Below are 115,343 nucleotides of genomic sequence, written 5' to 3' on the forward strand. Positions count from 1 at the left end.
TGAACAACAACCCTGAAATGGTAATCATGGTTAAGGCCCACACGGATAACCGTGGTAGTGCACAATACAACATGAACTTATCTAACAAACGGGCAAAGGCTACAGTTCAGTATGTCATTTCAAAAGGTATTGCTAAAGAGCGTATATCAGGACAGGGATATGGTGAGAGTGAGCCTAAGGTTGACTGCAAAGAAAACTGCAGTGAAGAGCAACATGCTCAAAACAGACGATCTGAGTTTATTATCGTGAAGAAATAGTATTTCGTCATAATTATAAAACAAAACAGCCTGTGCCTTTTGGTACAGGCTGTTCGTTTTTTATATAAGTATGTTGGTTTGTAATAGGTTATCTTTTTTGACTAAATTTAAGGTAACTGATTAAACCAACTAATTATGACTAAGAAAACATCTTTATTGGGCTATGTGCTATTGCTGTTTTTTACAGGTAGTATTTCTAACTTATTTGCCTGCAACCGAGTAGTGTATAAAGGGAAAAATGATTTGTATATCACAGCAAGGCCTATGGACTGGAGTGAAGACCTGATGACAAACCTGTGGATTTTTCCAAAAGGAATGCAAATAACAGGTGAAACAGGTAAAAACACCGTAAGTTGGAAGTCAAAATACGGTAGTGTTATTGCCAGTGCCTACGAAATTTGCAGTACCAATGGTATGAACGAGAAGGGACTGGTGGCAAACCTGCTTTGGCTGGTGGAGTCGGAATATCCTGAATGGGATCATACAAAGCCGGGGCTTGCCATATCGGTATGGGTACAGTATGTGCTGGATAATTATGCTACAGTAAGTGAAGCGGTAGAAGGTCTGTCTAAAGAAGAGTTTGTTGTGGTAACAGATAATGTGCCGGGACAGGAGCGTAAGGCTACCCTGCATGTTTCAATATCAGATGCTAAGGGTGACAGTGCTATTTTTGAGTACATAAACGGAAAACTGGTTGTTCATCATGATGCTTCCTATACGGTAATGACCAATTCGCCTGTATTTGATAAACAACTGGCTTTAAACGAATACTGGAGTGAGATAGGAGGTACTGTTATGCTGCCGGGAACCAACAGGGCTGCCGACCGTTTTGTAAGGGCTTCTTTTTATGCCGATGCCGTTCCTAAAACAGATAATACCCGTGTAGCTGTGGCAAGTATTTTTAGCGTTATAAGGAACTGTTCTGTGCCCTATGGTATATCTACCCCAAATCAGCCGAATATCTCCTCTACACGCTGGAGAACGGTTTCAGATCATAAGAATTTAGTGTACTACTACGAGTCGGTACTCACCCCAAACGTTTTCTGGGTTGATTTTAAGGATATCGATTTCTCTGAAAAGGGTAAAGTAAAAAAACTTACCGTTGCCGGAGGGGAGACCTATGCCGGTAATGCTGTAAAACACTTTAAGGACAGTAAACCGTTTAAATTTTTAGGTGTAAATGATTAATCTTAGAACAGCCACTTGTACAGGAAATACTACTTTTATACTCTATGAGGAAAACAATTTTAACGTATTTATTTTTATTACCATTATTTGCAACGGTTTGTAATGCACAGCAAAACAGTGAAAGCTGTCTTTTATTACATAAAAAACATCGCTATTACGAATATAACTTAAATGGATCTGTAAAATCAGTAAGATGGTTTTATACTGACATTAAAGAAAGTTTATCTAAGAGGGATAAGCAACGGGTTAAACTAAAGAATGACGTGAGATCAATGTTTTATACCGAATTCAATGATTTTGGTTTAGTCACCAAAATGATTATGTTCTCTAAAGATTATAGGGATATGCCTATAGACTCAGGTAAAGTTGAGCTGTATGAGTATGACGAGAAGGATTTCAAAGAAAAATTGAAATACAGACGAAATAATATCCAGTCTCCTGTTGTATATAATCAAACTGAGTTACTTGAGGTTAATCATTTGAAAATAAGTGAATTGTATGGGAGTAAAAGTAGAACAGTGTATACAGAGAAATATGATGAAGAAGGAAAACTGATCAAGCATGAGGATAGGGGGTATTATACTAGTCTAAACAATGATAGTATTATTCCTAATCCTGAATTAGATTCAAAATCACTTTTTTTTACGCGCTATTTTTTTTACGATGACAACGATAATGTAATTACAATAAAAATCGAAAAGGGTGAAGCTTCTGACGGGATCAACTATAATGACTTTGGTACAGAGGCCAGCTGGTGTAAGGATTTACAGATTAACTATAAATATGACAGTAAAAACAGGATAACCCAAATTGTATTTTTTAGTTGTAAAAAGGTCGTTTTTCAGGAAGATTATACCTACCATCCCAAAAAGGGGTATGTAATGGTAGCAGATAGTCAGTATAATACTATTTACAGTAGTTTTTTAACCCCTCGTGTTGTTACACATTTTAATGAAAATGGTGATATAACAGAAAGGAATTTTATAAAACCACCTGTTCCCGGAGCCCCAAATGAAGAACCGGAACTGATGCTATATGGTACATTACCCGCTAATCATTACTATGACTATGATTACGACAGTCATGGCAATTGGATACGATGCAGGTCTTACCTTGAAGGTAAAAAGGAAGGAGAGCCTTCTACAGTTAGTGAACGGGTAATAGAGTATTATAAATAATTAAAACCGTTCTTCGGTAAGTTGTATATCTTCCGGTGTACGGATCATAAACTGGTAAGTATCGCCATATTTGGTTAAGATACCTCTTATTTTTCCGCTTTCCTGAGGGATACTATTTCCTGCAAAGGAAGCAAAACTACTGGTTCTAAAAGTAAGGGTATTTCCGTTTTCATCGGTTAGCAGGTAGTTGGTGCCTCCGCCAATATCGTTGTTTGCGTCATAAAAGGGAAGCCCTACAGCTTCATCGGTAAACTGTACATTGTCTATTTCTACAAGACGATGAAGGTAGCTGTCATTTTGCAGTTGGGTTAACGAAGTGTACTGAACCATATTTTCTTCGTTTATTACAGTGCAGGAGCGGTTAAGTATATTGGTATATTCAGTAGTCGAAAATCCGGTAAGGGTAGCAAAACCATTATAAACCGAGAGGTCGCCTATTTGCAGTGAACTATTGTAAATTCGGTAATAAGTACCTTTAAGTTTGATGAGTACTTTTCGCCCCGGTTCATAGTTAATAAATGTAGAAGTAGCATTAACCAAAACACTAAACCCGAAATCACCGTTTTCGGTTTGCAGTGAAAGAGTTTTATAGAAATTTCCTGCGGCATCACTCGATGTCACATAGGCTTCAATCACATCATCATTGTTGTATTCCTGTATGTTTTCTGTTGCATTAATATCCTGTACTTCGATTGTTTTGACCAAAGTGGTTTCGGTACATTCCAGGTTGGGTACACTGTAATCATCATCGTTTATACAGGCTGTTATTGTAATGCAGAGCAATAGTGCGATATATTTTTTCATGCTTAGAAATTGTAATAAATGTTGAGGTAAAAAGTGCGTCCGTAACTGTAAAAGTACTTGGGTCCGAAGGAAGGTGTTCCGCTGGAAACATCCTGATTAAGCTGTCTGTAATTGGCATTTCTGGCCTGTTCGTAACCTCCGGTTTTGTATATACTGTTGAAAATATTATTGATGCTGGCAAAAAAGCCCAGGTAGGTTTTCTTTTTAATCCGCCATGATTTTCCACCTACGGCATTAAGCAGGAATATATCATCAAATTGCTCTTGTTTCAGGAGTTCGTGGGTTCGACTTTGTGTAGCTTCGGGGAAAGGGAAGCTGTTTACATCCTGCGGATTCTTCAAAAAGTTATCGGTACGAAGCAGTGCCGAGATGTCCAGATAACTTCCCGTAAGGTAATTAGCATTTATACCTGCCCACCAGTATTTTGGGTCACGGTATTCAAAACCAAGAGATAGCGCCTGCTGTGGCATCCCCGGTAGTTTATAATTTTTAAGATTGGAAGAGCCAAAACTTGTTGTCGGTCCGGTAATACTACCCGGTGTATTAACTTCCTGTTGTAGGGAAGCAAAGGCATCATTATTAATAAAAACCTTAGGGTTGCTGTTGTAAGTGTACTGCCCGTATGCCATACTAAACAGCACTTTGAACATGGTGTTAAAGTTGTATTCTGTACTTAGCTCTGTACCCATAAGCTTTTTGTTAATCCCTGTAACGGTCTCGGCAATAAAAGCATTGGTTTCGGTATTTTCTCCCTGATAGACTCCTTCGGCAAAAAAGAAAGAAGTTTCGGTAGCATTATCAATCAGCGTATAAAAAGCACTAAGGCGTACTTTAAACTTCGGGACACGGATTATATAGCTCGCATCAATCGAGGCTATATTTTCACTTTCTATACGCTGAACAACACTGTTGTTTAGGCGGGCATTAGGGAAGGTATTGCGTAGGGCAGGAGCTTTTGTCATGTACATTCCGTTTAGTGCAAAGAGCACACGCCCGGTTATTTTGTAAAGCAAACCGCCCTTAAAACCGAAGTTATCAAAGCTTACCCTGTTGCTTTTACCAAGTGAAGAGTTGGCATAAATTCCGTTTCGGTATAATCCTTCTCTTTGATAATCAGAACGGGAATAGCTTTGTGACAGGTACAAATCGGTTTTACGATAGGTAAACCTGAACTGTGTAAAGGCATCTAACTGACTGGCAAACAAATTGTAATTATATCCATAGGTGTCATTAACCCCTACAGTCCTGTTGGGATTGTTTAGGTCTGACTGAGCCTGATTCCCACTAAAAAACGGACTGATATCGTTATAATTACTTCCACCCAGTAAGTCCAGTAGTTTTTTATAGTTATGGGATTTTAAATGCTTAAACGAAATACCTCCGTTAAAAACAATATCTGGTGACAGTTGCGACTGTAATGTTGAGTTTATAGAGAGTGTATTGTCATCATTGCGGTCTTCATACAAAACATACCTGCTTACCGATGGTTCCCTGCCTGTTTCAATATTATTAGTATTTGTCACTGCACGGGTATTAGCCAAATACATATTGCTCCAGTTTATTTGCGGATTTGCTGTAAAACTTCCTGAAGCCTGTTGTGCCAGTGCTGTGTTTTCGGGACTGTTACCAGTGTAAATACCTCCCAGTCCTCCTGGCTGGTAAGCGCTATCAGGGACTAGAGCCGGATTATTTTCATACTGAGAAGTGTAGTAACTGGGTAGGTTTCGGTAATAGGAAGGATCAGGGTTTGGTACGTTTTGAAAATCAATCCTGCTATTACCTATTTTACCAAACTGATAAGCAACGTTAGATTGCAGGGTATTATGGGGATTGATTTTATAATAATGGCTCAAAATAAAAATAGGTTCGGCAATGTCAATATCACGGCTGTTCCTTTTTTTACCGTCCTGATAACCCCAGTAGGAATTGTATTTTTTGCCCATAAGATTAGTCACCTCCTGAGTGTTTGCAGAATTCTTGCCACGACTGCTTTGCGCATAGATACCGGTAAAGTTGATACTGTGGTTGTCGTTTAACTTTTTCTCCATACTTACAAAAAGCGAGTTGCCCCCGTAGTCGGTACCTTCAAAATTAGCATCTTCCGCCCAGCGATGTGAGGCCGATATTACATAACCAAAACCTTTTTTGTTCATACCCGAAGCATAGGTAGCCATACTTCTCCAGTTGTAGGAGGTGTTGGTTGCCGTAAGCGATATTCTTGTTCCTTTTCTGAACTGCGATGCGCGTGTGTTTATTTCCTGTGTTCCCAGTAGTCCTCCAAAACTATAGTCAGACGGAGTAGTGCCCAGATTGAATTCCTGATTGCGGGTCGCATCGTTAAGTCCGCTCCAGTTGTTCCATTGTGGTCTGCCATCGCTTATTTTGTTCATCGTTACACCATTTATCATTGTTGTGGCATACCGGCTGTCCAGTCCGCGGGTTTTGTATCGTGCCTGAGACCAGCTGTAGGCCGCTGCCTGTTGCAAAGCATCTTTTGAAGCCTGAAGCAGTCCGGATGTATTGTCGGTTACAATACTCTCGTTAAGGTCATTTTCAGTAAGGGTGATAAGGTTGAGTTGCTGATCGGCAGTGAGGTCAAGTTCTAAAAGGACAATTCCCAGGTCTAGGTTCCTTTCGGGGATAACGGTAAGATTAAAAGTTTGGGAGACATATCCGTTACTACTTACTGTTAGTGTTTGTTTTCCGGTTGGAACTTCTATTGCCAGTATACCTTCAGAATTGGCAATAGCTGTCTGGTTAGTGCTTTGTAGTGTGGCAATAGCGCTTTCCATAGGATAGCCGCTTTGCATATCTATTACTTTACATTGTATCATTGCACTTTGCTGTGCAATACAAGCGGAGGTGTATATAAGCAGTAAAAAACTAAATATTAGCTTTTTCATGAAGGTAAGGTGATTGATAAATATTTTCTTAAAACGGTAAATATATATTTTTTAGAATAAAATTTTAACTTTGGGTGGAAGCTTGTTTTAAAATTTACATGTGAGGAAAAAAATTACGATAAGCATACTGGTATTATTACTGTTTTCCTGCCTTTCGGCACAGGACAGGACTTTTATGGTACATACCATAGCCTTTTACAATACCGAAAACCTTTTTGATACCATAAATAATCCCAAAACAAATGATGAGGAGTTTTTGCCTGCCGGTGAATATTTTTGGAACTCTGGGAAATACCAACATAAGTTGGATAATATTGCAGAGGTTCTTGCAGATATAGGATCTGATGCTAACCCCGATCCGCCAAGTATAATTGGCCTTGCAGAAGTGGAAAACAGACAGGTACTTGAAGATTTGGTGCAAAACCCGAAACTGGTAAAAATGAATTATGGTATTATTCATTTTGATTCGCCTGACAGAAGGGGGATTGATGTAGCCTTGTTATATGACAAGAAAAAGTTTAGACCAGAAAGTTATAAAAGTATACCACTGGTATTTACTGTTGACGAGAAAGGCAGAATAGTTGAAAATGCACCCGATACTTTAACCGATACAAAATACAGAAAGTACTTTACCCGAAGTCAGCTACTGGTCACAGGGCTTTTAGAGGGTGAGGATTTCAGTTTTATAGTGAGCCACTGGCCATCAAGGGGCGGGGGCGAAAAGAAAACACGTCCCTATAGGGATGCTGCCGGAAAACTTAACCGTAAAATAGTAGATTCACTATTCAATATAAACCCTAAGGCTAAAATTATTACTATGGGTGACTTTAACGATGGACCTTATAATAATAGCGTACGTAAGGAGCTTGCCGCTAAGGACAGGAAGGAACAGGTTAAACCTTTGGAACTGTATAACCCAATGGGAGAACTGGTGCGTAACGGAATAGGATCTGTAGCTTATAGGGACAACTGGGATATTTTTGACCAGATAGTACTTTCTGAACCTATAATTCATGACGATTTCAATACGCTGCAATTCTGGAAAGCGGGGGTTTACAATAAAACATATATTACCCGTACTTCGGGTAAATACAAAGGTTATCCGCTTAGAACATGGGATGGCGAGGTAGGTTACAGTGATCATTTTCCGGTATATGTTTATCTTATCAAGGAGATAAAAAAATAAGTGTCTCCAGCCTCTATTTTCCGTACCTTAGTGTAGAATTTTAAATAGCTTATCATGGCAGCCATGAAACCCTTTAACCTTAATAAGTGGATTGATGAAAACCGTCATCTTTTAAAACCACCTGTAGGCAATAAAAACATTTATCCTTTGTCTGACGACTACATCGTAATGGTAGTGGCGGGACCTAATGCCCGAAAGGATTATCACTATAATGAGACCGAAGAATTGTTCTATCAGCTTGAAGGAAGTATTAAAGTTATAGTTCAGGAAGACGGGCAGCGCAAAGAAATGGAACTTAATGCGGGGGATATGTACCTGCATCCGGCAAAAATGCCACATTCACCTGTTAGAACTGAAGGCTCTATAGGGCTTGTGATTGAAAGGGTACGTGCAGGAAGAGGTTTTACCGACGGACTTTTATGGTTTTGTGAAAATTGCAACCACAAACTGCATGAGGTGTATTTTGAACTGCATGATATAGAAAAAGATTTTTTACCGCATTTTGAGCATTTTTATAACAGTAAGGAAATGCGTACTTGTGATAAGTGCGGAACGGTAATGGAAGCCGACCCAAGATTTGTCGCTAATAAATAGTATAACAGGTTACCGATTTGTTATAGTTATATTTCGTTTGCCGAATTAATTTTTTATGAGAGTACTTGCTTTCAGGAAGAAAAATTTGTTTTAATCTTATTTTGAGGGCAGAGTATTATTATTTTATAAACAAAACGGCTCTTTTAATGATTAAAATTAAAAAAGACATATATTTGTAAAATATAACAATTAAAAGCATAAAAGTTAAAAAATGGCAACACTTACTGATCAGTTTGGTATTCAGGAAGCCCTTTCTAAGCTGGGCATACAGGAAATAAACGAAGGTACTTCTACAGGAAGCAACAGCTTTGCTAACGGAGAAATTATAGAATCATACTCTCCGGTAGATGGTACCCTTATTGCTAAGGTAAAAGCATCTACTCAAGAGGATTATGAAGCAGCTGTGGCTAAAGCTCAGGAAGCTTTTAAATCATGGAGGCTTGTACCGGCACCAAAAAGAGGTGAGATTGTACGCCAAATGGGTGAAGAACTACGCAAGTACAAAGAACCACTGGGACAACTTGTTTCTTATGAAATGGGTAAGAGCCTTCAGGAAGGTTTAGGTGAAGTACAGGAGATGATAGATATTTGTGACTTTGCAGTAGGTTTATCACGCCAGCTTTACGGACTTACAATGCATAGTGAAAGACCAATGCACCGCATGTACGAGCAGTACCATCCGGTAGGAATTGTAGGTATTATATCTGCATTTAACTTCCCGGTAGCGGTTTGGAGCTGGAACTCAATGCTTGCTTGGGTTTGTGGAGATGTTTGCATTTGGAAACCAAGTGAAAAAACTCCGTTATGTGGTATAGCTTGCCAAAACATCATAAAAACAGTTTTAGAAAGAAACAACATACCGGAAGGTGTTAGCTGCCTTATAAACGGTAGGGATAACGGTGACCGTATGAATACCGATAAGCGCTTACCACTGGTATCGTTTACAGGTTCTACACGTGTAGGACGCCACGTATCTAAAACTGTTGCCGAGCGTTTTGGTAACACTATCCTTGAGTTAGGTGGTAACAATGCTATTATAGTATCTGAACATGCCGATATAAACATGGTACTTGTAGGTGCTGTATTTGGTGCTGTGGGTACTGCAGGTCAGCGTTGTACTACTACAAGAAGATTAATAGTTCACGAAAGTGTTTATGACAAGACTATAGAGGTACTTAAAAGTGCTTACGGTCAGTTAAAAATAGGAAACCCGTTAGACAGCAATAACCACGTTGGGCCACTTATCGATAAAGATTCGGTACAAAACTATCTTGATGCTATTGAAAAAGCAAAACAGGAAGGTGGTAATGTTATTGTAGAAGGCGGCGTTATGCAAGGTGAAGGTTATGAAAGCGGATGCTATGTTAAGCCTTGTATCATTGAAGCTAAAAACAGCTTTGAAATTGTACAGCACGAAACCTTTGCTCCAATATTGTATGTAATGAAATACAATGATTTAGAGGAGGCTATTGCTATGCAAAACGATGTTCCTCAGGGATTATCGTCTTCTATCTTTACAAGTAATATGAGAGAGATGGAGTTATTCCTTTCACATGCAGGATCTGACTGTGGTATTGCCAATGTAAATATTGGTACATCGGGAGCAGAGATTGGTGGTGCTTTTGGTGGTGAAAAAGAAACCGGAGGTGGCCGCGAAAGTGGATCTGACGCATGGAAAGCTTATATGAGAAGACAGACCAACACCATAAATTACGGATCTGAACTGCCATTGGCACAAGGAATCCGATTTGATTTATAGTTAATAAACTGTTTAAGTGTTATGTGTTAAGAAGGCTGCCTATTGGCAGCCTTTTTTTATTGTTTTATCCAAAGGGAGTCGGTAAAATAATGCCTGCAGTCCATAAAGTTTCTTACTACCTGAAATCCGGTTGATTTGGCTAACCTGTTTATTTCTTCTAAACTGAATTTTTTGGAGAGTTCAGTCCATATCAGTTCGTCTTTCTCAAAGCTGAAATCAGTATCCAGTACATTACTGTGAATCTGTTGTTTTTTCAGGCTGATAAGGTAAGTATGTACCTCGCCGTTTTCGGGATTGTAAAAGCTGTAAAAATCAAACTGATCCAGGTTGGCATCTGCGTCCAGTTCACTGTTTATCCTTTTAAGGAGGTTCATGTTAAAGGCCTTGGTTATACCGTGAGGATCATCATAAGCCTTTTGTATTACTTGCGGATTTTTACGGAGGTCCATTCCTAAAAGCAGCATATCGCCTTTTTTCATTCCGTCGTTAAACTTATTAAGCAGGTCTTTTGCCTCATCCAAATGATAATTGCCTATGTTACCGCCCATAAACAGGAAAAGGTTTGGTATTTTGGTGTCGGCCATACTTTTAAGCACGTCAAAATAATCCCCTGTTTTGGGTTTCATCTTTACATCAGGTAGTGCCGTTTTGATATTCTTTTCAAGAGCATTAAGGGCCTCCTGTGATATATCAATAGGGATATAGGTGAAATCAGCTTTACGGTCTAAAAAAGCCTTTAGCATCTGGCGGGTTTTCATTCCGTCGCCCGATCCAAATTCTACTATGTTAAACGGCCCGTTAAAATTAAGGCTGTCCAGTATATTGCCAGACTGGCCTGTGAGTATCTCAAACTCACAGTCTGTGGGGTAATATTCGGGCATTTTCATGATTTGCATAAAAATACGGCTGCCATTATCATCATAAAAATATTTGGACGGGATGTGTTTTTCATCCGATTTTAGTCCGTGCAGTATGTCTTCTGCAAAGGGGGTAGGTGCAGTTGTGTTCATTTTATTATTTTTTTGCCAAACGTATTCCGGTAAACTGCCAGCGTTCGTTAGGATGAAAGAAATTCCTGTAGGTAGATCGGCTGTGGTGTTTTGCAGTAGCACACGATGCTCCACGCAAAACCATTTGGTTAATCATGAATTTGCCGTTGTATTCGCCTATGGCGCCTTTTGCTTTTTTAAAATTAGGATAGGGAAGGTAGGCACTGTTTGTCCATTCCCAGCGCTTTCCCCAGTCCAACTTAAACGAGGCTGCTTCCCATTCAAATTCTGTTGGGAGTCTCATGCCTTTCCATTCTGCAAAAGCGGCAGCCTCGTAAAAACTGATATGGGTTACTAAGGCTTCGGTGTTTATTTTTTGGATTCCGGCCATTGTGAACATGTGCCATTCGTTATCTATTTTGTGCCAGTAAAGCGGAGCCTTAACCTCATTTTCGTTTACCCATGCCCAGCCCTCATCCAGCCAGTAATTAAAATTACTGTAACCACCTGCTTCAATAAATTCAAGGTATTCGGCATTGGTTATCAGGTTTTGTGATATTTCAAACTCTTCAAGGTATACCTTATGCCTGCCATGCTCATTATCAAAACTGAATCCGTCTCCGTTATGTCCCACCTCATATACACCCTCAGGAAAGACAAAAAATCCGGAATTAGAGTTTTGTTGGTTTTCCCAATCAATGTTTTCGTCATATACAGGAAAAATAGGATTGCATCCCAAAATGTATTTAATATCGGTTAGTAATAGTTCCTGATGTTGTTGTTCATGATTTATACCCAGTTCCACCAGTTCGTGTATTTGCGGATCCTTAAGCTGTAGGAGCAGCTGCATGTGCATATCTACATAATTTCGGTAATCATATACCTGTGCAACCGTAGGACGTGTTATATGGCCTCTTTCGGCTCTAAAAGTGCGATTCCCTACCGTATTGTAATAACTGTTAAATAGAAAACAAAAGTCATCGTCATAAATTTTATAGTCCGGCAAGTATTTTTTAAGCAGGAATTCTTCAAAAAACCAACTGCTGTGCGCCAGATGCCATTTGGGCGGACTCACAAAATTTACGGGTTGCGGGACATAGTCTTCAGTGTTCAGCACACTGCATATTTCCTCGGTGCGCTTACGTACATGGTTATATATTTCGGTTATGTTCATTGGTGAATAACAAGAGTTTACTACTAATTTACAAAGAATGTTAATGAGACGGATTTTTTGGGTGTGCTTTTAACCAAATTATAACAATCGTTTTTTACAAAAAAAATGAATAGCGGGGATGTTTAGGAGTGGTTTTAATGTATGTTGTTGTAAGTAAGTTATTTATTCTAAATTTAAATAACGGTAACTGTTTTGTTTATTAAGAAAATACTCTACATTTGCACCGCAAAATAAAATTAACAGTTAAAACAGAAGTAAAAATGCGTTTAATAAAATCTACATATCAGCTTGAGCTTGGAGGGAATATCCTTCATGCAGTGCCGGGTTTTATTGCGCACAATATTTTTAGATAGACACAAACATTTCTAAATATAGCAACCCGGAACTGAAAAGCTCCGGGTTTTTTTATGCAATGAAAAAAAGTAATGTAAACATATCACTTTACAGTGCCCAAAACCTATGGGAGGATACTGTATTTTATGAACCGGATAATTCCTGAAAGGAGGAATAGTGCCTTTATTGTAGGTATAAGCCCGGTTCTTGTTAAGGACCGGGCTTTTTATTTAAGCATAAAATTAAAAATCGATAAATGATAAGAATCAGAAAAACAGGCATCACCTAGAGCAGTGCTGCCGCAAAGCAGTAAACTATGGAAACACAAACTACAATGGCTATGGCAGCAGCCGAATTAAGGGGAACAGGTTTTGTAGCCCTTGTGAACAGAGCCTTCAAACAGCCACAGCAAATTTTAGAGAAAGAAAACACTATAGAAAGTGTTATTTGCTATCATTTCTCAACAATGAGTGTTGTTAATCATACCTGGAAAAGAGAAACCTTTAGGAGTGTATTACTTCATTTATACAGTGAAGGTTGCTACACCTTGTTAAAAAGCCCTGATTTTATTGAGGTCCTGGCTAATATGAGCGCCTTTGGTAAAATGATGGTTAGAAGTGTTGATTCATGGGAAAAAGAAAGCTTTGTGGCCGAAGATCAGTTAAGGTCTTTCATAAAACACTGTTTTACCAATTATGATGTACCTCAGTTTATGGAAAACGCCTTTGGCGGTGAAAACAAAGTACACATGTTGTGGTATATACAGTTAGGCAGGGGTGATAGTGTGCAAAAACTTAGTGGTTTTCCGGTAGAGTTTACCAAAAGGATGGCCCACGAGTTCAGGAATATTAAAAGGGCATTAACCATACCTCGGGCTATAAGGATGGCTCAGGCTTTGGGTTTTGATGCGACAAACGAACGTGCCGAACTTATTGCATGGTCTACCTTGTCTGAAAGCTTTGATAATGAGGTGTTCCGTACAGAATTGGTGAAATTTTTTGCTGTTGCCGAAGGCGATATGAGGTTGGACTTGTTCCAGATAACCATTGATTACCTGTTTTATATGAAGGCTGAAAATGATGCCTTTACCATGAAAGGCAGAACCTGGGATGTTTTGTATGTACAGGCTTTGGGTTGGCATAGGGACATGCTTAAAAAGAAAGCTGCCGAAAGCAACAACCAGTGGAAACCTGCAGCTATAGGTAACTTTTGTATAGAAGAAGATGAAACCCGTTTTGTAATTACTCAGCTTACAAGCTCCGAAGCGTTGTATGATGAAGGTGAGGAAATGGAACACTGTGTTGCTGATTATGTGTATGAGTGCTCTGTAGGTGAGAGTGCGATTTTCTCAGTAAGGAAGTTTACAGCAGGTGATACTATTTATGAAACACTTGCTACTATAGAGGTGCTTCCTGACGAGAAAGAGGTAATTCAGGCTAAGGCAAAATACAATGATATGATAAGTCAGGAGGCTCATGATGTTATTGTAAAATGGGCCAAACAGGAAGGTCTTTCACTTCAATATGATTGTTATATGCCAGAACCTGTACCGTTACCGCGTGCTCAGGAACGAGTGGTTCAGTTACCACAAAGGCAGGGTCAGCGTTATGAGCCTTACCAAAATGCAGGTTTTAATAACCAAGCAGGAGACAGGCAAATAGGTTATATAATAATAGCTATTATAAAAATCCTATGGCTTGTAGCAAAATGCAGCCAGATGCATTAATACTGGCAAAGTGTAAAATTTAAAATTATGGGAAAATTAAAATTAAGAGGCAAAGACCTCATAGCTATAGGATATCCGCAAAACAAATCGATAAGTATTGCTATGGAGGCGATGCTTAAACATTACAAACGGGAACCTAAAGAAAAAGTACTTAAGATGCTTAAGGAGGTGCTCCTTGCGCCCGAAAATTATAAACAGGATGGTGTTTTCGGTAAAATAGCCGAAGCACTTACCAATGTAAAGAAAACTGAGTTTAGGCACCTTAATGCGACACGTGCACCGTTTACCATTTTCGGTGAAGAGGAAATACAAAAGAGCGCTAAGGACCAGTTGTATACAGCCCTTAAACTCCCTGTGGCAAAAGCGGGAGCACTTATGCCCGATGGTCACCATGGTTACGGACTGCCGATAGGCGGGGTACTTGCAACCGAAAATGCCGTAATACCTTATGGTGTTGGGGTAGATATAGGCTGCCGTATGTGCCTTAGCATATATGATATTAACCCTTCGTTTATTGAAGGGCATAAGGATAAGTATGTCAATATCCTTGAAAAGCAAACACGCTTCGGGATGAATGAGGTGCATTATAAACCTAATGACCACGAGATTTTTGAGCGTACTGAATTCAGGCATATACCTTTTGTGAAAAAGCTTAAGGATAAGGCTTATAAACAATTAGGCTCATCGGGTGGAGGGAACCACTTTGTAGAGTTTGGTATCATTGAAGTTACCACTGATGATGATGTGCTTAAAGTTCCGCCCGGTCAGTATGTAGGGGTGCTTTCGCACAGTGGGTCAAGAGGACTTGGTGCTAATATTGCCAAGAACTATACTTACCTGGCAACTAAGCAAACCCCGCTTCCTAAAGAGGCGCAGCACCTGGCATGGCTGGATTTAAATACTCACGATGGGCAGGAGTACTGGCTCGCCATGAACCTCGCTGGAGATTATGCTTCGGCATGTCATCATGATATCCATAAAAGGATAGCAAAGGAGCTTGGGGCAAGGCCGCTTGCCATGGTTGAAAACCATCACAATTTTGCCTGGAAGGAAGTTATTAACGGGCAGGAGCTTATTGTGCACAGAAAGGGAGCAACCCCTGCACAAAAAAATGTGTTGGGTATTATACCGGGTTCCATGACAGCACCGGGTTATATCGTGAGGGGTAAAGGTAATGAGCAGTCGTTAAGTTCGGCATCACATGGTGCAGGTAGGGTTTTATCGCGAGCAGAAGCAAAAAGGTCACTTACCAGAAGTGATCTTAAAAAAGTGCTTAAAAATCATGGTGTTACACTTATAGGAGCCGGTATGGACGAAGCGCCTATGGCTTATAAAGACATCAATAAAGTAATGGCACATCAAACCAGCCTTATAGATGTGGTTGGGATGTTTACGCCAAAAATAGTCCGAATGGACAAAGGATAATTAAATAACGGTTGCAATAGCAGCCATAAAAAAATAACAATGGGAATTAGTACCTATGAGGTGATGTATATCCAGGCATTGGACAATTACCCTTATAATGTGGAAGAATGTATAGAAAAGCTGCAATATGTAATAGCCGGAGATGATGAGCACGCGGGTGCGCATTGCCTTATGGGGCGTATTTATGAAGAGCAGCTTAAAGATTTTAAACAGGCCGAATATTATTACAGGATGACATTATATCTTGATAGAGACTATACTCCTGTTTACAGTCAGTTTGCAGGTCTTTTAATAAACCTTAAACGATTTAAAGAGGCAGAAGCTATAATTGATATCGGGATGAAAGTACCGGGTATAGATGAGGCCTCATTAATTTACCTTAAAGGTTTACTCTATGAAAAATATGAGATGTATGCTACGGCTATACAGTATTATACTGATGCTAAGAAAATATGTCTCAATAACTATTTCATGGATGATATGGACGGACACATTAAAAGGGTTAAAGACAAAAAAGACCTCGAGAAGAAGTCTGATAAAAATAAATCAGACAAAAAGAAGGAGAAGAAAAATAAATCTGAAAAAAGCTCCTGATGCAAAAAAGACGGCCATATGCCGTCTTTTGTTATTTATAAGTCATTGTGACTAGTTGCGTCCGTTTTCATCAGGATACAGTAAATGCACGGGGTCACTTTGCCAGTATTCTTTAGTGTTAGCGTCCATAATGGTTAAAGGACCTTTAAAAGCTGCTCCTGTATCCACGTTCCAAACATTAGCTTTGTTTATGGGTATGGTTTCACCTATTCGAGTAACGGGAGTGTGCCCTATAAATATTTCCCTGTACAGTGTAAAACGTTTTGGGTAATAAGGATCGTCTTTGGGCATGGTTTCATCCAGCGCTAAAGCCGTTTCCCAAAGGGTTCTTTCCCAGTAGAACATCTTACTGAAGTATTCGTTTTGTACACCGTTAAGGTTTGTAAAGCCGGCATGGACAAACAATCGGTTATTGTCATCCAAATGATAGTTTTGCAGGCTTTCCATAAAGTCGATATGTTGTTCCTTTTGACTGTCAGTAACCTTGAGGTAAGATTGAGTTGTGACCCTGCCACCATGCATAAACCACTGTTCAGTATGGCTGCCTGTTTTAAGCCAGTCTGTAAGCAGGTCATCATGATTACCACGCATAAATATGCATTGGTACTCCTGTTTAAGTTGTATCAAAAAATCAATAACCTCTGGAGACTGTCCCCATCCGTCAACATAATCCCCTAAAAAAATAAGGAGGTCATTTCGGGTTACGGCTGCCCTTTCCAGTATTTGCTGCAGTGCCTTGAAAGCACCGTGTATGTCGCCAATTACAAGTGTTCTGCTCATTTTACAAGTTTACAAAAAAATACAGGACAGAAAAGATTAAAAAAAATGTAAAGTAAAAGAGATATATCTAATCATTTAAAAAGTGTATTTTTATGTCTCAAACCAATTAAAAACCACAGTAATGAAAAAAATCCTTACCTTATTCCTGGCGGGAACGCTGGGATGTTTTGCGCAAACCCCTGTTGAAGGCTTTGAAGACGTAGTTTTTCCACCAGATGGCTGGAACACATATGATAATGGAGTAGGTTATATACATTTTTGGAAACAAACTATAGAAGCAAATCCTTTCACTCCTCCTTATGAAGGAAATTATGCGGCATTTATTGACCGTGAGAATGTACCTAATGTATATGGTACTGCTCAAGACTGGCTCGTAACTCCTTATATGACTGTTACAGGTAATAGTCCGGCAATTCATTTTTATTCAAGGTTAACTTTAAACGGTGATCAGGGGAGTATTTACAGAATTATGATGAGCACTAACCCTGACTCTTCAAATCTTGGAGATTATACGGTTGTTAAAGAGTGGACTGAGCTTGAAATTAACCCTGTGCAAATGGAATACCGAGAGATATATGTGCCTATACCACAAGAAGCTATAGGACAGCAGGTTTATTTCGCTTTTGTAATGGAGAATGATTATGGCGACAGATGGTTAATTGATAATGTGTCTTTTATAGAAGATTACTGTGAGCAACCTACAAATCTTGATGCTTCTGTTACTGTGCCTAATTCGGCTACCCTCAGCTGGACAGGTGTAAATCAATCGCTTTGGGAGGTTGAGTTTTTGGCTTCAAACGAAAATCCTACGGGCACTGGTTTATTGGTAAGCGAAAACAGTTATACTGTAACCGGGCTTGCTGCAGGAAACTACAAATATTATGTAAGAGCTGTATGCTCTGAAACCAATCAAAGTGAATGGTCAGGTCCTTATAGTTTTATACTTTATAATGGTATAGACGGTATTGTTAGTTATGACAGTGATAAAGACAAAGAGTGTGATTCTCCGCTAGAAGGGGCAGAGGTAATACTTACAGTAAATGAAGGAGAGTATGTATATACAACTTATACAGACAGTCTTGGGTATTATAGTTTTTATCCTTTAATCTTTAGTACTGCTAATGTGAATTTAGAGGTCACTGCTCCCGAAGGATTCAAAGAAATTGACCCTGTAGCTTTGTCTGTTGATTTTAGTGTTCAGCCCGATGTAAGTATTGATATGTGTTTTGATAAAGTGAAAAAACACTTGCCTGATAACATTGAGGTGGAAGCGAAGAGTGCTAACAATTTTAGTGATACTCAGTTTTCAGTATATCCTAACCCAGTTACAGAGAGGCTTTATTTCACTTTACAAAACAACGAACAGCTAACAACTGTACAGGTGTTTGATGTAAACGGTAAACTGTGCATTGAACAGAATAAGCCACAAGGCAGTTTGGACGTACAAAAACTCCAGCCGGGCTTATACTTTATAAAGCTCAGCACTGTTACAGAAACAAAAAATATTAAGTTTATTAAACAATAGTAAAAGGCAGGTTTTAAACCTGCCTTTTTTGTAATTCGTTATTATTAAGTGTTTTAAATGGTTTTTTGCGTGTAGAAATGTAAGCAAATACTGATTTATATTAAAAATAAAAATGTATTTTTGAATAAAAACCAATTTAACCGCTTATGAAAAAGAAATTACTCACATTGTTTTTAGCAATGTCAATGGGCTGTTTTGCCCAAGCTCAACAGGCTATTGAAGGATTTGAGGGGGATGTTTTTCCTCCTGAAGGATGGACTATTTACGACAATGGGGTTGGAGTATTACAATCCTGGACCCGAATAAATCCTGGAGATGCTTTTTTACCTCCTTATGAGGGAGATTATGCCGCTTTTATAGATAGGGAAGATGTTCCGGATGGTAATATTGCTCAAGACTGGCTTGTAACTCCTTCAGTAACTGTTGCAGGTGAAAACCCTGCACTTCATTTTTATTCAAGATTAACCCTTAATGGCGATCAGGGTACCAATTACATGATTATGTTAAGTACCGGTTCAGATCCGTCAGATCTTGGAAGTTATATTTCCTTACAGGAGTGGACTGAATATGAAATTAACCCTCAGCAACAGGAGTATAATGAAATATTTGTTCCAATCCCTGAAGCTTATGTTGGGCAGCAGGTTTATTTAGCTTTTGTTATGGAAGGGGATAATCAGGACCGATGGGCTATAGATAACGTTTCAGTTGTCGAATCGTATTGTCTTGAACCGTATGATGTGATTATCTCTGATATTACAGATGCATCGGCGACTGTTAGCTGGACCGGTAACGGAGAAACACAATGGGAACTGGAGATCATGGCTGCGGATAACCAACCGACAGGAAGTGGTGTAATAGCTGAAGAAAATACGTATATTATAACTGATATTGGAATAGGAGCGTATAAAGTTTATTTAAGAGCAATATGTTCTGAAACTTCACAAAGTCCATGGATAGGACCATTCTACTTTGATAACATGAATAGTTTTAGTGGCGTGGTTAATTACGATAGTGATGGAGATGAGATTTGTGATACACCTCTTGCAGGAGTAGAAGTAGTTGTGACCATTGGAGATGAACAAATATCCCTTTATACAGATGATGAGGGGTATTATAGCCTGGGACAATTGGAATATGATTTACTGGATGTTTCCATTCAGGTCAATGCTCCTTACGGGTTTGAAACCATGCCTTTATATCAGGAGAATCTTGATTTTAGTAATGATGATGTTACTGTAGATTTTTGTTATGATATGCCCGATCCTGTTACTGATTTAGCAGTAATCCTTATCCCTACAAACCTTGCAAGACCCGGGTTTGTGAGTCATTATGATTTATTAGTAAAAAATAATGGTACAGTAGCAGTAGCTTCGGCAACTGTATCAATAACATTTGATGATGATAAGCTTAACTTTGATTTTGCCTCTGAGCCATATACTGTTACAGGTAATGTTTTAAGCTTTGAAGTTACAGATATACCGGCACTATCAACAAAAAATATTGATGTTGATTTTTATTTACTAACTCCTCCTGATAATGAAGAAGGGGATGTGTTAACATATACATCGGAGGTTACAATCGCTGAAACGGAGAATACTCTGGAAGACAATACAGCTGTATTAGACCAAACAGTAGTAAACGCTAACGATCCTAATGATATTACGGTACATGAAGGTGATGAAATTACAATAGACGAAGCCGAAGGTTACCTGCATTATACTATTCGTTTTCAAAATGTGGGAACAGCATCTGCCGTTAATATAAAGCTGCATAATGTGCTTGATGATAATTTTGAATGGGATACTTTTGAGCCATTGGCTTCCAGTCACGATTATGTAGTTGCAAGACAGGGTAATTTACTTGAGTACCGTTTTGATGAAATTTATCTGGCCGATAGTACATCAGACGAACCTGCAAGCCATGGTTATGTAACCTACAGAATTAAGCCAAAAAACTCTGTTGTTTTAGGAGATACGTTTGAAAGTACTGCCGATATTTATTTTGATTTTAATGCGGCGGTAGTGACTAATACTGCTAATACCGAGATAATAGAACTGTTAGGTGTTGACCAATATACTGTTAATAATTTTGTTTTATACCCTAACCCGGTTAGTGACAGACTTTATTTTGGTTCTCAAAACGGAGAGGAACTAACATCGGTACAGGTTTATGATGTGAATGGAAAACTATGCCTGGAACAAAACAATCCGCAAAGAGATATAAATGTACAAACTCTACAACCGGGCTTATACTTTATAAAACTCAGCACTCAGGGCGCAGTACAAAACATGAAATTTATTAAGAAGTAATAATAAAAAAGGCAGGTTTTAAATCTGCCTTTTTTATTTATGAATATTTCATTTTTCGTAATACACGCATGGCCTCTTTAAAGGAAACATATACCGATGGGTCTTCGTAAGCCTTTAGTAGCGGTTTAGCATCTACCAGTCTGTCTTTAGCATCTTCAAATCCGTTTAAATAGCAAATCATAAAGGTGGAAGGGAGGTTGTTCATATCCTTTTTTTCCCTTTCTGATAGTGATATGCCTTTTTCCAGCTTTGCCAAAAGGGAGAGATTGGAATTGTAAATATGATACATCATTTTACGATTGTACTGTGGCGGATCGAATATCAGGTTAGAATCAATCTTGTAGTATCCATTATCATGAAAACGAATGGTTACTTCTTCTAACGGATAATAGCTGGTTTTGTCATTAAGGCCAAGTGATACGTATTCGGTAATGGAAAAAGTATCATCGGTATGGTCAATGCTCACTTCATCTAAAGCAGAATAGAACAGCTTTACCTGTTCGTTTATCAGTTCTATATCCACTCTGGAATAATAGGTTTTACCTCTAACCACCTTTTTATTTCCTGCCCAGCACACTATAAACAGTTCTTTGAACACTTTATAGCCCGATGTCATATCCTTATGGCGGTTGTTGAGAAAATCGAGCACACCTTCTAACGTATGGGCAATACTGTTGCGGGAATTGTTCTCTATATCAATAACCGTAGATGTATTTTGATAGTTTAATGAAGGAACTTCCTCTACCGGAATGGAATTACTGCCCAGTCGCATAAAAACCGTACCCATAGGTATGGTGTGAATATTCTTTTTAAAGTAAGAAATCTTGTTGTTGGGGCGTATGGTTACCAATCCCACCACTTTTTCTTTTGAGAGTTGTGGGAATGGTACGTTTTCATACTGAATGCGGGGCGGATTTTCCAGAAAGGCATTCACTAAATTTTGAATACGGCTGTCATCATAAAAATCGGTCCCTGTTATCTCATTATCATGGTCTTCAACCCCCACAACAATATAAGAGTTGTTAGATGGGTTGGAGTTAGATAGTGCACATATATGCTTAACAAACTTGGCTTTACCTTCTTTAGTATGAAGATTAAGCTGACGCTTCTTGTCATAAAAACTACTCTCATCGTTGTGAGCCAGCAGGTTTTTTATGAGAAGTCGTTTGTTAATCATTGTTTTTAAAGTTACTTGTCCTTTGTTGACTGATTACACTTTTTTGTTTAAAATGGTTGCACTTGCCTGTGCGGTTGGCAGTACCAACAGGTCGGCTATATTTACATGGTATGGCCTTGTTACCACAAAGGTGATAATATCGGCAATATCTTCTGCTTTTAAGGGAGAATACCCCTTGTACACGTTTTCGGCGCGCTCAGTGTCTCCTTTAAAGCGTACTTCAGAGAATTCTGTTGCTACAAGCCCCGGGTTTATTGCTCCGACACGAATACCATATTGGTTTAAATCCATTCGCATACCCTGATTAATAGCGTCAACGGCATGTTTTGAGGCGCAGTATACGTTACCGTTAGGATAAACCTCTTTTCCTGCTATAGAACCAATGTTTATAATGTGTCCGCTGCGACGCTCTACCATACCCGGTATAACCTCATTAGACACATACAGTAGCCCTTTTACGTTAATATCCAGCATGGCATCCCAGTCGTCTACATCTCCGTTTTCAATAGGGTCAAGGCCATGGGCATTACCGGCGTTGTTTATCAGTATGTCTATGTTTTTCATGTCGTCCGGGATTGACTGTATTGCTTCGGCAACCGCCTTTTTGTCCCTAACGTCAAAATTAAGCGTGTGTACTTGTGTTAATCCGGAAAACTCATCCTGAAGCTCGGCCAGACGTTCTTCACGCCTTCCGCATAAAATAAGCCTGAAATGATTTTTTGCGAAGTAAGTGGCTGTAGCCATACCTATACCGCTGGTAGCTCCCGTTATTAATGCTGTTTTCATAGTGGTACCTAGTTAATGTTATGCTATTCTTATTTAGTTTTGTATTGTTTATTAAGGCACTTTATTCCCTATGCTTTCTGTCCAAATGGCAAACCAGTCTTCCAACTCCAGTTGTACATCTACAGCTTTCATCTGGTTTTTAAGCCTGTCAGGATTAGTAGAGCCTGACACAGGGACGATACCTGCCGGGTGTCTTAATATCCATGACAGTAAAATCACATCGGCAGTAACCTCATATTTGACAACCAGTTCCAACAGTAGTTTTTTAAGGCGTTGGGTTTGCTCATTATCTTCTTTAAAAATGCAGCCTATAGGGCTCCATGCCATTGGCTTGATCCCATTAAGTGTCATATAGTCCAGAGAGCCGTCCAGCATAGGTTCAATATGCGTTGCCGAAAATTCTATCTGGTTGCAAAACACTTCAGTTCTAGATTTGATGAGGTCAGTTTGGGAATTGGTAAAGTTAGAAACCCCGAAGAAGCGTATTTTTCCCTCGGCCTTCAGCTCTTCGGCAGCCTCTGCAATTTCATCGGCATCCATAAGCGGACTCGGCCTGTGCAGCAGTAGTATATCAAGATAATCAGTTTCCAGGTTTTTAAGCGAACCTTCTGCCGAATTGATAATATAATCTTTAGAATAATCGTAATGCTTTACCTTATTGTTGCGTGTGCCTATGGTGTGCTGAATACCGCATTTAGAGATGATTTGTACATCTTCCCTTTTTACCCCGCTATGGGTAAAGGCCTTTCCAAATTCACCTTCGGTAGTATAACCGCCATATATGTCGGCATGGTCAAAAGTGGTGATTCCGTACTCAATGCATTTGTGAATCATTTCTGACATTTCGGCAGTGCTGAATTTTCTGCTCCACTCACCCCAGTTCATAGCACCGGCTATAATGGGAGATAACTTAATATCCATATATTTTTAATAAGATTTTTATTGTGATAAATTTACGTTTTTATATACTTAAACAGCGCTGTGTTCGTTTTAATTGCTGCAATTTTTATCGATTTTACAGTTCTTTTGGCTTAAAATTATAAAAACAATGGACTGATTTGTTATAACTTGGATGTTTTGATGTAGCATTAACACTACGTTAACAACAAAAATGCAATTTCGGCAATGAATTTGTAATGTAAAAAAAGCTTATTAACTTCACACTTCTAAACTCTATATATTATGGAAGAAAATACTGCCGCTTTAGACATAAGGGCAATTAATGAGAAAATAGAAAGAGAAAGTGCTTTTGTAGACCTGCTTGTTATGGAAATGAACAAGGTTATTGTAGGGCAAAAGTATATGATAGAACGTCTTTTGATAGGACTTCTGGGTCAGGGTCACATCTTGCTTGAAGGTGTACCGGGACTGGCAAAAACCCTAGCTATTAATACCCTTTCGCAGGCGGTGCATGGAAGCTTTAGCCGTATACAGTTTACGCCCGATTTACTTCCTGCCGATGTAGTGGGTACCATGATTTATAACATAAAAGAAAACGAATTCAGCATTAAGAAGGGGCCTATTTTTGCTAATTTCGTTCTTGCCGATGAGATTAACAGGGCTCCTGCAAAAGTGCAGTCGGCATTGCTTGAGGCCATGCAGGAAAAGCAGGTTACCATTGGGGAGACCACCTTTAAGCTGGAAAAACCTTTCCTTGTAATGGCTACGCAAAACCCGGTGGAGCAGGAAGGTACTTATCCGTTACCTGAAGCACAGGTTGACCGTTTTATGCTGAAAGCCGTTATTGACTATCCAAAAATTGAAGACGAGCGTATGGTTGTACGCCAAAACCTTGCAGGGTCGTTTGATAAGGTAAACCAGGTAGTGTCGCTGGAGCAGATATTAAGGGCGCAACAGGCCGTTCGTGAAGTATATATGGACGAGAAAATAGAGAAGTACATACTTGACCTGATTTTTGCCACGCGTTACCCTGAACAGTACAACTTAAGCGAACTGAAACCACTTATAAGTTTTGGTTCATCACCAAGGGGAAGTATCAACCTTGCACTGGCATCAAAATGTTATGCCTTTATCAAGAGAAGAGGTTATGTAGTGCCTGAAGATGTTAGGGCAGTAGTACATGATGTGCTTCGTCACAGAATTGGTGTTACCTATGAGGCCGAGGCCGAAAACATAACTTCTATGGATATTATTAACAAGATAGTAAACCAGGTAGAGGTGCCATAAACCGTCATAAAGTCAAATGTCATAAAGGGATAAGCGGTATCGCTATGCTTTATGACTTTAAAAACGTTAGACTTTTAGACTGTAAAGATTATGGATACAAAAGAGATATTAAAAAAGGTACGTAAAATAGAGATAAAAACCCGAAGGTTGAGTGATCATATATTCTCGGGTGAATATCATACATCCTTTAAAGGCCGTGGTATGACCTTTAGCGAGGTGCGCCAGTACCAGTTTGGAGACGATGTAAGGGCTATAGACTGGAATGTTACTGCACGTTACAATGAACCATACATCAAGGTTTTTGAAGAAGAGCGTGAGCTTACCATGATGCTTATGGCCGATGTGAGTGGCTCTGAAAGCTTTGGTACCAAAAGCCAGTTCAAAAGGGAAATTGTAACCGAGATTGCGGCTACCATGGCATTTTCGGCAACACAAAACAATGACAAAATCGGGCTTATCCTTTTTTCAGATGAAATAGAACTTTTTATTCCGCCTAAAAAAGGAAAATCACACGTACTGCGTATTATTCGTGAGCTTATAGAGTTTCAGCCTAAAAGCAAAAAGACTGATGTTTCGCAGGCACTTAAATTTCTGTCGGGCGTATTGAAGAAAAAAGCCATTGTTTTCCTTATATCAGATTTTATGTCGGACGACTATGAACACAATCTGAAAATAGCAGCCAAAAGACACGATATTACAGGTGTTAGAGTATACGACCAACGTGAGGAAAAAATACCAAATCTGGGCCTTGTAAACATGACCGATGCAGAAACCGGACAGACTATGCTGGTAAATACCGGATCAAAACAGGTAAGGCTGGAGTATGAAAAATACTATCAGGGCAAAGTAAAATACTTTAACGAAACCTTTAGCCGATGTGGTGCCGGGTCTTTAAGTACTCGTGTAGACGAGTCGTATGTCACTAAGCTGCTGGGCTATTTTAAATCACGATAGTTTGGGTTAATAATCATGATAAAAATGACCAAAACAAAATTATTTTCGTTTTTGCTGATGTTGCTTGCGGTTAGTGCATTTGCACAGCAAAAGCAGGTGGAAACTAGTATCGACTCCACTAAAATCAAAATAGGGTCGCAGTTTCACCTTACTTTAAAAACCACTGTAGATACGGCAGCTAACGTAGGCTTTCCTGAAGGAAAGAACTTCGGGCAGCTGGAGGTGCTTGAATCCTATCCTACAGATACGGTAAAGAAAGGTGCACTGTATGAACTTATTAAAAAATACGGACTTACACAGTTTGACTCCGGGCGCTATGTAATACCAAGCCTTCCGGTTATTATAGACAATGAGCCATATCAAACCGATTCGCTTAGTATAGAGGTAGCCAATGTAAAGGTAGATACGCTAAAACAAAAAATGTATGACATTAAGGATATAGCCACAGCCGAATCTAAAATGAGCTGGTGGTGGCTGTATGTATTGTTAGGACTGGCAGCGCTTGGTGTAGCCGGTTATTTTGTTTACAGGTATCTTAAAAACAGAAAAGTTGCCCCAAAAGAAGCACCTGTTGTATTTTCAAGCCCTATAGAAAAAGCTACGGTTAAGCTTAGGGATTTGGAGAAAAAAGATCTTTTACAGCGAGGAGCGATAAAGGATTACTACAGTGAACTTACCGATATTGCCCGTACTTACATTGAAGAAGCGATACACGTGCCTGCAATGGAAAGTACTACGAGCGAACTTATAGAAGCAATGCGTGCCGCAGTATCGCGTAAACGTATGGCGCTTACAAGGGAAACTTTTGAAGAGCTTGAAAAAGTACTCCGCACGGCAGATATGGTAAAGTTTGCCAAGTCCAAGCCGCTTGATTTTGAGGTGGCAGAAGACCGAATGAAAATAGAAAAAACCATTGTAGTTATAGATAAGTCCATTCCGGAAGAGAAGGAAGAAGACGAAGAACATACACTGGCATGGCTTGAAAAACAACGTCAGAAAGAGGCCAAAAGAAAAAAGAATATAATTATTGGTAGCTCAATAGGGGTAGTAGTACTACTTATTGCAGGTTTTTTGGTGTTTAAAGGAGTTGGTTTTATTAAGGATAACTTCTCACCAACAAATCAGTTGCTAAAAGCCGAATGGGTAAAAAGCCAGTATGGTAGCCCGGGTGTTATTATAGAAACACCTAAGGTACTTAAAAGGGCAGATGTCGATAAAACTATACCTAAGGAAGCTATTGCTGTTGTCAAAGAGATGCAAATGTTTACTTATGGCATGCAGTTCAGTAATTTTTATGTGGCGGTTTCTACGCTTAGCTATAAAAAACCTACAGATGTAAAACTGGATATGCTTTTTGATGATATGTCTAAACAATGGGAAGCCTTAAAGGCAAAAGATATATTGGTAAAACAGGAGAGCTTTACTACACCTGATGGTGCCGAAGGCTTAAGGGCTTATGGTAGTATGAGCATGCCAAATCCATTAGGTGATGGTGGTGTGAAATACGATTATGAGATACTGTATTTCAAACAGGCAAACGGTATACAACAGGTGGTAATGATGTATCCTGCAACAGATGAGGATGCTCCTAAAATTGTGGACAGAATTAAAAACTCAGTCGAATTCAGAAAACAAAACTAAGATGAAAGATGTCACTTTTTTACATCCCGGTTTCTTTTGGCTGTTTACATTACTGCCACTGGCTATAGGATGGTATATATGGAAAAGAAAACAGCAAACGGCTACCCTTAAAATAAGCTCGGTAAACGGATTTAAGGTAAAACCGTCACTGCTGGCAAAATTAAAACCAATGCTGTTTGTGTTCAGGGTACTGGCTTTAAGTGCTATGATTATAGCAATGGCAAGACCACGAAGTGTGGATGTGGATAGTAAAACAAAAACTACCCGCGGTATTGATATCGTTATGGCGATAGATGTTTCGGGGAGTATGCTGGCAAAAGATTTAAAACCTAACAGGCTTGAGGCGCTTAAAACCGTTGCCGAAAAATTTGTGGACGAAAGACCTAACGACCGTATTGGACTTGTGGTTTATGCAGGGGAGAGCTATACTAAAACCCCTGTTACCAGTGATAAGGAAATGGTAAAGGCAGCTATAGAGGCGGTTAAATATGACGACAGGGTGCTGGAAGACGGTACCGGTATAGGCGTGGGGCTTGCTACGGCGATTAACAGGTTAAAGGAAAGTAAGGCGAAAAGCCGTATCATAATATTGCTTACCGATGGTGTAAACAATGCCGGATTTATTGACCCAAGGATGGCTGCCGATATTGCCAAGGAATACGGAATAAAGGTATATACCATTGGGCTTGGTACCAACGGCAATGCTGAAATGCCTTATGCAAGGAGACCAAACGGTGAATGGGTATACAGGACTATGAAAGTAGAGCTTGATGAGGCACTGATGAAAGAGATTGCCGAAAAGACTGACGGACAGTATTTCAGGGCAAACTCAAACAGCAAGCTTGAAGCGATTTATGACGAGATCAATAAGCTTGAAAAAACCGAAATAAAAGAGCTTAAGTATTATAATTATACCGAAAAGTACAGGCCATACCTGTGGTTTGCTTTCGGGTTGCTGCTTATTGAGATCATTGTAAGAAAAACGGTTTACAGAAGTTTTATTTAATTATGTACGAATTAGACGAGTCAAAATATTTGTATTTGTTTGGGGTGCTGCCGGTTTTGGTACTGCTGTTCCTTTTTAACTTATACTGGAAAAGAAAAAAACAACGTGAGTTTGGTGATACCGATTTAGTGAAGCGACTAACTCCCGAAAAATCGGTGTTTAAACCTGTGCTTAAATTTATAGTACTTATGCTGGCACTTTCGGGTATTATACTGGCTTTAGTAAATCCTAAAATCGGTACTAAGACCGAAACAGTTAAACGCGAAGGTATAGATATTGTTTTTGCCATTGACGTATCCAAGAGTATGCTTGCCGAAGATATTGCTCCAAACAGGCTGGAAAAAGCCAAACAGATAGTATCGCAAATCATCAATCAGCTGGGAACCGACAGGATTGGTATTATAGGATATGCGGGAGGTGCTTATCCGGTACTGCCTATCACGTCTGATTACAGCGTGGCAAAAATGTACCTGCAAAACATGAATACCGATATGGTTTCGTCTCAGGGAACAGCCCTTAGTCAGGCAATAGAGTTGGCTACTACTTATTATGATGATCCGCAAACCAGTAAATTGCTTGTACTTATCAGTGATGGTGAAGACCACGGAGAAGGATCGATGGAAGCTGCCGAAGCCGCGAAGGAAAAGGGAATAAAAATTATCACTATAGGTGTGGGTACCGAAAAAGGAGGGACCATTCCGCTAAAGCGTAACGGAGTAACGGAGAGTTACAAACGTGATAAGGATGGCGAGGTAGTAATTACCAAACTATATCCTGATGCGCTTAAAACTATTGCCGAACGTTCTAATGGTGGTTATATTTATGGCGGAAATACCAGAGAGGTGACTGAATATGTAAAAAAAGCGCTTGATAATATAGAGAAAACCGAATTTGAGTCGAAAGAGATTGCTACTTACGATTCACAATATCAGTGGTTTTTAGGGGCAGCATTTTTACTGCTGTTTATAGATGTTTTCCTTTTAGACAGGAAAACGGCATGGATAAGGAAGTTAAACCTTTTTAATGAAAAAGAATAGATGAAAGGATTAGTAACATATAGTTTGCTTTTATGCTCGCTTGTGGCTTTCTCCCAGGAAAAGGAGAAGGACAAAAAAGACGAATACCTTTCAAAAGGAAATAAGGAATTCTCTAAAAAGGAATACAGGAATGCTGAGGCTGATTACAGGATTTCACAATCCAGAAATCCAGCCAATTCGCAATCCATGTATAACCTTGGGAATGCCATTTACAGGCAGGGTAAGCCAGGCGAAGCCATGTATGCCTATTTTGATGCCATAGAAAAGGCTGAGACCAAGAAAGACAAACACAGGGCTTACCATAATCTGGGTAATATGCTCATGGAGCAAAAGGATTACCAAACAGCTGTAGAGGCTTACTGTAATGCTTTACGGAATGATCCTTATGATGAGGAAACGCGTTATAATTTTGCATTGGCTAAGGAAATGCTGAAAAACAATCCGCCGCAAAATCAAAACCAGAACGAGGATAAGAACGACGAGAACAAGGATCAGAATAAAGACAAAAACGACAAGAATCAGGATAAAAACCAGTCGGGAGATAATAAGGACGACAAGAACAAAAAACCTGAAGACAAAGGTAACGACCCTAAAAAAGATAAGGGAGACGACCAGAAGGACAAAGGTGGTAAGGAAGATAAAGATAAGCAGGATGATAAAGGTCAAAACAAACCCGGCGACGGCCAACAGGGAGATCAGGACCAGAAACCACAACAGGCAAGTCCTTCAAAACAACGAATGGAAAATCTGCTTGATGCCATGAATAACGAAGAGAAAAAAGTTCAGGACAAGATAAATGCCGAAAAAGTAAAAGGCGTACCACGTAACAGGGAAGAAAAAGACTGGTAACAGTTTAAAAAGATTGGATACTTATTTGAAAAATATATATTGTTCAGATTAAGGAATTGAAAACGATGAAAAGATACATCTTACTAATACTATTGTTATTTGCGCAGGGTATGTTTGCCCAGGACGTTGAGTTTAAAGCCGAACCCAGCCGAACCAAACTGGGGGTAAACGAGCGCCTTAGGATAAGTTTTACCATGAACAAGGACGGAGATAACCTTGTACCACCTTCTTTTAACGGATTTAGGGCACAGGGACCTATGCAAAGTATAAGGAACTCATGGGTAAACGGTAAGCATACGTACAACAAAAGTTATGACTATACCCTTATACCTACCTCAAAGGGTACTTTTACCATAGGTTCGGCCAGTATTGAAATAGAAGGTAAAATATATAAAACAGATCCGGTTACCATAACCATAGGTGATGCGGTTAAGATTTTAGATCCGTTTGAAGCTGCCAAGCAAAGTGCTGCCGAGGGTATTCACCTTGTGGCTGAGGTAAGTAACAGTAACCCATACATTAACGAACCGGTTAGTGTGGTATATAAGCTGTATGTTAGTCAAAACAGTAGTGTAACCAATTTTTATGAAACCGAAAATCCTAAGTTCAACGATTTTTGGAGTCAGACAGATCGTACCGATCCTCAAAACCTTAAGATAGAAAAAGGAATGTATAACGGGGAAATGTACCGTTATGTGGTATTACAAAAAACAGTGCTATATCCGCAAAAAAGCGGTAAGCTTGAAATAGAACCTCTATTGCTTAATGTGACCTTGCAGGTGCCTACAGAGCGTAACCGTTTTGGTTTTGTGAGTTATTCTAATGAGGACAAGGTAGTGTCTTCAGGCAGTAAATACATCAATGTTAAGGCCTTGCCAGATGAAGGCAGGCCGGATGATTTTACAGGGGCTGTAGGTAATTTTGATTTTAAGGTGACGCCTTCCAAAACGAATTTAGAAACGGGAGAATCATTACAGCTGGATGTAACTGTTAGCGGGAAAGGTAATCTTAAATTGTTCACACTGCCTAAACCGGTAGTACCTTCGGCTCTTGATATGTTTGATCCTGAGCATAAAGAAAACGTATCGGTACCATTAACAGGTATGACGGGTAAAATATCCGATGTTTATACCATAGTGCCACAAAACAGAGGTAAATACCCTATTAAGCCACTTTCGTTCTCATATTTTGATCCAAAGGCAGGTAAGTATAAAACCATAACTTCTCAGGATATTATGATTGAAGCTACAGGAGATGCCGTGGCTTCAAATGGACCATCTGACAGTACTTCTGTTCAAAAAGAATCGGTACAGTCGTCACAGCAGTTTAGGTTTGTGGATCTTGATACCAAACTGGTGGCTATGGACAGGGAAGATTTCTTTGGTTCGGGACTGTTTTACTCGTTGCTATTTGTTCCGTTCCTATTAATACCGGTAATAGTATTGGTAAGGAAGAAAAAAGAGGCTTACGACAGCGATGTGGTAGGTAACAAAATAAGACAGAACAACAAACTGGCTAAAAAATATCTTTCTGCAGCCAAGAAAGAGCTGGGTAATAAGGAGGCATTTTACGTAGCGCTTGAAAAAGCTCTTCATAATTTCCTTAAAGCTAAGCTGCGCATTGAGACTTCCGAAATGAGTAAACAAAATATAGAGGAACTGTTGCTTAACCGAAAAGCAGATGCACAAACGGTAACTAATTTTATTAAGATAATGGATAGTTGTGAGTTTGCCCGTTATGCACCATCATCGGGTACGGCAATGCAGCAGGATTATGAAAGTGCGGTAACGGTAATAACCGCTTTAGAGAAACAGGTGTAACGTGTTTTTTGAATCAGGCAAAGTAGAGATACAATGAAAAATTTAGCATATATACTATTGTTTTTTACGCAGTTAATCGCTGCACAATCGGCATTTGATAAAGGTAACGAACAGTATAGGGAAGGCAACTATCAGGCTGCCGTACAAAGTTATGAGAGTATTCTTAAGGAAGGTAAGGAGTCGGCCGAAGTATACTTTAACTTGGGTAATGCCTATTATAAACTCAATGAGGTAGCTCCGGCTATTTACAATTACGAGAAAGCCCTGCTTTTAAAACCTAACGATAAGGATGTAAAAATAAACCTTGGGTATGCCCATAAAATGGTTATAGACGATATTAAGGAAGTGCCAAAGGTGGGTTTTACCAAACTGTTTTATGGCATGGTAGGTACTTATCATTATGATACTTGGGCATGGATCGCAGTAGCTTTTGCTTTTGGGGCATTACTGTTTTTTGTGGGATATTACTTTGTGAGGTCTACGGCATTAAAAAGAGTGTTTTTTGCAGGGATATTTGTTTCGTTGCTAATTATAGCTATCAGTATAATATCGGCGGTATTTGTAAAAACGCAGGAGTCTAAAATGCGCCCTGCTATTGTGTTTAGTGAAGTGGCATCGGTTAAAAGCGAACCGCTAACAAATGCTCCGGATGCCTTTATACTGCATGAAGGATCTAAAGTAAACGTTGTTGAGGTACTGGGTAAATGGAAAAAAATTGAACTTGCAGACGAGACCACAGGTTGGATTAGCGATTCTGATATTAAAGAACTGAAAAACTAAATAGTCTGTTCTTCGCTAAATACTTCCGGTAGCTGCTGTTCTTTAAAGTCGGTAAACCATTCTTCCAGAATAGGGAAAATGGTGTTTGATATTTCCAGCATCGGGTAAAAAAAGATCGATTCCTCCAGGGTTTCTTCCTTAGCCAGTAGGTTATTACTGTTCAGTTTCAGGAAAAAATTAAGAGATACACTCAGTATCAAAACCATTTTAAGGAAGCCAAACACTCCACCCAGAATTCGGTTAAGTAGCCCAAGGCTGGCAAAATCGGCCAGTTTGGTAAAAAACTTGGCAAGAAGTATTATTCCTACCACTACGCCGATAAAAGTGATTAAAAATGCGGTTATGGATATATAGCGCGGTTCCCATTCCACATATTTGCTAAGCACATCTGCGAGGAAGCCCGAGAATTTCAGGGCGATAAAAATTCCGGCAATTAGCGAAACCAGTGAAGCCAGTTCTACAAATAAGCCTCTCCACAGTCCTTTTATAAGTCCGTAAAGCAGTAATCCGCCCAGTATAATATCAATAACACTCATTGAAAACAAAGTTAGCAGACTTTGGTAATAATCCAAATACAACTGTTACTTATAATTACAAAGCAAGTAGCTATATTTGCGCTTTAAAAAAGATATAATGTCAAGGGACGAACAATTAAAGATACGCTGGGATCAGCTTGTAGATATATTATCCAAACGTTTTGCCGATGGAGAAATGCTGGATCTGGATGCCATAATTTACCTTATAGGGGTACAGGAACTGGGCAAATTTAAACGCAAGTTTAAAAAAGACGATAAAATAAACCTTATGCATATTGCCATTTGCAGGCTGTTAGAGCCTTATGGTTATTATGAATTTGATTATTTTGACGAAGACGGATGGCCGCATTATATGGTTAAGGAAGAGCTTCCGCCGTTAAAGGCAGGGGAGCAGTCTGTTTTAATGAAAGGTGCTATTGTAGACTACTTTTTGGAAAAGGGACTTATTTCATAATTGGGTTTATAATCCATAAATATTAAATATACCCTAAAAATAGGTGGCACATCATTTTTAAAATGCATAAATTTGCACACTTTTACTGAACAACGATGATAGAAAAGATTAAAAGTTATATTGCTGAAGCCGAAGCTTTTCAAACCCAAAACAAGGAAGAGCTGGAAGCATTCAGGATTAAGTTTCTGAGTAAGAAAGGTATTGTAAATGACTTTATGGCCGAATTTAAAAATGTTCCAAACGAACAGAAAAAAGAATTCGGGCAGGTTATTAACGCCTTCAAATCAGCAGTACAAAACAAAGTTACCGAACTTCAGGATGCTATGGAAAGCAAAGAGGAGGCAAAAGGCGTTTATGGCGACCTTTCGCGTCCGGGAGAGCCTTTCCAGGTAGGATCACGTCACCCTATATCTATTGTGAAAAACCAGATGATAGATATATTTGCTAACATTGGGTTCAACGTATCTGAAGGTCCTGAAATTGAAGATGACTGGCATAACTTTACGGCACTTAACCTTCCGGAATACCATCCGGCAAGAGACATGCAGGATACGTTTTTTATACAAACCAATCCTGATGTGCTTTTAAGAACACATACATCATCGGTACAGGTGCGTTATATGGAGGAGAACAAACCGCCTATCCGTACCATTTCTCCGGGAAGGGTATTCAGGAATGAGGCTGTTTCTGCACGTTCTCACTGTATATTCCACCAGGTTGAAGGTTTGTATATTGATAAAGATGTTTCTTTTGCCGACTTAAAGCAAACCCTGCTTTATTTTACAAAAGAGATGTTTGGTAAATCTAAAATACGTTTACGTCCGTCATATTTCCCGTTCACTGAGCCAAGTGCCGAGTTGGATATTTATTGGGGACTAAAAACAGAAACCGATTACAGGATTACTAAAGGTACCGGATGGCTTGAAATAGGCGGTTGTGGTATGGTAGATCCAAACGTACTTAAAAACTGTGGTATTGATGCCGAGAAGTACAATGGTTTTGCATTTGGTATGGGTATAGAAAGAATAGCGATGCTGTTATACCAAATTGGCGATATCAGGATGTTCTATGAGAACGATGTACGTTTCCTTGAGCAATTCAAATCAAGCATATAATTAAAAGGCCCGCAATTGCGGGCCTTTTTGTTTATCCTACTTTTTTAAGACTGTATTTTTCTTTTTGTTCGCCTTCTATAGCAGTGCCGTCCGGGGCGAGTACTTTAATGCTGTTTTCCTGAACTTTAAACTTTCTTCCCATCCCGTTTTCATCCAGGGTAATGATACTTCCGGTATCATCCCAGGTAAAGCTTCCGGTATTCATGTTAGCTGTTTCCTGTTTTTCAAGATAATGTTCCGACAGCGAATAGGTGTTGTTGTCGTTTATCTGTAGTTCAATTTCAATTCCGGGGCAATCTGCACAGGGAACAGTGCCACTATATACCCCTGTCCAGTCTAAAGAATTTTCACTGTTATCCCCTGTAGGTACTGAGGTTGAGGTGTCTTCTGTGCCGGTTGTGTCGGTAACAGTTTCGGTTTGGGTTTGTTCATCCGACGATTTTTCCCCATTTTTGCATGATGTAAAAGCCAATAGGGCCAAAATAGCTAGTGCTGAAATTTTTTTCATGGTGTTTTGGTTTAATAATGTTTAATAAAAATTTAGAGGAATTTAAAGGTACTAAAATGAGGAAAGATATTACAATACCTGTGGTAGAAAATGTTTATGTCGCAGTTATGCAGGAGTGGAATGAAGATTTTAATGAAAACACATGGTATGCTTATCTGATTAATGATAACAAAGACAAAATTGAAACCGCAATAGTGGTATCAAACGCCAATGGTGTAATTGATGGTGAACAACGCAAAACTTCCATGATGCGCCATGCTTACCAGGAAGTACCGGGAAATTCGGCTGTAAAGATCGAAATGATGGACAAAACTGTTTTACAGTTACACAATAAGTTTATGGTAACTTATTTTAAAGACAATGTAATGTATGAGAAGGACTATATTTTCATAGCCGGATCTATTACAGAGGATGATGTAACAGAACTACCTGTTATTGATAAAAAAGGTATTCTTAGCAAATAAGCATACAAAAACAGAATAAAAAAGCTCCGGAACGCCCGGAGCTTTTTTATTATACGCAGTAGGCGTTGCTTTTATGAGGTAATTTTTTCATCTTTATCAAAATTTTAGCTAAAAAATGAATAAATCATCATTACTGTTTTTACTGCTTTTTACCACGGTTGTTTTTTCCCAGTCGGGCAATTACTCTCAATATGTAAATCCGTTTATTGGAACCGGTGGACATGGCCACACTTTCCCAGGGGCTACAGTGCCTTTCGGAATGGTACAGTTAAGCCCTGATACCCGTATTGACGGTAGTTGGGACGGTTGCGGAGGCTACCATTATTCTGATTCGGTTATCTACGGATTTTCGCATACCCATCTTAACGGTACAGGGGTTTCAGACTTTGGAGATATTATGCTCATGCCTACCATGGGCGAACCGAAACTGGATGCAAAAGAATACTCTTCTCCATTTTCACATGATAATGAAACTGCTGCTGCCGGATATTATTCGGTACTACTTGATGACGATGGCATAAAAGCCGAGCTTACTACAACAACAAGAGTAGGTTTGCACCAGTATACCTTCCCTAAAAAAGGTCAGGCTAATATTATACTGGATCTTAACCATCGCGATAAGCTCTTAATGGGAGAGATAAGAATTATAGATGAGGAAACCATTGAAGTACTTAGGGAGAGTTCGGCATGGGCACGGGACCAGTATGTGTATGCCCGAATTGAGTTTAGTGCTCCGGTAAAGGTAACTGCAGTAAACAATAATGCTTTTGCCCCGGCTAAAGTGACCGACAAATTTTTCGCAGGGTCACTATTGGCTATCAGTTTTAGTAAAGAGGTGAAAAAAGGGGAGAAGTTATTGGTTAAAGTAGCACTATCGCCAACAGGCTATGAAGGTGCTGCCAAAAATATGAAAGCGGAAATGCCGCGTTTCAATTTTAAAAAGACCCTAAAGGCGGCTAAAAAACTTTGGGATAAGGAACTCTCTAAAATTGAAGTTACTTCAGATGACAGTGAAAAACTGGCTGTTTTTTATACAGCTTTATACCACACTATGATGCAGCCTAACATCGCTATGGATGTAGACGGGATGTATCGTGGGCGGGATAATGTCATTCATAAAGCAGAAGGATTTGATTATTATACCGTATTTTCGTTGTGGGACACTTTTAGGGCGGCACACCCATTATATACTCTTATTGATAAAAAACGCACGTCAGACTTCATAAATACGTTTATAAAGCAATATGAGCAGGGTGGCAGGCTTCCGGTTTGGGAACTGGCCAGTAATGAGACCGACTGTATGATTGGATATCATTCTGTTTCGGTTATTGCCGATGCTATGGCTAAGGGAATAAAAGGCTTTGATTATGAAAAAGCTTTTGAGGCTGCCAAACACAGTGCCATGCTGGATCATTTGGGGCTGGAAGCTTACAAAGAAAACGGATTTATAAGTATTGACGATGAACACGAAAGTGTATCAAAAACCGTAGAGTATGCTTATGACGACTGGTGTATTGCCCAAATGGCAATGATACTGGGTAAAACTGATGAGTATAACTACTTTATGAAGCGTTCCCAATACTGGAAAAATATTTTTGACCCTGTAACGGGTCATATGCGTCCTAAAAAGAACGGAGGCTGGGAAAACCCTTTTGATGCCCGCGAAATCAATAATAACTTTACCGAAGGCAACAGCTGGCAGTACAGCTTTTTTGTGCCTCAGGATATAGAAGGACTTATTGCTGCTTTTGGCGGAAATGAAAAATTTGAAACCAAACTGGACGAGATGTTCAGCCTGCCGAGTAAAACTACAGGTCGTCATCAGGCAGATGTTACGGGGCTTATAGGTCAGTATGCACACGGTAACGAGCCAAGCCACCACATGGCTTACCTGTATAATTATATTGGCAAACCCGAAAAGACTACCGAAAAGGTACATTACATACTGAATGAGTTTTATAAAAACACACCCGACGGACTTATAGGAAACGAGGACTGCGGGCAAATGAGTGCCTGGTATGTGTTAAGCAGTTTAGGACTGTATGATGTGACTCCGGGAGATAATTACTGGCAAAAAACTGAACCGTATTTTGAAGAAGCAAAAGTGCATTTAGAAAATGGAAAAACAGCTGTTATAAGAAAGTCTGATTACAGGGAAGATTTGAAATTTGTTGATCCGGTTGTTGGTACTCAGGCTCAGCCTTATACTAAAATAGTTCCGGTGCTTGCTATAGAAGCAGAAGGAAAATCGTTTAAAGGAGAAACAACAGTTGTCTTAAAAGCTCCTTTTGGTGCAGAGAAAATGTACTACATTATCAATACACCGCTAAATGAAAATGAAAATAGGATGTTTGAAGAATATACTGAGCCTTTTGAGATTACGGAAAGCTGTGAAATACGTGCCTATATTGAAACAAACCGCAAAATAAGCCATGTGGTTACAGCTAATTTTGTAAATAAGCCAAATGATTATACTATTGAAATAAAATCTAAATTCAACAGTATGTATCATGCCGGAGGTCCTGAAGGGCTTCTAGACGGAATAGAAGGTACTACCAACTGGCGTAAAGGTGACTGGCAGGGTTACCAAAATCAGGATTTTGAAGCGGTAATTGATTTACAGAAAGAAATGCCTGTAAATACTATTGAGACAGGCTTCCTGCAAGATAGCCGTTCGTGGATATTGATGCCGATAAAAGTAGAGTATTATGTGTCGGATAATAACAGTGACTTTACCTTAGTAAAAACCATTGAGACTAAAACAGATGCAAGGCAGGATAATGTGATAGAGCATTTCACTGCAGAACTTAATAATATAACTGCACGATACGTAAAAGTAAAAGCCTATAACTTCGGGATGCTGCCGCAATGGCATCAGGGCGCCGGAGGACAGGCATTTATATTTATAGACGAAATAACTGTTAAGTAATAAGAATAGATGAAGAAGGTGGCCTACCTAGTTGCCGTCTTCTTTGTTTACAGCCTCTTCTGTTTTTTCCTCATGCTCTCCCGGAAACATAAACGAGATTATTACCGATATAAGCAATACACCACCCACTACCATTAACGATACCGGAGAGGAAATATGGTAAAACGGACTGATTAGCATTTTTACTCCAATAAAAGCAAGGATAACAGCCAGGCCATAATGTAGTTTGCTAAACATGTACATAAAGTTAGCCAGTAAAAAGTAAAGTGCCCTTAATCCAAGTATGGCAAAAATGTTTGAGGTGTAAAGGATAAAAGGATCATCCGGTGCAATGGCAAAAATTGCAGGGATAGAATCTACCGCAAAAAGCAGGTCGGTAAACTCAATAACGGTTACCACAACCAAAAGCGGAGTAGCTATTCTTACCCCTTCCTTTATTACAAAAAAACGGTCGCCTTCAAAGTCTTTGGTTACTTTAAAGAAACGATATATCAGCTTTGCCCCCGGACTTTTGGAGAAATCCTTGTTTTCGTCGTCGTCCTCATGGGCTCCCCACGATTTGATTCCGGCAAAAAGCAAAAAGAAGCCAAATAAGGTCAAAACTACATTGACGCTTACCATTTGTCCGAAAATTTCCATTTCGGGCAAATAGGTCATGTTTATAAGCTCTACACCGGTAAATATAAATATGGCACGGAACACCAATGCACCAATAATACCCCAAAAAAGTACTTTGTGGTGCAGGTACTTTGGAACATTAAAGAACCCGAAAACCATAATGAATACAAAAAGGTTATCTACAGAAAGGGCTTTTTCTATCCAATATGCACTTTGGAACTGTGCAAACTGCTGGAAGCCCATTAAATAGTAAATTACCCCGCTAAAGGCCATAGCCAGCGATATCCATACAATAGACCATACTAATGCTTCCCTGTTGCTTATTTCGTGGCTTTTTTTGTTAAAAACGCCAAGGTCCAGCAGTAGCATCACGACAACAAGAATGGTAAACCCGGTTAATATCCCCGGATGATTTATAAGATGGTCATGGTTCATGGGTAGTTGTTTTAATCCAGTTTATCTGTAAGCTTTTTAAATACGGGTTTAGCATCTTTACCTTCATATAAAATACTGTAAACAGCATCTATAATAGGAGTTTTTGCTTTGTATTCTTCGTTTAGGTTATAAGCACTTTTTGTAGCATAATATCCTTCGGCAACCATGCTCATTTCCATCATGGCCGATTTTACCGTATAACCTTTTCCTATCATGTTACCAAACATCCTATTTCTTGAAAAAACAGAATATCCTGTAACCAAAAGATCACCCAGGTAAGCCGAGTTGTTTATATTACGCTTCATTTTATGCACTTTGCGTATAAACTTTTTCATTTCCCTTATAGCGTTACTCATTAACAGTGCCTGGAAATTGTCTCCATAACCCAGTCCGTGGGCAATACCGGCAGCAATAGCATAAATGTTTTTAAGCATGGCTGCATACTCAGTCCCTACAATATCGTCAGATATTTTGGTTTTAATGTAATAGCTGTTAAGGTTTTTGGCCATTACCTTAGCCTTTTTCTGGTCGCCGCAGGCAATAGTAAGATATGAAAGTCTTTCCAGTGCAACTTCTTCCGCGTGGCAAGGTCCTGTTATAACCCCGATATTGTCGTATGGAATGTTGTATTTTTCATGGAAGTGTTCCCCTACAATAAGACTTGTCTCGGGAACAATACCCTTAATGGCAGAGAAAATAACTTTTCCGTCAAGGCTTTCGGTAAGCTTTTCCAGTTCAGTGCTTAAAAAAGCCGACGGTATGGCAAATATTATATAATCGGCATAAGCTACCGCCTCATTAATATCGTTTGTAAGTTTAAGTTTTTCGGTGTCAAATTCAACCGAGCTAAGGTAGTTCGGGTTGTGCTTTTGCAGCCTTATGTGTTCAATGGCGTAGGTGCTCCTCATATACCAGGCAACCTCACTAACATTTTCACAAAGCATCTTTGTGATTGCTGTTGCCCAGCTTCCACCACCTATTACAGCGAACTTGGGAGTATCATTCATTTTGTTTGTTTTTTGCAAAGCCCAAATGTACTTAAAAATAAGGCATGTGCCAATGGCTTTTTAGGTTAGCTTTTATGGTAAAATCGCATATTCGTAAACATTAACATATAATTAAGTGCTTTTAATACAATTTAAGTTGAGAGGGGTACGTTATTTAATAGAATTTTGTTTTAGACGAAGTTTACAACAAGGTTAGTTAAATTTTTTGTTTTTGGTGTTTTAAAAGGCATTCACGGTGTAGCCGGAATGCCTTTTATTTTTTTAGTAACTCATTTCAACAATGGCCTTCACTTTTTCGGGTGTAACGTTTTGGCGTTCCCCAAGTCCTTTCCAGCCACGTTCCTCAAAACGTTTTACTATAAAATTGGCAGTCTTTTCATAGTCGGCTGTATAGTTAGATATTTTGGTTTCCATTCCCATAGTATGGAAAAACTGAACGGTTTTTTCAATAGCCTGTGTTGCGGCTTCATCCACATTGGTAGCGGTAATACCCCAAACTCTTTTACCATACTGTGCCAGCTTTTCTTTTTTAGAATCAAACATTACCCTGTATAGGTTAGGGCCTATTATGGCAAGTGTTCTGGCGTGGTCTATTTCATATAGTGCTGTAAGCTCATGACCAATCATGTGCGTAGCCCAATCGGTAGGTACGCCTTTCTGTATAAGTCCGTTAAGCGCCATGGTACAGCTCCACATAAAGTTAGAAGCCAGTTTATAATCGGTTGGGTTTTCAACAACATCAGGGCCTATTTCGATTAATGTTTGCAGTATGCTTTCGGCAAAACGATCCTGAAGCAAAGCGTCGTGCGGATAGGTTAAGTACTGTTCCATTACATGGGTATAGGCATCTATCACTCCGTTTTGTAACTGCCTTTTAGGTAGTGATGCGATAACCGTAGGATCACAAATAGAGAATTGCGGGAATACAGCCGGACCTCCAAATGATAGTTTTTCCTGTGTTTTTTCAATAGTCACTACTGCCCCAGAATTCATTTCACTTCCCGTAGCAGGAAGGGTAAGTACGGTGCCAAATGGCATAGCGTTACTTTCAATACGTATTCTTTTTACCAAAATATCTACAGGGTCACCCTCAAAGTTTACGGCAGCCGAGATAAATTTTACCCCGTCTATTACCGATCCTCCGCCTACTGCAAGTATATAATCCAGTTTCTTTTCACGGATTAGCGCAACGGCTTTCATCAGGGTTTCATAACGCGGGTTTGGCTCAATACCGCCAAACTCGGTCACCTCATGTTCTTTTAGTGCTTCGGTAACTTGGGCATGCACGCCATTTTTAAAAATACTTCCGCCGCCATAGGCTAAAAGCACTTTTGCATTTTGAGGTATAAGTTTAGATAGTTTTGCGATTTGTCCCTTGCCAAATACCATATTGACAGGGTTATAAAGTTCAAAATTCAGCATGATTATAAATGTATTTTACCCAAAGTTACGAAATACCTTAAGATTTGCTGATAATGGAATGTTAAGTGTCTGCTTTTTAGTTGTTTTTAAACAGGGGTTATTTTTTGTAGAAAAGATTATGGTCTATATACTCCCAAACCTTTTGAGGCAATAACGGTCTTACCTCTTTACCATCCCTTATACTGTTACGGATAAAAGTAGAAGAGATTTCAATAACCGGAGCATCAATTTTATGGATTTTATGATTGTTTATAAGCTCTTCGTTGGCATTTTCGTTATTAATGCGCGGATATACATAAATATCATGGTTTTCCAGTATTACCTCATAATTCTTCCATTTGTGAAGCGAATTAAGGTTGTCTTCTCCCATAATCAGGGAAAATTCATACGAAGGGAACTTTTCCTGCAGGTGTGCCAGTGTGTGCACGGTATAGTTAGGCTGTGGCAGTCGAAACTCAATATCGGTAGGTTTTAGTCTGTCGTAAGTTTCGGTTGCCAGGAAAACCATTTCCAAACGGTGATGGTCTTCCAGCAGCGTACTTTTCTTTTTAAGCGGATTGTGTGGGGTAACCACCAGCCATACCTGATCCAGGTCGGTAAACTCGGCCATGTGGTTGGCGATTATTAAATGTCCTGTATGGATGGGATTAAATGTCCCGAAGTACAATCCTACTTTCATCAGTTTTTATATTTTCAAGCTCTTTAATGAATTCTTTTTCACTGAATTTTTGATTCTTGTAATCAATTGGGTGAACAATATTAATGTCGTTATCCTCATGCTTAATTATTAGCAGAAGATCGCCATAAATAGTTTTATAAACATTTGTATAAAACACAGCTGTGTATTTTAAGTCTTTATGATTAAATACATGCTGTTTTTTACAGAAACTAAACCTGTTCTTCTTTTCGTAACCATACTCAATGAGGTTTTGTTCAATATAGTTATACGGACTTTCTGAAAAAAATCTTTTTTCCTTATTGCCTGCTATATAGAAAAGAATTAGCATGTATAAGGGAACAAATAAAGTAAAAGTAAACGACGCAATAACTGAATATAATAACGGCTTTGGGCTTAGGTTCCCCGTTGATACTATTATAATAAAAGACAAACCAAAAGTGACAGAAAAAATTAAAGCAAAGATGTTAATCAATGCTTTGTGGTTTCTTTTAATCTCTTCTGTCATAAAGGTTGCTTTATTTTATAAACTCTTTTACAAGGTTATAGGCATCTTCCTTGGCAGTATCAAGGTCATAGTTTTTAATAATGGTATCAAACTGAGGGGCTGTAGCTAATTCTACAGATGCCTTTGCGATACGCATATTAATTTTGTCCTCACTTTCGGTCGAACGGTTTTTAAGGCGTCTTTTCAGTTCGTCAATGCTTGGCGGTTTAACAAAAACAGCAAGGGTTTCTTCGGGGAATTTCTTTTTGATGCGAAGTCCTCCGGCTACATCAATGTCAAAAATCACGTTTTTGCCCTGTGCCCATATGCGTTCTACCTCGCTTTTAAGTGTGCCGTAAAAATTATCACGGTATACCTCTTCCCATTCTACGAAGTCTTCCTGCTTAATATGTTTTTTAAACTCTTCAAGTGATATAAAGTAATAGTCTTTCCCGTTTTCCTCGCCATCCCTTGCACTTCTGGTAGCTGCCGAAATAGAGAACTCCAAATTAAGCTCTGGTTGTGCCAAAAGGTGCCTTACAATGGTGGTTTTACCCGACCCCGACGGAGCGGAAAATACTATCAGTTTGCCTTTGTTCATGTGTAATCTTACGGCTGTGCCGTTATTATAAAATATTTAAAACCTGTTCTTTAATCTTTTCCAGCTCATCTTTCATCTGTACTACCAGCTTCTGCATTTGTGCATGGTTAGACTTAGAGCCCATAGTGTTTATTTCACGACCTATTTCCTGAGTGATGAAGCCAAGCTTACGCCCGTTTGCCTCATTTCCGGCAAGGGTTTCCATGAAATAGTTAAGGTGGTTTTCCAACCTAACCTTTTCCTCGGTAATATCCATTTTCTCAAGGTAGTATATAAGTTCCTGCTCAAAGCGGTTCTCGTCTACATTTACCTCAAGTTCTGCAATGGCATTACTTAGTTTGGTTTTTACGTTTTCTATACGCTCGCTGTCATACGAAACCGTTTCTTTCATCAGTTTAAGGATGTTTGACACCCTTACAAGAAACTCTTTTTCAAGCGCAATACCTTCGGAAACACGGAAACTTTGGATGTTATCAAGTGCCTGGTCAACAACTCCCTGAATACTGCTCCATTCGTTTTCGTCTATCTCCTCGCGCTCTGTTTTAAGAGCATCGGGCATACGTACGGCCATTTTAAGCAGTTCGGTTTCGTCGCCGTCCACTATCTCTTTCATTTGGTTTATATAGGCCTTAACGATAGGGATATTTACTTTTGACGAAGTCTCTTCACCTGTTACTTCCACAAACAGGGAAAAGTCTACTTTACCTCTTTCCAGCCTCTGGGCAATCTGATTGCGTAGTTTCAGTTCCATTTCACGATATGCCGATGGCATTCTTACGCTTAAATCAAGTCCTTTGCTGTTTAGAGATTTTATCTCAACAGTAATTTTTTTTGTGGGTAGTTGTAAAGATGACTTTCCAAAACCCGTCATAGATTGTATCATACAAAAAAATTTGTGGAGACAAAGTTAAGTAAAATTCACAAACGCACGGTTATGCGTTAAATATCACTTTTTGCAGTTTGTTTTATAACTACTTTTTTAGGCGGAACCGTTACCAGGTATACTCCGGCAAATATTAAGGCAGCCGATATTATTTTAACCGGATTAAGGGTGTCTTTCCCTAGGCTTACAGCAAAAACAGTAGCAAATAAAGGTTGCAGGTAAATAAAAACGGCAACGGTTGTAGGCTTTAGTTCTTTCATGGAAAGCAGGTTAAGCAGGTAAGTTAAAAAAGTGGAAAAAAATACCACAAAACCAACTTTTATAGTAATGTCGCCCGGCATAAGTTCCCATTGTACCTGCGATAACTGTTCCCAGCCAAAAGGTAGTACCATGATAAAACCAAACAGATAAATCCATTTTACAAAAGCAAACGGATTGTATTTGTCCATGAGTTTTTTAACTACAATAAGGTAGAGTCCGTAAGAAACGGCGTTTACAAAAACCAGGAAATTGCCCCATAGTTCGTTACCTCCGCTACTAATGGTTTTTCCGTAAAGTATCAGCATTACAGTACCCACAAGTCCCAGCAGTATACCGCCCACTTTTTTGCGGACGATTTTCTCTTTCATGATAATGGCGCTAAGTACCAGTACTATCATAGGGGTGGTAACCATAAGCACCGATGCCATTATGGGTGATGTTTGGCTAAGCCCTTCAAAAAAGGTTAGCATATTGAAAGCTACACCAAAAAAGGCAGCAGCTATAATGCGGGGGAAATCTTTAAGGGCTATTTTTTGTTTGGTAGCAAAAAGAGCCACAAGCCAGAAAAGTATAACCGATCCTCCTACGCGAAGTGCAATAAACCCGAAAGGCTTAATAAAACCCGGCATTACATCTTTAGCAATAGTAAAAGTAACACCATAAATAACAGATACCATCGTGGCAGCTGTTAAGGCTAAAAAGCGTTTATTCATTACTTAGATACTCAATGGCAGCGGTTACGTTTTTAGGGCTGTTGCCTACAAATATCTTATTGTTTGCAATAATAACAGGGCGGCTTAAAAATGTGTAGTGCTCCAGTATATATTGCTTAAAGTCGTTTTCGGTAAGGTTCATGTCTTTCATGCCACGTTCCTTATAAAGTTTGGCTCTCTTACTAAAAAGCTTCTCGTAGCTCCCGGTTAGGGCATGCATCTCTTCCAGTTGCTTTACAGTAATAGGCTCCTCTTTAATGTCCTGTAAAATAAAAGCATCGGTGTTAGGTAACAACTTGATTATCTTTTTACAGGTATCGCAGGTTTTAAGGTAGTATATCTTTTTCATGTTATGTTTTATGCTTGTTTGCAAAAGTAAGGTGTTTTGTAATTAAGGATATACTACTTTTATGAAAAAATATTTCGATGGAAACTTCTTTTAAAATAACCCATACCAGCAGGGAAATATATGCAAAATGGCTGGAAAGCTATACGCTGGAACAACTTAACAAAATACCACAGGGCTTTAATAATAACCTGATATGGAACATAGGTCATATTATGGTATCACAGCAAATACTCGTATATGGCGGTGCCGGATTGCCTATGATTGTTAGTGAAGAACTGTTGGCGAAATACAGACGTGGCAGTAAACCTGAAACCGATTTAACACAGGAGGAAGTAAACGAAATAAAAAATCTTCTGTTCTCTACGATTGAGAAAACAGAAGACGATTATAAAAATGGCGTATTTACAACATATAATGCAAGGAAGTCAGAGCTTGGCTTTGAACTCTCTTCGGTAGAAGATGCCATTGCATTTAACAATTACCACGAGGGTATACATCTTGGAATAATGATGCAGTTAAAAAAGTTTATTTAACTTTAAGATATTCATTTACTTCGCTGTAGGGTAAAAGCAGTTCCTTTTGCCCTTCGGCGTAAGATGATATTTCGTAAGAGTTATAGAACAATAGTAGTCCGTTTTCCTTAAAGAAAATATTTTGCGGTAATACGAACTTATCATTCTCAAACAGGAATCCTGTTGCATTAATAGATTTTCCCGCAGGAATATTAAATTTCTCCCTGAATTTTCCCTCAGCAAACTGTCTAAAGCTATCCACATTGGTAAAAATGTCTTCATAGCTAAGGCTCTTGCCTGTTTCGGAATCAAAAAGAAGAGAACGTTCACCTCCGTAACCGTGAGCTCCACCTGTAAAGGTGTAATGATTCATTTTTACGTTTATTATCTCGTCAGATGTATAATCAACAGATGCATCTATCTTCGCTTCAAACCCAGCCATAGGGTCATTGGGAAATTCCTTTTTAAGTTCTTCATACGACCCAAGGAAAGACGCCATTAAATCTTCATAATTATCCGCTTCATATGGGGTTTCACCTAAGTAAACAATACCTCTTACGGTATTGAATATCTTGTTGTTAATGCTGTCGGCAACAACAGGTACGTTTTCGGCTTCAGGTACATTAATGGTTACGCTTGGGCAATACTCATCACATGGCAGTGATGTTTTTTTATAGTAGTTTTTTGTAGAAAAGACCAGTGCAGGCTTTTCTTCGTTTAATACTTCTTCATCATTGTTTTTCTTGTCCTTGCCACAGCTAAAAAGCATAAATGCGGCCAATAGTAAGGTTAAGTGTTTTGCCATGTTTTAAATGTTATTGTTTTGCAAAAGAATGCTGTTTCTATACAGGGTCAACTAAATTACAGTAAATTTGCCTAGTATACGGATAAAGAATAATTAATTATATGAAATTTAACACAAAAACCATTCATGGCGGACAGCACCCTGACCCTGCTACAGGAGCAGTAATGCCGCCGGTTTACCAAACCTCGACTTTCGCACAAAAGAGCCCGGGGGTACATGGCGGATACGAATACAGCAGAGCTGCAAACCCAACAAGAACAGCATTAGAAAACGCTTTAGCGAGTATAGAAAACGGAACACGCGGACTTGCATTTTCATCTGGTTTAGCGGCGACCGACTGTGTGCTTAAACTGCTTAAGCCTAATGATGAGGTTATTGCTATGGACGACCTTTATGGCGGTACTTACAGGATGTTCTCCAAAATTTATCAGGAGTTTGGTATCAAGTTCCATTTTGTAGACATGAACGACCTTGATAAATTTCAGTCGCTTATTAACGAAAACACTAAGCTGGTTTGGGTTGAAACACCTACAAACCCGTTAATGAAACTAGCCGATATTGAGGCTATTGCCAAAATTACAAAAGAGAAAAACCTGCTTTTTGCGGTAGATAATACTTTTGCTACGCCATACCTGCAAAGGCCATTAGATATGGGAGCTGATATTGTAATGCACTCAGCAACAAAATATCTTGGAGGTCACAGTGATGTTATTGCCGGAGCACTTATCGTGAAAGACGAGCAGCTGGGTGAGAAACTTCACTTTGCACAATTTGCAACAGGAGGTACACTTGGCCCGCAGGATTCTTACCTTGTATTAAGAGGTATTAAAACATTACATTTAAGGATGCAGCGCCACTGTGAAAACGGTGAAAAGGTTGCTAATTTCCTTAGCAATCACCCTAAAGTAAAAGCGGTTTATTATCCTGGGTTGGAAAGTAATCCGTTTTATGATATTGCTAAAAAACAAATGCAGGGCGGTTTCGGCGGAATGGTATCATTCACGTTTGAATCAGGTAAAAAGGAAGATGCAATTAAGTTCCTTGAAAGCGTAAGGGTATTTACTCTTGCAGAATCGTTAGGAGGGGTAGAGTCGCTGGCAAATCACCCTGCTTTAATGACGCATGCATCCATACCGGAAGACAAAAGGAAAGAAATAGGTATTACAGATGACCTTGTAAGGCTAAGTGTAGGGGTGGAAGACGCCGAAGATTTACTGGAAGATTTACGTCAGGCACTAGGTTAATCCCTTCATTAATAGCTGTTTTTAATTTTTTTTATGTAAGCGGTTAAAAGTCAAATATCTACCTTTGTTTTTTAAGAGAATAATGTATATTTGCGCCGTTAACGAAAACGTTTTCTTAAATATTAAAAAACTTCTAAAGTTATGAGTGGAAGCATAGAAACTTTTATTGAATCAGTTTCAAAAAGAAATCCAAATGAGCCTGAATTTATGCAGGCTGTTAGGGAGGTAGCCGAAACAGTTATTCCTTTTATAGAGAATAACCCAAAATACCAGGGCAAAATGCTTTTGGAAAGAATGGCTGAGCCTGAAAGAGTTGTGATGTTTCGTGTAAACTGGCTTGACGATAAAGGTCAGATACAGGTAAACAGAGGGTACAGAATCCAAATGAATTCGGCAATAGGCCCATACAAAGGAGGTCTTCGTTTTCACCCGTCTGTAAACCTAAGTATATTAAAGTTTTTAGCGTTTGAGCAAACGTTTAAAAATAGCTTAACCACATTGCCTATGGGTGGTGGTAAAGGAGGTTCTGATTTTGATCCTAAAGGAAAATCAGATAATGAAATTATGAAATTTTGCCAAAGCTTTATGACAGAACTTTCTAAGCATATAGGTCCTGATACCGATGTGCCTGCGGGTGACATAGGTGTTGGTGGTCGTGAGGTAGGTTATTTATTCGGTCAGTATAAAAGACTGAGAAATGAGTTTACCGGTGTGCTTACAGGAAAAGGAATCACTTTTGGCGGATCGTTAATACGTCCTGAAGCTACAGGTTACGGTTGTGTATATTTTGCACAAAGTATGCTTTCTACTATTCATGAAAGCTTTATCGGTAAAACTGTGGTTATATCAGGTTCAGGTAACGTAGCGCAGTATGCTGCCGAGAAGGTAATGCAACTGGGTGGTAAGGTAGTTACCATGTCAGATTCTTCAGGTTACATTTATGATGCCGATGGTCTTAACGAAGACAAGCTGGCTTACATTATGGAAATCAAAAATGTTAAGTATGGCAGAATAAGCGAATATCTAGACAGGTATCCTGAAGCTAAGTTTGTTGAAGGCGGCAAGCCATGGGAAGTGAAATGTGACGTGGCATTGCCATGTGCTACCCAAAATGAGCTTGACGGAGATGCAGCTAAACAACTTTTAGCAAACGGATGTCACTGTGTGGCAGAAGGGGCGAACATGCCTTGTACTCCTGAGGCTGTTGAGGCTTTCCATGAAGCAAAAATATTATTTGCTCCCGGTAAGGCATCAAACGCAGGTGGTGTAGCTACATCGGGTCTTGAAATGTCTCAAAATTCACTTCGTCTAAGCTGGACAAGAGAAGAGGTAGACCAAAGGCTTAAAGCTATCATGGCAGATATCCATGAAGCTTGTATTACATATGGTAAAGATGATAGTGGTTTTACTGATTATGTAAAAGGTGCTAACATTGCCGGATTTGTAAAAGTAGCCGATGCTATGCTTGCTCAGGGAGTAGTTTAGTAACAACCCAAACTAATATATTTAAAAGCCCTCTGTTTAAGGAGGGCTTTTTTTATTAACCGTATACAAAAAAGACGATAAAAGCGTTTTACCTATATTTGCTGAGTAAATAATCACTGATGAAAAGGTTTTTAACCATACTTATACTTTCTATTTATACAATGGCTTTTGCCCAGTCTAACCAAAGCTGGAGAAGCTATTTTTCCTACAACCAGATTGTTGATATCACTAATAGTCCAAGCAGGGTATTTGCTGCGGGCGAAGTAGGGGCTTTCTCTTACAATGTACTGACCAATGAACTGGGTACTTTTACCTCTGTTGATGGACTTAAAACTGAAAACATTACTGCTATTTACCATAGTAATGGTTACAGTAAAACACTGGTGGGTAATGAGAACGGTTTACTACTGGTTATTAACGATGATAACTCTATATTAAATGTTATTGATATTGTGGAGGAAACTACTGTTGCCCAAAACAAAAAGAAAATAAATCATATTTATGAATATGAAGGGAAGGCATATATTTCATGTGATTTTGGAATAGCGGTATTTAATCTGCAAACACTCGAGTTTGGAGACACCTATTATTTGGGGCCAAATGGGGATGAAATACCTGTAAAACAAAGTGCGGTATATAACGGTTACATATACGCTGCAACTGCCGAAAACGGTATAAGAAGGGCTGTTTATAGTAATCCAAATCTTAATGACTTCAGTCAATGGAATGAGTTTGCTTCAGGGCAGTATACAGGAGTTGTATCTTTTGCAGGGAATTTATTTGCTACAGATGCTATAGGGACGGTTTACAGGCTTCTAAATGATACTTTTTCCTTTTTTACGGCTATGCCCGAAGCTGTTGTTGATTTTCGTTCGGCAGGAGGATATCTGATTATTACTACTCCCGGGCTTATAGACGTGTATAATGAGCAGCTTATGCTTATGCATACAATAGATTCTATTCCTATCGCCGATGTTACTTTTAGCTGTGCAACTATTGTAAATGAAAAAATATATACGGGTACAACCAATACAGGGATGTTTACGGCTGCGCTGAATAACTTGTCTTATTTTGTAGGTATAACACCGGACGGGCCACTTGAGAACAGGATTTTCTCACTTGAAAAATCGGCAAATAACCTATGGGTAGTATATGGAGGATATAATATTTTTTATACTCCCGATTATGCTCTTAAAGGGATTAGTCGTTTTACACCTGAAGGATGGAAACATATACCATATTATACACTTCCGGAATACCCGCAGTCATTGTGTGACATAGTAGTGAAACCGGGTCTGGAAAGTCCGGTTTATATAGCCTCATATCAGTCGGGACTTTTAAAATTAACAGGTGGAGAGCCCGAAATTTTATATGACGACAGTAATACGGGTAATAACGGGCTTGAGTCACTTGTACTCTCTTCTGCACCTGATTATAAAAGCATCAGGATTAATGGACCTGCGTTTGACAGAAATGGTAATTTATGGATGACTAACTCATCTGTCCTGAAACCCTTAAAAGTACTTAGGTCAAACGGGCAGTGGGCCGAATATAGTTTTGAGGATATAACCTCTAATCCTGAAGGTGATGATTATGGTCGTTTGGTTATTGATAAAAACGGTACTAAATGGATACCAAGCGAAAATAACGGTATAATAGCGTTTAATGAAAGCTTAGGGAATAAATTTGTAGTGATTAGAGGAGATGCAAGTAATTTGCCCAGTGATTATGTAAAGTGCCTTACAATAGATAACCGCAATCAATTATGGGTAGGTACCGTGAGGGGGTTAAGGGTAGTTTCGAGTGTGGAACGATTTGTTGCCGAAAATGAAATAAGCACGAACTCCATAATTATTCTTGAAGACGGACTGGCTCAGGAACTAATGTATGAGCAGGTTATAAATGATATTGTTGTAGACGGGGCTAATAACAAATGGATTGCTACAGGAGGGTCGGGTGCTTTTTTAGTATCGTCTAACGGGCAGCAAACCCTGTTTCATTTTACAAAACAAAACTCTCCGCTTCCAAGTAATTCAATTTTAGATATAGAGCTCGATCCTGTAACGGGTGAAGTGTTTTTTGCTACCGAAAAAGGTATGGTTTCTTATTTGGGGAATTCTACTGCAGGTGAAGACGATCTTAATAATGTTTATGTATACCCTAATCCGGTGCGACCGGAGTTTGCAGGTGATGTTACCATAAGCGGACTTATGGATAAGGTAAACCTTAAAATAACCGACATTGAGGGGAACTTAGTGTACGAAACCACTTCGCAGGGAGGTACTGTTACCTGGGATACTAAGGCTTTTGGTAAATATAAAGTAGCATCGGGCGTATATATGATTTTTATATCATCTGACGACGGAACCAAAACCAAAGTGAAAAAGGTAATGATAATTAGAGGGCAATAAGGTGCTGGTAAAAACAAAAGCAATAGTAATAAGTTCGCTGCGCTATCAGGAAAAAAGCCTGATAGTAAAATGTTTTACCGAAAGTGACGGACTAAAATCATATTTTATCAGGGATGCTTTTTCAAACAGGAAAAGCAGTCAGAAAATCGCTTTTTTTCAACCGTTAAACATACTTGAAATAGAGGCTGTCCATAAAAACAAAGGCAGTTTGGAATACTTTAAGGAGGTAAAGCTGGCGCACCCGTATTACACAGTAAATACTGATATTGCCAAAACCACTATAGTTATGTTTCTTTCTGAAACGCTGCACCATTGCATTAGGGAAGAAGAAAAAAACGAAAGTTTGTATCATTTTCTGGAAACGGCACTACTGTGGCTGGACAGTCATGATGAGATAGTTAATTTCCATTTAATATTAATGATGGAAATAACTAAGTTTCTGGGCTTTTTCCCGCAAAAATCAGATGAGGAAGATGATTACTTTGAAATGACCGAGGGTGTGTTTACCCAATTTCCGTCGGTTAGTTGTCTTACCACAAATGAAACCCTTTTGCTAAAAAGGCTAATGACACTAAAGTTAGACAATAGCGCCAAAAGCTTTCATGTAAGTGAGCGACAGGCTTTATTGAAAATCCTGTTGGATTATTATGCTTTTCACCTGGATGGTTTTAAAAGACCGAAATCGCTTGATGTTCTTAAAGAAGTATTCAGTTAATCACAGTTACCGTCAATATCACAGCTTTCCCCTTTTATAGTTTCAAAAGAGGTTTTAGGTTGTGCAGCCTGCCATTCTTCAAAGGCTTTTTCCAACGTTTGTGTAAAGGCTTCGCTTTCCTGAGCCCCCGAAACGGCATACTTGCGGTTAAATACGAAAAATGGCACTCCGCGTACACCCAGCTGTTGTGCCTCGTTTATATCGGCTATAACGTCGTTTGTAAACTCACCGTTATTCATGGCGTCAGCAAGCTTGTTAGCATCCAGTTCCAGTTCTATGGCCAGTAGTAAAAGTGTTTGGGCATCGTCAATGTTTTTTCCTTCTGTAAAATATGCCTTAAACAGTCTTTCCTCTGCCTCGTTTTGCTTACCGTATTTTTTTGCAAAATGTAAAAAACGGTGTGCATTAAAACTATTGGCTGGTATGGCTTTGTCAAAGTTATAAGTAAGTCCAATCTGTGCTGCCATATTGGTTACATAGTCGTTCATGCCTTTTGCTTCCTCAAGGCTAATGTTTTTATGTTCGGCTAAGTACTGATGTATATTTTTAGTAGGGTCGGTTTTAAGTTCAGGTGAAAGCAAAAAGCTTTTCCATTCTATTTCCACGTCATTTTTCCCTTCAAAAGTAGCAAGGGCTTCTTCAAATCTTCTTTTGCCAATGTAGCAAAAGGGACACATAATGTCACTCCATATTTCTATTTTCATCACAGTAAAATTTATATGGGGTTAGTCACAAAAACTATACCCGTTCCCTTTTTTGCACTCTTTATTTGTGGCAACAATTACGTGCGACTGCTCTTTTTTGTTATTCAGTACATTATTCATAAAGTCTACAACGGTTTGTGGGTCATTACCAAACAGCTCGTCACTGTATTCGTGTCCGCCATTGCAATAAGTTACCAGTTTGGTGCTTCCATCAAGGTCAATAATGTGGTTGTAAATAGAATATGACCCGAAAAGCATAAGCCATCCTGAAGCATTTGTAGGGCAGTAATGGTGTGCTGCTGTTGCGTAGGGTACTGTAGTGTCACAGCTTCCGTGGAAAAGAAGCATAGGAATAACGCTCTCTTTAGTGATGAGGTTAATGTCCATAATGGCACCTGCGCCCGATATCACTCCGGCATATTTAAAATCGTTAGGCAGTTTATTAGGGTAAAGCCCCATTATATCCCTGTCCCAATAGGCGGCATGTAATGCGGTTTCGGCACCTGCGCTACTACCCGAAATGAATATTTTTGCAGTGTCGATATTGTATTTTTCACTATTATTAATGAAGTATAGCGTAGCCTGCCATAGCTGGTTTGCCGCTATTTGTATGGCTTTCACTTTTTCGGTCAGGATGCCGTCACAGCTAAACTTGCGGTTTTTCATATAAAGTGTGTAGCTTATAGATGCTGCTACATAGCCCTGAAATGCTGCGTGTTTTGAGATAGTGTGTCCCCATTCGCGGGTTCCTCCTGCAAAACCTCCGCCATGAACATGTATAAGCAATGGTTTTTTTTCTTTTCCCTGTGTTTTTGGCAGGAAAAGATCGAGTTCCAGTTTTGTAGAATCGTTTACAAAATAGGTTAGTGTTTTAAAGTCCTGTGCTTTTGCCGAAACGAATAATACAAAGGCAAATAGCAGGAGTGAGAATTTTTTCATGATTTAGATACGGTTTGTTACAAACTTACATAAAAGTTTAAAGTCATTATTTTGATGCTTTTCTTTTAGTCCTAAACGATGTTGTATTGAGAAGTCGCTTTAAGTTTTTTGATTTTATAATTTATTCAACATTGTGAGGTGTTTTTAACAAAAATGATTATTGTTTTTTATGAAAACGTTATTTCTTGCGCAAGTTTGCTGATTATTCCCATTCCTTAAAAAAAATCCTTACATTCGCAGATTATTTTTTAGAATGCAATTTGTAATGAGCAAGAAGTTTACTGAATATAAGGGACTTGACCTGCCAACAGTGGCGGGCGAGGTACTTGATTTCTGGAAGAAGGAAAATATTTTTGATAAGAGTGTAACAACACGTGAGGGGAAACCGCAGTATGTGTTTTTTGAAGGTCCGCCTTCGGCAAACGGACTGCCGGGTATTCACCACGTAATGGCGCGTGCCATTAAGGATATTTTCTGCCGATACCAAACCCAGAAAGGTTTCCAGGTAAAACGTAAAGCCGGGTGGGATACACACGGACTTCCGGTAGAGCTTGGTACTGAAAAGGAACTTGGCATTACAAAAGAAGATATTGGTACAAAAATATCTGTTGAAGAGTACAACGAAGCCTGTAAGCGCACAGTAATGCGTTATACAGACGTATGGAATGACCTTACCGAAAAAATGGGCTACTGGGTAGATATGGAAGATCCGTATGTTACTTACAAATCCAAATACATGGAGTCGGTTTGGTGGTTACTGAAACAGATTTATGATAAAGGCCTTTTATACAAAGGGTATACTATACAGCCTTACTCGCCTAAAGCGGGTACAGGTTTAAGTTCGCATGAGGTGAACCAGCCGGGTGCTTACCGTGATGTGACTGATACTACTATCGTCGCTCAGTTTAAAACGGTGGCAGATACGCTTCCTGATTTCCTTAAAGGTTTTGGAGAGGTGGATATTATGGCTTGGACCACCACTCCGTGGACACTGCCAAGTAACACAGCGCTTACCGTAGGACCTAATATTGATTATGTACTGGTACAAACTTTTAACCAGTATACATTTGAGCCGATAAATGTGGTGCTTGCTAAAAACCTTATCGGGAAACAGTTTGGTAAAAACTATTTTGTAAGTGAAGATGCTACCGATTTTGAAAACTTCAAAGAAGGAGATAAAAAAATACCATACAAAGTACTTGCCGAAGGAAAAGGTAAAGATCTTGTAGGAATCCGTTACGAGCAGTTGTTGCCGTTTGTATTACCATACCAAAACCCGGAGAATGCTTTCCGTGTAATTTCTGGTGATTTCGTTACTACCGAAGACGGTACCGGTATAGTACACACAGCGCCTACTTTTGGTGCCGATGATGCCAAGGTGGCAAAAGAGGCGAAGCCTGAAGTGCCGCCTATGCTTGTACTGGATAAAAACGGAAACCCTGTGCCGCTTGTAGATCTTCAGGGAAGGTTTATTGACGGACTGGGAGATCTTTCAGGTAAGTATGTGAAAAACGAATACTACGATAAAGGTGAAGCGCCGGAAAAATCAGTAGATGTTGAAATCGCTATCCGCTTAAAAGAAGAAAATAAAGCCTTTAAGGTTGAGAAATATGTTCACAGTTATCCGCACAGCTGGAGAACAGATGAGCCGCTGCTATACTATCCGTTAGATAGCTGGTTTATCCGTGTTACCGATGTGAAAGACAGGATGTTTGAACTGAACGAAACCATTAACTGGAAGCCTAAGGCTACCGGTGAGGGACGTTTTGGTAACTGGCTTAAAAATGCCAACGACTGGAACCTTTCACGTTCCCGTTACTGGGGTATCCCGCTTCCTATATGGAGAACCGAGGATAAGACAGAAGAAATGATTATCGGTTCTGCAGAAGAACTGTATAATGAAATAGAAAAAGCTATAGCAGCAGGTGTTATGAGCGAAAATCCGTTTAAAGGGTTTGAGCCGGGTAATATGAGCGAAGATAACTATGAGCTTATTGATCTGCATAAAAATGTTGTAGACGGCCTAACACTGGTTTCGCCAAGCGGAAAACCAATGAAGCGCGAAAGCGACCTTATTGATGTTTGGTTTGACAGTGGAGCTATGCCTTATGCACAATGGCACTATCCGTTTGAAAATAAGGAACTGGTAGATAACCATACGGCTTATCCTGCCGACTTTATTGCCGAAGGGGTAGACCAGACAAGAGGTTGGTTCTATACACTACACGCTATAGGTACACTGGTATTTGATCAGGTGGCTTATAAAAACGTAGTAAGTAACGGGCTTGTACTGGATAAGAACGGACACAAAATGTCTAAACGTTTAGGTAATGCGGTAGATCCGTTTGAGACACTTGCAGAATACGGCCCGGATGCTACCCGTTGGTACATGATTAGTAATGCAAACCCATGGGATAACCTTAAGTTTGATATAGAGGGAGTGGCCGAGGTAAGACGTAAATTCTTTGGTACTCTGTATAATACATATTCATTCTTTGCGTTATATGCCAATATTGACAACTTCAGTTTTGCTGAACCGGAAGTTCCGCTTAACGAAAGGCCTGAAATAGACCGTTGGATTTTATCTGAGCTTAATACGCTTATAAAAGATGTAGACAGCTTCTATGCAGACTATGAGCCTACAAGAGCTACAAGAGCTATTTCCGACTTTGTTCAGGAGAATTTGAGTAACTGGTATGTACGACTTTGCAGAAGACGTTTCTGGAAAGGTGAATATGCACAGGATAAAATAGCGGCTTATCAAACGCTTTATACCTGTCTTGTAACTGTGGCTAAACTAAGTGCTCCTGTAGCACCTTTCTTTATGGACAGACTTTATAAAGATTTAACACAAGCTTCACAGAAAGAGACATTCGAAAGCGTACATTTGGCCGATTTTCCGCAGTATGCTGATAACTTTGTTGATAAATCGTTAGAAAGCAGAATGGAGAAGGCGCAAACAATTTCATCATTAGTTCTTTCGTTAAGGAAGAAGGAGATGATTAAAGTGCGCCAACCGTTGCAAAAGGTAATGATACCGGTACTTGACGCAAAACAGAAGGGTGAGATTGAAGCAGTTTCAGAACTGATTAAGGCTGAGGTAAATGTGAAGGAAATCGAATTGATGGACGACGCTTCAGACGTGCTTGTTAAGCAAATCAAACCTAACTTTAAAGTACTTGGGCCACGATTCGGGAAGGATATGGGTCTGATTTCCAAAGAGATACAAAATTTCTCACAGGAACAGATCAATGAGATTGAGAAGAGCGGCAGCCTGGATGTTGTCATTTCGGGAAAAAGTATTACTTTAACAAACGAAGATGTTGAGATTTCTTCGCAGGATATTGAAGGCTGGTTAGTGGCAAATTCAAACGGTATTACAGTAGCGCTTGATATTACCATTACCGACGAACTAAGGAACGAAGGTATAGCCCGAGAGCTTGTAAATAGAATTCAGAACATAAGGAAAGATTCAGGATTTGAAGTTACCGACAGGATTAAGGTTTACCTGAAAGATAACCAGGCACTGGAGCAGGCTGTTAAGAGTAACGAGAGTTACATCAAGTCTGAAACCCTTACAGATGAGCTGATATTTAACGAAGAAATTGAAAACGGTACAGAAATTGAATTTGATGAGATAAAAACACTAGTATTAATTTCAAAATAATTGAAATATGGTAGATGAGCAGCAAATAAGATATTCGGACGCGGATTTAGCCGAGTTTAAGGAGCTTATTACTAAAAAGATAGAAAAAGCTAAAGCTGACCTTGACTTAATTAAGAGTGCCTACATGAATGATTTAAACAACGGTACGGATGATACATCTCCTACGTTTAAAGCATTTGAAGAAGGTAGTGAGACTATGTCTAAAGAAGCCAACTCTCAGCTTGCTATCCGTCAGGAAAAGTTTATTCGTGACCTTAAAAATGCCCTTATAAGAATTGAAAACAAAACTTATGGCATTTGTAAAGTAACCGGTAAGCTTATTGGTAAAGAAAGACTTAAACTTGTACCGCACGCTACCATGAGTATCGAGGCAAAAAACATGCAAAGATAAATAGCATATCAGGGCTGCTTTTAGCGGCCCTTACTTTTTTATTTTATCACCTTACTTAATACGCTTTGACCTGTAACTTTAAATCCCGTATACAGGCACGCTTTTTTGCGGTTTATTTCTCCATTTAAACCTTTTGCATTCTATTAACTAAGGTATGATAATTATTATTTAATAATTTCATTTATTTTTGCGGGTAAAATTTAAAAAATGTCTTTAAAGAAAGCCTACCTTATTGTTATTCTTGTACTGATTATTGACCAGGTTTCAAAAATCTATATTAAAACTCATTTTAAACTTGATGAGTTTGTAAAAGTTATGGATTTAAACTGGTTCAGGATACACTTTATTGAAAACGAAGGTATGGCATGGGGTGCTGTTATTCCGGGAGCGCATGGTAAGCTGATACTTACTCTTTTCAGGATAGTAGCTGTAGGGGGTATAGGCTATTGGTTATATGATTCTGTCAAGAAAAAATATTCTAATTATCTTATTGTTTCCATATCACTTATTTTGGCAGGTGCTTTTGGTAATATAATCGACTCGGTTTTCTACGGACTTATTTTTGATTACAGCAGTACTAATCACGTAGCTACTTTATTTTCAGAGAATCCATACGGAACAGTATTTCACGGTAAGGTGGTAGATATGTTCTACTTCCCAATATGGAAAGGACAGTTGCCTTCATGGCTGCCGTTTTGGGGAGGTCAGAATTTTCTTTTCTTTAATGCTATTTTTAACGTTGCCGATGCTGCAATTTCTGTAGGTGTGGGTATACTGCTTCTTTTCAATAAAAAAGCATTTGCTAAGCCTCAGGGTGTAGTTACAGAATAGATTAAAATTGATAAATCTCTTTTGGGGTAACACAATAGTCCAGTACCATATCGTTTGGATGTATGTCGTCTATGCTTTCTTCGGCTTCAAAAAAGGATAGCCCTATTTTTATAATATCTTTTTTGCAGTTGGCTAAAAAACGGTCGTAAAACCCTTTTCCATAGCCTGTACGGTGTCCTTTAGTGTCAAAAGCCAACAGCGGAACAAACACTACGTCTATTTTAGTATCGGGCACCTCTATGCCGTCAACCGGTTCCGGTATACCATATTCGTTTTTCTTAAGTCGGGTATTATCGGTAAGTAGGTATTGTGTCATGCTGCAGTCGTCAAAATTAGATTTTGAAACCACCACTTCCTTATCCTTTCCTGCCAATATTTGTAAAATGTATTCGGTTTGTATTTCCTTGTGCTCTTCAATACTTAAAAACAGGTGGAAGTAGGTTTTGTTCCAAATATCCAGTTTTAATAATTGGTTTGCTATAGTCAGGCTTTGTTCTTCAATTTCATCAAAGCTCATGGCGTTACGAAGTGCCTTATATTTTATGCGGAGTTCTTTTTTAATCATGGTGTAAAATTAGAAAAAATGAAATACTGATTACCCTTTTTGTTTTGTGCAGTTTTTAAATTTAAATTTGTTAATACTAAAACATTAGCCAAATGGAAGAAATTGCAAAAGCTTTAGAGTTAAAAAAGGAATTAGATGTTCTACGACCTTTAGATAAAGAACAGGAAGACAGGATTATGCAAAAATTCCGTTTGGATTGGAATTATCACTCTAATAATCTTGAAGGTAATTCACTTACTTATGGAGAAACCAAAGCGTTGTTAATGTTTGGAGTAACAGCGCAGGGAAAGCCTTTAAAAGACCATTTTGAGGTAACCGGGCATAATGAGGCTATTAATTGGGTTATTGATATGGTTAAGGGTGAAAGACCATTAACTGAGAATTTTATAAGGCAGTTACATGAGCTTTTATTAAAAGAACCATATGAGGTAGATGCTCAAACTCCCGATGGTAAGCCAACAAAAAAGCGAATTAATGTAGGTAGTTATAAAACATCACCTAATCATGTAAAAACTGTTACAGGTGAGATGTTTTATTTTGCCACGCCTGAAGAAACTCCTGCTAAAATGGCTGACCTGATGGTTTGGTATAATGAAAGTATAGAGAGAGAAGATATTAATCCCATTTTATTAGCTTCAGAATTTCATTATAAATTTATTAGAATTCATCCTTTTGATGATGGTAACGGTCGTACTGCACGCATTCTGATGAATTTTATTTTGATGAAATATAGCTACCCTCCGGTTATTATTAAAACAGAAGACAAAGCGAATTACTTTGCAGCTCTAAGACTTGCAGATGCTGGAAACATAGGCGCTTTTGTTGACTATATAGCAAAAAATTTAAACAATTCTCTTGAGTTAATGATTGCTGGAGCTAGGGGCGAAAGTATAGAAGAACCTGATGATATTGATAAAGAAATAGCTTTATTGGAGAAAAGATTAAATTCTTATGGAACTAAAATAGAAAAGCAAAAAAGTTTTTATAACCTTCAGGAAATATATTTGAATAGTATTGTTGAAATAGCAAAAGAATTAAAAGAAAAACTTTCAAAGTTTGATGATTATTATTTGCATAAGAATGTATTTATTAAAATAAATGATCATCCTTCCAAAGATATTTCAGCGTTAACTAATTCAGTAGGTTTATTGACTGGAGATGTAAGAGAAATAAGAATAGAGGTTAGATATGGTCAAATGAAAAAACAAGGATTAGAAAATTTTTCATTTTCGTTTCAGATTATTTTTGTTTTTGAGGTGTTAAAATATCTTGTTGGTCTAAATAGTTATAACAATCATGTTTTGGTCAAAAACTATGAGGTTTTGTCAAAAGAGGAAATGGATAGTTTGGTGAAAATAGTGGTTAAAGAACATAATAAACAGTTGAGTAGCGTTTTAAAGTAGTTTTTGGGTAATATGGAAAACAGCATCTCCCTGATACACTATAGGAGCATCGTTAGCATTAATAATATATCCGGCGTGAGGTGCTTTCACCTTATGTTCAAACTTACCAAACGGATCGGTTATATAAGCTATTACCTCACCTTTTTCCACAAACTTACCTACATTACAATGTAACTGGAATAATCCGGAAAAACGGGCGCGCACCCATCCTGATCTTTCAATATAAATAGAAGGTCCGGGAGCTTCCTTAGCGTTCTTTTTAGGGTTAAGCATATCAAAGTGCGCTAAAAAGCGTTTTGCGCCTTTTACACCTTCCTGAGTGATGTCGTTGTTAATGTCTAACGATTTCCCTCCCTCAAATAACAACATTTTTACACCCATCCTGCCACAGGCATTTCTAAACGAGCCCGAAATGTTTTTGGAATAAAGGGTAAAGGGTGCGTTAAACACATCGGCAAGCTGTTTTAATTCTTCATTGTTTGGTACAATACGAATTTGTGCTGCATTAAATCTGCTGGCACCACCGGCATGAAAGTCTACACAGTAATCTATATGAGGTACGATTTCGTTTAGCAGGTGGAAAGCAAAACGACTGGCAAGCGATCCGCTCTTACTACCGGGGAAAACCCTGTTTAGGTCACGTCCGTCAGGAAATTCACGGGTTTTATTCACAAAACCGAATACGTTAATTACCGGAATACAAATAATGGTTCCGCGTTTGGGTTTGTTTATTTTACGAACTATAAGCTGGCGTACAATTTCAACGCCGTTAATTTCGTCTCCGTGCAGCCCGGCGCTAAAAAGAACAACGGGTCCGTCGATTTTAGCCCTTTCCACAATAATGGGAACCTTAAGTTTTGTCATGGTATGCAGGCGTGCAATTTCCATGTTTATGGTTTTGCTGTCACCCGGTAATACGGTCTCTCCCAGTATGGTAATCTCCCTGTGTTTTGCCATAATTTTACAGAAAGGGTAAAAATAGGAATTATCAGTAATTTTTATGTGTTTAACCTGTGTTTTTTAAGACTCGGGGTAATGATTTGTTTTTTAAATTTGTAATATGCAAACTCCGCTGGAATTACAAATACAAACCCTTCCCGACAGCCCCGGTGTTTACCAGTATTACGATAAAGATGGTAAACTGCTGTATGTGGGCAAGGCTAAGAACCTTAAAAAGAGGGTTTCATCTTATTTTACAAAAATTCACGACTCAGGTAAAACAAGGGTACTGGTTAAAAAAATAGCCAGCATCAGGCATATTGTTGTGCCTACAGAGAACGATGCACTGTTACTGGAAAATAACCTTATCAAAAAGTACCAGCCACGTTATAACGTTATGCTGCGTGATGATAAAACCTACCCGTGGATTTGTATTAAGAAAGAACCTTTCTCACGTATTTTTTCTACCCGAAGGCTGGTAAAGGACGGGTCGGAGTATTTCGGTCCTTATACCAATTTCAAAACGGTGCATACACTACTGGAGCTTATTAAAGAACTGTACCCACTGCGTACCTGCAATTATGATTTGAGTGCAGGTAATATAAAAAGCGAAAAGTACAAGGTTTGCCTTGAGTATCATATTGGTAACTGTAAAGGGCCATGTGAGGGCTATGAATCACTGGAGCGATACCAAAGCAATGTAAATGCGGTAAGGGAAATACTTAAAGGGAACTTTAAGGAAAGCCTTAAAGATTTTAAAAACCTGATGCAGGAACTGGCTGCTGAGATGAAGTTTGAGGAAGCCCAGAAAATAAAAGAAAAGATTGAGGTGCTGGAAAACTATCAGGCGCGCTCTACTGTATTTAATCCAAGGATATCTAACATAGATGTGTTTACCATAATATCTGACGAGAGTATGGCTTATGTGAACTTTATACAGGTATCACACGGCGCCATTATCCGTTCGCATACTATGGAAATAAAAAAGAGGCTGGAAGAGACCGATGAGCAGTTGCTTGAGCTTGCTGTTGTAGAGCTTAGAGAGCGCTTTGATTTACGCTCTAAAGAGATATTACTGCCTTTTGAGCTGGATTTAGGTCCTGACGTAAAAATAACAGTGCCTAAACTTGGGGATAAAAAGCAGATTTTAGATTTGTCTGAACGTAATGCGAAGTTTTACCGAATGGATCAGCTTAAGCAAATTAAGATAGTAGATCCAGACAGGCATACCAATCGTATTATGGCACAAATGAAAAAAGATTTGCGCCTCCCGTTTGAACCAAGGCATATAGAATGTTTTGATAACTCAAACATTCAGGGTACTAATCCGGTGTCGGCATGCGTTGTGTTTAAGGACGGAAAGCCCAGTAAAAAGGACTACCGTCATTTTAATATAAAAACAGTTGAAGGTCCTAACGATTTTGCTTCTATGGAAGAGGTGGTGTACAGACGATACAAGCGTCTTTTAGATGAGAATGAGCCCCTGCCGCAGCTTATAATTATTGATGGTGGTAAAGGGCAGTTATCATCGGCTTTAAAAAGCTTGGATGACTTGGGATTGAGAGGTAAAATCACTATTTTAGGCATTGCTAAAAGGCTCGAAGAAATTTTCTATCCGGGGGACTCTATTCCGCTGTATCTGGACAAGAAATCAGAGACTTTAAAAATAATACAGCACCTCAGAAATGAGGCGCACCGTTTCGGGATTAATTTCCATAGGGATAAACGTAGCAAAGGAGCGCTCCAAACGTCAATAGAAAGCATACCGGGCATAGGGGAGAAGACAATGATAGCGCTTTTGAAGGAGTTTAAGTCGGTTAAAAGGCTGTCTGCCGCCCCCGAAGAAGACATTGCAAAAGTTGTAGGCCCTGCAAAAGCTAAAAAAATTACAGAATTCTATAAAAGTAAAACGTAATGAACAAACCGCTCCTTACCCTGCTATTTTTACTCACTTTCTATAGTGTTTCGGCACAGGAAAACGATACCCTGCCGAAGCATAAACCCAAAATAGGTGTGGTACTGAGCGGTGGAGGAGCAAAAGGGCTTGCTCATATTGGTGCACTAAAAGTACTGGAAGAGGCCGGGATAGAGATATCTTACATAGGTGGTACCAGTATGGGAGCTATAATTGGGGGGCTTTATGCTTCCGGTTACAGTGCAAATCAGTTGGATTCTATTTTTCAAAGGGTAGATTCAGACGCCCTTCTTCGGGATTATATCCCAAGGAGTTCCAAAACCTTTTTTGAGAAAAGAAACGACGAAATTTACGCCTTAACACTTCCTTTTAAAAACTTCAAACTGGGGTTTCCTACGGCTGTTTCAAAAGGACTTTATAATTATGCCATTATAAACAGGCTTACCAATCATGTTAGACACATTAGGGAATTTGATAGTTTGCCTATTCCGTTTGTTTGTATTGCTACAGATATTGAAACCGGAGAAGAGGTGGTGCTGCAGAAAGGGATACTGCCCGATGCTATTCTTGCCAGTGGGGCATTTCCGTCATTATACTATCCGGTAGAGATTGACGGGAGACTGCTTATTGACGGTGGAGTTACTAATAACTATCCGGTAGAGGAAATCAGGAAAATGGGTGCTGATATCATTATTGGGGTTGATGTTCAGGACGGACTGAAATCGCGTGATGAGATTAAAGGGGCAACCGGTGTACTGGTACAGATTAATAACTACCAGATGATCAAAAAAATGGATAAAAAGCGTGAAGAGACCGATGTATATATAAAACCGGATATTTCGGGTTACTCGGTTATCTCTTTTGATCAGGGACAGGAGATTATCAAAAAAGGCGAAGAGGCTGCCTTAACATTATATGATACCTTAAAAAAGCTGGGTAGTGATAAGCCTATAGTTAAAAGATGTACCGAAGCAAAAGATACTCTTAATATAGAGTATATTAATGTGAATAAACTGGAGTATTACACTAAATCGTATGTGGTAGGTAAGCTTAGGTTTAAAGGAGGGGCAAAAATTACGTATGATAAGCTGGATGCCGGAATAAGCAGCCTCAGTGCTACACAAAACTTCAATTCCATTTCCTATTCTTTTGAAAAAGGATCTAACGGAGGTGATGTGCTTAATATGAACTTAACCGAAAATCCTGTAAACCGCTATTTGAAATTCGGGCTTCATTATGACGGACTTTACAAAAGTGGTATATTAGTTAATCTTACTCAAAAGAAACTATTGTTCCAAAATGACGTTGCATCGCTCGATGTGATTTTGGGGGATCATTTCCGTTATAATCTGGATTATTATCGTGATAATGGTTTTCATATCAGTTATGGTTTTCATTCCAGTTACAGTAATTTTAACAGAAATATCTCTGCCGAATTTAATGAAGGGGAGTTTTTAAGGACATTTGGGGTGAATTCGCTTAATCTCGATTTTACCGATTTTACCAATAAAGTGTATCTGCAAACCATTTTTGCGCAAAAGTTTCTTATTGGTGCCGGAGCGGAACTTAAGCATTTAAAAATTAAGAGTGAAACGGTAGAGTCTAACAGTATTTTTGACGATAGTGATTATTTTTCGCTATACGGTACACTTAAATACGACTCTTATGATAACAAATACTTCCCTAAAAAGGGATGGTATTTTACTGGTGAGGCAAAAACGTTTTTGTTCTCATCTGATTACAATGACATTTTTGGGCGTTTCAGCATCTTTAAGGCAGATATGGGTATAGTGCATGAAATAGTGCGTAACCTGTCGTTAGAATTGCAAACAGAGGGTGGTTTTGCGGTTTCCAGCGATACTACAGTCCCGTTTTTTGATTTTATTTTGGGAGGTTATGGGTATAATATGACAAATAACTTCCGTCATTTTTACGGATATGACTTTTTGAGCCTGTCAGGAGATAGTTATATTAAAGGAACAGCTACACTTGATTATGAATTTGTAAAGAAAAACCATATTAACTTCACGGCAAACTTTGCCAATTTAGGACACAGGATTTATGACGAGGGTAATATATTCAGTGTGCCCCAATATAGTGGATATGCTTTTGGTTATGGTATGGAAACTATAATAGGGCCTATAGAAGTAAAGCACAGCTGGTCTCCCGATACCAAAAATCATTATACTTGGTTTAGTGTAGGTTTTTGGTTCTAAATATTTATTAAGAGGAAACGAAACGGAAATATATAAAAAGCCAAAAGGCAGGATTAATTATCCTGCCTTTCTGTTATATCATCATTTTCCGAATAGGAGTCGGGTTCCGGTTTCGGTTTTACGGTTAAAACCTTATAAAAAAAGTATGCAGCCATGGCTACCACAATTCCCTGTGCGCCTACCATTACTATTATTGCTTCTGTTTTCATGCTGTTGCCCTCCCTTCTTTAACTCGTTTTAAATATGCTCTGTATACTACTATGCTAATAAAGATAAACAAAGTTATTAATAATAATCTTCCCAGTGTTTTGTACATCACGTTGTTAGTGAATTTACCTTCTGCAATTTTATCTTTAGGATGTATTTTATCACCCAGGCTAACAACAGTATGTTGTTCGTTTTTAAATGAGTAAGTTTTATAGTCAGTATACTTTACAGTATGCGTGTTATTTTGAGATTTGTCAAAAACCTGTTTTTCGTTCTCAAATGCAATTTTTACAAAGTTAGGTGCTACAGAATCAACCACACCAAATTCGGCAGAGCCATAATCCTCGGCATAATAAGCATCAGCAAACCACTCTTTGTTATGGGTGTCATTATTCATAACCTTGTTGGTCATATCAGGCACACTGGCAAGAAGAACCCATCCTAAAAGACATGGTGTTACAACAAGTATTACATATTTAAAGAATACCGGAACTTTAATATCGGCACCAAGGTTAATTTCTTCCCATCCTCTTTTTATACCGAAAATCCATGCAAACAGTACGGTTTCAAGGAAAGCAAACACTACAAGGCTTACGGTACCTGCCCAGTAGTCGTATTCGTCAAATACACCTTCTTTAAAGAAGATAACGGTTGGTAATCCCATTATAAGGGCAATAAGCCCGAAGGACCAGGCGCCTTTGTTGTTTTTCCAGCCAAACTCATCGCGCATAAAGCCAATCCATGGAGTACCCATGGCAAGGGACGAGGTAATACCGGCAAAGAATAGTAGCCCGAACCAGAATACCCCTGCAAAAATGGCGAGGACATGACCCCATTGCTGGAAGAGGTAAGGCATAGTTTGGAATGCCATACCGAAGCCTGCATTTTGAAGTACCCAGTCAAGACCAAGGTAGCCTGCTGCAATAGGAATTACTATTGAGCTACCTAATACAACCTCTACAAATTCGTTCATGAAACCTGCAGAAACAGCGTTTAGGGCAATATCATCTTTAGATCTTATGTAAGCTGCATAACAATGTACAGTACCCATACCTACAGATAAGGTAAAGAATATCTGCCCGGCGGCGGCGAGCCATACCTTAGGGTTGGAGAGGGAGTCAAACTGTGGTGTCCACAGGAAGTTAAGTCCGTCCCATGCATTGGCATTAGGGAATAGTGCTGATGCTCCATCGGTTCCAAGAGTAAGTCCTTTAAATGCCAGTACTGCACCAAAAAGGATAAGTAGCGGCATACCTATTTTTGCTACCTTTTCAATACCGCCTAAACCTTTGGAAAGGATGTAAGTATTTAAAAGTAAGCAGGCTATGTAAAATACAACGGCTTCATAAGGAATACCTGTTGTACTTTTTGCTACTGTGGTATAGGTATCAAAAAATCCTGCAACTTGAGCCTGATCCATACCCACAAAAGTTCCTTTTATTGTGTGGTATACATAAGACATAGTCCAGGATTCGATATAACAGTAGTATGATGCGACGGCGATATTGGTAAAAATACCAAAGACACCAATGTATTTCCATATTCGGCCTTTAGCCATGGTGTCCAGAATGTAAGGGGTACTGTGGTTGCCGTATCTTCCTCCAAAACGGCCGGTAGACCATTCAATAAAAAGAAGAGGGATTCCCATCACTACAAAACACACGAGGTAAGGTATAATAAAGGCGCCACCTCCGTTTTGAACTGCCTGTACCGGGAATCTTAAAAAGTTGCCTAATCCAACCGCATTACCTGCCATTGCCAGAATTAAGCCAACACGCGAGCCCCACGATTCTGATTTCGCTGCCATAAAGGATATTTGTTTTTTGGTTATTAAACGGTTTCAAAGATAGAAAAACAAATAGAAAAGTAAAGAAAAGCGCAATTAAATTAAAAATCCGTAAAGGCTTTTAACATAAGTAATTCAAATTTCTCAATTAGCCTAAAATCATATCAACAGATTCATAACCAAAGCTGATTTTAACGTGAAACTCAAATTTTTGCTGAGAATGTGCTCTAAATATAAATATTGTATAATAATTAGGGAGCAAAATTAAATTTTTACGATATTTGTCTAATGAATATGAGTTGGACAGATTTATTAAGCCACCTGAAATTTCTCATTAAGAGAAACCCGGAATGATATATATTACATGGTGTACCCGTTTAATATGTTTAATTAATAAATTTCAATTATGCCTATATATCACAAAGTAGGGAATATCCCTCACAAAAGACATATACAGTTTGAGAAACCGGACGGCGGACTTTACTACGAGCAGCTGTTTGGTACCGAAGGTTTTCACGGACATTCTTCACTGTTGTACCATGTACACAGGCCAACACAGGTTAAGGAGATTTTAAAATCATACTCTGTAGAGCCGGAGATTGCCATCGAAAAAAACATCAAATCACTTTTACTTAAAGGTTTTGAGCTCCAGCCAAAGGATGACTTTTTGGAAAGCCGTACCGATATGCTGGTAAACAATGATTGTATCATTGGGCTTGCTGCACCAAAAAAATCGCTTCGTGAGTATTTTTACAAAAATGCCGATGCCGATGAAATGCTGTTTATCCATAAAGGGAAAGGTACTCTTAGAACTTTTATGGGTAACATTCCGTTTGAGTATGGTGATTACCTAGTTATTCCAAGAGGTATGATATACCAAATAGATTTTGAAACCAGTGATAACCGTTTACTTTATGTAGAGTCTACATCGCCTTTCTACACGCCTAAGCGTTATAAAAATGAAAGCGGACAGCATTTAGAGCACTCTCCGTTTTGTGAAAGGGACTTTAAATTACCGGAGCAGCTTGAAACGTATGATGAAAAAGGAGATTTCCTTATCAAAATCAAGAAAGAAGGTATGATGCATGAGGTAGTATATGCTACGCATCCGTTTGATGTTATTGGTTGGGATGGTTATAACTTCCCTTACGGGTTTAGTATTCATAACTTTGAGCCTATTACAGGTAGGGTACACTTACCGCCGCCAATTCACCAAACATTTGAAACTGCCGGATTTGTGGTTTGTTCATTCTGCCCTAGGCTTTATGACTACCATCCAAAATCAATACCGGCACCATACAACCACAGTAATATTGACAGTGACGAGGTGCTTTATTATGTAGACGGTGACTTTATGAGCCGTAACAATATAGAGCAGGGTCACATTACGCTTCACCCTAAAGGTATTCCTCACGGGCCTGCACCGGGGGCAATGGAGCGCAGTATCGGTCAGACGGAAACTTTAGAGCTTGCGGTAATGGTAGATACCTTCCGTCCGCTTAAAGTAACTAAAGCTGCTATGGGCTTAGATGATGGTCAATACTATAAATCGTGGGTAGAGTAATTTTTAAAAATAACAAACAAAACAAAAACGTTTTCCTGCTTTGGCAGGACAACTTAAAATATTGAAACTATGAGCAAAGAAGTAAAGAGCGTTGAATACGGCTTAGAAAAAATATTTGAAGGAGCACAGGATTTCCTTCCGCTTTTAGGAACAGATTATATTGAATTTTATGTAGGTAACGCTAAACAGGCAGCCCACTATTATAAAACAGCTTTCGGATTCCAGTCGCATGCTTATGCAGGTTTGGAAACAGGTTTAAAAGACAGAGCATCTTATGTGCTTGTTCAGGATAAAATCCGTTTAGTATTAACAACTCCGTTAAATGCTGATTCTCCGTTAAACGATCATATCGTTAAACACGGTGATGGTGTTAAAATCGTAGCACTTTGGGTAGAAGATGCAAGAAAATCTTTTGAGGAAACTACTAAGAGAGGTGCTAAAGTATATATGGAGCCAACTGTTGAGACAGATGAGTTTGGTGAAGTGGTACGTGCAGGTATCTACACTTATGGTGAAACAGTACACATGTTTGTAGAGCGTAAAAACTACAAAGGAGCTTTCTTGCCGGGGTATAAAGAATGGAAATCTGACTACAACCCAGAGCCAACAGGTCTTAAGTTTGTAGACCACATGGTAGGTAACGTAGGATGGAACGAAATGAATACCTGGGTTAAGTGGTATGAAGATGTAATGGGGTTTGTTAACTTCCTTTCATTTGATGACAAGCAAATCCATACAGAATATTCTGCTCTTATGAGTAAAGTAATGTCTAACGGTAACGGTAGGATTAAATTTCCTATCAATGAGCCTGCAGAAGGGGCTAAAAGGTCTCAGATTGAGGAATATCTTGATTTCTATGGTGGTCCAGGTGTACAGCACATTGCTATCGCTACCGATGATATCATTAAAACAGTAAGCGCATTAAAAGCAAGAGGTGTTGAATTCCTTTCTGCACCGCCTCATACTTACTATGAAGAAGTGCCAAACCGTCTTGGTGAACACATGAGTATCATGAAAGAGGATATTAGTGTTCTTGAGAGTTTAGGTATCATGGTTGATGCTGATGAGGAAGGTTACTTATTACAAATTTTTACCAAACCGGTTGAAGACCGTCCTACACTTTTCTATGAAATAATTCAGAGAATGGGTGCAAGAGGCTTTGGTGCAGGTAACTTTAAGGCTCTGTTTGAGTCGATTGAGAGAGAACAAGCATTGCGAGGAACGTTATAAAAGCTACTTATTTTTATATAGTTAATAATTTTAAACCATCTAAAGGTTTATTTTTTGAGGAATATGTGTTAAAGTTGATTTTTTAGAGAGAATTTTTTAAAAACCTATCTACTTTTGCACTCGCAAAAAGGGAGCTGTAGTGAGCTCACTTTTTTGTGAAAAGTAATTTTCATAATTTATAGTTTTTTGGTTGGTTAATAGCATAAAAACCCGGTCATTAATTTTGGCTGGGTTTTTTTGTTTAGTATTTTTGGAACAAAAATTGTAATTTACTATTGTAAAACATCAAAAAGTTAGATAATTGCTATGAAAAAGTTAATGACAGCCATTTTGTTCTTTACAATATGTAATGTTTATTCTCAAAACGCCTTTTCTGCGGGCGAGTATTTTAAATTCAGAATCCATTACGGTTTTATAAATGCCGGGTATGCCACCCTCGAGGTTAAAGATGCCGTTCGTGAAAATAAAAAAGTATTTCACGTAGTAGGTAAAGGGTATACTACAGGTGCAGCAAAACTGTTTTTTAAGGTAAAGGATGATTATCAGAGTTATTTTGATAAGGAGACCGGTAAGCCTTACCAGTTTATAAGGAAAATAGACGAAGGCGGATATACCAAAAACCAGGAAGGTTTCTTTAACCAGTCCAGTAATACGGTAACCGTAAACGACTATAAAAACGATACGAAAAAAACCTTTAAGGTGCCTGAAAACGTGCAGGATATCGTGTCGGTGTTCTACTATTTGAGGAACCACCCTGAGGTTGACGACCTTAAAGTGGGGGGCTTTATAGAAGTAGACATGTTTTTTGATGAAGAAGTGACGAAGTTTAAGTTAAAATTCCTTGGTCGAGAGGATATAAAAACTAAATTTGGGACCGTTTCTGCCATGATATTCAGACCCTATGTTCAGGCAGGCCGTGTATTTAAGGAAGAGGAGAGTTTAACTGTTTGGATTTCAAACGATGGGAACAGGATTCCTCTAAGGATAAAGGCCGATTTAGCAGTGGGTTCATTAAAGGCAGATTTGGACGAGTTTAAAGGGCTTAGCCACTCTTTTAAAGTTAAATCTAAATAACACAATGGACATTACACCCGCAATAGAGCAACAGCTTAACGATCTTGAAAAAAAATTTAAGGCAATAAACCAGAAAACAGAAACCCATCTTGAAGGGCTTCTTTGGGCAAAACCCATAACGTACTGGGATTATATACAAACCGATGCATTATTAAACCTGCAAACTCAAAGGACTACACTTCCTGATGAAATGGTTTTTATAATGTACCATCAGGTAAACGAGCTGTTGTTTAAAATGATATTGTGGGAGGTAGAACAGCTTTGCCATACCGAACAACCGGAAACGGCTTACTTTACCGAAAAGCTAATGCGTATTAGCCGTTACTTTGATATGCTCACCACCTCGTTTGATATTATGGGTGATGGTATGGAGGTAGATCAATACATGAAGTTTAGAAATACACTAACGCCTGCGAGCGGATTCCAAAGTGCGCAATACCGTCTTATCGAGTTTGCTTCTACAGATCTTATCAATCTTATAGACTACAGGTACAGAGCTGATATTGACAGAAATACGCCTTATGAACATGCCTTAGAGCATTTATATTGGCAGGCTGCAGGGAAAGATTATAAAACAGGAGAGAAATCATACCTATTATCGCAGTTTGAGAAAAGATATAAAGGTGAATTCCTTCGCTTTATGGAAGAATACAACACCATAAACATTTGGAGGAAATTCAAACAACTTCCTGAAGAAACGCAAAAAGATGTTACACTTGTAAAAGCAATGCGTCATTATGATTATACGGTAAATGTTACCTGGGTAATGGGGCACTACAATACGGCAAAAAAATATATTGAAAGCGTTTCAGGTCCGCAGGAAGCAACCGGAGGAAGCGACTGGAAAAAATATATGCATCCTAAATACCAAAGAAGGATATTTTTCCCTGAATTATGGAGTGAGGAGGAGTTAAAGAACTGGGGAGAGAACGTATAATAACCGCATAAAACATCTAATTTGAGATATCTTACTTTCATATTATTGCTAACCACTTTTATTGCCTGTAAAAAAGAGGAAAAGGACGCTAAGCCCGAACCCGTAGCAAAGAAAGAGGTTAAAAAAATAAGAAAAGAATTTGGCTTTGTTGTAGATAGTTTTCAGGTAGTGCATGATACCATTAAAAGTGGAGACACTTTTGGTGGATTGATGGCTAAACAAAACTTTGATGCAGCAGCTATCCATAATATTACCGAAAAAATTAGGGATACCTTTAACCTTAGAGATATAAGGATAGGTAAGCCCTATACACTTTTTAAGGATAAAAATGCGCCACATAACCTTAAGGCGTTTGTATATCAGCCTAATAAACTTAGCTATTATGTTATTGATTTAAGGGATTCGGTAGTGGTACATAAAAAGAAACGTCCTGTATCGGTAAAGCGTAGGGTAATTGTAGGGGAGATTGAAGGTTCGCTGGCAGGTACACTGCAAAAAGAAGGAGTTGGGCCAGCACTGGCACAGGAGCTTTCTGAGATTTATGCTTGGAGTGTCGATTTCTTCAGGATACAAAAAGGCGATAAGTTTGGGGTTATCATTAACGAAACGTTTATAAGTGATACCATTTATGCCGGAATCAAAAATATAGAAGGCTCTTACTTTGAATATAAAGGCGACAAAATTTATGCCTTCCCTTTTAAACAGGACACGCTTGCTAAAACCTACGATTATTATGACGAGAATGGTAAGGCGCTTAAAAGTATGTTCCTAAAAGCACCGCTTAAGTTTAGCCGTATTTCTTCGCGCTTTACACCAAGGCGTTTTCACCCGGTACAAAAACGCTGGAAAGCGCATAACGGTACCGATTATGCCGCTCCTACAGGTACGCCTATTATGGCCACGGCTACAGGGGTTGTAGAAAGAGCCGGGTATACAGCCGGTAACGGTAATTATGTAAAAATCAGGCACAACAGTACTTATTCTACTCAGTACCTCCACATGTCAAAAATTTTGGTTAAAACAGGGCAAAGGGTAAGTCAGGGAGAAATAATTGGTAAAGTAGGTAGTACAGGCTTGGCAACCGGACCACACGTTTGTTACCGTTTTTGGAAAAACGGGGTACAGGTAGATGCCCTGAAACAGAAGTTTACAAGCTCTGACCCAATGAAAAAAGAGCACATGCCAAGATATGAGGCTTACATGAAGCCTTTAAGAAAAGAATTAGACAGTATCTCAAACCTCAAATTAAATAATAATAAGTAATGGCAATGGAAAATATCAACCCTACAGGTACCGCAGCCTGGACGGAATTACAAAAGCATTTTGCCGATATGCAAAATGCCTCCATGCAGGAGATGTTTGCTGCCGATAAAGGCAGGAGCGAAAAATTCCACATTCAGTGGAATGATTTTTTAGTAGATTACTCTAAAAACATAATAAACGAGGAAACACTTTCCCTTTTACTGAAACTGGCTGAGGAGTCAGGGATGGCATCGGCTATAGATAGTTATTTTGCCGGAGATGCCATTAACAGGACAGAAAACAGAGCAGTACTTCATACTGCATTACGTGCACCCGAAAGTGCTGGTGTACAAGTAAACGGTGTTAATGTAATGCCGGAAGTATATGCCGTAAAAAATAAAATAAAAGGATTTTGTGACGGTATTATAAACGGTTCTCAAAAAGGTTATACCGGTAAAGCATTTACCCATGTGGTAAATATTGGTATAGGCGGTAGTGATTTAGGGCCTGCAATGGTTGTAGATGCACTTGCTTACTATAAAAATAACCTTGAGGTGCGTTTTATTTCAAACGTAGATGGTGACCATGTTATGGAGAGCCTTAAAGGTTTGGATCCGGAAACTACACTTTTTGTTATTGTTTCTAAAACCTTTACCACTCAGGAAACACTTTCTAATGCTCAAACGGTAAGGGAATGGTTCCTTAAATCGGCTAAGCAGGAGGATGTGGCGAAGCATTTTGTGGCTGTATCTACCAACATACAGAAGGTTACCGAGTTTGGTATTGACGAAAATAACATATTCCCTATGTGGGATTGGGTTGGCGGACGTTTCTCCCTGTGGAGTGCCGTAGGTCTTTCAATCAGTCTTGCTGTAGGTTTTGAAAACTTTGACGAACTGCTTAAAGGTGCACACGATATGGATGAGCACTTTAAAACGGCTCCACATGATAAAAATATACCGGTTGTGCTTGCATTATTAAGTGTATGGTATAACAACTTTTTTGGTGCCGAAAGCGAGGCTTTAATACCTTACACACAGTACCTGCAAAAACTGGCACCTTACCTGCAACAGGGTATAATGGAGAGTAACGGTAAGAGTATAGACCGTAACGGTAACCCGGTACAGTACCAAACCGGTACTATTATATGGGGAGAGCCGGGTACAAACTCTCAGCACGCATTCTTCCAGTTAATACATCAGGGAACTAAGCTTATTCCTACCGATTTTATTGGTTTTGTACAGCCTTTACACGGTAATAAAGACCATCATGATAAACTGATGTCTAACTTCTTTGCTCAAACTGAGGCATTACTTAATGGTAAAACCGAAGCTCAGGTTAAGGCTGAGTTTGTAAAGCAGGGCATAGATGGCGATAAAGCTGCGTTTTTACTTCCGTTTAAGGTGTTTACCGGTAACAAGCCTACAAATACCCTTTTAATTGATAAACTTACGCCAGAGACACTTGGGGCGCTTATTGCACTATATGAGCATAAAATATTTGCACAGGGTGTAATATGGAACATTTTCAGTTACGATCAGTGGGGTGTTGAATTAGGTAAACAACTCGCTAATTCTATTCTGGATGAGATACATTCGGGAGACGTTAAGCAGCATGATAACTCTACCGAATTCCTGTTAAATTACTTTCTTAAAAATAAGAAATATTAGCAAAAAAAACACTCAGGTGTTTTTAAGTTATATATAAAACAGAGGCCCGAAAGCAATTTCGGGCTTTTTTTATGCCTGTAAACAAAAAAAACAGGTTACTAATGCGTGAATAAATGTTTATCCCAAAGTAAAGCAAAGAGTTACTTTTTTAAGTTTTTCTTAATATATAGTTGATTGATTATCAATATTTTGTAAACATGATAGTATTTAATAATGTCTTAACCTTGGGTTGAGGGTAAAAGATAATTTTTGCGCCCGAAACCTTAAACACGCGCAAAAAACATGAGGAATTTTAGACACTTGTTGATGACCTTAACAATGTTGTTGCTGGGAGCAGCATCATTTGCACAGGAAACAATTTCAGGTAAAGTTGTAGACGGACAGGACAACTTACCGTTAATGGCAGCTAATGTAGTGGTTAGAGGAACTGCAGACGGAGCTACTACAAATGACGATGGTAGCTTTACACTTAAAACCAGTAAAACATCGGGTGATGTTATTATCTCTTTTATTGGTTATGAAACAAGGGTTATCCCTTTTACTATTACACCGGGACAAACATTTAATGTTGGTGAAATCAAATTAATGATTGATGCCGAAGAACTTGATGCGGTTGTAATTGTTGGATCTGGAGTTATTGATATGGAAGAAGACAGGAAAACACCTGTTGCTGTATCTAAAATCAGCTACAAGGAAATTCAGCAGAAATCAGGTAGTCAGGATTTTCCTGAGGTAATGAAAAACACACCTTCAGTGTATGTTGCAAGCCAGGCAGGTGGTTTTGGAGACTCTAAAGTATATGTTCGTGGTTTTGACCAAACCAATACGGCGTTCCTTTTAAATGGTCAGCCAATCAACGGTATGGAAGACGGTAACATGTACTGGTCTAACTGGAGTGGTATGACAGATGTTGCAAGCTCTGTACAGGTACAAAGAGGTTTAGGTTCATCTAAACTTGCTATCTCTTCTGTAGGGGGTACTGTAAACATTGTTACAAAAGCTACACAGCTTAGACAGGGTGGTTTTGCTCAGTCTACTGTAGGTAACAACAACTTTATGAAGAATACAGTATCATACAACACAGGTATGATGGAAAACGGGTGGGGTTTTAGTGCATTACTTACTAAATGGAGTGGTGACGGATACAACCGTGGTACTTATGGTGAAGGACAAAACTACTTTGTATCTGTAGGTTACAAAGCAAATGAAAAACACCTTTTCAACTTCCTTATTTTTGGTGCACCGCAGCAACACGATCAAAACTTTACAAAGCGTATTTCAGATTATCTTGTTCATGGTCGAAAATACAATAACAACTATGGTTACTACAATGGTGACTATATGACAGAAAGAAGAAACTACTACCACAAGCCTGTAGCTAATTTTAACTGGGACTTCAATATTAACGATGCTATGCAACTTTCTACAGTGCTTTACGCTTCATGGGGACGTGGTGGTGGAACCGGTAACTGGGGTAGCGGTAGAGTAAGAACTGCTGACGGTCATGTTGATTTTGATGCTATTTCAGGAAATAACTCTGCTCTTCCTGGAGCTATAGGTTCACTAAGTAACGGTGGTTATGCTATCCGTAACTCAGTTAACAACCATGCTTGGTACGGAGTGGTATCTAACTTTAACCACAAACTTACAGATGAACTTAGCTACAACGCAGGTATCGATTTAAGAACATACAAAGGAGATCACTACAGAACTATAAACCATTTCTTAGGTCTTAACGGATGGGAAACTACTGATAACGCACAGTACCCTGGAGGTTATATTGTAACAGATGCATTTAGCGCTAAGCCTTGGAGTTCTTTATTTGATAAAGCAGATGACAACCAGAAAGTAAACTACGACTATAGCGAAAGAATCAGCTACGGTGGTGTTTTCGGTCAGGTAGAATATGCTACTGATAACTTTTCTGCATACGTGCAGGGTGCGGTATCTAACCAGTCGCACGTGCGTTGGGACAGATTCGGTTATGTAGAGGCTGAAGAAGAATCGGCTAAAGTAAACAATACCGGTTTCAATATTAAAGGTGGTGCCAGCTATGTTATAACACCTAATCATACTGTGTTTGTTAATGCAGGTCATTATTCAAGACAACCATACCACGACAACATTTACCTAAACTATGGTAATGATGTGAACCCGTTAACTAAAAACGAAAAAGTAACAGGTTTTGAAGCTGGTTACAGATTTAGAAGCACTTACTTTGATGCCAACCTTAACCTTTACAGCACTCAGTGGAAAGATCGTGTTACTACAACTTCAGACGGTGATGAGGCTACTGGTGACAGAGTGTACTTTAATAACTCTGGTGTGGTACAGCTTCATAAAGGGGTTGAGATCGATTTCATGGCACACCCGTTTACTTTCCTTGATGTAAGAGGTTTCGGTTCGTTTGGTGACTGGACTTATGACGATAATATTTACCAAAGGACTTTTGACCAGGATCAAAACCTTACTGAAGAAGAGGTTATTGATGTTAAAGGTGGTAAAGTAGGTGGTGGAGCACAAACTACTTATGGTTTTGGTTTAGTATATAAAGCTACTCAAAGATTATCTGTAGATGTTGACTGGAGAAACTACGACAACCTTTACAGTACAGCTGTTGTTAAAAATAATATTGAACTTCCTTCATACGATATTTTTGATGCAGGAGCTACCTATAAAATCAACTTTACAGAAACATCATTATCATTTCGTTTAAACGTAAACAACCTTTTTGGGGAAGTTTATATGTCAGAAATGACTTCAGCAAGAGCTGTTGAAGATGGAGACGAATCGTATAAAGGAATCAATACAAGTAATAATGTATTTTTTGGTAATGGTACTACCTGGAACTTTGCTATGAGATTTAATTTCTAATTTCTATATAAGCAGGTTATTAATTTCAGAATAATCCCCGATTGTATCGGGGATTATTTTTTTATAGTATCCAACAATAAAATTTCTATTTTTGTATAAGTAGAAAACAAAAACTAACTTTTATGTACGATTCCATTTTAGGGTTACACTCTTACTGGGCATATGCCACTTTAGGACTTCTTTTAATAGCCACTTTAAATGCTTTTGGAGGATTGTCTTCAAAAAGGGTATTTACGCCAAAAGACAGGCAAATATCAATGATAGCACTTATTTTTTCACACATTCAGCTTTTGCTGGGAATAGTGCTTTATTTTGTGTCTCCTTATTTTGATAACGCTAAACAGGCTGGTATGGGAGCTGTAATGAAAGACAGTACATTGAGATTATACCTTGTAGAGCACCCGCTTATTAATATAATTGCTATTGCACTTATTACAATAGGATGGTCTAAGCATAAAAAGACTGAAGACAGTCAGGCTAAATTTAAAAAAATTGGTTATATGTATGCCATTGCCTTAGTACTCCTGTTAAGCAGGATACCATGGAGCGCATGGTTTAATTAAAATATTTTGGGTCGCTTGGCGACCCTTTTTTATTTTATGGCATTCAATTTGTGAAAAAGGCTTAAATTTATGTCTATGAAAAAAGTACTGCCCTTCACTTTTTTATTACTAGTGATTTTTGTTTTGAGTAGCTTCTCTTCTCATACTGCTTTTGGCGCGCATACTAAAGCCTTTGTTGTAAATCGCGTTAGTGATACTGTATCACAAAACCTAAAGTCTTACAAAACCGATGTGATTGCCACTTATTACCATGATAAATTTAACGGGCGCAAAACCAGTAGTGGAGAACGCTTTGATAATACTAAATATACAGCTGCACATAAAAGCCTTCCGTTTGGAACCCAGGTAAGGGTTACTAACTTAACCAATGGGAAATATGTTGACGTAATCGTAAATGACAGAGGACCTTTTAGCAAGAAACTTGAAATTGATCTCACGAAAAAGGCATTTATGGAGATAACGGGTAATAAAAATCATGGCACTTTAAAAGTGAAAATTGAAATAATAGAATGACTATTAACCGGCTTTACAGGCCGGTTTTTTATTGGTTAAAATTATCTTAAAAAAAAATTAACACAAAATTAGTTCGTTTAGTTCGGTGATTACCGAACTAAAGTTTATACCTTTGCAAAAAAATTCATTAACATGTCAAATTTAAGTAAGGATAGAGATGAATTGGTGGAGTTGTTTGGAATCCATTTCGAAACCAATTACAATTTACCACCTTTAGCAGGCAGGATATTGGGTACACTTATAGTTGACAGTAAGCAGGGGATAACTTTTGATACTCTAGTAGAAAAGCTTTCGGCAAGTAAAAGTTCTATTTCAACAAACCTTAATTTACTTTTAAAAATAGGGAAGATAGTTTATTATACACTTCCCGGAGACCGTAAAAAATATTTTCGCCCGGCGCCATTTAGTGAAAGACTAGAGGGGTACGCGAAAATGGTAGGTCAGGAAAAGGTATTGGTTGAGAAAATGCTTAAGTATAGGGAGGCTACTGCGTCTTGTCCGTTTGAACGTTTTGATATGATGCATTTACAAACGTATAAGGAACACGTTTTAGAGATAGAAAATCTTTTGCAAAAAACAATACAACAGTTTAAGGAAATAGAGAAAAACAGATTAGATCAATTTAATTCAAGTGTTAGTAATGAGAAATAAATCATTTTTAGGTGCAATAGCCGCTATGCTAATGGTAACAGCATGTGGTAAAAAACAGGAACAGGCCCCGCAAATGGGACCTATGCCTTTCCCTGTTAAAACCGTAGCGAAGCAGGATGCAGTAATATATGAAGAATATACAGCAAACCTGCAGGGTCAGCAAAATGTAGAGATTAGACCTAAAGTTTCCGGTTTTATCCAAAAAATATATGTGGATGAAGGGCAGGAAGTTAAAAAAGGTCAGCTGCTTTTCAGGCTGGAAACCCAAACCCTTAACGAAGATGCTGCCGCTGCAAAGGCCAGTGTAGATGCTGCTCAGGTTGAGGTAGACAGGCTTAAACCGCTTGTTGACCGTAAAATTATAAGTAATGTACAGCTGGAAACAGCAAAAGCACAGCTGGCTCAGGCTAAAGCAAGCTACAGTGCAATTGCTGCAAACATAGGTTATGCGACTATTACTTCTCCGGTAAACGGAGTGATAGGCGGACTTCCTTATAAAGAAGGAAGCCTTGTGAGCTCTGCTATGGAGATGCCGCTTACAACAGTGTCTGACACTAAAGTGATGAGGGCTTACTTTACAATGAATGAAAAGCAAATGCTTGATTTTACAAGGATGTTTGACGGTAAATCGCTTGCTGAAAAACTTAAAAATACTCCAGAAGTTAGCCTTGTACTTGTAGACGGTTCTGTTTATGAGGAAAAAGGGAGGCTTAAAACTGTAAACGGATTAGTAAACCCGCAAACCGGTACAACCGAGTTCAGGGCAGAATTCCCTAATCCGCAAAGTATACTTAGAAGCGGTAGCAGTGGTGTGGTTCGCTTACCAATAGAAAAAAAGGATGCTATCCTTGTGCCACAAAATGCGGTTATGGATATGCAGGGTAAAAAGATGATCTATGTTGTCAATAAAGACAACACAGTTAAATCTACTATTATAACAACAAGTACAACATCAGGTCTTGATTATATCGTTTCGGAAGGATTAAATGCCGGCGATGTTATTGTTACCGAGGGAGCTACCAAACTAAGGGATGGTCAGGAAATTGTTCCTCAGTCTGGCGAAAAACAGGCGGCTCCGGCAGCAGGTGCAGAAGCTGCAGCCAAAAAATAAGTTCTGATACTCCGCAAAAAATAATAAATTATGCTAAAAACATTTATAGAAAGGCCGGTACTAAGTACCGTAATTTCGATATTGATAACCATTTTGGGTATACTGGGGCTTATGTCGTTGCCGGTAGAACAGTATCCCGAAATTGCCCCTCCAACCGTTCAGGTAACTGCTACCTACACTGGTGCGAATGCAGAAACGGTATTAAACAGTGTTATTGTACCGCTGGAAGAAGAAATAAACGGTGTGGAAGGTATGACCTACATGACCTCTTCTGCCGCAAACGACGGTACAGGTAAAATAAGCGTTTTCTTTGAACTGGGTACTAATCCTGATATTGCTGCGGTAAATGTACAAAACCGAGTGGCACGTGCTAACAGTAAACTGCCTCAGGCGGTACTGCAAACAGGGGTTACAACAGTAAAGAGTCAAACCAGTGCGCTTATGTTCCTTTCACTGTATTCCACAAACAAGGAATATGATGGTACTTTTGTACAGAACTACGCAAAAATTAATCTTGTACCAAGTCTTCAAAGGGTAAAAGGTGTAGGTCAGGTAAACGTATTTGGAGCAAGAGATTACTCTATGCGTATATGGATTGATCCTGAAAAAATGGCGGCTTATGATCTTTCTCCTAAAGATATTCAGGCAGCACTTCAGGAACAGAATGTAGAGGCAGCACCGGGTAAATTTGGTGAAAATGCCGATGGAATTTATGAGTATGTAATAAAATATAAAGGCCGACTTTCTACCACACAGGAATATGAGGATATTGTTGTTAAGGCAATAGGTAACGGAAACTTTTTAAGGCTTAAGGATGTTGCTACTGTTGAGCTTGGGGCGTTTAACTACGGTTCTAAGAACTTTGGTATGGGTAACGAAGGTGTTGCTATTGGTATATTCCAGACATCAGGTTCAAACGCTAATGATATTATTGACGAGGTTAATACTATTCTTGAAGAAAGTAAGGCGAGTTTCCCTGAGGGTATAAAATATGTAATACCATACAACACTAAAACGTTCCTTGATGCATCTATTGACAAGGTAAGCCATACATTGGTTGAAGCATTTATACTGGTATTTATTGTAGTATTTCTTTTCCTTCAGGATGCGAGGTCTACATTAATTCCTGCTATAGCGGTTCCGGTTGCTATTATCGGTACTTTCTTCTTCCTGCAGTTGTTTGGCTTCTCTATAAACCTACTAACGCTGTTTGCATTAGTACTGGCAATTGGTATTGTTGTGGATGACGCTATCGTAGTTGTAGAGGCGGTGCATGCCAAACTTGATGAAGGTGCCAAATCTGCAAAAGAGGCAACCCTTTCTGCCATGAGTGAAATATCAGGGGCTATCGTTTCCATTACCTTGGTAATGTCGGCAGTATTTATTCCTGTATCCTTCCTTAATGGTCCGTCGGGGGTTTTCTATAAGCAGTTTGCCATAACACTTGCTGTATCAATCTTAATTTCGGCAGTAAATGCGTTAACGCTTAGTCCTGCTCTTTGTGCACTTTTCCTTAAACCTCATGACGAGCATGAACACGGTAAAAAGAAAAACTTTAAAGACAGGTTCTTTATCGCTTTCAATGCCGGGTTTGACTCTATGAATAATAAGTACAGTAAATCACTAGGATTCCTTATAAAAAGAAAATGGATTGGTGTATTAGGACTTCTTGTATTTACAGGTATAACCTATTTCCTTTTCACAACTACCCCTACAGGATTTATTCCTAACGAGGACCGTGGTATAATCATGGCCGATATTACACTGCCTCCGGGAACAACGTTAGAGAAAACCCAAAAAGCAGTAAATCAGTTGGATTCAATATTGGTTTCTATGCCAATGGTAGAAGCCAGGATGAATATTGTTGGTTTCAGTTTACTTAACGGTATCAATGGTAGTTCTTATGCTTTCTCTGTAATCAAACTTAAAGACTGGAGTGAAAGGACAGAAGACAATCAGTCGGTAGATGCTATAGTAAAAGAATTGTTTGGGCGTACAGCCGGATTTAAAGATGCAAGGGCGTTATTCTTTACACCACCAAGTGTACAGGGATTTGGTACTGCCGATGGTTTTGAGTTTAAACTTCAGGATAAAGGTGATGACGACTGGACAACAGTAAGTAAAGTGGCTAATGAGTTCCTTGCTGAGTTGTCTAAAAGACCCGAAGTGCAATATGCCATAACCAATTTTAACCCTGGTTTCCCTCAATATCAAATGGATATTAATGTGGAAAGGGCTAAAAATGCCGGAGTATCTGTTAGCGATATATTCAATACTATGCAGGGGTACTACGGTGGTCTTTATACCACAGACTTTAACCGATTTGGTAAACAGTTCCGTGTAATGATACAGGCTAAGCCGGATTCAAGAGCGGATGAAAAATCGATAAACAATGTTTATGTGCGTAATGCCTCCGGGCAAATGGTTGCCATTAGTCAGTTTATAGATTTTAAAAAGATTTATGGTCCGGAAGCCGTTGCCCGTTTCAATCTTTTAAAGGCGGTTAATGTAAACGGTAAGGCAAATCCCGGTTACAGTTCGGGTGATGCTATTAAGGCGATTCAGGAAGTAGCTGCACAGCACCTTCCAAAAACATATACCTATGAGTTCTCGGGAATGACGCGTGAAGAGATTCTTGCAGGTAATCAGCAAATGGGTGTATTCCTGTTAAGCTTAATATTTGTGTACTTCCTGTTAAGTGCGCAGTATGAAAGTTACATAGTACCGTTATCGGTTATCCTTTCGTTACCTGTGGGTATTGCAGGGGCAATCGGGTTCGTGAAACTTGCCGGAATGGAAAACAATATTTACTTCCAGGTAGCACTAATCATGCTTATAGGTCTCCTCGCTAAGAACGCCATCCTTATTGTTGAGTTTGCCATCCAGAGGCGACGACACGGTATGAGCCTCGCCGAATCGGCCATAGAAGGTGCTAAGGCGCGTTTAAGACCAATCCTTATGACCTCGTTTGCCTTTATCTTCGGTTTATTACCACTTGCACTTGCAAATGGTGTAGGTGCTGTAGGTAACCGTTCCATTGGTATGGGTGCAGTAGGAGGTATGCTTGTAGGTACCGTATTTGGGGTATTTATCATTCCTGTACTGTTTGTAATATTCCAGGGATTACAGGAAAGGATTTCGGGCGGACCTAAGTTTGTTGAAACAGAAAATAATGAAGCATAAACTAAGTTTCAGATGAAGAAAAAAAGTTTTAAAATATACAGGGTAATTATTTTGGTTGGTGTCGGTTTGTTAATGCAGTCGTGCCTTGTAACCAAAAAATACGAAAGACCTGATGTAAAGGCCGAAAACCTGTACAGAACAGAAGTTATAGCTCAGGACAGCACTTCGCTGGCTGATGTGGCATGGGACAAGCTCTTTACCGATCCTGTTTTACAGGGACACATCAATAAAGGCCTTCAAAATAATTTTGACATGCTGGTGGCCATACAAAACGTAACGGCAGCAGAGGCCTACTTAAAACAGGCTAAAATGGGATATTTCCCAACACTTAGCAGTACGGCAAACCTAACGCACCAGGAACTTTCAAGAAACAGTCAGTTTGGTAGTTTCTTTAACGGAGCATTAGATCAGTACCAGTTAAGTGCCACACTATCGTGGGAAGCAGATGTTTGGGGTAAAATTCGCAGTAACAAACGTGCCTATGGTGCGTCATACATGCAAACCATAGCCGCTAACCAGGCAGTAAAAACCAGAGTGATTACAGATATCGCTGCAACTTATTACCAGTTGGTTGGTCTTGATGCACAGTTAAAGGTTGCCGAAGAATCGCTAATAAACCGTAATGAGAGTGTAGAAGCTATTCTTGCACTTAAAGAAGCGGGTAGTGTTAATGAGGTTGCCGTACAGCAAACGGAGGCTCAAAAATATGCTACAGAGCTTATTATTGAAGACCTGAAAACCAATATTACTTTGGTTGAGAATGCAATGAGTCTTCTTTTAGGAGAGGCACCTCATGAGATTGAAAGAAGTCCTTTTAATCCGGATGATCTTAATCCGGAAATTAAACTGGGATATTCTACTTCTTTATTAAGTAACAGACCTGATGTGGTTGCTGCCGAGTATAACCTTATCAATAAGTTTGAACTTACCAATGTGGCAAGGGCTAACTTTTATCCGCAGTTTACTATAACCGCTACGGGAGGTTTACAAAGTTTAGAGGTTGATAAATGGTTTAACGCAAACTCATTATTTGCTAATATAGTAGGTGGTTTAACACAGCCTATATTTAACCAGAGACAAATAAGAACTCAGCATGAGGTTGCTAAAGCAAACCAACAGCAGGCGTATATTCAGTTCCAGCAAACTCTTGTTAATGCAGGTAAAGAGGTGTCTGACGCTCTTGCTCAGTATAACAATGAGACTAAAAAGCTGGACATAAGAAAGAAACAGGTTGAATCGTTACGAAAAGCGTCTGACTATTCTGATGAGTTACTGGAGTATGGTCTTGTAAACTATTTGGAATCACTTACAGCCAAATACAGTGCATTAAGCGCTGACCTTGATTTGGTTAATAATAAATACCAGCAATACCTTGCTATAATTAACCTTTACAAAGCGTTAGGCGGAGGTTGGAAATAATATAATTTGGTGTACTCCGAATTATTTGATTAATTGTTTGTTTTATGTAAAACCGTCTGATAAGGAATATTTTATCGGGCGGTTTTGTTTTTTTAATGATAAATATGCAACAAAGTATAAAATTATGATATCCAAATTATAAAAATAGTAAAAGTTATAATTCTCTCATTTTGTGATTGTTTTTAATATACATTTGTCTCGAATCACTAATAACTATGACTATGAATTTTATGCTGATGATAACAACTGCATTCATTATGGCTGCGTTGTTTTATGTAACGAATGTTTTTGAAGATTCAAATGTTTATTCCATGCGAAAAAAAGCCTTAAAGCTTTTCAGGAATAATAGGGAAAACAGTCATAGATTCTATCTAGCTCTCGAACAGTATATAACTGAAAACAATGTGTGGTCGTATAATGCTTTTGAAAATGACGATATTACATTTTCAGAGTTTCTGGAAGCCTTTAAGGAGAAACACCATATAGAATATTCTCATGAGGAGGAAATGAAGCTTACAGAGTCTAAATTAAGCCGCAAGCAGGTGGAAGATTTCCTGATGAAGCTTGATTATCAATATGAGTTTATAACCGCGGTAGAATCGTCCATTCAGTTTGATGCCCATACATTCAAAAAGCAGTTAACGGCTTAGAAGATTTTTAGCAGTAAAATTGTTGCTGTTGCCAGTATTATAAGCGCAGCTGTTTGCGTTAGGAAACCAGCCTGCATTCTTTTTTCTTCAAGTAATTTACCGTTTTTTCTAAACTGTACTTTGTTATCCCATCGGCTGGTATAATCAAAGGCAGTTATTACTTCGTAGTTGTCATTTTCGATAACAAATTCATGTCTTGTTCCAAAAAGAGTATTTTTTTGGGAAACACTTTTTCCGTTAAAGGTTATGGTTTCTTCTAATCCGTTTTGGTATACGGTTATGGCAGTATTGTTAAGGGTAAAATTGGTTGTGGTCATATTTGTAAGTATATATGGCAAATATAAATTATCTGTTTATTTTTTAACAACCAAACCAATTGATAATATTTTCTTTTAATTTGTAAGAAAATAATCTTATAGTTTTTATATTAGCTGAAAATAAGGAGGTAAAGATGAAAAAGGAGATAAAAGGGCAGGGGGCTGTTGCCAATATTCATAACCATTTTGAGAAAAACAGATATGAAAAATCCATTTATGATGATGATTTTGAAGAGGCTGTAGCCAAAACCAAAATACAGAACATATACCCAAAAACCATTGTAAACAAAGTTAAAAATCCTGATTTACCTATGGCTTATTCCATGAATCCGTATCAGGGTTGTGAGCATGGCTGTGCCTATTGCTATGCCCGTCCTACCCATGAGTACTGGGGATATAGTGCCGGAGTGGATTTTGAACGGATGATACTGGCTAAAAGAAATGCACCCGAACTCCTCGAGAAGTTTTTTAAGAAAAAGGGATACAGACCAGAAACCATAATGCTATCGGGTAATACCGATTGTTACCAGCCTGTTGAACGAAAACTTAAAATAACGAGAGGGTTGCTGGAAGTTTGTTTGGAGTATCGGCATCCGGTTAGCATACTAACAAAAAATGCACTGGTAACCCGCGATATGGATATACTTACTCAACTGGCAGAGAAGAATCTGGTAACAGTGGCGCTAAGTATCCCGACTATAAATGAGGATTTGAGACGAAAAATGGAGCCCAGAACTTCATCTGTCAAAACCAAGTTACAGGCACTCGAAACAATATCTAAAGCAGGGATACCGACGTTTGTAATGATAGCGCCTATAATCCCCGGATTAAACAGTATGGATATTTTACCCACTGCCAAAGCTGTTGCAAAAAGCGGAGCACATAGTTTTGGTTATACCCTTGTTAGGCTTAACGATACGGTTGAACCTGTTTTCATTGACTGGCTTGATGAGCATTATCCCGACAGAAAAGATAAAGTGCTAAATCAAATAGCATCGCTACACGGTGGTAAGCTTGGTGAAAAAAATGTTGCCAAACGAATGGCAGGTGAAGGTAATATTGCAGATGTGATACACAATACCTTTAAGATAGCCCGCCAAAAATATTTTAAGGATAAAAAGATGAAGCCACTGGCCACACATCTGTTTGATGGTACTAAGGGCGAGCAACTCAGTCTTTTTTAGTTGTTGTTTATAATGTTATTGATAATCATATCAGCATGTACCCTTGAGTTTTCTATAAACCATTTATGAGTTTCCATACCGCCACATACTACTCCGGCAAGATATAGCCCTGTTATATTCGTTTCCATGGTTTCAGGGTTATATTCCGGTGTTAGGTTACTGTCATTACTTATATTGACACCACATTGCTGTATAAATTCGAGATTTGGCCTGTAACCGGTAAGGGCTAAAACAAAGTCATTTTCAATAGTAACAGTTCCATTAGGAGTGAGTATGTCTACCTCGGTCTCTTTTATTTCGGTAATGTTTGAGTTAAAATAAGCTTTGATACTACCTTCGGCTATTCGGTTTTCAACATCGGGCTTAACCCAGTATTTTACTCTTGGATTAATTTCATCCTTTCGTATTACCATAGTTACATCGGCACCTTTTCGCCAGCATTCAAGTGCTGCATCTACCGATGAGTTATTGGCACCCACTATAAGTATCTTCCCAAAGGCATATTCGTGAGCTTCCTTGTAGTAATGACTTACTTTAGGTAATTGTTCACCGGGTACATCCATGTATATAGGAATGTCATAAAATCCGGTAGCGACCACCACATTTTTTGCTGTATAGCTTGCCTTATCTGTAGCTATTGTAAATATTTCGTCAGCTTTATTTATGGTTTGTACCTTTTCAAACAGTTTTATATTAAGGTTAAAATAACGCTGAATATTACGGTAGTACTCCAGCGCTTCCTGCCTGCCCGGTTTTGGGGCTATACAGTTAAACGGAATATTACCTATTTCCAGTTTTTCGGCAGTAGAGAAAAACGTCATGTACAACGGGTAGTTAAACAGGCTGTTTACTAAAGCGCCTTTTTCCAGTATAATATAATTAAGTCTCTTTTGCTGTGCAGCTATGGCACAGGCCATACCTATGGGGCCACCGCCAACAATAACAAGATCATAAGTGTTTATTTTTGCCATGAGGTATAGGGATTTTGGCTAAGGTAAGAGTTGTAGTATCGGTTATCTCCTGTTACTTCTTCACCCAGCCATGCGGGTTTTAAAAAAGTTTCATTCTCATCATTAAGTTCTACCTCGGCAATAATAAGTCCGTTATTATCACCAAAAAACTCATCCACTTCAAAAATATGGTCACCATAAGGAATTTCATATCGTATCTTGTCAATACTACCCAGTTCGCATAACTGTAAAAGCTGTTCGGCATCTTGTAGGGGGATTTCTTTTTCCCATTCCATACGGGTAGTGCCCAGTTCATTTCCTTTTCCTTTAACCGTTAGGTAGCCGCAGTCACCTTTAATGCGTACCCTTACGGTTCTTTCAGGGTGAGAATTGAGATAGCCCTGAACTATCCTTTTATGATTTGAAGCTTCATTTTTGAAGTCGGAGTTAAGTACAAGGAATTTTCGTTCAATTTCAATCATAATCAAATACTAAAAATATACGCAAGGTAGTGAAAATATAAAGTCCTATTTGTATTTTTACGCAAGCATACTAATACCTGCCTCTGCCCTATGAAGTTAAAAAAATCAAGACGTAAAGCTACCCTGAAAGAATTTTTCGAATTAAATTTTGAAGAAAACAACCTGTGGGAATATAAAGCGGATGAGGTTGATTTGCTGGCAGAACTGGTAGATATTATCCGTCCTAAAAAACTCAGTAAGGTTTATTCGGTTGATATAAGTGAACTTATATTACTGCTAAGGGATAATGAGCATTACTGTGCCGGTTTTTCCAAATACTTAAAAGGCATACTGAAGCAGAAGAAATTCAGTAAAATACTTACGGATGCGGGTATACTTACGGATGCCGACTTTTTCTACGAGGTTAAAAAAAGGCTTTTTGCCAAATTTATTCCCGATCAGCCTAAAAAGGATACACTGGAATATGTTTTGAATCAGGTGTTTTTTGTGAAGACAGATCCGTTATGGATCAGAAAAATACCTTATGAGCAAATTGAGGCAGTTTTTGATTTAATTAAGTTCAGTTCCATTTATACATCGGTAGCAAATAAAAGTCCGCTCGCCGAACTGCTTTTTGCTATAGATGTTACCCTACACCGAATTGCCGGGCGTGCACTGGAAAGCGATGTGATAAAAATGGTTCCCGAATACGAGAATATGGAAAGCCCTTTCCTTGAAATCCAAAAAGAATTTGCCCTGCTTACCGAAAAGCTTATTCAGGATAAAAACAACTTTCTTGATCAGAAAGATTTAGGTTACAAGCAGCTCATGATATTGCATAAGCAGTGTATAGATTATGTACAGATTGCCTTTAAGAACAGCGAGAAATATGGTATATCGTTAAGGGTAAACCAAAGCCTGTTACGTATAAGACAACAGTTGTTCAGGCTACAAACACTTTTGCCGTTACTGGTGTTGAACGATGCCGATGATGCCCGAAGACACTCTATTAAACTTGCACTCGACCTGATTGAATACAATTGCGATAAAACCAATGTCAGGAAACTGATTAGTGAAAGTACCCAGTTGCTTTCTTATGAAGTTACCCAACATACTGCAATTACGGGAGAACATTATATTACAAAAGACCGAGCCGATTATTTCAGGATGTTCTGGACGGCAGCAGGTGGTGGTATTATTGTGGGTATAGCCTGTATTTTAAAGGTTTTCCTTTCTAAAATGGATAATAGTGCTTTTGGACATGCGTTTTTTTACAGCCTAAATTATGCACTTGCCTTTATAGGGATTTATCTTTGCGGATTTACCCTTGCTACAAAACAGCCTGCCATGACAGCATCTGCACTGATACGTTCGCTGGAAATAGGGCGCAAGTCAGACGATAATGAAGATGAAAAACACAAGGGTTTTGCGGAGTTCTTTGCCAGGGTATTCCGCTCTCAGTTTATTGCTTTTGTAGGCAATGTACTGTTTGCCTTTCCGGTTGCCTTACTGGGTATCTGGCTTATTGATATTGTTTTTGACTATAACCTGGCATTAACCAAATGGTATAAGCTTATTAACGATTTAAGCCCTATACATTCGCTAGCTATATTACATGCTGCGATTGCCGGGGTTTTTCTTTTCCTTTCGGGTATTATTGCAGGTAGTGTTGCTAATAGGGATAAACACGAACAGATGTATTACCGTATTGAGGAGCATCCGCTTTTAAAACTGAGTATAGGCCGTATAAAGACCAAAAAATTATCTGAATGGTATGAAAGGCGTTGGGCGGGTATTGTTTCCAACTTCTGGTTTGGTGTTTTTATGGGAAGTACTGCCTCTATAGGGATATTCCTTGGACTTAACCTGGATATTCGACACATTACTTTTGCCAGTGGTAACCTTGCTTTAGGGCTTTATGGGGCTAACTATAACGTATCGGGCTGGATGCTGTTTTGGGGTATTTTCGGTATAGGTATTATCGGGTTAATTAACTTCCTTGTTAGCTTTGGCCTTTCTATGGGGCTGGCGTTCCGTTCCAGAAATATTCCTTTCTCTGAGGTTAGGCCTATAATAAGCTCCATTTGGGCGCATTTTAAGCGCAGACCTGCCACTTTCTTCTTCCCTCGTATGAAAAGCCAGAATAAGGCTTAATTTTAGCTTTTATGATTTAATTTTACCGTATGGAACTGCAGGAGCCCTTACGAAAGATAATCCATGTGGATATGGATGCGTTTTATGCCTCTGTGGAGCAAAGGGATAATCCAGAGCTTCGCGGGAAACCTATTGCTGTAGGTGGAGGTTCCAGCAGGGGAGTGGTAGCAGCAGCCAGTTATGAGGCACGTAAGTTTGGAGTTCGCAGTGCCATGAGCGGTTATCTTGCCAAAAAGAAATGCCCGCAACTTATATTTGTACGACCGCGATTTGAGCGCTATAGGGAAGTATCTTATCAGATAAGGAAAATTTTTCTGGATTATACTGATTTGGTCGAACCGCTTTCGCTGGATGAAGCTTATTTGGATGTTACTATAAACAAAAAAGGTAATCCCAGTGCGACTATGATTGCCGAGGAGATAAGGCAGCGTATTTTTAATACTACAGGGCTAACGGCCTCAGCAGGGATTTCCATCAATAAATTTATTGCTAAAGTAGCGAGTGATTATAATAAGCCGAACGGACAAAAAACGGTTAATCCTGATGAGGTACTGGAGTTTTTAGAAAATCTCGCTATTGGCAAGTTTTACGGAGTAGGTAAGGTGACTCAGGAAAAAATGTACCAACTGGGTATTTTTACCGGAGCCGACCTAAAAGCCAAGAGTGTTGAATACCTAACGGAGCATTTCGGGAAATCAGGAGCATATTACTATCATGTGGTAAGGGGTATTCATAACAGTGCCGTTAAACCTGACAGGATAGTAAAATCGGTAGGGACAGAGCATACTTTTTTTGAAAATCTTGTTTCGGAAGTGTTTATGATTGAGAAGTTGGATGATATTTCCAAAGAACTTGATAAACGGCTTCAAAAGAAAAAGATAGCCGGTAAAACCGTTACCCTTAAAATTAAATACAGCGATTTTACCGTGCAAACCCGTAGCAAAACATTGCCCTACTATATATCGGACAGGGCACTTATAATGGAAACGGTTAAAGAGCTTTTGTATCAGGAAAAGATAAAAGATTCGGTAAGATTACTTGGGATATCATTGGCAAACCTTAACAATGAGGAGAAAGAAGGGGAGGAGAAGAAAAAAGAGATTGCCGTACAACTTAGGTTCGATTTTTAGTAAATAAAAAAGCCGACTAATAGTCGGCTCAAATATTTTTATAAAATTACTTAGTCTCTGCTTGATAGTTTGGCTAATAATCGTAATATTTCAAGATACAGCCATACCAGTGTCACCATTAATCCTATTGCTCCAAACCATTCCATGTATTTTGGAAGTCTTCTTTTGGCTCCGGTTTCAATCATATCAAAATCAAGGAAAAGATTAAGTGCAGCTATCACAATAACAAAAACGCTAATACCTATACTCATTAGTGAATTACCATAATGAACCGGTTGCCACGATGTAAACAGGCTGATAACCCAACTAACTAAATAGTAGGTTGCGATGGCAAAAGTTGAAGCTACTACTATTGATTTAAACTGTTCGGTAACCTTAACTATTTTAAACCTGTATAATGCTAAGCATACAATAAAGGTTACAAAGGTGCCGGCAACGGCCTGGATAATAATCTCAGGGTAATATTTTGCAGCAAAAAATGCCGATATGGCCCCTATAAAAAGTCCTTCAAATAAAGCATAAGCAGGAGCTAAGTAAGGAGAGTATTTAGGTTTAAATGATGCTATTAAAACCATTACTAGAGCAAGTAATGCCCCAATTATGCCTAATAACATTGGGTTTTGTCCGTTTGCAGACAACCACCAAGTATAAGCTGCACTTCCTATTAGCATGGCTAACAGGATAAAACTTTTATTGATAGCTCCGTTAACAGTCATTGTCTCGTTGTAATCAATTATCTGTACCGGACGACCTTGCTCATCAAAAACAGTTGTTTCTGCAGGTTTTGAAAACGACTTATTTTTTAAAAACGGATTGTTAGATTTAAGGTTCATGTGCGATTGTTTTTACAGTATCAAATATATATCTTCTTTACATAATAAAAAAGCCTGCTTAAAGGCAGGCTTAGTTAAAATTTATTTTTAGCAGAAGGCTACTCTATTTCAGAAACCCTAAGCGTGTTAACCATACCTTTTTCTATAACCGGCATAGCAACAAGGTTAATAATCATATCGCCTTTTTCTACAAAATTCATTTCATGCGCAATTGCATTAACGTCTTCTACAGTTTCGTCAGTACTAGATAGTTTATCATAGTAAAAAGCATTAACCCCCCATAAAAGGTTCATTTGTGCAAGTATGCGCTTGTTAGAAGTATATACAAGTATGTGTGCATTTGGTCTCCATGCAGAGATTTGGAATGCTGTATAACCACTGTTTGTTAGTGTTGAAATGGCTTTAGCTTTAATTACGTTTGCCATTTGTGCAGCGTGATAACAAATAGATTTTGTTATAAAACGCTTGGTTCTAACCTGTGGTGTGTTTTGAGGAACTGAGATTAGTGGAGAATCTTCTACAGATTCGATAATCTGAGTCATTTTCTCAATAACCTGTACCGGGTAGTTACCTACAGATGTTTCACCTGAAAGCATTACCGCATCGGCACCATCCATAACCGAGTTTGCTACGTCATTCACCTCTGCTCTTGTAGGAGTAAGGCTTGTAATCATAGTTTCCATCATTTGCGTAGCGATGATTACAGGGATACGTGCAGTTTTAGCGCGGTGAACCAGTTTTTTCTGGATAAGTGGTACTTCCTGTGCAGGAACCTCAACACCAAGGTCACCACGAGCTACCATAAGTGCGTCACAAAAAGCAACAATCTTATCGATATTCTCTACAGCCTCAGGCTTTTCGATTTTAGCAATGATTGGAATTTTATAAGCTGAATGCTCAGAAATAAGATCCTGAAGCTCTTCAAGGTCTTTTGGAGTTCTTACAAATGAAAGAGCAATCCAGTCAACTTCCTGCTTAATTGCAAAGATGGCATCTTTAACGTCTTTTTCGGTAAGAGCCGGTAAAGAAACTTTTGTATTAGGAAGGTTAACTCCTTTTTTCGATTTTAAAGGTCCGCCCTGTACAACAACGGCTTTAACCTCGTCTGTTTTATTGGTTTCAAGAACTTCAAAGATAAGTTTACCGTCATCCAGTAATATTCTTTCTCCCGGATTTACATCGTTAGGGAATTCTTTGTAGTTCATGTATACTTTCTCAGCAGTACCAAGTATATCCTGTGCGGTTGTAAAAGTGATTACATCACCTTTGTCTACCACAACATCTTCTTTCATTACCCCCACCCTTAGTTTTGGTCCCTGAAGGTCGGCAAGTATAGCGGTATTATAACCAAATTCGTCGCTTAGACCTCTGATTATGCTGATGCGTTCTTTTACATCCTCATAGTCGGCATGTGAAAAGTTTATTCTGAAAACGTTTACACCTGCATCAATCATGTCTTTAATTACCTCTCTTGTGCTGCAGGCAGGTCCCAGTGTAGCTACAATTTTAGTTTTTTTATTTGTTGGCATTCTTAAAAAATTAAATTGTTTTTCGATTTTAGTTTTTGGTGGTCAATTTTATAAGCGGTAGTAACCTGACGTATTTTGAGCAGCTTTTCCACAAGCTCCTCTATCGCAAAATTCCCACAAATATTCTCTATTTTTATAATGTAATCCACTTTTTTGAATTCCGGTAAGAGGAAGACATTAGTGCTCACGTCAAACCCTGCGGCATCAAACAGTGAAATGCTTTCCTGCTGTTTGCTCACTATGGTGTTTTTGTTTTCCAGAAGGTTCCAGGTTATCTCTTTATCCTCATCTTCATAAATGAACCTTGAAAAACAGCTTTCACCTTCTTTAACCTTGATCTCTATATCTTTTGGGCTTTTTTCAAGGAGAATTGACAGTTCACGATTAATGAAATATGCCAGCCTGTAGTCTTCCAGAGAAGAGTGTATGGCGATTAATTCATAATCGATTGTAACGAAGTCATCAATCAGCAGTTTGTGAATAGCCATTATTATTCTGAATAATAAGGCGTAAATATACTACTTATAACTTACAAAAAATAGTCTTAAAATTAAGTTAACGGTAATTTATCAACGAAAACGTTATAGTTTGCTGTTGAATTCATTTATTTTTTGTTAATTTTTTCCTGAAATGCAAAATAGGCTCTTTGCGATGCTTTTTCTTCGGCTTTCTTTTTTGAAGTTGCTCTGGCTTTGGCTACAATTTTTCCGTCTATTTTTAAACGCACGCCAAAATGCTTAACATCTTCATTGCCGTTGTCTTCAAAAACATCGTAGTGAAACTGTTTTTTTTCTTTTTGGCACCACTCAATAACAAGGCTTTTGTAGCTAATAACCTTGCCCTCAAGTTTAGGGATATCTACATAAGGTACAATTACCTTTTTGTTGATGAATTTTTCGCAGTAAGTAAAACCTCTGTCAAGGTAAATAGCTCCTACAAAGGCTTCAAAAAGGTTGCCGTGTATGTTTTCGCCAAAGTGTTGTGCAGATACTTTACTTTCAACCCATTTTATAAGGTTTAGGTCACGCCCAAGCTCGTTTAAGTGTTCACGGCTTACAATTTTAGAGCGCATTTTGGTGAGGTAGCCTTCGTCTCCGGTAGGTACCTCTTTAAACAGGTGTGCTGCAATTACAGACCCCAGCATGGCGTCTCCCAGAAACTCAAGACGTTCGTAGTTTATAGGGTTGCCATTTTCATCTGTTTTGTTTGAAGAGCGGTGTGTAAACCCTTTTCGGTAATGTGATAGATCTACCGGGTTAAATCCCAGTATTTTTCTCATTTCTTCAAAAAAAATCCCGTCTTCAGGAGAGCGGGATTTATTGAATATTTTCTTTATAATGCCCATTAAAGGATAATTATAATTCCAGTTTTTTAACCAATACGCACGCGTTGTGGCCACCAAAACCAAACGTGTTACTTATAGCAACCTTTACGTCTCTTTTCTGAGCTTTGTTGAAAGTGAAGTTTAGTTTTGGGTCTATGTTCTCGTCATCAGTGAAATGGTTGATGGTTGGAGGAACAATTCCGTGCTTTATTGAAAGTATTGAAGCGATTGCCTCTATAGCCCCGGCAGCACCAAGAAGGTGACCTGTCATGGACTTTGTTGAGTTAAGGTTAAGGTTGTATGCGTGCTCGCCAAATACTTCAAGTATGGCTTTAGACTCGGCAATATCCCCAAGCGGAGTAGATGTACCGTGCATATTAACAGCATCAACATCTGATGGTTGTAAACCTGCATCCCTTAAACAGTTAAGCATAACATTTTTAGCACCAAGCCCTTCTGGGTGTGGAGCAGTAATGTGGTGAGCGTCGGCACTCATACCGCCTCCGCCAATTTCGCAGTAAATAGTAGCGCCCCTTGCAATGGCATGCTCATACTCTTCGATAACAAGCGAACCTGCACCTTCACCAAGTACAAAACCGTCACGGTCTTTGTCCATTGGTCTTGACGCTGTTTGTGGATCGTCGTTTCTTGTAGAAAGTGCGTGCATTGCGTTAAAACCACCCATACCAGCAATGGTAACGGCAGCTTCACTACCTCCGGTAACCATAGCATCGGCATGGCCTAAACGAATGTAGTTAAAAGCGTCTATTAAAGCATTTGTTGATGATGCACAGGCAGAAACCGTTGTGAAGTTAGGTCCTCTAAAGCCATATTTCATAGAAATGTGACCACCTGCAATATCAGCTATCATTTTAGGAATAAAGAATGGGTTGAATTTTGGAGTACCGTTACCGGCAGCAAAATTCATTACTTCTTCCTGGAAAGTCTCAAGACCTCCAATACCTGAACCCCAAATTACACCTACTCTGTCTTTATCCAGTTTATCAAAATCAAAATTGGCATCTTTTACAGCCTCATCGCTAGAAACAATGGCGTACTGTGCGTAACGGTCCATTTTTCTTGCTTCTTTTCTGTCTATAAAATCTTCTACCTTGAAATTTTTTACTTCGCAGGCAAATTTTGTTTTGAAGTTAGTCGTATCAAAATATGTAATAGGGGCAGCACCGCTAACTCCGTTGATAAGGCTGTTCCAGTACTCCTCAACGTTGTTTCCTATAGGTGTAAGGGCGCCTAAGCCGGTTACTACAACTCTTCTTAATTTCATAAGTTAAATTTTATAGTTTCAATTTATAGAACAATACCCATGCGTCTCTATTGAAAATAATAAGAAAACATGGGCATCAGGATATATTATGAAAGGAATAACCCGTTCATTTTATCAAAGCGTTTAACGCAAACGTTGGTAAGACAATAAATAAGAACATCCATGCATCAGATACATGGATGTATATTATTTATTATTTTTTTGCTTCTTCTATGTAAGAAATAGCCTGACCAACAGTAGAGATGTTCTCAGCCTGATCGTCTGGAATCTGAATATCAAATTCTTTTTCAAACTCCATAATAAGCTCAACAGTGTCTAGTGAATCTGCTCCTAGATCATTTGTGAAGCTAGCCTCTGTTACAACCTCGTTTTCGTCAACACCTAATTTGTCTACGATAATCGCTTTTACTCTTGATGCAATGTCTGACATAATCTTTAATTTTAGAATTTAAATTGATGGCAAAAATAAAAAACTTTATTTTAAAACCATGTTTTACTAAAAAAATGTGAGTACTAAAATAAAAAATTAATTTCAGAAATTTGCCAGAGAGCCTTTATTTTACAGTTTATTATTCTTTTTTTTGCACTTTGAAAAAAAATTAAAAAAGGTATGAAAAACATAGTACTTTTTGCTTCAGGTGGGGGGTCTAACGCCGAAAAAATCATGGAATATTTCGGTAAAAAAGACGAATTTAATGTTGTTGGACTGTTTACTAACAACCCAAATGCGGGTGCAATTAGCAGAGCAAAAAGCTATAATGTGCCTGTTTTTGTGTTTAACAGGGAGGAGTTAAATGGTGATTTTGTGCTGAAAAACGTACAAAATTTAAATCCTGATGTTATTGTTTTAGCCGGGTTTTTATGGAAATTCCCGTCTAATATAATAGCTCAATATCCTGATAAGGTAGTGAATATACATCCTGCGCTGTTGCCGAAATATGGAGGAAAAGGCATGTATGGTATACATGTACATACTGCGGTTTTGGAAAATAAAGAGGAGGAAAGCGGCATTACCATACACTATGTGAATGATAATTATGATGAAGGGAATATTATTTTTCAGGCTAAGGTAAAAGTGTCTGACTGTACTTCTCCGCAGGAAGTAGCATCAAGGGTACTTGCTTTGGAACACGAACACTTCCCAAGGGTTATAGAAGAGTTTTTGAGTAAGTAATCTGATAATTAAGTTCTTTTCAAATGAAAATCACCATATAACCAAAATACACTAAAATAATGGCACACCAAATACATATATATACTGATGGCGCGGCTAAAGGGAATCCCGGGCCGGGTGGCTATGGTGTAGTTATGGAACAGGTGGGTACCGGTTATAAAAGGGAGTTTTATGAAGGTTTCCGACTTACTACCAATAATCGAATGGAACTGTTGGCTGTTATTGTTGGTTTGGAAAAACTTAAAAACCCGGGGATGTCAGTACTTGTGGTGTCCGATTCCAAATATGTTATTGATTCCATTACCAAAGGCTGGGTTTTTGGCTGGGAGAAAAAAGGGTATGCCGGGAAAAAAAATCCCGACCTGTGGAAACGCTTTCTTAAAATATACAGGCAACACAAAGTTGATTTTCAGTGGGTAAAGGGGCATAATAATCACCCTCAAAACGAACGTTGTGATCAGTTGGCTGTTATGGCTTCACAACAACCTGTTCTTAATGTTGATGCCTATTATGAGGCTGAAGGGGAGAAGTTGTTGTAATTAAACGGTCTTTCTAAGAAGTTTTTCCATTCTAAGAGTATATCTGTTAAATCTTGAGTTGGGATTTGGGGATATTTTTCGGGCTTGTTTCCATAGTAGAATATTGTTGTGTTGATTCCTATGGTCATAGAGGTGGTTTCTGTTCCTGTTTCGAACTCACTTATAAACCCGTTTCGTGTTTTTTCTATTTCCGGGATTAAATATTTTTCTATTTCATCTGATGAAGACCAGGTTAGCAAAAAGTCTGTTAGATGGGGTAATGAAGTTTCTGCTACAGGGAAATATTCTGCTTTTCCTGATTTAAAGGATTGTAATTTATAACGAAACGAAATCTTGTATTTGTCAATAAGGGTTTGGTTCATTTTAAAAAAATAATTTTGTTTACTCTTTTTCTTGTTGTCGTAAAGTAAGTAGTTTTATTTTGGCCAATTATAACTTAGCCATATTAAAATGGCACCTAATAGTATTAAACAAATTAAAGAACTGTAAAGAATCCCTGTCCCCGTTTTCTGTATTACAGGGTTTGTTTTTTGATATCGCATTATAAAACCAATCAATAAGCTTAATAAAGGAATTCCGAAAGCTAGTTCAGGATTGTCGAGTACTTTAATTAAACAAATAATTATAGCCAGTACAATGAAGGTGGTTAAAGCGGATATGGTTTTTACCATGGAATTGGTTTTATGATTTGGCTAAAATAAAAAATCCGCTATAAATTAATGTAGCGGATTATTCGTGTTTCTGTTGAAAAAGTGTTTAACTATTAAAAGCCTCTTCCAGTTTTGCGATGTCCAGCTTTTTCATTTGTAATAGCGCATTCATCACTTTACCTGTTTTAGTTTTATCGGGGTTACTAAGTAACTTGTAGAGTATATTTGGGACAACCTGCCACGATACATCAAACTGATCTTTAAGCCAGCCACACTGTTGAGATTCGGGGTTTCCGCCTTCACCAAGTTTTTCCCAGTAGTAATCAACTTCTTCCTGGTCTTCACATTTAATAATGAAGGAAACCGATTCGTTTAACTGAAATAAAGGTCCGCCGTTTAGTCCTACGAATTTGGTGCCGTGTGCAATAAAATCAACGGTCATTACAGCCCCCTCGGGCATGCCGTGTATTTCCTGTCCTTCTTTGCCATAATGTGTGGTACTTAGTATTTCGCCATCACTAAATACCGAGGTGTAAAATTTAGCGGCTTCTTCGGCATTTCTGTTAAACCATAAATTAATGGTAAGTGGTTCAAAGTTTTTAGAATTTTTCATAATATATTATTTGATTGATTTTAAGAATATTACAAAGTTATATGTAATGGTTTGAGGGTAAAGGGTGAATAACAGACAAAGCATGGTGTATATTCCGACAAACTATAAAAAATAGCTGTTAGAGGTATAAATGAAATTTATAGACAAATTTGTTGTTATCCAACTTATGGAGTATCTTTGCAGCTTCATTTTTAAACTGTTTATGAATAAATTACTTATTGTAGGTTCAGTTGCTTTTGATGCTATCGAAACACCTTTCGGGAAAACCGATAAGATACTTGGCGGGGCTGGGACTTATATTGGCTTAGCGTCTTCTTTTTTCAAAGTGAAGTCGGCCATCGTTTCAGTAGTAGGAGAAGACTTTCCTCAAGAGCACATCGACTTATTTACAAACAGGGGAATTGACGTTTCGGCCATTGAGGTGGTAAAAGGCGGAAAAACCTTTTTCTGGAAAGGGCGTTACCATAACGACCTTAACTCAAGGGATACCCTGGAAACGCAATTAAACGTACTTGGCGATTTTCAGCCTAAAGTTCCTCAAAACTTCAAAGATGCCGATGTGGTAATGCTGGGTAACCTGCATCCGCTGGTACAAATTAGCGTGCTTGACCAAATGGAGAAAGCGCCTAAACTTGTAGTGCTTGATACTATGAACTTTTGGATGGACTGTGCCCTGCCTGAACTAAAGGAAGTTATTAAACGTGTAGATGTTATTACCGTTAATGACGAGGAGGCAAGACAGCTTACTGGAGAATATTCTCTTGTTAAGGCAGCAGCTAAGATCCATGAAATGGGGCCTGAGTATGTAGTGATTAAAAAAGGAGAACACGGCGCATTGCTGTTTCATGATAAGCAGGTGTTTTTTGCACCGGCACTTCCGCTTGAAGAGGTGTTTGATCCAACAGGGGCAGGAGATACTTTTGCAGGAGGATTTACAGGTTATATAGCACAAAGCGAAAACCTGTCGTTCAAGAATATGAAGAACGCTATAATTTATGGTTCGACCCTTGCTTCATTTTGCGTAGAGCAGTTTGGTACCCAACGAATGGAAAATGTTTCTAAGGAAGGGGTAATAGACCGCCTGCAGCAGTTTAAGGCATTAACCCAGTTTGATATATCGCTGGATTTAGAAAACGAAGAAGAGTAAAAAATACTAAGGCCTCATTGTGGGGCTTTTTTTAATAAACACGACAATAACACAACTATGAGCGACGCTTTAAAGCATGAATGTGGTATAGCACTTTTAAGATTACGTAAGCCTTTAGAGTATTATAAAGAGAAATACGGTACGGCCTTTTACGGAGTGCAAAAAATGTATTTGCTGATGGAAAAACAGCATAACCGCGGTCAGGATGGTGCCGGGTTTGCGAGTGTGAAAATGGATGTTAAGCCGGGTCAGCGCTACATAAGCAGGATACGTTCTAACAAACAACAACCTATACAGGATATATTTACTCAGATAAACGGAAGGATTAATGAGGAGATGATTGCGCATCCTGAATATGCTAACGATGTGCAGTTACAAAAAGAAAATGTACCTTATGTAGGTGAAGTGTATTTAGGACACGTAAGATATGGTACGTTTGGTAAAAACAGTATAGAGAGCGTTCACCCTTTCCTTCGTCAAAACAGCTGGATGCACCGCAATCTTATCGTTGCCGGTAACTTTAACCTTACTAACGTTAAAGAGCTTTTTGATAGCCTTGTAGAATTAGGGCAGCACCCTAAAGAACTTGCCGATACGGTAACTGTAATGGAAAAAATAGGTCACTTCCTTGATGAAGAGGTGATTGATTTATATCAGGAATGTAAAAAAGAAGGCTTCACTAAACTGGAAGCTTCTGCAGAAATTGCTAAGAGATTAAATATTGCAAACATACTTAAGCGCGCTTCTAAAAAATGGGATGGCGGTTATGCTATGGCAGGTATGATGGGGCACGGAGACGCTTTTGTGATGAGAGATCCTGCAGGTATCCGTCCGGCATATTACTATCAGGATGACGAGATTGTGGTAGTTGCTTCAGAAAGACCGGTTATCCAAACCGTTTTCAATGTTCCGTTTGAGGCAGTTCAGGAGTTAGATCCGGGACATGCAGTAATCGTTAAGAAAGACGGTAGCATGAACATTGAGGAAATCAACCCTGCATTGCCTAAAAAAGCATGTTCGTTTGAAAGAATCTATTTCTCAAGAGGTAGTGATGCCGAGATATATGAAGAGCGTAAGCAACTGGGGCGTTTAGTATTGCCGCAGGTACTTGAGGCTATTGAAAGCGATACGGATAATGCAGTATTCTCATATATACCTAATACCGCAGAGACTTCTTTCTTCGGTATGGTTGAGGCGGCACAGGACTTCCTTAACAAAAGAAAGAACGATTATATACTTGATAACAAGGATACATTAACAGAAGATAGCCTTAGGGAATTACTTTCGGTTAAAATCCGTACAGAGAAAGTAGCTATTAAAGATGCTAAACTAAGAACCTTTATTACTGAAGACAGTAGCAGGGATGACTTAGTGGCTCACGTTTATGATGTTACTTATGGTGTTATCAAACCGGGAGATAACCTGGTTATTATTGATGACAGTATTGTAAGGGGTACTACGCTTAAAAAGAGCATCATTAAAATGATGGACAGGCTAAACCCTAAGCGTATTGTTGTAGTTTCTTCTGCTCCGCAAATCAGGTACCCTGACTGTTATGGTATCGATATGGCGAAGCTTGAAGGTCTTATTGCCTTTAAGGCGGCTCATGAGCTTCTTATTGAAAGAGGTATGGAGCATATTGTTGAAGATGTTTACAAGAAATCAAAAGCACAGGAAAATCTTCCTGATAACGAGGTGATAAACTATGTGAAAGAGTTTTACGCACCGTTTACAGATGAGGAAATTTCTAACAAGATAGCTGAGATGCTAAGTTCGGATGAGATTGATGCTGAGGTTAAGATTATTTACCAAAGTGTAGAGAATCTTCATAGGGCATGTCCGAAGAATTTAGGGGACTGGTATTTTACAGGTGAATACCCTACTCCGGGAGGTAACCGTGTGGTTAACAGGGCCTTTATTAATTTTTACGAGGGGAACGATGCAAGAGCCTATTAATCAGGCTTCAAAGCCTTGTTAATCACGGGTAAAAGTTGCATTTCGTCGATTATTTGAACTTTTTACCTGATTTTTCGTTGAAAAACTTGCAAAATATCAATCGTAATCTTAGTTTTACAGCAAAATAGCATTAGTAAATTAATTTTTACGGTATTTTTGGGGGCAAAGAAGGGGAAACATCGTTTCCCCTTCTTATTTTTAAAAAGCATTTCAATCGTTTAATATATTGCTGTTTACAGCAAAAAAGGGAGCTCAAATGAACTCCCTTTTTTTTTGTTGAATCAAAGAGTGTTTTACAATTTGATAACTTTTATTTTTCGTTAGCGTAACGTCTAGCTACTTCTTCCCAATTTACTACGTTAAAGAAAGCCTCAATATAGTCTGGTCTTCTGTTTTGGTAGTTTAGGTAGTAAGCATGTTCCCAAACGTCAAGTCCAAGTATTGGAGTTCCTCCACAGCCTACCTCCGGCATTAGCGGGTTGTCTTGGTTTGGAGTAGCGCAAACTTCAAGTTTACCACCTTTGTGAACACATAACCAAGCCCATCCCGAACCAAATTGTGTAGCTGCAGCTTTAGAGAATTTTGCTTTGAACTCTTCAAAAGAACCAAAAGCTTTTTCTATAGCAGCTTCAAGTTCACCTGTTGGCTGGCCTCCACCTTTTGGAGAAAGTATTTGCCAAAACAGGTTGTGGTTGTAAAAACCACCACCGTTATTTCTAACCGCACCGTTTGCCGGGTCCAGGTTAATTAAAATATTTTCAATTGTTTTACCTTCTAAGTCAGTTCCTGCTATGGCGTTGTTTAGGTTGGTAGTATATGCGTTATGGTGCTTTGTATGGTGTATTTCCATAGTGCGGGCATCAATATGTGGCTCCAGCGCATCATACGCATACGGAAGTTTTGGTAATTCAAAAGCCATAATATGTCAAAATTTAAAGATTAATATTAATTTTAATCCAAATTTAGAAATTTTACGCTTTATAACGAAATAAGATTTTGTTATAATTTATCTTACTAAATCCTAATTTCATAAAAAACGGAGTGAAAAAAGCTGCTTTTTCAATATACAACGCTTCTGCGGGCTCGGGGAAAACCTATATGCTTGTAAAAGAGTATTTAAAGATACTTCTGCTGGCAGGGAGCGACGATGCCTACAGAAAAATACTGGCTATTACTTTTACCAATAAGGCGGTAGAGGAAATGAAAAACAGGATTATTGCTAACCTGTCTGAATTTTCTAAAGATGAACCCGATATTAAGGCGGAAGGTTTGATGAAAACACTTTCGGCAGAAACCGGATTGTCACTGGCCACTATTAAAGATAAATCAAAAGCCATAATTAAACATATAATCCATAATTATGCTTCGTTTGACATCTCTACCATCGATAGGTTTACGCATAAGGTAATACGTGCTTTTGCACACGATCTTAATCTTTCGGTGTCGTTTGATGTATCACTCGAAACCGATAACCTGCTTCAGGAAGCGGTAGACGCTATTATTGCAAAGGCAGGCGAGAATGATGTGCTTACCAATTTGCTTGTGGATTTCTCGGTAGATAAGACGGATAATGATAAGAGTTGGGATGTTACCTACGAGTTGTTTGAAATAGGTAAGCTGCTTATTAACGAGAACAACCGTAATGAGGTAGCTCAGTTTAGTGATAAACCCATAGAAGAATTTCTTTTTATAAAGGAGAAGCTTAAACAGAATATTGAACAACTGGAGGAGGATAGCAGGCAGACTGCCGATGCTATTTTTGTCTTACTTGAAGAGAAGGGGATTGACTTAAAATCATTTTCCAGAGGTACATTTCCTAACCATGTTGGCTATATACAAAAAGGGGAACTGAAGTCTACCCATAAAAAATACCACGAACCGGAAGATATAGCGGTGAATAAGGCTGCGAAAGACAGGGAAGTGATTGAGGATATTTCGGGTGAGTTGATTGCTATGCTAAAAAGGGCTTATGTAAATTATGAGAAAAAGAATTTCTACGAAGCTTTCCTTAAAAATATCACGCCATTATCACTGCTTAATTCCATAAGCCAGGAATTGGAGCGTATTCAGAAAGAACAGAACGTACTTTCTATATCCGAATTCAATGCTATTATCTACAAGGAAATTCAAAACCAGCCTGCACCTTTTATTTATGAAAGATTAGGAGAAAGATACAGGCACTTTTTTATTGATGAGTTTCAGGATACCTCACAAATGCAGTGGTTTAACCTGATTCCGCTTATTGATAACTCCCTGGCATCTGAAGATATGGGGGTAAAAGGTTCGCTTATGGTAGTGGGCGACCCAAAACAGTCTATTTATCGCTGGCGTGGCGGTAAGGCCGAACAGTTTATAGAACTCAGTAAGGAATACAATCCGTTTTCTAATCCTGATAAGGAAATTATCGAACTGGGTCAAAACTACAGGAGTTACAGCGAGGTAATTAACTTTAATAACGAACTGTTTGGTATGCTCTCGGACGAATTTGATGATCCTGATTATAAGGATTTATATGCCAATCACAGCAGGCAGGACTTTAACAGCAAAACGGGGGGGTATGTAAACATCTCTTTCCTTCCGGAGGTTCAGAAGCAGGATGATGCAGAGGATGCACCCGATAAAAACCAACTGTATCTTGAAGCAGTGCTCCAAACCATACAAAAGGTTAGGGAGAAAGGTTTTGCTTACAGGGATATTGTTTTACTTACCCGCAAGAGACAACCAGGGGTATTGTTGGCTAATTTTTTAACCGAGAATAAAATCCCAATACTTTCTTCCGAAACATTACTTATTGAGAACGCGGCAGAGGTAAAGCTTATTATTAACCTGTTGAGGTATTTAAAAAGTAATGCAAATAAGGAGGCCAAAGCACACTTTTTATATTTTGCAGCTACCAGTCAGAATATGGGAGAGAAAACCCACGATTTCATTAGCGAAGGTATGGAACAGCCTAATGAGGAGCAGCTGGAAGCCTGGCTGGGAGAGCATGGTATACATATCTCCTTTAGGAATTGCAGAAAGCGTTCCCTGTATGAGGCGGTAGAAAGCATAATAGATGCTTTTATAAAAGATAAGAGCAACCAGTCGTACGTGCAGTATTTTCTTGATCTTGTATTGGAAAAAGATGTAAGGAGCCAGTCGGGTATATCCGATTTTCTGGAGTACTGGGATAATAACGGGTCGAAATTCAGTATCCCGTCTCCCGAAGGAAATGATGCTGTACGTATAATGACCATACATAAATCAAAAGGACTGGAGTTTCCGGTTGTGATTTTTCCTTTTGCCGAAGAGGATTATGCTAAATCTCCCCGCAGTAAAATGTGGTTGGAGCTAGATGATGAAACGCTTGGTTTTCAAAAAGCACTTATTGACAGTAAAAAAGAAGTAGCCGAATATGGCGAAAAAGCCTCACAATTATACCACATAAAATCGCAGGAAGAATTACTGGATAACATTAATATACTGTATGTGGCACTTACCCGTGCTGAGGAGCAACTGTATATAGTTTCGGGGAAGAACTTTACCTCAAAAGGAGAGCTTACCAATAATATGTCGTCTTATTTTATAAAGTATCTTATGCAAAAAGGACTGTATAATGATACGGTTTTGGAGTATGAGTTTGGTAGCCCTGTTAAGATTTCTGATAGTGAGGAGTATATTTCACATCAGGAAACTATTAAGGTAGTTGGGGAAAGGTTTAGTCCGCGTGGGGTTAAAATTGCACAGCGCGAATCATTAATGTGGGGTACTAACCAGTTAATGGCAATTGAGTTTGGTAATGTAATGCACGAAATACTGTCGTTCATTGAGACAGCTTCAGATATTGATCTTGCTGTTATTAAGGCAATAGAGACCGGTTTAGTAACGTCTGCTCAGGAGCAGGAAATTAAGCAAAGCCTGGAGTCAGTAGTAAATCATGAGGAATTAAAAGTCTTTTTTGCCGAAGGCGTTACAGTATTCAATGAACAGAATATAATAAGGAGAAATATACAAAATATTAAACCCGACAGGGTGGCTGTTAAAGGAAATAAGGCGTGGTTGCTGGATTATAAAACGGGGGCACATCAGCCCAAATATGAAAAGCAGCTGGCCGAATATGAAATGGCACTGCAGGAAATGGGATTTGAAGTTGCTAAAAAAGCATTAGTCTATATAGGAGAAACCATAAATGTGGTACATTTGTCGCAAAATTAGAGTTGATTTACATCATAAAAATATTAAACTGATAAACTATGTACGGAAAAATCAAGAATTATTTAGAGCAGGAGCTTGATGCTATCAAAGAAAACGGATTATATAAAAAAGAACGTATTATCGCTTCTCCTCAGGGAGCAGAAATTACCCTTGACTCAGGACAAAAGGTGCTTAACTTTTGTGCTAACAACTACCTTGGGCTTTCATCTCACCCAGAGGTAATCAAAGCGGCAAAAGATGCGCTAGATACTCACGGTTTCGGTATGTCATCAGTTCGTTTTATTTGTGGTACACAGGATATACATAAAACACTGGAGCAAAAAATAGCTGATTTTTACGGTACTGAAGATACTATTCTTTATGCAGCAGCTTTTGATGCTAACGGTGGTGTTTTTGAGCCGCTTTTAGGAGAGGAAGATGCAATAATATCAGACAGTCTTAATCATGCTTCTATTATAGATGGTGTTCGTCTTTGTAAAGCAGGACGTTACCGTTATGAGAATAACAACATGGAAGAGCTTGAAAAGCAACTTATAAAAGCTAACGAAGACGGAAGAAGATTTAAGCTAATCGTTACCGATGGTGTTTTCTCTATGGATGGTTTAGTTGCTCCACTTGATAAGATTTGTGACCTTGCCGATAAGTATGATGCTATGGTAATGGTAGATGAGTGTCATGCTGCAGGTTTTATAGGTGCTACCGGTAAAGGTACGCTTGAGGCTAAAAATGTAATGGGTAGGGTAGATATTATAACCGGTACTCTTGGTAAGGCTTTAGGTGGTGCTATGGGTGGTTATACTACAGCTAAAAAAGAGGTTATAGAGATACTGAGACAACGTTCAAGACCATACCTTTTCTCTAATTCACTGGCACCTTCAATTGTTGGAGCTTCAATTAAAGTTTTTGAACTTTTGAGTGAGAGTACTGAATTAAGAGATCAGTTAGAATGGAATACCAACTATTTTAAAGCCGGAATGAAAAAGGCTGGTTTTGATATTATAGACGGAGATTCTGCTATTGTTCCTGTAATGTTATATGATGCGAAGCTTTCTCAGGAAATGGCCGATAAGCTCCTTGAAAAAGGAATCTATGTTATAGGATTCTTTTACCCGGTTGTTCCTAAAGATAAAGCTAGGATAAGAGTGCAACTTTCTGCTGCTCATACAAAAGAACATTTGGATAAGGCAATCGCTGCTTTTACTGAAGTAGGGAGAGAATTAACGATAATTTAACTACATTTTCAGGTTTTAAGTAGGATAATTTGTATTAAATAGTTTTGTTGTTATTTTGTAACACGCTAAATTTGTCTACTATAACCTATTTGTAATTAAAATAAAAAAGTATGAAACATCTTAACAAATTAATCGTTGCTGCATGCATGGCAGTGGGCTTAAATGCTCACGCGCAGGACGAAAACAACCCATGGGCTGTTTCTTTTGGTGTCAATGCAGTTGATACCAGGACAAGTACAGCTGATGATTTTGGTGATAGATTTAGTGAGTTCTTTAATGCTAAGGATCACTGGAATATCATTCCTTCAGTTTCTTATTTAAACGTTTCCCGTTATGTTGGGCAAAACCTTTCGGTTGGTTTAACAGGATCGGTTAACAAAATCGACAAGCTTGTCGTTAAAGAAGCAGGAGAGCGTACTGTAATTAATCCGGGTGACGTAAGTTACTATGGTCTTGATGCCTCTGTTAAATACAGCTTCATGAACATTATCGGTTCAAAATGGTTTGATCCAGCACTTTATGTAGGTGGAGGTTACACCTGGATGGATGATAATGGTGATGCTACATTTAACTTTGGTGCTCAGTTTAACTTCTGGTTTACTGAAAACGTAGCTTTAACACTTCAGTCTGGTTACAAAAAATCATTTGCTGATAGCAGAATGGAACTTCCTTCTCACTTCCAGCACATGGCGGGTCTTACTTTCAAATTTGGAGGAAAAGATACAGATAAGGATGGTATCTACGATAAAGACGATTTATGTCCTAACGAGCCTGGTCTAAAAGAATTCCAGGGATGTCCTGATAGTGACGGTGACGGTATTCCTGATAAAGATGATGACTGTCCAACAGAAGCAGGTACTGCTGAGTTTAACGGATGTCCTGATACAGATGGTGACGGTATCCCTAATAAAAATGATGCTTGTCCGGATGTAGCAGGTGTTAAATCACTACAGGGATGCCCTGATGCTGATAGTGACGGTATCGCTGATAAAGATGATAAATGTCCAAATGAGGCAGGACCAAAAGAAAATGGTGGTTGCCCATGGCCGGATTCAGACGGTGACGGTGTACTAGACAAAGACGATATGTGTCCTGAAGTTAAAGGTACTGCTGCTAACCGCGGATGTCCTGAAGTTACTGAAGAAGTTATGAAACAACTTAACGACTATGCAAGAACTATACTGTTCAATAGTGGTAAAGCTTCTTTCAAAGAAGAGACTTATGAAGTACTTGAGAACATGAAAGAAATCTTAAAAGAGTACCCTCACGCTAAATTTAGCCTGGAAGGTCACACAGATAGCGATGGTAGCAACGAGCTTAACCAAACACTATCTGAAAACAGAGCTCAGGCTGTTAAAACTTATCTTGTTGAGCACGGTATTGCTACCGACAGGTTAAGAGCAGTAGGTTTTGGTGAAACAAGACCAATCGCTTCTAACAAAACGAGAGCTGGTAAAGCACAAAACAGAAGGGTTGAAGTTAAACTTATCAAAGATTAAGTTAACCCTCTAAAATAAATTAAAACGCCCCGGTTTTTCCGGGGCGTTTTTTTATTTTTATACCATGACACAAAATACTTTTCTTGATAAGCTAAGTGAAAAAATAGTAAGCAGTTACCCTGATAAACTTCAGGATATTGTTATCGTACTACCTAATAAAAGGGCGAAGGTTTTTCTTTTAGAGGCATTAAAAAGGCAACTTACTACAACTGTTTTTGCGCCGGAGATTATCAGTATAGAAGATTTTGTGCAAAACGTTTCGGGTGTTCGGGCTATAGATCCTATTGAACTGCTGTTTGAGTTTTATTCGGTTTATCTTGGGCTTACGGAGAAAGAAAAGCAGCAGCCTTTTGAAAATTTTGCCAACTGGGGTAAAACCCTGCTACAGGATTTTAACGAGATTGACCGTTATCTGCTAAATCCTAAACACGTACTTTCCTATCTTAAGGATATAGAAGACATTAAGCACTGGTCACTGGATATGGAGAACAGGACTACCATGATAGAGAATTATCTGGAGTTTTGGAACCTGTTACCGGTGTATTATGATGCGCTCTATGAGCATCTGCTTAAAAAAGAGGCAGGCTATCAGGGATTAGTGTATAGGGAAGCTGTTGGGAATATCAACCATTTTTCTAATGCCTTTAAAAAACATAAACTGATTTTTGCCGGGTTCAATGCACTTAATGCTGCCGAAGAGCGTATTATTAGGCATTTGCTTTCGGCAGGACAGGCCGAGATCTATTGGGATATAGATGAGACTTTCTTAAACGACCCATATCACGATGCAGGACTCTTTATAAGACGCTTTAAGCAATCCTGGAGGGAATATCATACTCAGCCTTTTGAATGGATTGCTAATGATTTTAGCAAAGAAAAGAATATAAAAATTATCGGTACACCAAAAACAGTTGGTCAGGCAAAAATAGCAGGACAGCTTGTAGAGAAGTTACAAGGTGAAGGTCACGGGCTGGATAAAACAGCGCTGGTGCTGGGGGAGGAGAATATGCTTATCCCGATGCTGTATAGTTTGCCAAATAGTGTAGGGAGTCTTAACATTACTATGGGCTATAGTAGTAAGAATAATCCGGCACAGTTGCTTGTCCAGAAACTGTTTAAAATGCATACCAATGCCATTAACAGGAGTGAAACCAGTTATACACTGTATTACAGGGAGGTACTGGATGTGCTTACGCATCCTTTGGTGGAACCACATTCGGGGGCATCTTACCTGGTAGATGTAATCAATAAAAACAATATTACCTTCTTCTCGCTCAATAAACTCTTTGAAATACAGGGAGAGGCTTCGCCTTTCTTCACTTTATTGTTTGAACGATGGGATAATGACGTGAAATCGGTATTAAGCCGACTGTCAGATATATTATTGCTGCTTAAACAGTTTATGGGTAATGACGATGAGGAAGAAAAAATAGCCAAAGCCTTTTTATATTCGGTATTCAAGGTGATTAATAAACTGATTAATTATGCCGACTCACACCCGGAACTGAATAACCTAGCCGTACTTTATACCATTTACAAACAGGTGGTGGAGCTGGCAGAGGTTTCTTTTGAAGGGGAACCGTTAACCGGACTGCAGGTTATGGGGGTGCTGGAAAGTCGTGTGCTTGATTTTGAAAATGTAATTATAACCTCAATGAATGAGGGGAAATTCCCGTCGGGGAAAACCCAAAACTCATTTATCCCTTATGATGTGAAAAGGGAACTGGGATTGCCTACTTACAAGGAAAAGGACGCGATTTACAGTTACCACTTTTACCATTTGCTCATGAGGGCAAAAAATATCTATCTGTTATACAATACCGAAAGTGAAGGACTTGATGCAGGGGAACGCAGCCGTTTTTTGACACAGCTTGAAATTGAGAAAAAACCGTTGCATAATCTGGAGAGTACAATTTACAATGCCTACCTGCCTGATAAGGCTTATGAGCCTATGCTGATACAAAAGTCAGACAAGGTTATGGAGAGGCTAAAGGAGATTGCTACGGGTAGAGGTTTTTCGCCATCGGCATTAACAGGGTACATCCGTAATCCAATACAGTTTTACTATCAAAGGGTTTTGCGTATCCGTGAGGTAGATGAGGTAGAGGAAAGTATTGCTCTTAATACGTTAGGTACCATTATTCACGGTGCATTGGAGGAACTCTATAAACCTTTTCTGGGTAAATTCCTTACCGTTCAGGATATAGACGGAATGAAGGCTCTTGCCGATGATGAGGTAATGCGACAGTTTGTTTTGGTGTACAAGGAAGGGGAGATTAAAAAAGGACGTAACCTGCTCGCTTTTGAGGTAGCAAAACGAAATGTACACAATTTGCTCAAACAGGAACGAAGGCTGATAGAGGAAGGCGATGCTGTAAAGGTACTGGCGCTGGAAGAAACCTTTGAGCGTTGGCTGGAAGACGGCAGGCTGCCTTATGCGGTAAAAATATCGGGTAATATTGACCGTATTGAACAACGCAACGGGAAAATAAGGATAGTGGATTACAAAACGGGTAAGGTGGAGAAAAACAACCTGGTGCTTAAAACATGGGAAGGACTACCTGCCGATATTAAAAATGAAAAGATAATTCAGCTGCTTACCTATGCTTTTATGTATGAACCTAACGTAAATGGTATGGAAACCGAAGCGGGAATCATATCCTTCAAGAATATGAAAACCGGATTTATGAACTTTAGTTTTAAAGAAGGTACAGAACGTAGCGCTCCGCTTATTAGTAGTATTGATACTGATATGCTTGCTGAGTTTAAAACAGAGCTTATAGGGCTGATAAATGAAATTCTTAACCCTAGTGTTCCTTTTGAGGAAAAACTGGATTAGAGTGCTTTATTTGTTGTTGGTGTAGTGGATTATAGAATTGCTTTGTAAAACTGTAGTAGGTCGGCTGTAAGGGCTTCCCTGTTCTCTATATGCGCCATGTGTCCATCGTGGTAGGTTATAAGTTTTACGTTAGTACCGTCCAGTTGGCTAAGGCTGTCCTGATAATTCATTACCGGATCTTTTTTACCTAATATCAGGAGTACAGGTATATCTGTAGTGTGTAGTAGTACTTCTCGGTCCTTACGTATTTTCATGCCTTCCAGTGCGGCAACAATTCCCTGAACCGGAGTTTTAAGAGCTTCATTACGCACCATTTCAATCTCTGCTGTTAGGCGTTCCCTGTTTTCTTCGCTAAAAAGATTAGCAATGGCAAGGCGAACAAAGTTGGCATAACTTTGTTTTACAGCATTAATAGCCCTGTCACGGTTATGCTTTCGCTCTTCGCTATCGGCTTTTGAGGTCGAGTTTTGCAATACGATTCCTTTAACCACATCAGGA

At 38.8% G+C, this 115,343-nt stretch carries 98 protein-coding genes (1 of these 98 running past the window's edge); 59 read left to right on the top strand and 39 right to left on the bottom strand.

Annotated features, from left to right (window positions below):
• The 3 genes from V3Z67_RS09900 to V3Z67_RS09910 all read left to right on the top strand — a co-directional run.
• The coding region (locus tag V3Z67_RS09900) for an OmpA family protein (RefSeq protein WP_330443151.1) at positions 1 to 257 on the top strand (257 nt) is incomplete at its 5' end.
• 135 nt (positions 258 to 392) lie between these two features.
• Positions 393 to 1,445, top strand: coding sequence for a linear amide C-N hydrolase (locus tag V3Z67_RS09905; RefSeq protein ID WP_330443152.1), 1,053 nt, complete (start codon positions 393 to 395; stop codon positions 1,443 to 1,445).
• Between the two features lie 44 nt (positions 1,446 to 1,489).
• On the top strand, positions 1,490 to 2,623 hold the full coding sequence (locus V3Z67_RS09910) for a hypothetical protein (protein ID WP_330443153.1): 1,134 nt from the start codon (positions 1,490 to 1,492) through the stop codon (positions 2,621 to 2,623).
• Here V3Z67_RS09910 and V3Z67_RS09915 read toward each other — a convergent pair whose 3' ends face one another.
• Complete coding sequence (locus V3Z67_RS09915; protein ID WP_330443154.1) at positions 2,624 to 3,427, bottom strand: DUF5689 domain-containing protein; 804 nt, start codon at positions 3,425 to 3,427, stop codon at positions 2,624 to 2,626.
• A gap of 2 nt (positions 3,428 to 3,429) precedes the next feature.
• The gene (locus tag V3Z67_RS09920; RefSeq protein ID WP_330443155.1) at positions 3,430 to 6,330 is read right to left on the bottom strand and encodes a TonB-dependent receptor; all 2,901 of its coding nucleotides are present in this window, start codon (positions 6,328 to 6,330) and stop codon (positions 3,430 to 3,432) included.
• Between the two features lie 100 nt (positions 6,331 to 6,430).
• Here V3Z67_RS09920 and V3Z67_RS09925 point away from each other — a divergent pair, with 100 nt between their 5' ends.
• The 3 genes from V3Z67_RS09925 (at position 6,431) to amaB (ending at position 9,869) form a co-directional block, all read left to right on the top strand.
• Positions 6,431 to 7,516 (top strand): endonuclease/exonuclease/phosphatase family protein, encoded by a 1,086-nt coding sequence (locus V3Z67_RS09925; protein WP_330443156.1) that lies wholly within the window; start codon positions 6,431 to 6,433, stop codon positions 7,514 to 7,516.
• 54 nt (positions 7,517 to 7,570) lie between these two features.
• Complete coding sequence (locus tag V3Z67_RS09930; RefSeq protein ID WP_330443157.1) at positions 7,571 to 8,110, top strand: 3-hydroxyanthranilate 3,4-dioxygenase; 540 nt, start codon at positions 7,571 to 7,573, stop codon at positions 8,108 to 8,110.
• Between the two features lie 211 nt (positions 8,111 to 8,321).
• Positions 8,322 to 9,869, top strand: coding sequence for an L-piperidine-6-carboxylate dehydrogenase (gene amaB / locus V3Z67_RS09935; protein WP_330443158.1), 1,548 nt, complete (start codon positions 8,322 to 8,324; stop codon positions 9,867 to 9,869).
• 56 nt (positions 9,870 to 9,925) lie between these two features.
• On the opposite strand, the gene egtD is transcribed toward amaB, so the two are convergent.
• Both egtD and egtB read right to left on the bottom strand, forming a co-directional pair.
• Positions 9,926 to 10,879 carry an L-histidine N(alpha)-methyltransferase gene (gene egtD / locus V3Z67_RS09940; protein WP_330443159.1) on the bottom strand — a complete coding sequence of 318 codons (954 nt, stop codon included), beginning with the start codon at positions 10,877 to 10,879 and terminating at the stop codon, positions 9,926 to 9,928.
• 4 nt (positions 10,880 to 10,883) lie between these two features.
• A complete protein-coding gene (gene egtB / locus V3Z67_RS09945) occupies positions 10,884 to 12,032 on the bottom strand; it encodes an ergothioneine biosynthesis protein EgtB (protein ID WP_330443160.1) in 1,149 nt (382 codons plus the stop codon).
• Between the two features lie 649 nt (positions 12,033 to 12,681).
• Between egtB and V3Z67_RS09950 the strand changes: the two genes are divergently transcribed.
• From V3Z67_RS09950 to V3Z67_RS09960, 3 genes are read left to right on the top strand one after another with little or no spacing between them, the layout of a single operon-like run.
• Complete coding sequence (locus tag V3Z67_RS09950; RefSeq protein ID WP_330443161.1) at positions 12,682 to 14,091, top strand: PcfJ domain-containing protein; 1,410 nt, start codon at positions 12,682 to 12,684, stop codon at positions 14,089 to 14,091.
• 27 nt (positions 14,092 to 14,118) lie between these two features.
• Entirely contained in the window at positions 14,119 to 15,516 is a 1,398-nt protein-coding gene (locus V3Z67_RS09955) for an RtcB family protein (protein WP_330443162.1), read from the top strand.
• A 39-nt stretch (positions 15,517 to 15,555) separates the two neighbouring features.
• On the top strand, positions 15,556 to 16,110 hold the full coding sequence (locus tag V3Z67_RS09960) for a hypothetical protein (RefSeq protein ID WP_330443163.1): 555 nt from the start codon (positions 15,556 to 15,558) through the stop codon (positions 16,108 to 16,110).
• A gap of 51 nt (positions 16,111 to 16,161) precedes the next feature.
• Here V3Z67_RS09960 and V3Z67_RS09965 read toward each other — a convergent pair whose 3' ends face one another.
• Entirely contained in the window at positions 16,162 to 16,890 is a 729-nt protein-coding gene (locus tag V3Z67_RS09965; protein WP_330443164.1) for a metallophosphoesterase family protein, read from the bottom strand.
• 121 nt (positions 16,891 to 17,011) lie between these two features.
• On the opposite strand from V3Z67_RS09965, the gene V3Z67_RS09970 reads away from it, so the two are divergent.
• Both V3Z67_RS09970 and V3Z67_RS09975 read left to right on the top strand, forming a co-directional pair.
• Positions 17,012 to 18,415, top strand: a complete 1,404-nt coding sequence (locus tag V3Z67_RS09970; RefSeq protein WP_330443165.1) for a T9SS-dependent choice-of-anchor J family protein — start codon at positions 17,012 to 17,014, stop codon at positions 18,413 to 18,415.
• A gap of 146 nt (positions 18,416 to 18,561) precedes the next feature.
• Positions 18,562 to 20,724: a T9SS-dependent choice-of-anchor J family protein gene (locus tag V3Z67_RS09975; protein WP_330443166.1), complete on the top strand. Its 2,163-nt coding sequence runs from the start codon at positions 18,562 to 18,564 to the stop codon at positions 20,722 to 20,724.
• 37 nt (positions 20,725 to 20,761) lie between these two features.
• Here V3Z67_RS09975 and V3Z67_RS09980 read toward each other — a convergent pair whose 3' ends face one another.
• The 3 genes from V3Z67_RS09980 to V3Z67_RS09990 are packed head-to-tail and all read right to left on the bottom strand — an operon-like array spanning position 20,762 to position 23,608.
• Positions 20,762 to 21,901: an ATP-binding protein gene (locus V3Z67_RS09980; RefSeq protein WP_330443167.1), complete on the bottom strand. Its 1,140-nt coding sequence runs from the start codon at positions 21,899 to 21,901 to the stop codon at positions 20,762 to 20,764.
• A gap of 33 nt (positions 21,902 to 21,934) precedes the next feature.
• Positions 21,935 to 22,687, bottom strand: a complete 753-nt coding sequence (locus tag V3Z67_RS09985) for an SDR family NAD(P)-dependent oxidoreductase (protein WP_330443168.1) — start codon at positions 22,685 to 22,687, stop codon at positions 21,935 to 21,937.
• Positions 22,688 to 22,738: 51 nt separating this feature from the next.
• Positions 22,739 to 23,608: an aldo/keto reductase gene (locus V3Z67_RS09990; protein WP_330443169.1), complete on the bottom strand. Its 870-nt coding sequence runs from the start codon at positions 23,606 to 23,608 to the stop codon at positions 22,739 to 22,741.
• A 261-nt stretch (positions 23,609 to 23,869) separates the two neighbouring features.
• On the opposite strand from V3Z67_RS09990, the gene V3Z67_RS09995 reads away from it, so the two are divergent.
• The 8 genes from V3Z67_RS09995 to V3Z67_RS10030 all read left to right on the top strand — a co-directional run bounded on the left by V3Z67_RS09995 (position 23,870) and on the right by V3Z67_RS10030 (position 32,961).
• Entirely contained in the window at positions 23,870 to 24,874 is a 1,005-nt protein-coding gene (locus V3Z67_RS09995; RefSeq protein ID WP_035133130.1) for an AAA family ATPase, read from the top strand.
• Between the two features lie 90 nt (positions 24,875 to 24,964).
• Positions 24,965 to 25,828, top strand: coding sequence for a DUF58 domain-containing protein (locus V3Z67_RS10000; protein ID WP_330443170.1), 864 nt, complete (start codon positions 24,965 to 24,967; stop codon positions 25,826 to 25,828).
• Between the two features lie 24 nt (positions 25,829 to 25,852).
• Positions 25,853 to 27,469 (top strand): BatD family protein, encoded by a 1,617-nt coding sequence (locus tag V3Z67_RS10005; protein WP_330443171.1) that lies wholly within the window; start codon positions 25,853 to 25,855, stop codon positions 27,467 to 27,469.
• Position 27,470: 1 nt separating this feature from the next.
• On the top strand, positions 27,471 to 28,475 hold the full coding sequence (locus V3Z67_RS10010) for a vWA domain-containing protein (RefSeq protein ID WP_330443172.1): 1,005 nt from the start codon (positions 27,471 to 27,473) through the stop codon (positions 28,473 to 28,475).
• Between the two features lie 2 nt (positions 28,476 to 28,477).
• Positions 28,478 to 29,512, top strand: coding sequence for a vWA domain-containing protein (locus tag V3Z67_RS10015; RefSeq protein WP_330443173.1), 1,035 nt, complete (start codon positions 28,478 to 28,480; stop codon positions 29,510 to 29,512).
• Complete coding sequence (locus V3Z67_RS10020; protein ID WP_330443174.1) at positions 29,513 to 30,361, top strand: tetratricopeptide repeat protein; 849 nt, start codon at positions 29,513 to 29,515, stop codon at positions 30,359 to 30,361. It begins immediately after the preceding gene.
• Between the two features lie 65 nt (positions 30,362 to 30,426).
• On the top strand, positions 30,427 to 32,181 hold the full coding sequence (locus tag V3Z67_RS10025; RefSeq protein ID WP_330443175.1) for a BatD family protein: 1,755 nt from the start codon (positions 30,427 to 30,429) through the stop codon (positions 32,179 to 32,181).
• A 33-nt stretch (positions 32,182 to 32,214) separates the two neighbouring features.
• Complete coding sequence (locus V3Z67_RS10030) at positions 32,215 to 32,961, top strand: tetratricopeptide repeat protein (protein ID WP_330443176.1); 747 nt, start codon at positions 32,215 to 32,217, stop codon at positions 32,959 to 32,961.
• On the opposite strand, the gene V3Z67_RS10035 is transcribed toward V3Z67_RS10030, so the two are convergent.
• Positions 32,958 to 33,497 carry a CvpA family protein gene (locus tag V3Z67_RS10035; protein ID WP_330443177.1) on the bottom strand — a complete coding sequence of 180 codons (540 nt, stop codon included), beginning with the start codon at positions 33,495 to 33,497 and terminating at the stop codon, positions 32,958 to 32,960. The genes V3Z67_RS10030 and V3Z67_RS10035 overlap by 4 nt on opposite strands.
• 97 nt (positions 33,498 to 33,594) lie before the next feature.
• On the opposite strand from V3Z67_RS10035, the gene V3Z67_RS10040 reads away from it, so the two are divergent.
• The gene (locus V3Z67_RS10040; RefSeq protein ID WP_330443178.1) at positions 33,595 to 33,951 is read left to right on the top strand and encodes a hypothetical protein; all 357 of its coding nucleotides are present in this window, start codon (positions 33,595 to 33,597) and stop codon (positions 33,949 to 33,951) included.
• A gap of 95 nt (positions 33,952 to 34,046) precedes the next feature.
• Positions 34,047 to 35,066 carry a phenylalanine--tRNA ligase subunit alpha gene (pheS, locus tag V3Z67_RS10045; RefSeq protein WP_035133148.1) on the top strand — a complete coding sequence of 340 codons (1,020 nt, stop codon included), beginning with the start codon at positions 34,047 to 34,049 and terminating at the stop codon, positions 35,064 to 35,066.
• 31 nt (positions 35,067 to 35,097) lie between these two features.
• Here the strand turns inward: pheS and V3Z67_RS10050 are convergent, their stop codons facing one another.
• Positions 35,098 to 35,574, bottom strand: coding sequence for a copper resistance protein NlpE (locus V3Z67_RS10050; protein ID WP_330443179.1), 477 nt, complete (start codon positions 35,572 to 35,574; stop codon positions 35,098 to 35,100).
• Positions 35,575 to 35,630: 56 nt separating this feature from the next.
• Here V3Z67_RS10050 and V3Z67_RS10055 point away from each other — a divergent pair, with 56 nt between their 5' ends.
• Positions 35,631 to 36,038, top strand: a complete 408-nt coding sequence (locus V3Z67_RS10055) for a hypothetical protein (RefSeq protein ID WP_330443180.1) — start codon at positions 35,631 to 35,633, stop codon at positions 36,036 to 36,038.
• A gap of 115 nt (positions 36,039 to 36,153) precedes the next feature.
• On the top strand, positions 36,154 to 38,967 hold the full coding sequence (locus tag V3Z67_RS10060; protein WP_330443181.1) for a GH92 family glycosyl hydrolase: 2,814 nt from the start codon (positions 36,154 to 36,156) through the stop codon (positions 38,965 to 38,967).
• Positions 38,968 to 38,994: 27 nt separating this feature from the next.
• Here the strand turns inward: V3Z67_RS10060 and V3Z67_RS10065 are convergent, their stop codons facing one another.
• The 9 genes from V3Z67_RS10065 to V3Z67_RS10105 all read right to left on the bottom strand — a co-directional run bounded on the left by V3Z67_RS10065 (position 38,995) and on the right by V3Z67_RS10105 (position 46,419).
• Positions 38,995 to 40,020: a TerC/Alx family metal homeostasis membrane protein gene (locus V3Z67_RS10065; RefSeq protein WP_330443182.1), complete on the bottom strand. Its 1,026-nt coding sequence runs from the start codon at positions 40,018 to 40,020 to the stop codon at positions 38,995 to 38,997.
• An 11-nt stretch (positions 40,021 to 40,031) separates the two neighbouring features.
• Complete coding sequence (locus V3Z67_RS10070; RefSeq protein WP_330443183.1) at positions 40,032 to 41,027, bottom strand: NAD(P)H-dependent glycerol-3-phosphate dehydrogenase; 996 nt, start codon at positions 41,025 to 41,027, stop codon at positions 40,032 to 40,034.
• A 261-nt stretch (positions 41,028 to 41,288) separates the two neighbouring features.
• The gene (locus V3Z67_RS10075; RefSeq protein WP_330443184.1) at positions 41,289 to 42,449 is read right to left on the bottom strand and encodes an iron-containing alcohol dehydrogenase; all 1,161 of its coding nucleotides are present in this window, start codon (positions 42,447 to 42,449) and stop codon (positions 41,289 to 41,291) included.
• A gap of 97 nt (positions 42,450 to 42,546) precedes the next feature.
• Entirely contained in the window at positions 42,547 to 43,128 is a 582-nt protein-coding gene (gene nadD / locus V3Z67_RS10080; protein WP_035133159.1) for a nicotinate (nicotinamide) nucleotide adenylyltransferase, read from the bottom strand.
• Positions 43,097 to 43,633: a hypothetical protein gene (locus tag V3Z67_RS10085; protein ID WP_330443185.1), complete on the bottom strand. Its 537-nt coding sequence runs from the start codon at positions 43,631 to 43,633 to the stop codon at positions 43,097 to 43,099. The genes nadD and V3Z67_RS10085 overlap by 32 nt, the downstream gene beginning before the upstream one ends.
• Positions 43,634 to 43,643: 10 nt before the next feature.
• Entirely contained in the window at positions 43,644 to 44,213 is a 570-nt protein-coding gene (gene gmk / locus V3Z67_RS10090; protein ID WP_330443186.1) for a guanylate kinase, read from the bottom strand.
• 25 nt (positions 44,214 to 44,238) lie between these two features.
• Entirely contained in the window at positions 44,239 to 45,096 is an 858-nt protein-coding gene (locus V3Z67_RS10095; protein WP_330443187.1) for a YicC/YloC family endoribonuclease, read from the bottom strand.
• Positions 45,097 to 45,152: 56 nt separating this feature from the next.
• Positions 45,153 to 46,070, bottom strand: coding sequence for a DMT family transporter (locus V3Z67_RS10100; protein WP_330443188.1), 918 nt, complete (start codon positions 46,068 to 46,070; stop codon positions 45,153 to 45,155).
• Positions 46,063 to 46,419, bottom strand: coding sequence for an arsenate reductase family protein (locus V3Z67_RS10105; protein WP_330443189.1), 357 nt, complete (start codon positions 46,417 to 46,419; stop codon positions 46,063 to 46,065). Before V3Z67_RS10105 ends, V3Z67_RS10100 begins: the two co-directional genes overlap by 8 nt.
• A gap of 77 nt (positions 46,420 to 46,496) precedes the next feature.
• Here V3Z67_RS10105 and V3Z67_RS10110 point away from each other — a divergent pair, with 77 nt between their 5' ends.
• Complete coding sequence (locus V3Z67_RS10110; protein WP_330443190.1) at positions 46,497 to 46,952, top strand: DinB family protein; 456 nt, start codon at positions 46,497 to 46,499, stop codon at positions 46,950 to 46,952.
• Here the strand turns inward: V3Z67_RS10110 and V3Z67_RS10115 are convergent.
• Positions 46,945 to 47,736, bottom strand: coding sequence for a DUF3298 and DUF4163 domain-containing protein (locus tag V3Z67_RS10115; RefSeq protein ID WP_330443191.1), 792 nt, complete (start codon positions 47,734 to 47,736; stop codon positions 46,945 to 46,947). The genes V3Z67_RS10110 and V3Z67_RS10115 overlap by 8 nt on opposite strands.
• 101 nt (positions 47,737 to 47,837) lie before the next feature.
• Between V3Z67_RS10115 and V3Z67_RS10120 the strand changes: the two genes are divergently transcribed.
• From V3Z67_RS10120 to recO, 4 genes are all read left to right on the top strand, one after another.
• Positions 47,838 to 48,980: a cystathionine gamma-synthase gene (locus V3Z67_RS10120; protein ID WP_330443192.1), complete on the top strand. Its 1,143-nt coding sequence runs from the start codon at positions 47,838 to 47,840 to the stop codon at positions 48,978 to 48,980.
• Positions 48,981 to 49,121: 141 nt separating this feature from the next.
• Positions 49,122 to 50,465, top strand: a complete 1,344-nt coding sequence (gdhA, locus tag V3Z67_RS10125; protein WP_330443193.1) for an NADP-specific glutamate dehydrogenase — start codon at positions 49,122 to 49,124, stop codon at positions 50,463 to 50,465.
• A gap of 119 nt (positions 50,466 to 50,584) precedes the next feature.
• Positions 50,585 to 52,876: a type IX secretion system anionic LPS delivery protein PorZ gene (gene porZ, locus V3Z67_RS10130; RefSeq protein WP_330443194.1), complete on the top strand. Its 2,292-nt coding sequence runs from the start codon at positions 50,585 to 50,587 to the stop codon at positions 52,874 to 52,876.
• A 1-nt stretch (position 52,877) separates the two neighbouring features.
• On the top strand, positions 52,878 to 53,591 hold the full coding sequence (gene recO, locus V3Z67_RS10135; protein ID WP_330443195.1) for a DNA repair protein RecO: 714 nt from the start codon (positions 52,878 to 52,880) through the stop codon (positions 53,589 to 53,591).
• Here the strand turns inward: recO and V3Z67_RS10140 are convergent.
• Both V3Z67_RS10140 and V3Z67_RS10145 read right to left on the bottom strand, forming a co-directional pair.
• A complete protein-coding gene (locus V3Z67_RS10140) occupies positions 53,588 to 54,295 on the bottom strand; it encodes a DsbA family oxidoreductase (protein WP_330443196.1) in 708 nt (235 codons plus the stop codon). The two genes, recO and V3Z67_RS10140, sit on opposite strands and share 4 nt — an antisense overlap.
• Positions 54,296 to 54,316: 21 nt before the next feature.
• Positions 54,317 to 55,234 carry an alpha/beta hydrolase gene (locus V3Z67_RS10145; RefSeq protein ID WP_330443197.1) on the bottom strand — a complete coding sequence of 306 codons (918 nt, stop codon included), beginning with the start codon at positions 55,232 to 55,234 and terminating at the stop codon, positions 54,317 to 54,319.
• A 265-nt stretch (positions 55,235 to 55,499) separates the two neighbouring features.
• Here V3Z67_RS10145 and ileS point away from each other — a divergent pair, with 265 nt between their 5' ends.
• The 3 genes from ileS (at position 55,500) to V3Z67_RS10160 (ending at position 60,123) form a co-directional block, all read left to right on the top strand.
• The gene (gene ileS / locus V3Z67_RS10150; RefSeq protein WP_330443198.1) at positions 55,500 to 58,901 is read left to right on the top strand and encodes an isoleucine--tRNA ligase; all 3,402 of its coding nucleotides are present in this window, start codon (positions 55,500 to 55,502) and stop codon (positions 58,899 to 58,901) included.
• A gap of 7 nt (positions 58,902 to 58,908) precedes the next feature.
• Entirely contained in the window at positions 58,909 to 59,292 is a 384-nt protein-coding gene (locus V3Z67_RS10155; RefSeq protein ID WP_035133186.1) for a TraR/DksA family transcriptional regulator, read from the top strand.
• A gap of 207 nt (positions 59,293 to 59,499) precedes the next feature.
• Positions 59,500 to 60,123 carry a lipoprotein signal peptidase gene (locus tag V3Z67_RS10160; protein ID WP_330443199.1) on the top strand — a complete coding sequence of 208 codons (624 nt, stop codon included), beginning with the start codon at positions 59,500 to 59,502 and terminating at the stop codon, positions 60,121 to 60,123.
• 1 nt (position 60,124) lies between these two features.
• On the opposite strand, the gene V3Z67_RS10165 is transcribed toward V3Z67_RS10160, so the two are convergent.
• Positions 60,125 to 60,688 carry a 5-formyltetrahydrofolate cyclo-ligase gene (locus tag V3Z67_RS10165; protein WP_330443200.1) on the bottom strand — a complete coding sequence of 188 codons (564 nt, stop codon included), beginning with the start codon at positions 60,686 to 60,688 and terminating at the stop codon, positions 60,125 to 60,127.
• A 92-nt stretch (positions 60,689 to 60,780) separates the two neighbouring features.
• On the opposite strand from V3Z67_RS10165, the gene V3Z67_RS10170 reads away from it, so the two are divergent.
• Positions 60,781 to 62,091: a Fic family protein gene (locus V3Z67_RS10170; RefSeq protein WP_330443201.1), complete on the top strand. Its 1,311-nt coding sequence runs from the start codon at positions 60,781 to 60,783 to the stop codon at positions 62,089 to 62,091.
• On the opposite strand, the gene V3Z67_RS10175 is transcribed toward V3Z67_RS10170, so the two are convergent.
• Entirely contained in the window at positions 62,083 to 63,048 is a 966-nt protein-coding gene (locus V3Z67_RS10175; protein ID WP_330443202.1) for a succinylglutamate desuccinylase/aspartoacylase family protein, read from the bottom strand. The genes V3Z67_RS10170 and V3Z67_RS10175 overlap by 9 nt on opposite strands.
• A gap of 103 nt (positions 63,049 to 63,151) precedes the next feature.
• On the opposite strand from V3Z67_RS10175, the gene uvrC reads away from it, so the two are divergent.
• Entirely contained in the window at positions 63,152 to 64,945 is a 1,794-nt protein-coding gene (uvrC, locus tag V3Z67_RS10180; RefSeq protein WP_330443203.1) for an excinuclease ABC subunit UvrC, read from the top strand.
• Positions 64,945 to 67,161 carry a patatin-like phospholipase family protein gene (locus V3Z67_RS10185; protein ID WP_330443204.1) on the top strand — a complete coding sequence of 739 codons (2,217 nt, stop codon included), beginning with the start codon at positions 64,945 to 64,947 and terminating at the stop codon, positions 67,159 to 67,161. Before uvrC ends, V3Z67_RS10185 begins: the two co-directional genes overlap by 1 nt.
• A gap of 53 nt (positions 67,162 to 67,214) precedes the next feature.
• Here V3Z67_RS10185 and V3Z67_RS10190 read toward each other — a convergent pair whose 3' ends face one another.
• A complete protein-coding gene (locus V3Z67_RS10190; protein ID WP_330443205.1) occupies positions 67,215 to 67,370 on the bottom strand; it encodes a hypothetical protein in 156 nt (51 codons plus the stop codon).
• Positions 67,367 to 69,175: a sodium-dependent transporter gene (locus V3Z67_RS10195; protein WP_330443206.1), complete on the bottom strand. Its 1,809-nt coding sequence runs from the start codon at positions 69,173 to 69,175 to the stop codon at positions 67,367 to 67,369. The genes V3Z67_RS10190 and V3Z67_RS10195 overlap by 4 nt, the downstream gene beginning before the upstream one ends.
• Before the next feature lie 385 nt (positions 69,176 to 69,560).
• On the opposite strand from V3Z67_RS10195, the gene V3Z67_RS10200 reads away from it, so the two are divergent.
• From V3Z67_RS10200 to V3Z67_RS10265, 14 genes are all read left to right on the top strand, one after another.
• Positions 69,561 to 70,718, top strand: coding sequence for a homogentisate 1,2-dioxygenase (locus V3Z67_RS10200; protein WP_157484762.1), 1,158 nt, complete (start codon positions 69,561 to 69,563; stop codon positions 70,716 to 70,718).
• A 69-nt stretch (positions 70,719 to 70,787) separates the two neighbouring features.
• Entirely contained in the window at positions 70,788 to 71,948 is a 1,161-nt protein-coding gene (gene hppD / locus V3Z67_RS10205) for a 4-hydroxyphenylpyruvate dioxygenase (protein WP_035133201.1), read from the top strand.
• A gap of 306 nt (positions 71,949 to 72,254) precedes the next feature.
• Positions 72,255 to 73,022, top strand: coding sequence for a DUF3108 domain-containing protein (locus V3Z67_RS10210; RefSeq protein ID WP_330443207.1), 768 nt, complete (start codon positions 72,255 to 72,257; stop codon positions 73,020 to 73,022).
• A gap of 4 nt (positions 73,023 to 73,026) precedes the next feature.
• Positions 73,027 to 73,959 (top strand): tryptophan 2,3-dioxygenase family protein, encoded by a 933-nt coding sequence (locus V3Z67_RS10215; protein WP_330443208.1) that lies wholly within the window; start codon positions 73,027 to 73,029, stop codon positions 73,957 to 73,959.
• Between the two features lie 21 nt (positions 73,960 to 73,980).
• Positions 73,981 to 75,222, top strand: a complete 1,242-nt coding sequence (locus tag V3Z67_RS10220; protein WP_330443209.1) for a M23 family metallopeptidase — start codon at positions 73,981 to 73,983, stop codon at positions 75,220 to 75,222.
• Complete coding sequence (gene pgi, locus V3Z67_RS10225; protein ID WP_330443210.1) at positions 75,222 to 76,871, top strand: glucose-6-phosphate isomerase; 1,650 nt, start codon at positions 75,222 to 75,224, stop codon at positions 76,869 to 76,871. Before V3Z67_RS10220 ends, pgi begins: the two co-directional genes overlap by 1 nt.
• 282 nt (positions 76,872 to 77,153) lie before the next feature.
• A complete protein-coding gene (locus V3Z67_RS10230; RefSeq protein WP_330443211.1) occupies positions 77,154 to 79,745 on the top strand; it encodes a TonB-dependent receptor in 2,592 nt (863 codons plus the stop codon).
• A gap of 122 nt (positions 79,746 to 79,867) precedes the next feature.
• Complete coding sequence (locus V3Z67_RS10235) at positions 79,868 to 80,308, top strand: hypothetical protein (protein WP_330443212.1); 441 nt, start codon at positions 79,868 to 79,870, stop codon at positions 80,306 to 80,308.
• A gap of 75 nt (positions 80,309 to 80,383) precedes the next feature.
• Positions 80,384 to 80,821 (top strand): septal ring lytic transglycosylase RlpA family protein, encoded by a 438-nt coding sequence (locus V3Z67_RS10240; protein ID WP_330443213.1) that lies wholly within the window; start codon positions 80,384 to 80,386, stop codon positions 80,819 to 80,821.
• A gap of 132 nt (positions 80,822 to 80,953) precedes the next feature.
• On the top strand, positions 80,954 to 81,472 hold the full coding sequence (locus tag V3Z67_RS10245) for a GbsR/MarR family transcriptional regulator (protein WP_330443214.1): 519 nt from the start codon (positions 80,954 to 80,956) through the stop codon (positions 81,470 to 81,472).
• Positions 81,462 to 82,583, top strand: a complete 1,122-nt coding sequence (locus tag V3Z67_RS10250; RefSeq protein ID WP_330443215.1) for an efflux RND transporter periplasmic adaptor subunit — start codon at positions 81,462 to 81,464, stop codon at positions 82,581 to 82,583. The genes V3Z67_RS10245 and V3Z67_RS10250 overlap by 11 nt, the downstream gene beginning before the upstream one ends.
• Before the next feature lie 30 nt (positions 82,584 to 82,613).
• Positions 82,614 to 85,766 (top strand): efflux RND transporter permease subunit, encoded by a 3,153-nt coding sequence (locus V3Z67_RS10255; protein ID WP_330443216.1) that lies wholly within the window; start codon positions 82,614 to 82,616, stop codon positions 85,764 to 85,766.
• Positions 85,767 to 85,778: 12 nt separating this feature from the next.
• Complete coding sequence (locus V3Z67_RS10260) at positions 85,779 to 87,185, top strand: TolC family protein (RefSeq protein ID WP_330443217.1); 1,407 nt, start codon at positions 85,779 to 85,781, stop codon at positions 87,183 to 87,185.
• Positions 87,186 to 87,400: 215 nt separating this feature from the next.
• On the top strand, positions 87,401 to 87,835 hold the full coding sequence (locus tag V3Z67_RS10265; RefSeq protein WP_330443218.1) for a hypothetical protein: 435 nt from the start codon (positions 87,401 to 87,403) through the stop codon (positions 87,833 to 87,835).
• On the opposite strand, the gene V3Z67_RS10270 is transcribed toward V3Z67_RS10265, so the two are convergent.
• Complete coding sequence (locus V3Z67_RS10270; protein WP_330443219.1) at positions 87,832 to 88,152, bottom strand: hypothetical protein; 321 nt, start codon at positions 88,150 to 88,152, stop codon at positions 87,832 to 87,834. The two genes, V3Z67_RS10265 and V3Z67_RS10270, sit on opposite strands and share 4 nt — an antisense overlap.
• 134 nt (positions 88,153 to 88,286) lie before the next feature.
• Here V3Z67_RS10270 and V3Z67_RS10275 point away from each other — a divergent pair, with 134 nt between their 5' ends.
• Complete coding sequence (locus V3Z67_RS10275; RefSeq protein ID WP_330443220.1) at positions 88,287 to 89,336, top strand: PA0069 family radical SAM protein; 1,050 nt, start codon at positions 88,287 to 88,289, stop codon at positions 89,334 to 89,336.
• Here V3Z67_RS10275 and V3Z67_RS10280 read toward each other — a convergent pair.
• Both V3Z67_RS10280 and V3Z67_RS10285 read right to left on the bottom strand, forming a co-directional pair.
• A complete protein-coding gene (locus V3Z67_RS10280) occupies positions 89,333 to 90,307 on the bottom strand; it encodes a YpdA family putative bacillithiol disulfide reductase (RefSeq protein ID WP_330443221.1) in 975 nt (324 codons plus the stop codon). The genes V3Z67_RS10275 and V3Z67_RS10280 overlap by 4 nt on opposite strands.
• Positions 90,295 to 90,768, bottom strand: coding sequence for a CYTH domain-containing protein (locus tag V3Z67_RS10285; protein ID WP_330443222.1), 474 nt, complete (start codon positions 90,766 to 90,768; stop codon positions 90,295 to 90,297). The genes V3Z67_RS10280 and V3Z67_RS10285 overlap by 13 nt, the downstream gene beginning before the upstream one ends.
• A gap of 90 nt (positions 90,769 to 90,858) precedes the next feature.
• On the opposite strand from V3Z67_RS10285, the gene V3Z67_RS10290 reads away from it, so the two are divergent.
• The gene (locus V3Z67_RS10290) at positions 90,859 to 92,901 is read left to right on the top strand and encodes a recombinase (RefSeq protein ID WP_330443223.1); all 2,043 of its coding nucleotides are present in this window, start codon (positions 90,859 to 90,861) and stop codon (positions 92,899 to 92,901) included.
• 29 nt (positions 92,902 to 92,930) lie between these two features.
• On the top strand, positions 92,931 to 94,031 hold the full coding sequence (gene dinB / locus V3Z67_RS10295) for a DNA polymerase IV (protein ID WP_330443224.1): 1,101 nt from the start codon (positions 92,931 to 92,933) through the stop codon (positions 94,029 to 94,031).
• 50 nt (positions 94,032 to 94,081) lie between these two features.
• Here the strand turns inward: dinB and V3Z67_RS10300 are convergent, their stop codons facing one another.
• The 6 genes from V3Z67_RS10300 to V3Z67_RS10325 form a co-directional block, all read right to left on the bottom strand.
• Complete coding sequence (locus tag V3Z67_RS10300) at positions 94,082 to 94,864, bottom strand: Bax inhibitor-1/YccA family protein (RefSeq protein WP_330443225.1); 783 nt, start codon at positions 94,862 to 94,864, stop codon at positions 94,082 to 94,084.
• 98 nt (positions 94,865 to 94,962) lie between these two features.
• Entirely contained in the window at positions 94,963 to 96,393 is a 1,431-nt protein-coding gene (pyk, locus tag V3Z67_RS10305; RefSeq protein WP_330443226.1) for a pyruvate kinase, read from the bottom strand.
• Between the two features lie 2 nt (positions 96,394 to 96,395).
• Positions 96,396 to 96,881, bottom strand: coding sequence for an IPExxxVDY family protein (locus tag V3Z67_RS10310; RefSeq protein ID WP_035133254.1), 486 nt, complete (start codon positions 96,879 to 96,881; stop codon positions 96,396 to 96,398).
• A 116-nt stretch (positions 96,882 to 96,997) separates the two neighbouring features.
• Entirely contained in the window at positions 96,998 to 97,738 is a 741-nt protein-coding gene (gene rnc, locus V3Z67_RS10315) for a ribonuclease III (RefSeq protein ID WP_330443227.1), read from the bottom strand.
• A 10-nt stretch (positions 97,739 to 97,748) separates the two neighbouring features.
• Positions 97,749 to 99,002, bottom strand: coding sequence for a beta-ketoacyl-ACP synthase II (gene fabF / locus V3Z67_RS10320; RefSeq protein ID WP_330443228.1), 1,254 nt, complete (start codon positions 99,000 to 99,002; stop codon positions 97,749 to 97,751).
• Between the two features lie 193 nt (positions 99,003 to 99,195).
• Positions 99,196 to 99,432 (bottom strand): acyl carrier protein, encoded by a 237-nt coding sequence (locus V3Z67_RS10325; RefSeq protein ID WP_019037482.1) that lies wholly within the window; start codon positions 99,430 to 99,432, stop codon positions 99,196 to 99,198.
• A 180-nt stretch (positions 99,433 to 99,612) separates the two neighbouring features.
• Between V3Z67_RS10325 and purN the strand changes: the two genes are divergently transcribed.
• Both purN and rnhA read left to right on the top strand, forming a co-directional pair.
• Positions 99,613 to 100,176 (top strand): phosphoribosylglycinamide formyltransferase, encoded by a 564-nt coding sequence (gene purN, locus V3Z67_RS10330; RefSeq protein WP_330443229.1) that lies wholly within the window; start codon positions 99,613 to 99,615, stop codon positions 100,174 to 100,176.
• Positions 100,177 to 100,235: 59 nt separating this feature from the next.
• The gene (rnhA, locus tag V3Z67_RS10335) at positions 100,236 to 100,715 is read left to right on the top strand and encodes a ribonuclease HI (RefSeq protein ID WP_330443230.1); all 480 of its coding nucleotides are present in this window, start codon (positions 100,236 to 100,238) and stop codon (positions 100,713 to 100,715) included.
• Here the strand turns inward: rnhA and V3Z67_RS10340 are convergent.
• Together V3Z67_RS10340 and V3Z67_RS10345 are read right to left on the bottom strand one after the other, a co-directional pair.
• On the bottom strand, positions 100,685 to 101,077 hold the full coding sequence (locus V3Z67_RS10340) for a hypothetical protein (RefSeq protein ID WP_330443231.1): 393 nt from the start codon (positions 101,075 to 101,077) through the stop codon (positions 100,685 to 100,687). The two genes, rnhA and V3Z67_RS10340, sit on opposite strands and share 31 nt — an antisense overlap.
• A 394-nt stretch (positions 101,078 to 101,471) precedes the next feature.
• On the bottom strand, positions 101,472 to 101,978 hold the full coding sequence (locus V3Z67_RS10345) for a VOC family protein (RefSeq protein WP_330443232.1): 507 nt from the start codon (positions 101,976 to 101,978) through the stop codon (positions 101,472 to 101,474).
• Between the two features lie 202 nt (positions 101,979 to 102,180).
• Here V3Z67_RS10345 and V3Z67_RS10350 point away from each other — a divergent pair, with 202 nt between their 5' ends.
• Both V3Z67_RS10350 and V3Z67_RS10355 read left to right on the top strand, forming a co-directional pair.
• Complete coding sequence (locus V3Z67_RS10350) at positions 102,181 to 103,125, top strand: PfkB family carbohydrate kinase (protein ID WP_330443233.1); 945 nt, start codon at positions 102,181 to 102,183, stop codon at positions 103,123 to 103,125.
• A 57-nt stretch (positions 103,126 to 103,182) separates the two neighbouring features.
• Positions 103,183 to 105,081 (top strand): amidophosphoribosyltransferase, encoded by a 1,899-nt coding sequence (locus V3Z67_RS10355; protein ID WP_330443234.1) that lies wholly within the window; start codon positions 103,183 to 103,185, stop codon positions 105,079 to 105,081.
• Positions 105,082 to 105,391: 310 nt separating this feature from the next.
• Here V3Z67_RS10355 and V3Z67_RS10360 read toward each other — a convergent pair whose 3' ends face one another.
• A complete protein-coding gene (locus tag V3Z67_RS10360) occupies positions 105,392 to 106,000 on the bottom strand; it encodes a superoxide dismutase (protein WP_035133274.1) in 609 nt (202 codons plus the stop codon).
• 122 nt (positions 106,001 to 106,122) lie between these two features.
• Here V3Z67_RS10360 and V3Z67_RS10365 point away from each other — a divergent pair, with 122 nt between their 5' ends.
• The 4 genes from V3Z67_RS10365 to V3Z67_RS10380 all read left to right on the top strand — a co-directional run bounded on the left by V3Z67_RS10365 (position 106,123) and on the right by V3Z67_RS10380 (position 114,845).
• Positions 106,123 to 109,275: a UvrD-helicase domain-containing protein gene (locus V3Z67_RS10365; protein WP_330443235.1), complete on the top strand. Its 3,153-nt coding sequence runs from the start codon at positions 106,123 to 106,125 to the stop codon at positions 109,273 to 109,275.
• Positions 109,276 to 109,313: 38 nt separating this feature from the next.
• Positions 109,314 to 110,507 carry a glycine C-acetyltransferase gene (kbl, locus tag V3Z67_RS10370; protein WP_330443236.1) on the top strand — a complete coding sequence of 398 codons (1,194 nt, stop codon included), beginning with the start codon at positions 109,314 to 109,316 and terminating at the stop codon, positions 110,505 to 110,507.
• Positions 110,508 to 110,617: 110 nt separating this feature from the next.
• Positions 110,618 to 112,006 carry an OmpA family protein gene (locus V3Z67_RS10375; RefSeq protein ID WP_330443237.1) on the top strand — a complete coding sequence of 463 codons (1,389 nt, stop codon included), beginning with the start codon at positions 110,618 to 110,620 and terminating at the stop codon, positions 112,004 to 112,006.
• Between the two features lie 64 nt (positions 112,007 to 112,070).
• The gene (locus V3Z67_RS10380; protein ID WP_330443238.1) at positions 112,071 to 114,845 is read left to right on the top strand and encodes a PD-(D/E)XK nuclease family protein; all 2,775 of its coding nucleotides are present in this window, start codon (positions 112,071 to 112,073) and stop codon (positions 114,843 to 114,845) included.
• Between the two features lie 29 nt (positions 114,846 to 114,874).
• On the opposite strand, the gene V3Z67_RS10385 is transcribed toward V3Z67_RS10380, so the two are convergent.
• On the bottom strand, positions 114,875 to 115,343 hold the 3' portion of the coding sequence (locus tag V3Z67_RS10385; RefSeq protein WP_330443239.1) for an alpha/beta fold hydrolase. Its footprint extends 317 nt past the window's final position; the window shows 469 of its 786 coding nt (coding positions 318-786); its start codon lies beyond the right edge, outside the window; its stop codon occupies positions 114,875 to 114,877.

Origin of the sequence: Flavobacterium sp. C4GT6 (genome assembly GCF_036347315.1) — a bacterium.
In the GTDB taxonomy this organism is placed as follows: Bacteria; Bacteroidota; Bacteroidia; order Flavobacteriales; family Flavobacteriaceae; genus Flavobacterium.

What these genes read in the sequence shown, in the direction of transcription:
- V3Z67_RS10185 (WP_330443204.1), top strand. Translation starts at nt 64,945, where the DNA reads ATGAACAAACCGCTCCTTACCCTGCTATTTTTACTCACTTTCTATAGT.
- V3Z67_RS10210 (WP_330443207.1), top strand. Translation starts at nt 72,255, where the DNA reads ATGAAAAAGTTAATGACAGCCATTTTGTTCTTTACAATATGTAATGTT.
- V3Z67_RS10190 (WP_330443205.1), bottom strand. Translation starts at nt 67,370, where the DNA reads ATGAAAACAGAAGCAATAATAGTAATGGTAGGCGCACAGGGAATTGTG.
- V3Z67_RS09915 (WP_330443154.1), bottom strand. Translation starts at nt 3,427, where the DNA reads ATGAAAAAATATATCGCACTATTGCTCTGCATTACAATAACAGCCTGT.
- egtB (WP_330443160.1), bottom strand. Translation starts at nt 12,032, where the DNA reads ATGAACATAACCGAAATATATAACCATGTACGTAAGCGCACCGAGGAA.
- V3Z67_RS10035 (WP_330443177.1), bottom strand. Translation starts at nt 33,497, where the DNA reads ATGAGTGTTATTGATATTATACTGGGCGGATTACTGCTTTACGGACTT.
- V3Z67_RS10065 (WP_330443182.1), bottom strand. Translation starts at nt 40,020, where the DNA reads ATGAACCATGACCATCTTATAAATCATCCGGGGATATTAACCGGGTTT.
- V3Z67_RS10195 (WP_330443206.1), bottom strand. Translation starts at nt 69,175, where the DNA reads ATGGCAGCGAAATCAGAATCGTGGGGCTCGCGTGTTGGCTTAATTCTG.
- porZ (WP_330443194.1), top strand. Translation starts at nt 50,585, where the DNA reads ATGAAAAGGTTTTTAACCATACTTATACTTTCTATTTATACAATGGCT.
- pgi (WP_330443210.1), top strand. Translation starts at nt 75,222, where the DNA reads ATGGCAATGGAAAATATCAACCCTACAGGTACCGCAGCCTGGACGGAA.
- V3Z67_RS10140 (WP_330443196.1), bottom strand. Translation starts at nt 54,295, where the DNA reads ATGAAAATAGAAATATGGAGTGACATTATGTGTCCCTTTTGCTACATT.
- V3Z67_RS10350 (WP_330443233.1), top strand. Translation starts at nt 102,181, where the DNA reads ATGAATAAATTACTTATTGTAGGTTCAGTTGCTTTTGATGCTATCGAA.
- V3Z67_RS10240 (WP_330443213.1), top strand. Translation starts at nt 80,384, where the DNA reads ATGAAAAAAGTACTGCCCTTCACTTTTTTATTACTAGTGATTTTTGTT.
- V3Z67_RS10310 (WP_035133254.1), bottom strand. Translation starts at nt 96,881, where the DNA reads ATGGCTATTCACAAACTGCTGATTGATGACTTCGTTACAATCGATTAT.
- V3Z67_RS10270 (WP_330443219.1), bottom strand. Translation starts at nt 88,152, where the DNA reads ATGACCACAACCAATTTTACCCTTAACAATACTGCCATAACCGTATAC.
- V3Z67_RS09920 (WP_330443155.1), bottom strand. Translation starts at nt 6,330, where the DNA reads ATGAAAAAGCTAATATTTAGTTTTTTACTGCTTATATACACCTCCGCT.
- V3Z67_RS10060 (WP_330443181.1), top strand. Translation starts at nt 36,154, where the DNA reads ATGAATAAATCATCATTACTGTTTTTACTGCTTTTTACCACGGTTGTT.
- gdhA (WP_330443193.1), top strand. Translation starts at nt 49,122, where the DNA reads ATGAGTGGAAGCATAGAAACTTTTATTGAATCAGTTTCAAAAAGAAAT.
- V3Z67_RS10020 (WP_330443174.1), top strand. Translation starts at nt 29,513, where the DNA reads ATGAAAGGATTAGTAACATATAGTTTGCTTTTATGCTCGCTTGTGGCT.
- kbl (WP_330443236.1), top strand. Translation starts at nt 109,314, where the DNA reads ATGTACGGAAAAATCAAGAATTATTTAGAGCAGGAGCTTGATGCTATC.
- nadD (WP_035133159.1), bottom strand. Translation starts at nt 43,128, where the DNA reads ATGAAAGTAGGATTGTACTTCGGGACATTTAATCCCATCCATACAGGA.
- V3Z67_RS10085 (WP_330443185.1), bottom strand. Translation starts at nt 43,633, where the DNA reads ATGACAGAAGAGATTAAAAGAAACCACAAAGCATTGATTAACATCTTT.
- V3Z67_RS09990 (WP_330443169.1), bottom strand. Translation starts at nt 23,608, where the DNA reads ATGGATATTAAGTTATCTCCCATTATAGCCGGTGCTATGAACTGGGGT.
- V3Z67_RS10040 (WP_330443178.1), top strand. Translation starts at nt 33,595, where the DNA reads ATGTCAAGGGACGAACAATTAAAGATACGCTGGGATCAGCTTGTAGAT.
- V3Z67_RS10030 (WP_330443176.1), top strand. Translation starts at nt 32,215, where the DNA reads ATGAAAAATTTAGCATATATACTATTGTTTTTTACGCAGTTAATCGCT.
- V3Z67_RS10105 (WP_330443189.1), bottom strand. Translation starts at nt 46,419, where the DNA reads ATGAAAAAGATATACTACCTTAAAACCTGCGATACCTGTAAAAAGATA.
- V3Z67_RS10250 (WP_330443215.1), top strand. Translation starts at nt 81,462, where the DNA reads ATGAGAAATAAATCATTTTTAGGTGCAATAGCCGCTATGCTAATGGTA.
- V3Z67_RS10095 (WP_330443187.1), bottom strand. Translation starts at nt 45,096, where the DNA reads ATGATACAATCTATGACGGGTTTTGGAAAGTCATCTTTACAACTACCC.
- V3Z67_RS10375 (WP_330443237.1), top strand. Translation starts at nt 110,618, where the DNA reads ATGAAACATCTTAACAAATTAATCGTTGCTGCATGCATGGCAGTGGGC.
- V3Z67_RS10280 (WP_330443221.1), bottom strand. Translation starts at nt 90,307, where the DNA reads ATGGCAAAAATAAACACTTATGATCTTGTTATTGTTGGCGGTGGCCCC.
- V3Z67_RS09975 (WP_330443166.1), top strand. Translation starts at nt 18,562, where the DNA reads ATGAAAAAGAAATTACTCACATTGTTTTTAGCAATGTCAATGGGCTGT.
- V3Z67_RS10005 (WP_330443171.1), top strand. Translation starts at nt 25,853, where the DNA reads ATGACCAAAACAAAATTATTTTCGTTTTTGCTGATGTTGCTTGCGGTT.
- V3Z67_RS10340 (WP_330443231.1), bottom strand. Translation starts at nt 101,077, where the DNA reads ATGAACCAAACCCTTATTGACAAATACAAGATTTCGTTTCGTTATAAA.
- V3Z67_RS10275 (WP_330443220.1), top strand. Translation starts at nt 88,287, where the DNA reads ATGAAAAAGGAGATAAAAGGGCAGGGGGCTGTTGCCAATATTCATAAC.
- V3Z67_RS10380 (WP_330443238.1), top strand. Translation starts at nt 112,071, where the DNA reads ATGACACAAAATACTTTTCTTGATAAGCTAAGTGAAAAAATAGTAAGC.
- V3Z67_RS10290 (WP_330443223.1), top strand. Translation starts at nt 90,859, where the DNA reads ATGAAGTTAAAAAAATCAAGACGTAAAGCTACCCTGAAAGAATTTTTC.
- pyk (WP_330443226.1), bottom strand. Translation starts at nt 96,393, where the DNA reads ATGCCAACAAATAAAAAAACTAAAATTGTAGCTACACTGGGACCTGCC.
- V3Z67_RS09955 (WP_330443162.1), top strand. Translation starts at nt 14,119, where the DNA reads ATGGGAAAATTAAAATTAAGAGGCAAAGACCTCATAGCTATAGGATAT.
- V3Z67_RS10055 (WP_330443180.1), top strand. Translation starts at nt 35,631, where the DNA reads ATGAGGAAAGATATTACAATACCTGTGGTAGAAAATGTTTATGTCGCA.
- V3Z67_RS10025 (WP_330443175.1), top strand. Translation starts at nt 30,427, where the DNA reads ATGAAAAGATACATCTTACTAATACTATTGTTATTTGCGCAGGGTATG.
- V3Z67_RS10255 (WP_330443216.1), top strand. Translation starts at nt 82,614, where the DNA reads ATGCTAAAAACATTTATAGAAAGGCCGGTACTAAGTACCGTAATTTCG.
- V3Z67_RS10145 (WP_330443197.1), bottom strand. Translation starts at nt 55,234, where the DNA reads ATGAAAAAATTCTCACTCCTGCTATTTGCCTTTGTATTATTCGTTTCG.
- V3Z67_RS09995 (WP_035133130.1), top strand. Translation starts at nt 23,870, where the DNA reads ATGGAAGAAAATACTGCCGCTTTAGACATAAGGGCAATTAATGAGAAA.
- V3Z67_RS10230 (WP_330443211.1), top strand. Translation starts at nt 77,154, where the DNA reads ATGAGGAATTTTAGACACTTGTTGATGACCTTAACAATGTTGTTGCTG.
- V3Z67_RS10010 (WP_330443172.1), top strand. Translation starts at nt 27,471, where the DNA reads ATGAAAGATGTCACTTTTTTACATCCCGGTTTCTTTTGGCTGTTTACA.
- V3Z67_RS09970 (WP_330443165.1), top strand. Translation starts at nt 17,012, where the DNA reads ATGAAAAAAATCCTTACCTTATTCCTGGCGGGAACGCTGGGATGTTTT.
- V3Z67_RS10325 (WP_019037482.1), bottom strand. Translation starts at nt 99,432, where the DNA reads ATGTCAGACATTGCATCAAGAGTAAAAGCGATTATCGTAGACAAATTA.
- purN (WP_330443229.1), top strand. Translation starts at nt 99,613, where the DNA reads ATGAAAAACATAGTACTTTTTGCTTCAGGTGGGGGGTCTAACGCCGAA.
- V3Z67_RS09980 (WP_330443167.1), bottom strand. Translation starts at nt 21,901, where the DNA reads ATGATTAACAAACGACTTCTCATAAAAAACCTGCTGGCTCACAACGAT.
- ileS (WP_330443198.1), top strand. Translation starts at nt 55,500, where the DNA reads ATGAGCAAGAAGTTTACTGAATATAAGGGACTTGACCTGCCAACAGTG.
- V3Z67_RS10110 (WP_330443190.1), top strand. Translation starts at nt 46,497, where the DNA reads ATGGAAACTTCTTTTAAAATAACCCATACCAGCAGGGAAATATATGCA.
- V3Z67_RS10050 (WP_330443179.1), bottom strand. Translation starts at nt 35,574, where the DNA reads ATGAAAAAAATTTCAGCACTAGCTATTTTGGCCCTATTGGCTTTTACA.
- rnc (WP_330443227.1), bottom strand. Translation starts at nt 97,738, where the DNA reads ATGGGCATTATAAAGAAAATATTCAATAAATCCCGCTCTCCTGAAGAC.
- V3Z67_RS10170 (WP_330443201.1), top strand. Translation starts at nt 60,781, where the DNA reads ATGGAAGAAATTGCAAAAGCTTTAGAGTTAAAAAAGGAATTAGATGTT.
- V3Z67_RS10300 (WP_330443225.1), bottom strand. Translation starts at nt 94,864, where the DNA reads ATGAACCTTAAATCTAACAATCCGTTTTTAAAAAATAAGTCGTTTTCA.
- amaB (WP_330443158.1), top strand. Translation starts at nt 8,322, where the DNA reads ATGGCAACACTTACTGATCAGTTTGGTATTCAGGAAGCCCTTTCTAAG.
- V3Z67_RS10000 (WP_330443170.1), top strand. Translation starts at nt 24,965, where the DNA reads ATGGATACAAAAGAGATATTAAAAAAGGTACGTAAAATAGAGATAAAA.
- V3Z67_RS10215 (WP_330443208.1), top strand. Translation starts at nt 73,027, where the DNA reads ATGGACATTACACCCGCAATAGAGCAACAGCTTAACGATCTTGAAAAA.
- V3Z67_RS10115 (WP_330443191.1), bottom strand. Translation starts at nt 47,736, where the DNA reads ATGGCAAAACACTTAACCTTACTATTGGCCGCATTTATGCTTTTTAGC.
- V3Z67_RS10100 (WP_330443188.1), bottom strand. Translation starts at nt 46,070, where the DNA reads ATGAATAAACGCTTTTTAGCCTTAACAGCTGCCACGATGGTATCTGTT.
- V3Z67_RS10260 (WP_330443217.1), top strand. Translation starts at nt 85,779, where the DNA reads ATGAAGAAAAAAAGTTTTAAAATATACAGGGTAATTATTTTGGTTGGT.
- pheS (WP_035133148.1), top strand. Translation starts at nt 34,047, where the DNA reads ATGATAGAAAAGATTAAAAGTTATATTGCTGAAGCCGAAGCTTTTCAA.
- V3Z67_RS10245 (WP_330443214.1), top strand. Translation starts at nt 80,954, where the DNA reads ATGTCAAATTTAAGTAAGGATAGAGATGAATTGGTGGAGTTGTTTGGA.
- egtD (WP_330443159.1), bottom strand. Translation starts at nt 10,879, where the DNA reads ATGAACACAACTGCACCTACCCCCTTTGCAGAAGACATACTGCACGGA.
- V3Z67_RS10015 (WP_330443173.1), top strand. Translation starts at nt 28,478, where the DNA reads ATGTACGAATTAGACGAGTCAAAATATTTGTATTTGTTTGGGGTGCTG.
- hppD (WP_035133201.1), top strand. Translation starts at nt 70,788, where the DNA reads ATGAGCAAAGAAGTAAAGAGCGTTGAATACGGCTTAGAAAAAATATTT.
- V3Z67_RS09905 (WP_330443152.1), top strand. Translation starts at nt 393, where the DNA reads ATGACTAAGAAAACATCTTTATTGGGCTATGTGCTATTGCTGTTTTTT.
- V3Z67_RS10285 (WP_330443222.1), bottom strand. Translation starts at nt 90,768, where the DNA reads ATGATTGAAATTGAACGAAAATTCCTTGTACTTAACTCCGACTTCAAA.
- uvrC (WP_330443203.1), top strand. Translation starts at nt 63,152, where the DNA reads ATGCAAACTCCGCTGGAATTACAAATACAAACCCTTCCCGACAGCCCC.
- V3Z67_RS10175 (WP_330443202.1), bottom strand. Translation starts at nt 63,048, where the DNA reads ATGGCAAAACACAGGGAGATTACCATACTGGGAGAGACCGTATTACCG.
- V3Z67_RS10235 (WP_330443212.1), top strand. Translation starts at nt 79,868, where the DNA reads ATGTACGATTCCATTTTAGGGTTACACTCTTACTGGGCATATGCCACT.
- V3Z67_RS09930 (WP_330443157.1), top strand. Translation starts at nt 7,571, where the DNA reads ATGGCAGCCATGAAACCCTTTAACCTTAATAAGTGGATTGATGAAAAC.
- V3Z67_RS09985 (WP_330443168.1), bottom strand. Translation starts at nt 22,687, where the DNA reads ATGAAAACAGCATTAATAACGGGAGCTACCAGCGGTATAGGTATGGCT.
- V3Z67_RS09960 (WP_330443163.1), top strand. Translation starts at nt 15,556, where the DNA reads ATGGGAATTAGTACCTATGAGGTGATGTATATCCAGGCATTGGACAAT.
- rnhA (WP_330443230.1), top strand. Translation starts at nt 100,236, where the DNA reads ATGGCACACCAAATACATATATATACTGATGGCGCGGCTAAAGGGAAT.
- V3Z67_RS09950 (WP_330443161.1), top strand. Translation starts at nt 12,682, where the DNA reads ATGGAAACACAAACTACAATGGCTATGGCAGCAGCCGAATTAAGGGGA.
- V3Z67_RS10200 (WP_157484762.1), top strand. Translation starts at nt 69,561, where the DNA reads ATGCCTATATATCACAAAGTAGGGAATATCCCTCACAAAAGACATATA.
- V3Z67_RS09910 (WP_330443153.1), top strand. Translation starts at nt 1,490, where the DNA reads ATGAGGAAAACAATTTTAACGTATTTATTTTTATTACCATTATTTGCA.
- V3Z67_RS10120 (WP_330443192.1), top strand. Translation starts at nt 47,838, where the DNA reads ATGAAATTTAACACAAAAACCATTCATGGCGGACAGCACCCTGACCCT.
- V3Z67_RS10165 (WP_330443200.1), bottom strand. Translation starts at nt 60,688, where the DNA reads ATGATTAAAAAAGAACTCCGCATAAAATATAAGGCACTTCGTAACGCC.
- V3Z67_RS10360 (WP_035133274.1), bottom strand. Translation starts at nt 106,000, where the DNA reads ATGGCTTTTGAATTACCAAAACTTCCGTATGCGTATGATGCGCTGGAG.
- V3Z67_RS10160 (WP_330443199.1), top strand. Translation starts at nt 59,500, where the DNA reads ATGTCTTTAAAGAAAGCCTACCTTATTGTTATTCTTGTACTGATTATT.
- dinB (WP_330443224.1), top strand. Translation starts at nt 92,931, where the DNA reads ATGGAACTGCAGGAGCCCTTACGAAAGATAATCCATGTGGATATGGAT.
- V3Z67_RS10355 (WP_330443234.1), top strand. Translation starts at nt 103,183, where the DNA reads ATGAGCGACGCTTTAAAGCATGAATGTGGTATAGCACTTTTAAGATTA.
- V3Z67_RS10155 (WP_035133186.1), top strand. Translation starts at nt 58,909, where the DNA reads ATGGTAGATGAGCAGCAAATAAGATATTCGGACGCGGATTTAGCCGAG.
- V3Z67_RS10265 (WP_330443218.1), top strand. Translation starts at nt 87,401, where the DNA reads ATGACTATGAATTTTATGCTGATGATAACAACTGCATTCATTATGGCT.
- gmk (WP_330443186.1), bottom strand. Translation starts at nt 44,213, where the DNA reads ATGAACAAAGGCAAACTGATAGTATTTTCCGCTCCGTCGGGGTCGGGT.
- V3Z67_RS10070 (WP_330443183.1), bottom strand. Translation starts at nt 41,027, where the DNA reads ATGAATGATACTCCCAAGTTCGCTGTAATAGGTGGTGGAAGCTGGGCA.
- V3Z67_RS10345 (WP_330443232.1), bottom strand. Translation starts at nt 101,978, where the DNA reads ATGAAAAATTCTAAAAACTTTGAACCACTTACCATTAATTTATGGTTT.
- V3Z67_RS10075 (WP_330443184.1), bottom strand. Translation starts at nt 42,449, where the DNA reads ATGCTGAATTTTGAACTTTATAACCCTGTCAATATGGTATTTGGCAAG.
- fabF (WP_330443228.1), bottom strand. Translation starts at nt 99,002, where the DNA reads ATGAAATTAAGAAGAGTTGTAGTAACCGGCTTAGGCGCCCTTACACCT.
- V3Z67_RS09965 (WP_330443164.1), bottom strand. Translation starts at nt 16,890, where the DNA reads ATGAGCAGAACACTTGTAATTGGCGACATACACGGTGCTTTCAAGGCA.